General features: G+C 38.3%; 99 protein-coding genes, 20 tRNA genes, 1 rRNA gene, 1 pseudogene, 1 riboswitch and 1 other annotated feature (1 of these 123 cut by a window edge). Of the genes and pseudogenes, 84 read left to right on the top strand and 37 right to left on the bottom strand.

Going from position 1 to position 115,343, the window contains the following annotated elements; all coding sequences use genetic code 11:
• Nucleotides 1-16 precede the first annotated feature (16 nt).
• The 4 genes from ACE1MS_RS17570 to nadB all read right to left on the bottom strand — a co-directional run bounded on the left by ACE1MS_RS17570 (nucleotide 17) and on the right by nadB (nucleotide 4,072).
• The gene (locus ACE1MS_RS17570; RefSeq protein ID WP_031416472.1) at nucleotides 17-433 is read right to left on the bottom strand and encodes a VOC family protein; all 417 of its coding nucleotides are present in this window, start codon (nucleotides 431-433) and stop codon (nucleotides 17-19) included.
• A 145-nt stretch (nucleotides 434-578) separates the two neighbouring features.
• Nucleotides 579-1,682, bottom strand: coding sequence for a quinolinate synthase NadA (nadA, locus tag ACE1MS_RS17565; protein WP_200990616.1), 1,104 nt, complete (start codon nucleotides 1,680-1,682; stop codon nucleotides 579-581).
• The gene (gene nadC, locus ACE1MS_RS17560) at nucleotides 1,669-2,529 is read right to left on the bottom strand and encodes a carboxylating nicotinate-nucleotide diphosphorylase (RefSeq protein ID WP_012295777.1); all 861 of its coding nucleotides are present in this window, start codon (nucleotides 2,527-2,529) and stop codon (nucleotides 1,669-1,671) included. Before nadC ends, nadA begins: the two co-directional genes overlap by 14 nt.
• Complete coding sequence (nadB, locus tag ACE1MS_RS17555; RefSeq protein WP_031416468.1) at nucleotides 2,486-4,072, bottom strand: L-aspartate oxidase; 1,587 nt, start codon at nucleotides 4,070-4,072, stop codon at nucleotides 2,486-2,488. Before nadB ends, nadC begins: the two co-directional genes overlap by 44 nt.
• Before the next feature lie 100 nt (nucleotides 4,073-4,172).
• Between nadB and ACE1MS_RS17550 the strand changes: the two genes are divergently transcribed.
• The 24 genes and pseudogenes from ACE1MS_RS17550 to ACE1MS_RS17435 all read left to right on the top strand — a co-directional run bounded on the left by ACE1MS_RS17550 (nucleotide 4,173) and on the right by ACE1MS_RS17435 (nucleotide 9,131).
• Nucleotides 4,173-5,243 (top strand): cysteine desulfurase family protein, encoded by a 1,071-nt coding sequence (locus ACE1MS_RS17550; protein WP_012295775.1) that lies wholly within the window; start codon nucleotides 4,173-4,175, stop codon nucleotides 5,241-5,243.
• A gap of 248 nt (nucleotides 5,244-5,491) precedes the next feature.
• Nucleotides 5,492-5,607, top strand: a 5S ribosomal RNA gene (rrf, locus tag ACE1MS_RS17545).
• A 10-nt stretch (nucleotides 5,608-5,617) separates the two neighbouring features.
• Nucleotides 5,618-5,693: transfer RNA gene (locus tag ACE1MS_RS17540), tRNA-Val, on the top strand.
• Nucleotides 5,694-5,696: 3 nt separating this feature from the next.
• Nucleotides 5,697-5,772: transfer RNA gene (locus ACE1MS_RS17535), tRNA-Thr, on the top strand.
• A gap of 6 nt (nucleotides 5,773-5,778) precedes the next feature.
• Nucleotides 5,779-5,854, top strand: a tRNA-Lys gene (locus ACE1MS_RS17530).
• A 21-nt stretch (nucleotides 5,855-5,875) separates the two neighbouring features.
• Nucleotides 5,876-5,960, top strand: a tRNA-Leu gene (locus tag ACE1MS_RS17525).
• A 36-nt stretch (nucleotides 5,961-5,996) separates the two neighbouring features.
• Nucleotides 5,997-6,071, top strand: a tRNA-Gly gene (locus ACE1MS_RS17520).
• 5 nt (nucleotides 6,072-6,076) lie between these two features.
• Nucleotides 6,077-6,165: transfer RNA gene (locus ACE1MS_RS17515), tRNA-Leu, on the top strand.
• Nucleotides 6,166-6,173: 8 nt separating this feature from the next.
• Nucleotides 6,174-6,250 (top strand) — tRNA-Arg (locus tag ACE1MS_RS17510).
• Nucleotides 6,251-6,259: 9 nt separating this feature from the next.
• A tRNA-Pro gene (locus tag ACE1MS_RS17505) sits at nucleotides 6,260-6,336 on the top strand.
• 17 nt (nucleotides 6,337-6,353) lie between these two features.
• Nucleotides 6,354-6,429 (top strand) — tRNA-Ala (locus ACE1MS_RS17500).
• 27 nt (nucleotides 6,430-6,456) lie between these two features.
• Nucleotides 6,457-6,530, top strand: a tRNA-Met gene (locus ACE1MS_RS17495).
• 7 nt (nucleotides 6,531-6,537) lie between these two features.
• A tRNA-Ile gene (locus ACE1MS_RS17490) sits at nucleotides 6,538-6,614 on the top strand.
• A 15-nt stretch (nucleotides 6,615-6,629) separates the two neighbouring features.
• Nucleotides 6,630-6,722: transfer RNA gene (locus ACE1MS_RS17485), tRNA-Ser, on the top strand.
• 51 nt (nucleotides 6,723-6,773) lie between these two features.
• Nucleotides 6,774-6,848: transfer RNA gene (locus ACE1MS_RS17480), tRNA-Met, on the top strand.
• Between the two features lie 3 nt (nucleotides 6,849-6,851).
• A tRNA-Asp gene (locus tag ACE1MS_RS17475) sits at nucleotides 6,852-6,927 on the top strand.
• A gap of 56 nt (nucleotides 6,928-6,983) precedes the next feature.
• A tRNA-Phe gene (locus ACE1MS_RS17470) sits at nucleotides 6,984-7,059 on the top strand.
• A 5-nt stretch (nucleotides 7,060-7,064) separates the two neighbouring features.
• Nucleotides 7,065-7,138: transfer RNA gene (locus ACE1MS_RS17465), tRNA-Gly, on the top strand.
• Between the two features lies 1 nt (nucleotide 7,139).
• Nucleotides 7,140-7,216 (top strand) — tRNA-Ile (locus ACE1MS_RS17460).
• A 4-nt stretch (nucleotides 7,217-7,220) separates the two neighbouring features.
• Nucleotides 7,221-7,297: transfer RNA gene (locus ACE1MS_RS17455), tRNA-Asn, on the top strand.
• A gap of 9 nt (nucleotides 7,298-7,306) precedes the next feature.
• Nucleotides 7,307-7,397, top strand: a tRNA-Ser gene (locus ACE1MS_RS17450).
• A gap of 2 nt (nucleotides 7,398-7,399) precedes the next feature.
• Nucleotides 7,400-7,471: transfer RNA gene (locus ACE1MS_RS17445), tRNA-Glu, on the top strand.
• A gap of 53 nt (nucleotides 7,472-7,524) precedes the next feature.
• Nucleotides 7,525-7,793: pseudogene (locus ACE1MS_RS17440) on the top strand (iron siderophore-binding protein); the annotation flags it as partial.
• A gap of 129 nt (nucleotides 7,794-7,922) precedes the next feature.
• Nucleotides 7,923-9,131, top strand: a complete 1,209-nt coding sequence (locus ACE1MS_RS17435) for a diaminopropionate ammonia-lyase (RefSeq protein WP_012295773.1) — start codon at nucleotides 7,923-7,925, stop codon at nucleotides 9,129-9,131.
• Nucleotides 9,132-9,195: 64 nt separating this feature from the next.
• Here the strand turns inward: ACE1MS_RS17435 and ACE1MS_RS17430 are convergent, their stop codons facing one another.
• A complete protein-coding gene (locus ACE1MS_RS17430; RefSeq protein WP_447402515.1) occupies nucleotides 9,196-10,509 on the bottom strand; it encodes a trypsin-like peptidase domain-containing protein in 1,314 nt (437 codons plus the stop codon).
• A 177-nt stretch (nucleotides 10,510-10,686) separates the two neighbouring features.
• Between ACE1MS_RS17430 and ACE1MS_RS17425 the strand changes: the two genes are divergently transcribed.
• From ACE1MS_RS17425 to ACE1MS_RS17415, 3 genes are all read left to right on the top strand, one after another.
• The gene (locus tag ACE1MS_RS17425) at nucleotides 10,687-11,448 is read left to right on the top strand and encodes a MerR family transcriptional regulator (RefSeq protein ID WP_036164716.1); all 762 of its coding nucleotides are present in this window, start codon (nucleotides 10,687-10,689) and stop codon (nucleotides 11,446-11,448) included.
• Nucleotides 11,449-11,533: 85 nt separating this feature from the next.
• The gene (locus ACE1MS_RS17420; protein ID WP_012295770.1) at nucleotides 11,534-11,986 is read left to right on the top strand and encodes a TraR/DksA C4-type zinc finger protein; all 453 of its coding nucleotides are present in this window, start codon (nucleotides 11,534-11,536) and stop codon (nucleotides 11,984-11,986) included.
• Nucleotides 11,987-12,031: 45 nt separating this feature from the next.
• Nucleotides 12,032-12,961 carry a dipeptidase gene (locus ACE1MS_RS17415; protein WP_031416461.1) on the top strand — a complete coding sequence of 310 codons (930 nt, stop codon included), beginning with the start codon at nucleotides 12,032-12,034 and terminating at the stop codon, nucleotides 12,959-12,961.
• 14 nt (nucleotides 12,962-12,975) lie between these two features.
• On the opposite strand, the gene ACE1MS_RS17410 is transcribed toward ACE1MS_RS17415, so the two are convergent.
• Nucleotides 12,976-13,893, bottom strand: coding sequence for a 1,4-dihydroxy-2-naphthoate polyprenyltransferase (locus ACE1MS_RS17410; protein ID WP_447402514.1), 918 nt, complete (start codon nucleotides 13,891-13,893; stop codon nucleotides 12,976-12,978).
• A gap of 249 nt (nucleotides 13,894-14,142) precedes the next feature.
• Here ACE1MS_RS17410 and ACE1MS_RS17405 point away from each other — a divergent pair, with 249 nt between their 5' ends.
• The 6 genes from ACE1MS_RS17405 to ACE1MS_RS17380 all read left to right on the top strand — a co-directional run bounded on the left by ACE1MS_RS17405 (nucleotide 14,143) and on the right by ACE1MS_RS17380 (nucleotide 21,875).
• Nucleotides 14,143-15,528, top strand: a complete 1,386-nt coding sequence (locus ACE1MS_RS17405) for an isochorismate synthase (RefSeq protein ID WP_031416459.1) — start codon at nucleotides 14,143-14,145, stop codon at nucleotides 15,526-15,528.
• Nucleotides 15,521-17,236 (top strand): 2-succinyl-5-enolpyruvyl-6-hydroxy-3-cyclohexene-1-carboxylic-acid synthase, encoded by a 1,716-nt coding sequence (gene menD, locus ACE1MS_RS17400; protein ID WP_012295764.1) that lies wholly within the window; start codon nucleotides 15,521-15,523, stop codon nucleotides 17,234-17,236. Before ACE1MS_RS17405 ends, menD begins: the two co-directional genes overlap by 8 nt.
• Nucleotides 17,233-18,042 carry a 2-succinyl-6-hydroxy-2,4-cyclohexadiene-1-carboxylate synthase gene (gene menH / locus ACE1MS_RS17395; protein ID WP_036217544.1) on the top strand — a complete coding sequence of 270 codons (810 nt, stop codon included), beginning with the start codon at nucleotides 17,233-17,235 and terminating at the stop codon, nucleotides 18,040-18,042. Before menD ends, menH begins: the two co-directional genes overlap by 4 nt.
• Nucleotides 18,043-18,105: 63 nt before the next feature.
• Entirely contained in the window at nucleotides 18,106-18,924 is an 819-nt protein-coding gene (menB, locus tag ACE1MS_RS17390; RefSeq protein ID WP_008180343.1) for a 1,4-dihydroxy-2-naphthoyl-CoA synthase, read from the top strand.
• Between the two features lie 161 nt (nucleotides 18,925-19,085).
• On the top strand, nucleotides 19,086-20,510 hold the full coding sequence (locus ACE1MS_RS17385; RefSeq protein WP_036162348.1) for an o-succinylbenzoate--CoA ligase: 1,425 nt from the start codon (nucleotides 19,086-19,088) through the stop codon (nucleotides 20,508-20,510).
• 141 nt (nucleotides 20,511-20,651) lie between these two features.
• Complete coding sequence (locus tag ACE1MS_RS17380) at nucleotides 20,652-21,875, top strand: transglutaminase domain-containing protein (protein ID WP_051563301.1); 1,224 nt, start codon at nucleotides 20,652-20,654, stop codon at nucleotides 21,873-21,875.
• Here ACE1MS_RS17380 and ACE1MS_RS17375 read toward each other — a convergent pair.
• The 4 genes from ACE1MS_RS17375 to ytzI form a co-directional block, all read right to left on the bottom strand.
• Nucleotides 21,820-22,815 (bottom strand): metal ABC transporter solute-binding protein, Zn/Mn family, encoded by a 996-nt coding sequence (locus tag ACE1MS_RS17375; RefSeq protein WP_332290941.1) that lies wholly within the window; start codon nucleotides 22,813-22,815, stop codon nucleotides 21,820-21,822. The two genes, ACE1MS_RS17380 and ACE1MS_RS17375, sit on opposite strands and share 56 nt — an antisense overlap.
• A 108-nt stretch (nucleotides 22,816-22,923) precedes the next feature.
• Nucleotides 22,924-23,157: a membrane protein insertion efficiency factor YidD gene (gene yidD / locus ACE1MS_RS17370; RefSeq protein ID WP_008180348.1), complete on the bottom strand. Its 234-nt coding sequence runs from the start codon at nucleotides 23,155-23,157 to the stop codon at nucleotides 22,924-22,926.
• Entirely contained in the window at nucleotides 23,154-23,315 is a 162-nt protein-coding gene (locus ACE1MS_RS17365) for a hypothetical protein (RefSeq protein WP_171821096.1), read from the bottom strand. The genes yidD and ACE1MS_RS17365 overlap by 4 nt, the downstream gene beginning before the upstream one ends.
• A gap of 51 nt (nucleotides 23,316-23,366) precedes the next feature.
• Entirely contained in the window at nucleotides 23,367-23,513 is a 147-nt protein-coding gene (gene ytzI / locus ACE1MS_RS17360; protein ID WP_099805798.1) for a YtzI protein, read from the bottom strand.
• Nucleotides 23,514-23,650: 137 nt separating this feature from the next.
• On the opposite strand from ytzI, the gene ACE1MS_RS17355 reads away from it, so the two are divergent.
• The gene (locus ACE1MS_RS17355) at nucleotides 23,651-23,968 is read left to right on the top strand and encodes a hypothetical protein (RefSeq protein WP_012295756.1); all 318 of its coding nucleotides are present in this window, start codon (nucleotides 23,651-23,653) and stop codon (nucleotides 23,966-23,968) included.
• Between the two features lie 80 nt (nucleotides 23,969-24,048).
• Here the strand turns inward: ACE1MS_RS17355 and ACE1MS_RS17350 are convergent, their stop codons facing one another.
• The 4 genes from ACE1MS_RS17350 to ACE1MS_RS17335 all read right to left on the bottom strand — a co-directional run bounded on the left by ACE1MS_RS17350 (nucleotide 24,049) and on the right by ACE1MS_RS17335 (nucleotide 28,600).
• On the bottom strand, nucleotides 24,049-24,720 hold the full coding sequence (locus ACE1MS_RS17350) for an AroM family protein (protein ID WP_099805799.1): 672 nt from the start codon (nucleotides 24,718-24,720) through the stop codon (nucleotides 24,049-24,051).
• Nucleotides 24,693-25,868: an amidohydrolase gene (locus tag ACE1MS_RS17345; protein ID WP_198695931.1), complete on the bottom strand. Its 1,176-nt coding sequence runs from the start codon at nucleotides 25,866-25,868 to the stop codon at nucleotides 24,693-24,695. The genes ACE1MS_RS17350 and ACE1MS_RS17345 overlap by 28 nt, the downstream gene beginning before the upstream one ends.
• Nucleotides 25,865-26,935 (bottom strand): amidohydrolase family protein, encoded by a 1,071-nt coding sequence (locus ACE1MS_RS17340; protein WP_031416451.1) that lies wholly within the window; start codon nucleotides 26,933-26,935, stop codon nucleotides 25,865-25,867. Before ACE1MS_RS17340 ends, ACE1MS_RS17345 begins: the two co-directional genes overlap by 4 nt.
• A gap of 63 nt (nucleotides 26,936-26,998) precedes the next feature.
• Complete coding sequence (locus ACE1MS_RS17335) at nucleotides 26,999-28,600, bottom strand: ABC transporter substrate-binding protein (protein ID WP_198695933.1); 1,602 nt, start codon at nucleotides 28,598-28,600, stop codon at nucleotides 26,999-27,001.
• 217 nt (nucleotides 28,601-28,817) lie between these two features.
• Here ACE1MS_RS17335 and ACE1MS_RS17330 point away from each other — a divergent pair, with 217 nt between their 5' ends.
• The 10 genes from ACE1MS_RS17330 to ACE1MS_RS17285 all read left to right on the top strand — a co-directional run bounded on the left by ACE1MS_RS17330 (nucleotide 28,818) and on the right by ACE1MS_RS17285 (nucleotide 38,256).
• Nucleotides 28,818-29,780 carry an ABC transporter permease gene (locus ACE1MS_RS17330; RefSeq protein ID WP_012295751.1) on the top strand — a complete coding sequence of 321 codons (963 nt, stop codon included), beginning with the start codon at nucleotides 28,818-28,820 and terminating at the stop codon, nucleotides 29,778-29,780.
• 2 nt (nucleotides 29,781-29,782) lie between these two features.
• Nucleotides 29,783-30,649: an ABC transporter permease gene (locus ACE1MS_RS17325; RefSeq protein ID WP_036164701.1), complete on the top strand. Its 867-nt coding sequence runs from the start codon at nucleotides 29,783-29,785 to the stop codon at nucleotides 30,647-30,649.
• Between the two features lie 17 nt (nucleotides 30,650-30,666).
• Nucleotides 30,667-31,689 carry an ABC transporter ATP-binding protein gene (locus ACE1MS_RS17320; RefSeq protein WP_031416448.1) on the top strand — a complete coding sequence of 341 codons (1,023 nt, stop codon included), beginning with the start codon at nucleotides 30,667-30,669 and terminating at the stop codon, nucleotides 31,687-31,689.
• Nucleotides 31,673-32,680 carry an ABC transporter ATP-binding protein gene (locus ACE1MS_RS17315; RefSeq protein ID WP_031416447.1) on the top strand — a complete coding sequence of 336 codons (1,008 nt, stop codon included), beginning with the start codon at nucleotides 31,673-31,675 and terminating at the stop codon, nucleotides 32,678-32,680. Before ACE1MS_RS17320 ends, ACE1MS_RS17315 begins: the two co-directional genes overlap by 17 nt.
• Nucleotides 32,681-32,741: 61 nt before the next feature.
• Complete coding sequence (locus ACE1MS_RS17310) at nucleotides 32,742-33,695, top strand: DUF1177 domain-containing protein (protein WP_036162340.1); 954 nt, start codon at nucleotides 32,742-32,744, stop codon at nucleotides 33,693-33,695.
• Nucleotides 33,688-34,956, top strand: a complete 1,269-nt coding sequence (locus tag ACE1MS_RS17305; RefSeq protein ID WP_447402513.1) for a M20 family metallopeptidase — start codon at nucleotides 33,688-33,690, stop codon at nucleotides 34,954-34,956. The genes ACE1MS_RS17310 and ACE1MS_RS17305 overlap by 8 nt, the downstream gene beginning before the upstream one ends.
• 134 nt (nucleotides 34,957-35,090) lie before the next feature.
• The gene (locus ACE1MS_RS17300) at nucleotides 35,091-35,852 is read left to right on the top strand and encodes an IclR family transcriptional regulator (RefSeq protein WP_281486927.1); all 762 of its coding nucleotides are present in this window, start codon (nucleotides 35,091-35,093) and stop codon (nucleotides 35,850-35,852) included.
• A gap of 11 nt (nucleotides 35,853-35,863) precedes the next feature.
• A complete protein-coding gene (locus ACE1MS_RS17295; protein ID WP_012295744.1) occupies nucleotides 35,864-36,787 on the top strand; it encodes an aminopeptidase in 924 nt (307 codons plus the stop codon).
• 241 nt (nucleotides 36,788-37,028) lie between these two features.
• On the top strand, nucleotides 37,029-37,490 hold the full coding sequence (locus tag ACE1MS_RS17290) for an NUDIX domain-containing protein (protein ID WP_031416444.1): 462 nt from the start codon (nucleotides 37,029-37,031) through the stop codon (nucleotides 37,488-37,490).
• Entirely contained in the window at nucleotides 37,480-38,256 is a 777-nt protein-coding gene (locus ACE1MS_RS17285) for an alpha/beta hydrolase family protein (protein WP_012295742.1), read from the top strand. The genes ACE1MS_RS17290 and ACE1MS_RS17285 overlap by 11 nt, the downstream gene beginning before the upstream one ends.
• 80 nt (nucleotides 38,257-38,336) lie before the next feature.
• Here ACE1MS_RS17285 and ACE1MS_RS17280 read toward each other — a convergent pair whose 3' ends face one another.
• Together ACE1MS_RS17280 and pckA are read right to left on the bottom strand one after the other, a co-directional pair.
• A complete protein-coding gene (locus ACE1MS_RS17280) occupies nucleotides 38,337-39,293 on the bottom strand; it encodes an alpha/beta hydrolase (protein ID WP_012295741.1) in 957 nt (318 codons plus the stop codon).
• Between the two features lie 84 nt (nucleotides 39,294-39,377).
• Nucleotides 39,378-40,964, bottom strand: a complete 1,587-nt coding sequence (gene pckA / locus ACE1MS_RS17275; RefSeq protein ID WP_012295740.1) for a phosphoenolpyruvate carboxykinase (ATP) — start codon at nucleotides 40,962-40,964, stop codon at nucleotides 39,378-39,380.
• Nucleotides 40,965-41,355: 391 nt separating this feature from the next.
• Nucleotides 41,356-41,474: riboswitch (SAM riboswitch) on the top strand.
• A gap of 284 nt (nucleotides 41,475-41,758) precedes the next feature.
• Here pckA and metK point away from each other — a divergent pair.
• The gene (gene metK / locus ACE1MS_RS17270; RefSeq protein ID WP_012295739.1) at nucleotides 41,759-42,955 is read left to right on the top strand and encodes a methionine adenosyltransferase; all 1,197 of its coding nucleotides are present in this window, start codon (nucleotides 41,759-41,761) and stop codon (nucleotides 42,953-42,955) included.
• Nucleotides 42,956-43,130: 175 nt separating this feature from the next.
• Here the strand turns inward: metK and ACE1MS_RS17265 are convergent, their stop codons facing one another.
• Nucleotides 43,131-43,643: a gamma carbonic anhydrase gene (locus ACE1MS_RS17265; RefSeq protein ID WP_012295738.1), complete on the bottom strand. Its 513-nt coding sequence runs from the start codon at nucleotides 43,641-43,643 to the stop codon at nucleotides 43,131-43,133.
• A gap of 134 nt (nucleotides 43,644-43,777) precedes the next feature.
• Here ACE1MS_RS17265 and ACE1MS_RS17260 point away from each other — a divergent pair, with 134 nt between their 5' ends.
• Nucleotides 43,778-44,584, top strand: coding sequence for an alpha/beta hydrolase (locus ACE1MS_RS17260; protein WP_012295737.1), 807 nt, complete (start codon nucleotides 43,778-43,780; stop codon nucleotides 44,582-44,584).
• A gap of 126 nt (nucleotides 44,585-44,710) precedes the next feature.
• Nucleotides 44,711-46,219, top strand: coding sequence for an alanine/glycine:cation symporter family protein (locus ACE1MS_RS17255; RefSeq protein ID WP_036162337.1), 1,509 nt, complete (start codon nucleotides 44,711-44,713; stop codon nucleotides 46,217-46,219).
• A 59-nt stretch (nucleotides 46,220-46,278) separates the two neighbouring features.
• Here ACE1MS_RS17255 and ACE1MS_RS17250 read toward each other — a convergent pair whose 3' ends face one another.
• The gene (locus ACE1MS_RS17250; protein WP_012295735.1) at nucleotides 46,279-46,857 is read right to left on the bottom strand and encodes a tRNA (mnm(5)s(2)U34)-methyltransferase; all 579 of its coding nucleotides are present in this window, start codon (nucleotides 46,855-46,857) and stop codon (nucleotides 46,279-46,281) included.
• Nucleotides 46,854-47,810 (bottom strand): TIGR01212 family radical SAM protein, encoded by a 957-nt coding sequence (locus ACE1MS_RS17245; RefSeq protein ID WP_031416441.1) that lies wholly within the window; start codon nucleotides 47,808-47,810, stop codon nucleotides 46,854-46,856. Before ACE1MS_RS17245 ends, ACE1MS_RS17250 begins: the two co-directional genes overlap by 4 nt.
• Before the next feature lie 226 nt (nucleotides 47,811-48,036).
• Between ACE1MS_RS17245 and ACE1MS_RS17240 the strand changes: the two genes are divergently transcribed.
• The 4 genes from ACE1MS_RS17240 (at nucleotide 48,037) to leuS (ending at nucleotide 54,288) form a co-directional block, all read left to right on the top strand.
• The gene (locus ACE1MS_RS17240) at nucleotides 48,037-49,215 is read left to right on the top strand and encodes an MDR family MFS transporter (protein WP_036162335.1); all 1,179 of its coding nucleotides are present in this window, start codon (nucleotides 48,037-48,039) and stop codon (nucleotides 49,213-49,215) included.
• Between the two features lie 146 nt (nucleotides 49,216-49,361).
• Nucleotides 49,362-49,709, top strand: coding sequence for an ArsR/SmtB family transcription factor (locus tag ACE1MS_RS17235; protein WP_012295733.1), 348 nt, complete (start codon nucleotides 49,362-49,364; stop codon nucleotides 49,707-49,709).
• Nucleotides 49,710-49,766: 57 nt separating this feature from the next.
• Nucleotides 49,767-51,509 (top strand): SulP family inorganic anion transporter, encoded by a 1,743-nt coding sequence (locus ACE1MS_RS17230; protein WP_031416439.1) that lies wholly within the window; start codon nucleotides 49,767-49,769, stop codon nucleotides 51,507-51,509.
• A gap of 65 nt (nucleotides 51,510-51,574) precedes the next feature.
• Nucleotides 51,575-51,785: a binding site (T-box leader), on the top strand.
• 85 nt (nucleotides 51,786-51,870) lie between these two features.
• Entirely contained in the window at nucleotides 51,871-54,288 is a 2,418-nt protein-coding gene (gene leuS / locus ACE1MS_RS17225; protein ID WP_012295731.1) for a leucine--tRNA ligase, read from the top strand.
• Nucleotides 54,289-54,432: 144 nt separating this feature from the next.
• On the opposite strand, the gene ACE1MS_RS17220 is transcribed toward leuS, so the two are convergent.
• From ACE1MS_RS17220 to ACE1MS_RS17185, 8 genes are all read right to left on the bottom strand, one after another.
• Entirely contained in the window at nucleotides 54,433-55,614 is a 1,182-nt protein-coding gene (locus ACE1MS_RS17220) for a NupC/NupG family nucleoside CNT transporter (protein WP_031416438.1), read from the bottom strand.
• A 654-nt stretch (nucleotides 55,615-56,268) separates the two neighbouring features.
• Nucleotides 56,269-57,525: a hypothetical protein gene (locus ACE1MS_RS17215; RefSeq protein WP_012295729.1), complete on the bottom strand. Its 1,257-nt coding sequence runs from the start codon at nucleotides 57,523-57,525 to the stop codon at nucleotides 56,269-56,271.
• Between the two features lie 4 nt (nucleotides 57,526-57,529).
• The gene (locus tag ACE1MS_RS17210) at nucleotides 57,530-58,228 is read right to left on the bottom strand and encodes a response regulator transcription factor (protein ID WP_012295728.1); all 699 of its coding nucleotides are present in this window, start codon (nucleotides 58,226-58,228) and stop codon (nucleotides 57,530-57,532) included.
• A 38-nt stretch (nucleotides 58,229-58,266) separates the two neighbouring features.
• Nucleotides 58,267-59,019, bottom strand: a complete 753-nt coding sequence (locus ACE1MS_RS17205; RefSeq protein ID WP_198695852.1) for a sensor histidine kinase — start codon at nucleotides 59,017-59,019, stop codon at nucleotides 58,267-58,269.
• Between the two features lie 37 nt (nucleotides 59,020-59,056).
• Entirely contained in the window at nucleotides 59,057-60,049 is a 993-nt protein-coding gene (locus tag ACE1MS_RS17200; protein WP_036164692.1) for an ABC transporter ATP-binding protein, read from the bottom strand.
• Nucleotides 60,046-61,059 (bottom strand): ABC transporter ATP-binding protein, encoded by a 1,014-nt coding sequence (locus ACE1MS_RS17195; protein ID WP_447402512.1) that lies wholly within the window; start codon nucleotides 61,057-61,059, stop codon nucleotides 60,046-60,048. Before ACE1MS_RS17195 ends, ACE1MS_RS17200 begins: the two co-directional genes overlap by 4 nt.
• Before the next feature lie 14 nt (nucleotides 61,060-61,073).
• Complete coding sequence (gene nikB, locus ACE1MS_RS17190) at nucleotides 61,074-61,994, bottom strand: nickel ABC transporter permease (RefSeq protein ID WP_012295724.1); 921 nt, start codon at nucleotides 61,992-61,994, stop codon at nucleotides 61,074-61,076.
• A 14-nt stretch (nucleotides 61,995-62,008) separates the two neighbouring features.
• Entirely contained in the window at nucleotides 62,009-62,911 is a 903-nt protein-coding gene (locus ACE1MS_RS17185; protein WP_012295723.1) for an ABC transporter permease, read from the bottom strand.
• Between the two features lie 181 nt (nucleotides 62,912-63,092).
• On the opposite strand from ACE1MS_RS17185, the gene ACE1MS_RS17180 reads away from it, so the two are divergent.
• The 6 genes from ACE1MS_RS17180 (at nucleotide 63,093) to ACE1MS_RS17155 (ending at nucleotide 71,220) form a co-directional block, all read left to right on the top strand.
• Nucleotides 63,093-64,652, top strand: coding sequence for a glutathione ABC transporter substrate-binding protein (locus ACE1MS_RS17180; protein ID WP_447402511.1), 1,560 nt, complete (start codon nucleotides 63,093-63,095; stop codon nucleotides 64,650-64,652).
• A 42-nt stretch (nucleotides 64,653-64,694) separates the two neighbouring features.
• Nucleotides 64,695-65,945, top strand: a complete 1,251-nt coding sequence (locus tag ACE1MS_RS17175) for an amidohydrolase family protein (protein WP_036164686.1) — start codon at nucleotides 64,695-64,697, stop codon at nucleotides 65,943-65,945.
• Nucleotides 65,942-67,153 carry an amidohydrolase gene (locus ACE1MS_RS17170; protein ID WP_036164683.1) on the top strand — a complete coding sequence of 404 codons (1,212 nt, stop codon included), beginning with the start codon at nucleotides 65,942-65,944 and terminating at the stop codon, nucleotides 67,151-67,153. Before ACE1MS_RS17175 ends, ACE1MS_RS17170 begins: the two co-directional genes overlap by 4 nt.
• A gap of 169 nt (nucleotides 67,154-67,322) precedes the next feature.
• Entirely contained in the window at nucleotides 67,323-68,228 is a 906-nt protein-coding gene (locus ACE1MS_RS17165) for a DMT family transporter (protein ID WP_036164679.1), read from the top strand.
• A 762-nt stretch (nucleotides 68,229-68,990) separates the two neighbouring features.
• Nucleotides 68,991-70,259: an L-lactate MFS transporter gene (locus ACE1MS_RS17160; protein WP_447402510.1), complete on the top strand. Its 1,269-nt coding sequence runs from the start codon at nucleotides 68,991-68,993 to the stop codon at nucleotides 70,257-70,259.
• Between the two features lie 268 nt (nucleotides 70,260-70,527).
• The gene (locus ACE1MS_RS17155) at nucleotides 70,528-71,220 is read left to right on the top strand and encodes an AIM24 family protein (protein ID WP_012295717.1); all 693 of its coding nucleotides are present in this window, start codon (nucleotides 70,528-70,530) and stop codon (nucleotides 71,218-71,220) included.
• Nucleotides 71,221-71,260: 40 nt separating this feature from the next.
• Here ACE1MS_RS17155 and ACE1MS_RS17150 read toward each other — a convergent pair whose 3' ends face one another.
• Nucleotides 71,261-72,514, bottom strand: coding sequence for a BaiN/RdsA family NAD(P)/FAD-dependent oxidoreductase (locus ACE1MS_RS17150; RefSeq protein WP_012295716.1), 1,254 nt, complete (start codon nucleotides 72,512-72,514; stop codon nucleotides 71,261-71,263).
• Between the two features lie 286 nt (nucleotides 72,515-72,800).
• Here ACE1MS_RS17150 and asnB point away from each other — a divergent pair, with 286 nt between their 5' ends.
• From asnB to ACE1MS_RS17130, 4 genes are all read left to right on the top strand, one after another.
• Nucleotides 72,801-74,648: an asparagine synthase (glutamine-hydrolyzing) gene (gene asnB, locus ACE1MS_RS17145; RefSeq protein WP_012295715.1), complete on the top strand. Its 1,848-nt coding sequence runs from the start codon at nucleotides 72,801-72,803 to the stop codon at nucleotides 74,646-74,648.
• 269 nt (nucleotides 74,649-74,917) lie between these two features.
• A complete protein-coding gene (locus ACE1MS_RS17140) occupies nucleotides 74,918-76,531 on the top strand; it encodes a putative polysaccharide biosynthesis protein (RefSeq protein ID WP_031418581.1) in 1,614 nt (537 codons plus the stop codon).
• A 10-nt stretch (nucleotides 76,532-76,541) separates the two neighbouring features.
• Entirely contained in the window at nucleotides 76,542-77,255 is a 714-nt protein-coding gene (locus tag ACE1MS_RS17135) for a pseudouridine synthase (RefSeq protein WP_012295713.1), read from the top strand.
• Nucleotides 77,256-77,419: 164 nt separating this feature from the next.
• The gene (locus tag ACE1MS_RS17130) at nucleotides 77,420-78,937 is read left to right on the top strand and encodes a GGDEF domain-containing protein (protein ID WP_012295712.1); all 1,518 of its coding nucleotides are present in this window, start codon (nucleotides 77,420-77,422) and stop codon (nucleotides 78,935-78,937) included.
• A 58-nt stretch (nucleotides 78,938-78,995) separates the two neighbouring features.
• Here ACE1MS_RS17130 and ACE1MS_RS17125 read toward each other — a convergent pair whose 3' ends face one another.
• Both ACE1MS_RS17125 and ACE1MS_RS17120 read right to left on the bottom strand, forming a co-directional pair.
• Nucleotides 78,996-80,165, bottom strand: a complete 1,170-nt coding sequence (locus tag ACE1MS_RS17125; protein WP_012295711.1) for an MDR family MFS transporter — start codon at nucleotides 80,163-80,165, stop codon at nucleotides 78,996-78,998.
• 312 nt (nucleotides 80,166-80,477) lie between these two features.
• A complete protein-coding gene (locus tag ACE1MS_RS17120; protein WP_004226074.1) occupies nucleotides 80,478-80,699 on the bottom strand; it encodes a DeoR family transcriptional regulator in 222 nt (73 codons plus the stop codon).
• 356 nt (nucleotides 80,700-81,055) lie between these two features.
• Between ACE1MS_RS17120 and pepV the strand changes: the two genes are divergently transcribed.
• The 7 genes from pepV to ACE1MS_RS17085 all read left to right on the top strand — a co-directional run bounded on the left by pepV (nucleotide 81,056) and on the right by ACE1MS_RS17085 (nucleotide 88,483).
• On the top strand, nucleotides 81,056-82,462 hold the full coding sequence (gene pepV / locus ACE1MS_RS17115) for a dipeptidase PepV (protein WP_447402509.1): 1,407 nt from the start codon (nucleotides 81,056-81,058) through the stop codon (nucleotides 82,460-82,462).
• Nucleotides 82,463-82,489: 27 nt separating this feature from the next.
• Complete coding sequence (gene dat, locus ACE1MS_RS17110) at nucleotides 82,490-83,344, top strand: D-amino-acid transaminase (RefSeq protein WP_447402508.1); 855 nt, start codon at nucleotides 82,490-82,492, stop codon at nucleotides 83,342-83,344.
• A 230-nt stretch (nucleotides 83,345-83,574) separates the two neighbouring features.
• Nucleotides 83,575-84,576, top strand: coding sequence for a nuclease-related domain-containing protein (locus ACE1MS_RS17105; protein WP_012295708.1), 1,002 nt, complete (start codon nucleotides 83,575-83,577; stop codon nucleotides 84,574-84,576).
• 2 nt (nucleotides 84,577-84,578) lie between these two features.
• On the top strand, nucleotides 84,579-85,517 hold the full coding sequence (locus ACE1MS_RS17100) for a diacylglycerol/lipid kinase family protein (protein ID WP_447402507.1): 939 nt from the start codon (nucleotides 84,579-84,581) through the stop codon (nucleotides 85,515-85,517).
• A 96-nt stretch (nucleotides 85,518-85,613) separates the two neighbouring features.
• Nucleotides 85,614-86,264, top strand: a complete 651-nt coding sequence (gene trmB, locus ACE1MS_RS17095; protein ID WP_012295706.1) for a tRNA (guanosine(46)-N7)-methyltransferase TrmB — start codon at nucleotides 85,614-85,616, stop codon at nucleotides 86,262-86,264.
• An 11-nt stretch (nucleotides 86,265-86,275) separates the two neighbouring features.
• Nucleotides 86,276-87,139: a YtnP family quorum-quenching lactonase gene (locus ACE1MS_RS17090; protein ID WP_031418585.1), complete on the top strand. Its 864-nt coding sequence runs from the start codon at nucleotides 86,276-86,278 to the stop codon at nucleotides 87,137-87,139.
• 117 nt (nucleotides 87,140-87,256) lie between these two features.
• A complete protein-coding gene (locus tag ACE1MS_RS17085; RefSeq protein ID WP_012295704.1) occupies nucleotides 87,257-88,483 on the top strand; it encodes a carboxylate--amine ligase in 1,227 nt (408 codons plus the stop codon).
• A 57-nt stretch (nucleotides 88,484-88,540) separates the two neighbouring features.
• On the opposite strand, the gene ACE1MS_RS17080 is transcribed toward ACE1MS_RS17085, so the two are convergent.
• Nucleotides 88,541-88,855, bottom strand: coding sequence for a hypothetical protein (locus ACE1MS_RS17080; protein WP_008176726.1), 315 nt, complete (start codon nucleotides 88,853-88,855; stop codon nucleotides 88,541-88,543).
• A gap of 164 nt (nucleotides 88,856-89,019) precedes the next feature.
• Between ACE1MS_RS17080 and ACE1MS_RS17075 the strand changes: the two genes are divergently transcribed.
• The 9 genes from ACE1MS_RS17075 to ACE1MS_RS17035 all read left to right on the top strand — a co-directional run bounded on the left by ACE1MS_RS17075 (nucleotide 89,020) and on the right by ACE1MS_RS17035 (nucleotide 98,974).
• A complete protein-coding gene (locus tag ACE1MS_RS17075) occupies nucleotides 89,020-90,096 on the top strand; it encodes a M42 family metallopeptidase (RefSeq protein ID WP_012295703.1) in 1,077 nt (358 codons plus the stop codon).
• A gap of 59 nt (nucleotides 90,097-90,155) precedes the next feature.
• Nucleotides 90,156-90,677, top strand: coding sequence for a DUF84 family protein (locus ACE1MS_RS17070; protein WP_447402506.1), 522 nt, complete (start codon nucleotides 90,156-90,158; stop codon nucleotides 90,675-90,677).
• A 100-nt stretch (nucleotides 90,678-90,777) separates the two neighbouring features.
• Nucleotides 90,778-91,296: a hypothetical protein gene (locus ACE1MS_RS17065; protein ID WP_036164672.1), complete on the top strand. Its 519-nt coding sequence runs from the start codon at nucleotides 90,778-90,780 to the stop codon at nucleotides 91,294-91,296.
• 72 nt (nucleotides 91,297-91,368) lie between these two features.
• On the top strand, nucleotides 91,369-92,193 hold the full coding sequence (locus ACE1MS_RS17060; RefSeq protein ID WP_012295699.1) for a DUF1444 domain-containing protein: 825 nt from the start codon (nucleotides 91,369-91,371) through the stop codon (nucleotides 92,191-92,193).
• Nucleotides 92,190-92,804 (top strand): YtpR family tRNA-binding protein, encoded by a 615-nt coding sequence (gene ytpR / locus ACE1MS_RS17055; RefSeq protein ID WP_447402505.1) that lies wholly within the window; start codon nucleotides 92,190-92,192, stop codon nucleotides 92,802-92,804. The genes ACE1MS_RS17060 and ytpR overlap by 4 nt, the downstream gene beginning before the upstream one ends.
• Nucleotides 92,805-93,067: 263 nt before the next feature.
• On the top strand, nucleotides 93,068-96,196 hold the full coding sequence (locus ACE1MS_RS17050; protein WP_447402504.1) for a DNA translocase FtsK: 3,129 nt from the start codon (nucleotides 93,068-93,070) through the stop codon (nucleotides 96,194-96,196).
• Between the two features lie 229 nt (nucleotides 96,197-96,425).
• Nucleotides 96,426-97,739 carry a UDP-N-acetylmuramate--L-alanine ligase gene (gene murC / locus ACE1MS_RS17045; protein WP_031418588.1) on the top strand — a complete coding sequence of 438 codons (1,314 nt, stop codon included), beginning with the start codon at nucleotides 96,426-96,428 and terminating at the stop codon, nucleotides 97,737-97,739.
• A 108-nt stretch (nucleotides 97,740-97,847) separates the two neighbouring features.
• Nucleotides 97,848-98,345 (top strand): DUF948 domain-containing protein, encoded by a 498-nt coding sequence (locus tag ACE1MS_RS17040; protein WP_031418589.1) that lies wholly within the window; start codon nucleotides 97,848-97,850, stop codon nucleotides 98,343-98,345.
• A gap of 137 nt (nucleotides 98,346-98,482) precedes the next feature.
• Entirely contained in the window at nucleotides 98,483-98,974 is a 492-nt protein-coding gene (locus ACE1MS_RS17035; protein WP_012295694.1) for a YtxH domain-containing protein, read from the top strand.
• Nucleotides 98,975-99,026: 52 nt separating this feature from the next.
• On the opposite strand, the gene ACE1MS_RS17030 is transcribed toward ACE1MS_RS17035, so the two are convergent.
• The gene (locus ACE1MS_RS17030) at nucleotides 99,027-101,180 is read right to left on the bottom strand and encodes a cell division protein (protein WP_447402503.1); all 2,154 of its coding nucleotides are present in this window, start codon (nucleotides 101,178-101,180) and stop codon (nucleotides 99,027-99,029) included.
• 174 nt (nucleotides 101,181-101,354) lie between these two features.
• Here ACE1MS_RS17030 and ACE1MS_RS17025 point away from each other — a divergent pair, with 174 nt between their 5' ends.
• A complete protein-coding gene (locus ACE1MS_RS17025) occupies nucleotides 101,355-102,440 on the top strand; it encodes a bifunctional 3-deoxy-7-phosphoheptulonate synthase/chorismate mutase (RefSeq protein ID WP_031418590.1) in 1,086 nt (361 codons plus the stop codon).
• 174 nt (nucleotides 102,441-102,614) lie between these two features.
• Nucleotides 102,615-103,619: a catabolite control protein A gene (ccpA, locus tag ACE1MS_RS17020; RefSeq protein ID WP_012295691.1), complete on the top strand. Its 1,005-nt coding sequence runs from the start codon at nucleotides 102,615-102,617 to the stop codon at nucleotides 103,617-103,619.
• A gap of 146 nt (nucleotides 103,620-103,765) precedes the next feature.
• On the opposite strand, the gene ACE1MS_RS17015 is transcribed toward ccpA, so the two are convergent.
• The 3 genes from ACE1MS_RS17015 to ACE1MS_RS17005 are packed head-to-tail and all read right to left on the bottom strand — an operon-like array spanning nucleotide 103,766 to nucleotide 106,230.
• A complete protein-coding gene (locus ACE1MS_RS17015; protein ID WP_447402502.1) occupies nucleotides 103,766-104,926 on the bottom strand; it encodes an acetoin utilization protein AcuC in 1,161 nt (386 codons plus the stop codon).
• Complete coding sequence (locus ACE1MS_RS17010; RefSeq protein ID WP_012295689.1) at nucleotides 104,926-105,573, bottom strand: acetoin utilization AcuB family protein; 648 nt, start codon at nucleotides 105,571-105,573, stop codon at nucleotides 104,926-104,928. Before ACE1MS_RS17010 ends, ACE1MS_RS17015 begins: the two co-directional genes overlap by 1 nt.
• A gap of 24 nt (nucleotides 105,574-105,597) precedes the next feature.
• Nucleotides 105,598-106,230, bottom strand: coding sequence for a GNAT family N-acetyltransferase (locus tag ACE1MS_RS17005; RefSeq protein WP_031418591.1), 633 nt, complete (start codon nucleotides 106,228-106,230; stop codon nucleotides 105,598-105,600).
• A gap of 330 nt (nucleotides 106,231-106,560) precedes the next feature.
• On the opposite strand from ACE1MS_RS17005, the gene acsA reads away from it, so the two are divergent.
• The 5 genes from acsA (at nucleotide 106,561) to ACE1MS_RS16980 (ending at nucleotide 112,786) form a co-directional block, all read left to right on the top strand.
• Nucleotides 106,561-108,288: an acetate--CoA ligase gene (acsA, locus tag ACE1MS_RS17000; protein ID WP_418936743.1), complete on the top strand. Its 1,728-nt coding sequence runs from the start codon at nucleotides 106,561-106,563 to the stop codon at nucleotides 108,286-108,288.
• Nucleotides 108,289-108,522: 234 nt separating this feature from the next.
• A complete protein-coding gene (gene argC / locus ACE1MS_RS16995) occupies nucleotides 108,523-109,557 on the top strand; it encodes an N-acetyl-gamma-glutamyl-phosphate reductase (RefSeq protein WP_447402501.1) in 1,035 nt (344 codons plus the stop codon).
• A 44-nt stretch (nucleotides 109,558-109,601) separates the two neighbouring features.
• Entirely contained in the window at nucleotides 109,602-110,834 is a 1,233-nt protein-coding gene (gene argJ / locus ACE1MS_RS16990) for a bifunctional glutamate N-acetyltransferase/amino-acid acetyltransferase ArgJ (RefSeq protein WP_447402500.1), read from the top strand.
• The gene (gene argB, locus ACE1MS_RS16985) at nucleotides 110,797-111,582 is read left to right on the top strand and encodes an acetylglutamate kinase (RefSeq protein WP_031418595.1); all 786 of its coding nucleotides are present in this window, start codon (nucleotides 110,797-110,799) and stop codon (nucleotides 111,580-111,582) included. The genes argJ and argB overlap by 38 nt, the downstream gene beginning before the upstream one ends.
• 73 nt (nucleotides 111,583-111,655) lie before the next feature.
• Complete coding sequence (locus ACE1MS_RS16980; protein WP_447402499.1) at nucleotides 111,656-112,786, top strand: acetylornithine transaminase; 1,131 nt, start codon at nucleotides 111,656-111,658, stop codon at nucleotides 112,784-112,786.
• 49 nt (nucleotides 112,787-112,835) lie between these two features.
• On the opposite strand, the gene ACE1MS_RS16975 is transcribed toward ACE1MS_RS16980, so the two are convergent.
• Nucleotides 112,836-113,717, bottom strand: coding sequence for an NAD-dependent epimerase/dehydratase family protein (locus ACE1MS_RS16975; RefSeq protein WP_447402498.1), 882 nt, complete (start codon nucleotides 113,715-113,717; stop codon nucleotides 112,836-112,838).
• A gap of 112 nt (nucleotides 113,718-113,829) precedes the next feature.
• Nucleotides 113,830-115,343: the 3' end of a transglycosylase domain-containing protein gene (locus tag ACE1MS_RS16970; RefSeq protein WP_012295681.1), read on the bottom strand. The gene runs 1,543 nt beyond the window's last position; only the last 1,514 of its 3,057 coding nucleotides appear in the window; its start codon lies off the right edge, out of view; the stop codon is at nucleotides 113,830-113,832.

The following is a 115,343-nucleotide window of genomic DNA, read 5'->3' as shown; positions in this document are numbered from 1 at the left end:
ATGTTAGATAATCGATTTACTCTTGATTCATTGCATGTTCATCCATATAAACTACTTCCCAAATATGTCCATCTAAATCTTGAAAACCCCAGCCATACATAAATCCATGATCTTGTGGATCACTATAAGGTTTTCCCCCGGAGGCAAGTGCCTTATTTACTAGCTGATCTACTTGCTCGCGATTATCTGCAGATAGACATAAAATTGCTTCTGCAGAAACAGTAGTATCCGTAATTTTCTTGTTAGTAAATCCTTTGAAACGATCTTCGACCATTAGTAAAGCAAAAATATTCTCACTAATAATCATTGAGGCAGTCGTTTCGTCACTGAATTGTTGATTGAACTCAAAACCTAACTTCTGAAAAAACGACGTGGATTTGTTTAAATTTTTTACTGGTAAATTAATGAAAATATTTTTTGATTGAAAAGACATTTCTTATCACCTCCAAATCGACATTATCATAAAGAATAAATTGCTGTCAATTTCAGGAGGTAACCTGGATACTTAATTCTATACAAGTAAAAAGCAGAAATATTGTTATTTTACAACATCAACATCTCTGCTTTAATATCCTGATTTATCTTCTTGCTAACATTCTTTCCAACGAACTAAGAGCTTCCTTGCTAGTATGATCATCAACTTGTATACGGTTATGCGGTTGACCGTGATCAATACTTTCAAGGCACCACAGCAAATGGGGAAGATCAATGCGATTCATCGTTAAGCAAGGACAAAAGTTTTCATTTAAAGAGATAATTTGCTTATCTGGATGCTGCTTTATAATACGATTGACCAGATTCATTTCTGTCCCTATTGCCCATGCAGACCCACTAGGTGCTTGATTAATTGTATCAATAATGTACTTAGTTGAGCCAGCATCATCAGCCGCGTCTACAACCTCTCGACTACATTCAGGATGAACAATAATTCTCATGGATGGATATTCCTTACGAACAGTCTCCGTATGTTGAACTGTAAACCCTTCATGCACAGAGCAATGCCCCTTCCATAGAATAACTTGGATGTTTTCAATAGGTTGTTTAGTCTCAAGTATATTCTTATGTGGATTCCAAACCGCCATATTTTCGAGCGGAACACCTAAGTCATAAGCAGTATTTCTTCCTAAATGTTGGTCAGGTAAAAAGAAGATACGCTGTTTTTGTGTAAATGCCCACTGAACAAGCTCCTTAGCATTAGATGATGTTACACAAGCACCTCCATGTCTTCCTGTAAAGGCTTTAATAGCTGCTGTTGAATTAACATAGGTAAGTGGGATGATCGTATCGCCAAAGAGCTGCTGCAAAATTGGCCATGCTTGTTCAGTTTGATAGATATCTGCCATATCAGCCATCGAACAACCTGCACGCATATCTGGTAAATATACATGTTGCCGTTTTGATGTTAGCATATCAGCAGTTTCAGCCATAAAATGCACGCCACAAAATACAATGTGCTCTGCCTCTTTGTTTGCGGCAGATAACTGAGCCAGCTGTAGGGAATCTCCTGTTGCATCAGCAAATTGTATAACTTCATCTTTTTGATAGTGATGTCCCGGAATAAAAAGCTTGGATCCTAATTTTTTTTTGATTGATAAAATACGTGATTCCATTTCCGTTATCGATAATGCACGATAATGCTCAGGAAGTAACGTCGTCTGTTGTAATAAGCTAGTGATGGACAATGGAATGGCCTCCTTTCATTTGGACGAGGGCGCTAATGTCAAAGGCTTTGACTGAATGGGTTAGAGTACCAAGTGAAATCCATTGTACACCGGCTTGAGCATAGGCCCTTATATTTTCAAGTGTAATGCCTCCTGATGCTTCAGTCGTTATAGAAGAAGGAACAGCAGGCAGCCATGCACGTATTTCCTCAGGACTTCGATTATCAAACATTATAATATCTGCTCCAGCTAAAATGGCTTCATCTAGCTGTTTTTTCGTTTCAATTTCTACTTCAATTTTAACGGTATGACCAACTTTCTCTCTAGCAGCCTGAATGGCTTTTGTGATGCTACCAGCAAAAGCAATATGATTATCCTTTAGCATGATTGCATCATATAGACCATTGCGATGGTTAAAAGCACCACCAGTTCTAACAGCATATTTATCAAGCATACGCAAACCCGGTATTGTTTTACGCGTATCACATATTTTTGTGTTCGTTCCTGCAATTTCCTGGACGGCTAGGTGAGCAGCCGTAGCTATCGCAGACATACGTTGTATAAGATTTAAAATCACACGTTCTCCCATTAGTAATTTTTGTAAGGGACCATCTATAATGGCAATGACATCACCAACCTCTATGGATTCTCCATCTTTTTTAGGAAGGTTGACTTCTATAGACCGATCTAATAAGAGGAAGCCGTGCTCAATAATAGATGCCCCACAAAAAATGCCACTTTCTTTGGCATAAAATGAAAAGGTTCCTTGCTGTTTAGGAGAAAAAATATATTCACTCGATAAATCCCCATCACCTATATCCTCATTAAAAAATTGCTTGAGCATTTCCTCGAGTTTGATGATATTCATACAATGAATTCCTCACTTTCATTTGTCCTTGCGAAAAAATTATCCATCGATTTGCCCATTGTGCTTCCATTGTTGGGTTATCGCTACGAATGTGTGCTCCACGTGTTTCAGTTCTTGTAATGGCTGCATGGGTTATTAGTGTGGCGACAACATGCATCATATATAGTTCCAGCTCAATCTGTTGCAAACCCTTTAAATTTGCATGGAGAAGTGCGTGTATAGAGGGTAATTGCTGGAGGGAATATTGCAAGTCGTCACCGTTTCTAACGATGCCTAAGTACTGCATCATGTGTTGTTGTAATTGTTGTTTGCTAAATAATAACGGCATTGAATCGACATTTTTATCGTTAGCAAGTAAGAAATCTTTTTGGCTACAGCCTTGTTGAATAATGAAATATGCCATTCTTTGACCAAAAGTAATTCCTTCCAATAGGGAGTTACTGGCTAAACGATTAGCGCCATGGACCCCCGTACAGGCCACTTCGCCGATAGCATACAAGTTGGCTATAGTGGTCCTTCCTTTGTCATCAGCAATAATACCGCCCATTAAAAAATGACTTCCTGGTGAAACGGGAATCAGGCCTTCTTGTAAGTCAACATGGTTATTACGGCAAAGCTGTGTGATTGATGGAAATTTAACATCAAAATTTTGGATAGAGGAAATATCAAGGAATGTTTCCTCACCAGCAGCCCGTTTCTTAAATAATGCGAGTGCTGTAATATGTCTTGGTGCTAAGTCTAGTTGTGCATGTATGCCCTTCATAATTGGACGACGTTGTGCATCGACAAAGATACCGCCAGCACCACGTACTGCTTCAGAAATCAATCCTTTTGCCTCATTTTCACACCAAAGTAGGCTTGGATGAAACTGTATAAATTCCATATCACTAATTGCAGCGCCTGCTCGAAAGGCTAAAGCAATACCATCACCAGTATTTGTTGGATCATTAGATGTACTTGAATAAAGTGCTCCAGCACCACCTGTCGCTAAAATAACATGATGAGCAAAGTAGCGTTTAGTGCCTTCTCTTCCTTTTGTGAGTACACCTATACAGTCACCATTTTTATTCAGTAAAAGCTCATAGGCCATTTCATAGCAATTTATCTTCGTGTTAGGTGAAAGTTTATGAAGCAAGTAATCTATGAAAATTTGACCAGTACGATCACCACCTGCATGTAGAATACGATGATGACTATGTGCACCCTCTAGACCTAGAGCAGGAGCTCCATTGTTATGCCGATCAATAGGAAAACCAGCTTTAAGGTAATTGCGCATTATTTTTGTGCCTTCTTCTATGAGTGTTTGAACATGTCTACTTTCATGATGAAACTCTCCAGCCTTCAATGTATCCGCAACATGGCAATCAATATGGTCCTCCTCACTTATCACAGCAGCAATGCCACCCTGGGCACGATAAGAACTACTTGTATGGACGGATGATTTTGTAACTATTTGTATTTTAAAATGTTCTTCAAGCAATAGAGCAGCCTGAAGTGCTGCAATACCACTGCCAATTATCAGGACGTCTGTCTTTACATCCATAGTTATACCTTCTTTACAGTTGTCTTGACAACTATCTTTACATAAAATAAAAAAGAAAACAAGACCTGTTGAACGAGAGAGGAAGAATACGATGATCTACATGGATTACGCAGCAACATCACCAATGACGAAAAAAGCGCTTGAAGCATATGTAGAGGTGGCACAGCGTTATTATGGAAATAGCTCAAGCCTCCATGATTTAGGAGGGCAAGCTCATTATTTTATCCAGCAGTCAAGAGAGATTATAGCCCATGAGCTCGGTGTCAATAGTGATGGTGTTATCTTTACTGGAAGTGGAACAGAAGGAAATATTATGGCCATTTTGTCATTAGCATTAGCCTCTAAAAAAGGGAGGCATATTATTTCATCACAAGCTGAACATACGTCTGTACATGCGGCCATGAATACATTGGAGAAAATGGGCTTTGAAGTGACAAAATTACCGTTGCAAAAGGATGGCTGTATTGACTCAGAGCAACTTCTACATGCTATTCGAAAAGATACAGCATTAATTTCTATTCAACATGTAAATTCAGAAATTGGCTCTATTCAACCTGTGGAAAAAATAATTGAGGCAGCCAAAGAATCCGCTGTTTACTGTCATATAGATTGTGTGCAATCCTTTGGAAAATTAACTATACCAAGAGGGGGAGACGCCATGACAATCTCTGCACATAAAATAGGAGGACCTAAAGGATGTGGTGCAGTTTATATAAACCCTGCAATCCGTGTTCCAGCACTAACGCCAGGCGTAACTCATGAGAGAGGACTAAGAGGGGGGACTTTAGATACACCTTCAATTGTTTCCTTTGCGGCAGCGGTTGAAAATAATAATTATGAAAGACAGCATTACGAGGAATTAAGAAGATATTTTAAAAGTCGCCTACCTAAAACAGGCCAACTAATAGAGTGTAAGCAGCAATTGCCGAATATTTGTGGTGTTATGATGAGTAAAGTGGAGGGGCAGTATGTATTATTAAAATTAAACGAGGCAGGGATTAGTATATCAACAGGAAGTGCGTGTGATATTCATAGCGAATCCGGAACAAAAGCCATTTTATCGATGAATTATTCAATCGAAGCGGCTCGCCGATTCTTTAGAATATCTTTCGGAGATTCAACAACATTTAAAGAAATTGATAGATTGACTAGGGAACTTGCTACTATTTAGTAGCAAGTTTTAAGTTAGATAATAAGCTGAAAATATATAGATGAAAAATAATTGTTTTCTTTTGAAACAACTATTGCTATAATATTTTGCAGGGCAATATTTTCTCTTACTTAACAAAAATATCTTTTAAAAGTAATAATTTCTTTTTTTTATAAAAAAGTATTGCACAATATGAGAAAACGTTATACAATAATTCTTGTCTTGAAGGACAGGTAAACAACTTCAAAACAAGATACATAATAAAACAGTCTAGTGATGATGGCAAAGAGGTCACACCCGTTCCCATACCGAACACGGAAGTTAAGCTCTTTAGCGCCGATGGTAGTTGGGGGCTTCCCCCTGTGAGAGTAGGACGTCGCTAGGCATAATACCCAGGAGGATTAGCTCAGCTGGGAGAGCATCTGCCTTACAAGCAGAGGGTCGGCGGTTCGAGCCCGTCATCCTCCACCATTCGCCGGTTTAGCTCAGCAGGTAGAGCAACTGACTTGTAATCAGTAGGTCGTGGGTTCGATTCCTATAGCCGGCACCATTTTTTGAGCCATTAGCTCAGTTGGTAGAGCATCTGACTTTTAATCAGAGGGTCGAAGGTTCGAGTCCTTCATGGCTCACCATTTAAGTACCAACCATATTAAGCGGGTGTGGCGGAATTGGCAGACGCACTAGACTTAGGATCTAGCGCCGCAAGGCGTGGGGGTTCGACTCCCTTCACCCGCACCATTTTTCAATATGCCAGATAAAAAAACTTATGCACATGCGGAAGTAGTTCAGTGGTAGAACACCACCTTGCCAAGGTGGGGGTCGCGAGTTCGAACCTCGTCTTCCGCTCCAAATGTGCCGGGGTGGCGGAACTGGCAGACGCACAGGACTTAAAATCCTGCGGTAGGTGACTACCGTACCGGTTCGATTCCGGTCCTCGGCACCATTTTATATGCGCCCGTAGCTCAATTGGATAGAGCGTCTGACTACGGATCAGAAGGTTATGGGTTCGACTCCTGTCGGGCGCGCCATAAGAACAACGGGAAGTAGCTCAGCTTGGTAGAGCACTTGGTTTGGGACCAAGGGGTCGCAGGTTCGAATCCTGTCTTCCCGACCATTTCCAAAAAATATTATGGGGCCTTAGCTCAGCTGGGAGAGCGCCTGCCTTGCACGCAGGAGGTCAGCGGTTCGATCCCGCTAGGCTCCACCATAGTAAAATAACCAGTATAAAGATCCTGGCGGCGTAGCTCAGCTGGCTAGAGCGTACGGTTCATACCCGTAAGGTCGGGGGTTCGATCCCCTCTGCCGCCATCTTAAAGGACCTTTAGCTCAGTTGGTTAGAGCAGACGGCTCATAACCGTCCGGTCGCAGGTTCGAGTCCTGCAAGGTCCACCATTTATATATTGTTACGGAGGTATACCCAAGTCTGGCTGAAGGGATCGGTCTTGAAAACCGACAGGCGGGTAACACCGCGCGGGGGTTCGAATCCCTCTACCTCCTCCAGTTTCTATGAATGAATGGTGCTTTAAAAACTCGAAAAGACAATATGATTATCGCGGGGTGGAGCAGTGGTAGCTCGTCGGGCTCATAACCCGAAGGTCGTTGGTTCAAATCCGGCCCCCGCAACCAAATGGTCCCGTGGTGTAGCGGTTAACATGCCTGCCTGTCACGCAGGAGATCGCCGGTTCGATCCCGGTCGGGACCGCCATTATTTATTGATAGACGTGATAAGCAAAGAGTGAGCAAGCTTAGCATGGACGAAATGGGTCAGTAGCTCAGTTGGTAGAGCATTAGATTGAAGCTCTAAGTGTCGGCGGTTCGATTCCGTCCTGACCCACCATTTATGCGGGTGTAGTTTAATGGTAAAACCTCAGCCTTCCAAGCTGATGTCGTGGGTTCGATTCCCATCACCCGCTCCAAGGGCCTATAGCTCAGCTGGTTAGAGCGCACGCCTGATAAGCGTGAGGTCGATGGTTCGAGTCCATTTAGGCCCACCAATATTCCGAAGTAGCTCAGTTGGTAGTAGCACCTGACTGTTAATCAGGTTGTCGCAGGTTCGAGTCCTGCCTTCGGAGCCATTTTTTTATGGGGAAGTACTCAAGAGGCTGAAGAGGCGCCCCTGCTAAGGGTGTAGGTCGGGTAACCGGCGCGAGGGTTCAAATCCCTCCTTCTCCGCCATCGGCCCGTTGGTCAAGTGGTTAAGACACCGCCCTTTCACGGCGGTAACACGGGTTCGAATCCCGTACGGGTCATACTAAGTGCAGTAGATGAATTTACATCTACTGCACTTTTTTTATGAACTGAAAAGCTAGAAAACTTAGCAGTAGAGGTAGGGAAAGAAGTAATCCCCCAAATGGATGGGAATGTTATTTTCTTCTTCACATACATGCCAATAGGTGATGATTCAGCATTAGCAACTGAACAAGAGTGGACAGAGATCCTCTTTGGAAAAACCTTTCTGCTGTACAAAAAGGCAATGCACATAAAGTAGATGATGTCATTTGGAGTACAGCTGGAGGAATTTTAGCTGCTGCTATTATGCTAGATCAAGTAGAAGAAATCTTTGCGAAATAATTAATGGATAAGCTATACATTCATGGAAATAAGGTGAGTGTATAGTTTTTTTATTTCCTACGTTAGATAGTAAGAGCATTTTGTATTTTTTAGAGAAATAGACTAAGATGTGGAGAGAGGGGGAGAGATATGAGAGAAAAATTAAAATGGATTCCTAATCAACATGATGTAGGCCAAGATAATGACGGACAAATAACAGCCTTACTTTCGAATTTTACACTTGAACAAGTAAAGAAAGTTAGTCAATTCCAACGTACATATGAGAAGTTTGAAAAGACACCACTCCATCATTTAGCATCATTAGCTTCTTATTTAGATGTAGAAAAAATCTGGATAAAAGATGAATCGTTTCGATTTGGTTTGAATGCCTTTAAAGTACTAGGAGGCGTTTATGCTATCGCACAATATGTTGCCAATCTGCTCAATAAAGATATTGAAGATCTTTCATTTGAACAATTAAAGTCATCCAAAATAAAAGATCAGTTGGGAGAGTTAACCTTTATTTCAACAACAGATGGGAACCATGGTCGTGGGGTAGCTTGGGCAGCTCGAGAGCTAGGTTTTCAAGCACGAATCTATATGCCTGCTGGTAGCGCCAAGGAACGATTACAAAACATTATAAATGAGGGAGCCCATGCTGAAATTACGGCAATGAATTATGATGATACGGTTCGTTATACTTCACACCTTGCTAAAGAACATGGTTGGGTTTTAATTCAGGATACAATGTGGGATGGCTATGAGGAAATCCCATTATGGATTATGCAGGGCTATACAACTCTAATACAAGAGGTTGTTGAAGAGATAGAACAAGCTCCAACCCATGTGTTTTTACAAGCCGGAGTAGGGTCTTTTGCAGCAGCAGTCGTTGCCTTTTTAAGACAATACTATGAGCATGAAATTACTATTGTTTTAGTAGAGCCACATGTAGCTAATTGTTATTATGAAAGCTTTAAAGCAGGAACCAATGAATTTATAACTGTTGGTGGCGACATGCAAACGATAATGGCAGGGCTTGCGTGCGGCGAACCGAATCCTCAGGCATGGCAACTGTTAAATGCCTATACGAAAGTAAGCATTAGTTGCGGGGAAGAAGTAGCAGCAACAGGAATGCGTATCCTTGGTAATCCATTGAACACAGATACACGCATTGTAGCAGGAGAATCGGGAGCAGCTCCATTTGGTTGTTTTTATGAAATCATGACAAATAATCGTTATAGACAATTAAAAGATACGTTACAGTTAAATAGCGCTTCGAGAGTATTATTAATTAATACAGAGGGTGACACGGATAAAGAAAATTATCGACAAATAGTGTGGCATGGAAAATATCAATAGTAATTTAGACGAAAGCCATCGAGAAGTTCACTCTCGATGGCTTTCATTGTAAAAAAAGATGATATTAGTGAATTTTAATAGTGGCAATTTTATAAGCACCGTATTCATCTGTGATCACAGTATACGTCTTATACCGATCGTAAAATTGATAATTACCTTGGGCATCATAGAAATCAAAGGTTTTATTCATATCCACATAGTATTGGCCGTTCGAATATTGTACATCAAGTACTTCATTGTTTGTAAAATAGAAGTAGTTGCCTTGATACGCAATCTCATTAATATATTTTTCTAGTTCTTTATAAGCAGAACTACTAGGCGCAAGCATATCGGCAATCCAATAAAAATCCCCCTCATTAAGAGCCATTTCATAGTATAGGCGGAATGCTTGTACGAATTGACCTGCTAACAAATTGTCCGTTTCATTAGTAATATCTGATTTACTAACAGGTTGTTGATTATTTTCGTATAGATTAGCAACAGAAAGAACCTCATTTGCAGAAAGAGGCTGAGCAATCCAACCATCAAATTGATCTACCATACTGTAAAGAGGGATAGAGAAGGCGAAGTGTGTACTTGTTTCGGTTGTGTAAAGTAGTGAGTTAATGCCAATTACATTTCCTGTATTAACATCCACCAATGGCCCCCCACTACTACCTTTATCAATTTGAGCATCGACCTGATATATTTGTTTGTATATAAAATTTTCAAGTTTCATATCACGTTTGTTACCTGTTATATAGCCAATGGAAGCTGAATTTTCAAAGCCTTGTGGACTTCCGAAGGCAATGACCTCTAAGCCAATAGGTGATTCTGTTGTTTCAATTCCTAATGGGGGTTTGTCTTGATAGTTAGGAACATGTATTAAAGCTATATCATAACGATTAGATATACCGACTACAGTACCAGGTGATTCTTGACCCATAGAGTTACGAACCATTACTTCGACTGCACCTTGCACAACATGCGCATTAGTAATAACATACCCTCCTTTTTTATAGAGGAAGCCTGAACCTTGCGCATTGTTCGTTAGGATGGTGAATACCTTTTGCTGAATTTCCTTTATAAGAGTAACGCGATCAACCTGCTGTGCATGAGCCTCTTGCTTTTTCGTCAGTTCCTCAGAGGAAACTTGTTGTATCTGTGTCTCTAAATTCTGATTGCCGTTTATTTCTGAGTAAGTGGCTGAATTTTTATTTGAGAAAAAGTCCCAGTACGCATAGCCTAGCCCACCAATTGCAATGAAACAGACGGACAATACAATAATGGCCCATGCTGGGACACCTTGTTTTGATGATGAATTAGTCAATTTAGTACCACAACCTGAGCAAAATTTACTGTCATTTAGATTTTCATGCTGACAATTCGGACATTTCATCCTATTACCCTCCTGTGAAATATTTACTATTTGTATCGGTTAAAAATTATAGATTTATAGGTAGTTATGGAATTGTATGAATGGAGAGGATGATTTTAGGGGGGGAAATAATTTTAATTTGCCTATTGACCTTAACGTTGCGTCAAAGTTTACAGTAGCATTAATGGAGGTGAAAACATGGAATATACAATTCAAGAGCTTGCCCAATTGTCTGGGGTAAGTACGAGAACTCTGCGCTATTACGATGAAATTGGACTACTGAAGCCAGCAAGAACCAATGAGGCAGGTTATCGATTTTACGGTCAAGCGGAAGTTGATCTGCTACAGCAGATTTTATTTTACCGAGCGTTGGATATGAAGCTAGCAACTATTCAGGATATTATTCAAGCTCCTCATTTTCAACATTTCAAGGCGCTAAAGTCACATAGAGCTGCTCTGCTTAAACGAAAAGAACAGCTTGAGACGATCTTACAGACGGTAGAAAAAACGATACTATCAATTGAGGGGGAAAAACCTATGTCAAATGAAGAAAAATTTAATGGATTTAAAGAAAAGTTAGTTGAGGATAACGAAAATAAGTATGGTCAAGAAATCCGTGCCAAATATGGAGACAAAACAGTAGATGCTTCGAATGCTAAGCTTATGAATATGACAGAGGAACAGTTTCAGGCAATGCAGCAATTGGAGCAGCAAATGTTTGAGCGTTTAACAGAAGCAATAGGGGTGGGAGACGCAACAAATGAAATTGCGATGGAAGTTGCGGAGCTCCATAAACGATGGCTGAGCTTTACATGGAAAGAATATTCTAAAGAGGCACATGTAGGACTCGCTCAAATGTATATTGCGGATGAACGGTTCACCGCTTATTACGACGAGCGTAGTGTAGTGGGAGCTGCGCAGTATTTACATGATGCAATCGTAGCGTATACGAATAAATAAAAATATAAATAAATAAACCTTCCTTATGCTGATGTTTTAGAAATAATAAATTAGGAAAAAATGAAAGCATAAGGAGGAGATTTTTTTGGATCAACAAGTTATGAAAAAATTAAAAAGGCAATTAGAGCAAGAATTACAAGAAATCGAAAAGCGAATAGATGAATCAGAGCGTCCCCAAGCGACAGAGCTATCTAATTATGATAATCATCCTGCTGATAATGCCAGTGATTTAACGGATCAGCTCACAGAAATGGCTATTGACGAGCATCGTGGTGACAATGCAGAGGAAATAAAAGAAGCTCTTCAAGCAATGGTAGACGGAACATATGGCAAATGTGCTGTCTGTGGTAAAGAGATTCCAATTGGACGTTTAGAGGCTATGCCGCAGGCTTTGACATGTGTCGAACATGCGGAAAAGAAAGAGGATAATTTACGACCAGTGGAAGAGGATGTGCTCTCTTCAACACCAAGATCGGATGATTTTATTGAGCTTGAAGAATTTGGCTCTTCTGATACTCCACAGGACAAAAGTCAGTAAGTATTTTGCTTACCAAAGCAGTATAATAGCTGTAGAGGTGAGAAGATGAACATTATTGATTTACATTGTGATGCACTGTTGAAATTAACAACGCTTGAAGCGGCAAGTTTTGCAGAGGATGTACGTATGCATGTCAATCATAAAAGACTGCAATTAGGGCAAATAAAAGCACAGGTATTCGCCATCTTTATTGACCCTGAAATCCCACAAAATCAGCAATTTCTTGAAGTCATACGTCAAATGGAAGCATTTCATACTCATGTTTTACAAACAGAGGGCATGGTGCATATTACAGATTGGGCACAGTTAGAGCTATTAGCTCCCCATGAAATAGGAGCTATCTTAAGCTTAGAAGGCTGTGGTGCTATTGGCGAAGATTTAACAAAGCTAACTGCTGTACTTGATGCAGGCGTCAAATTAGTAGGTTTAACGTGGAATGAAGAAAATGCTGTTGCCCATGGAGCTGAGCAAGAGGCAAGTCTTGGATTGAAGCCATTTGGTAAAGAAGTCATTCAAGTATTAAATGACCGTGATATAATAATTGACGTCTCCCATCTAAACGAACAAAGTTTTTGGGATGTGTTGCCATTAGCGAAGCATATTATTGCTAGTCATAGTAATGCACGAGCATTATGTGATCATCCTCGTAATTTAACAGATGCACAAGCGAAGGCTCTTGTAAAACATGGAGGGCATATCCATGTTGTTTATTTTCCACTCTTTATTAGTGAACAAGATGCAACGCTGGAACAATTGGTTGATCATGTGGAGCATTTAGCCCACTTAGTAGGTGTGGAGCATATAGGGTTAGGATCAGATTTTGATGGCATAGGTGTGACCGTAAAAGGATTAGCTCATGCGGGAGAGGCTCAAAATTTATTAGAGGCATTACGAACTCGCTTTTCAGCAGAAGAAGTACAAGGAATCGCTAGTCAGAATTTCAAACGCTATGTAAAAAAAGCAGCAACCCGTTAAGGCTGCCGCACTTTTTAAAAGAAATAATCAATTAATAAACCAATTCCTAATAGGAAGCCGAAGATTGTATTCGTTTGCGCTGTATATTTCATCGCAGGCATCACTTCTTTGGCTTCTTTTTTATCTCTGAATATTTGAATGGCACGTAATGGTTTAGGAATACTTAAGAAAATAATCAAAGCCCAAAAAGTAATGCCATCAATTGCAACAAGGGCGATTACCCATAGGTAGGATACAATAAAAAATCCTGATAGCACGGAGATTGCATTATCACGTCCTACTAAAATAGCCAGTGTTTTGCGTCCACCTTCTGTATCGCCAACAATATCACGAATATTATTGGATAGCATAATAGCACCAACTAAAATCATACTTGGAACGGAAAGTAAAACGGCATCAAGTGTTACTGTAAGCGTTTGAATATAGAAAGCAATCAAAACGATTCCCATTCCCATTACTGCCCCAGAAACTATTTCGCCAAAAGGTGAATAGGCTATTGGGTATGGACCACCTGTATATAAGAAACCAATTAGCATACAAACTAGTCCAACAGCAGCTAACCACCAAGATGTTGAGGCACATATGTAAATGCCAAGTAGCATGGCAATAGCATAGAAGCTTTGCGCAATCATCATGATCGTTTTTGGTTGTACACCATGACGGACAATCGTACCGCCAATTCCGACAGAATGCTCGTTATCTAATCCTAATTTGTAATCATAATATTCATTGAACATATTCGTTGCTGCTTGAATAAGCATACTTGCAATGAGCATAGCAAAAAATAGTCCAAAATCAATTGTTTCTTTTTCAATTGCTAGTGCAATTGCTGTTCCTAGGAATACTGGAACAAATGAAGCGGTTAAAGTATGTGGACGTGTTAAATGCCACCAAACTTTAATACCCCTATCAGCTTCAATGACTTTGGTCATAAGGTCTTTCTCTCCTTCAAATGTTGTCGACTCTTCTTATTTTAAACGAAGATTGAGAAAATGGGTAGGTTCACAGCTTATTACATACTGTAAAATGAAAAAAAGTGATACAATAGAACATGCATTTATGAACTGAAAATAAAAATAGGGTGAATAGCAACAGTACGAATGACACGGTTGCCAGCCCCAAAAATGATGTAATTTTCGCCATCATTGATTATGTACATTGCAACAACGGAGGTAATTTTCATGCAACAGAAGTGGTACCAAGCCACAGAAGTAGAAGTGGACTCTTTGGGCCAAAGCCTTCATTTTTATATGGAAACAATGGAAGTGAGTCACCTGTCTGCATTAGCGTTTTATACAGCAGGTGAAGAGTGCTATAAAGGTGAACGATTTTATTGGCAAAATAGAGAAAAAACAATGACTTTAGTTGGGCTAGGACATGCCCATACCATTCAAAATAATAAAAAAAATGAACGTTTTGATGCTGTAGAAGCTGAATGGAAAAATTTAACGAAAAATTGTCTGAAAGGACAACGTGAGCTCCAACCTATTTTGTTCGGGGGCTTTACATTTGATCCACAGAATAATGTTGCTGGGGAATGGACGGGTTTTCCAGAGGCTTATTTTGCATTAGCAACATTTCAGCTTGTTATACGGGATGAAAAGGCATATGTGAGTATTCATCTTCTGACACAGGATCAGGATGGTGAGGCTCAGTTTGAGGCATTAAGAAAAGAGCGAGATTATTTAGTTCATGCAGCACAGGTTAAAGAAGTGAAAACGTATTCAAAGCCTGAAATATCAAGCTACTTTGAGCCTTATAAAGAGCCTTATTTAGCTTCTATAGACCAAGTGACAGCTTTAATTAAGCAAAAGAAAGCGGATAAGGTTGTTATTGCACGATCACTTGCACTGCAATTTAAAGAGCAAGTAACTGCTCCACAAGTGTTATCACAAATTATCCATGAACAACCAGAAAGTTATTTGTTCGGCTTAGAGCATGAACATCTTTTGTTCTTCGGAGCATCGCCTGAGCGTCTTGTAAAAGTGGAGGATGGTCGAGCCTTTTCTTCATGTGTTGCCGGTTCAATTAAGCGAGGAAAAACAGCAGAAGAAGATGAAGCTTATGGACAAAGCTTGTTACACGATCCAAAAAACGGAGGAGAACACCAATATGTTGTCGATATGATAGCAGACACATTCCGAAAAAATTGTGTGGATATAAACCTTCCTGAAAGTCCTCGTCTATTAAAAATACGAGATATTCAGCATTTATATACACCTATTGAAGGACAACTAAATAAGGATGCTACAATATTACAACTCACTAAAACTTTACATCCCACCCCAGCATTAGGTGGTGTACCACGTATGGAAGCGTTGGCAGCTATACGTAAGTATGAACCGATGAATCGAGGCTTGTATGCTGCGCCAATCGGCTGGTTGGATGCAGAGGGAAACGGTGAATTTGCAGTCGCGATACGGTCAGCGGCATTGCTTCACGATAAAGCTTATTTATATGCTGGTGGCGGTATTGTAGCGGATTCAGAGCCACAATCTGAATATGATGAAACATTAGTGAAATTCCGTCCAATGCTTCGTGCGCTAGGGGGACAATTACATGAGTGAACGAAAAAATTTAACAGATTATGTATATAAAATGGTTGCGTCATTAGTACAAGTAGGGGTAGAAAATGTTGTTGTTAGCCCAGGCTCGCGTTCAACACCTCTTGCCTACGCCGTCGCTTCTACAAAACAAATAAAAATGTATCGTCAAGTAGATGAGCGCTCAGCTGCTTTCTTTGCTTTAGGGCTTGCGAAAGCTACTGCTAAGCCTGTTGTCCTCTTATGTACGTCTGGTACAGCGGCAGCAAACTACTTTCCAGCAATTGTTGAGGCTAGCTATGCCCGTGTACCACTGATTATCATTACGGCTGATCGACCACATGAATTACGTGAGGTAGGCGCACCACAGACCATTAATCAGCCTCATCTATATGGTTCACATGTGAAATGGAGTGTTGATTTTCCATTAGCAGATGGTGCTGCTCCCACATTGCCTTTTATCGAACGTCATATAGCGCGGGCAGTGGCAATTGCAACAAGTGCACCTTTTGGGCCAGTGCATTTGAATGTTCCATTCCGAGAGCCTTTATTAATTGATTTACAGGATGAATTGCCAACCATGACATTTAAACATAGCAGTATGGGACAATTAATCCCTACAACCTCTGCTATGCAGGAACTTTCCTCTATTTTAAATTCGACTAGAAAAGGCTTTATGATTGTTGGAGAATTAGCTCTTGGTACGGATCTAGCATTTCTCTGGGAATTTGTGCGTCAGTTGAAATGGCCAGTCATAGTGGAAAGCTTGTCAAATATGCGTGCAGCTGTACCAGAGGATTGCTTACCATATCTCGTGACTACCTATGATGCCATTATGAAGAGTGAGGATTTTAAGGCACTTGTTCAGCCAGATACAGTTTTACGAATAGGGGCACAGCCCGTTTCAAAATTCATTATGCAATTTATTACAAAAACACAGCCTAGTGCTTATGTAATTATTGATGAAGATCCTATGTTTAGAGATGCTACGGGCGTATCTACACATTTTATTCATGCAAATATCGATCAATGGTTAACACATCTAACCCTTACTAACACAGCATTTGAGGAATCATACTTAGCCGAATGGCAAAAAGCTAATCAGTTGGCTTCTACCTATATTGAACAGTATTCGGAAATAGAAAAAGATGAGGGAGCGATGGTCAGTCGTTTACTGAAAATGATTCCTGATGGTAGCGATATATTCGTTAGCAGTAGTATGCCAGTGCGTGATATTGATACATTTTTATTAGCAACACCAAAGGATATCCGTTTCTTTGCGAATCGCGGAACGAATGGGATTGATGGCGTAGTATCAACAGCATTAGGCTTCAGTCAAGGAAATGACCGAGAAACTTATTTATTGATTGGTGATTTAGCTTTTCTACATGATGTAAATGGGCTGATTGCTACTAGATACCAAGAATGTAACTTAACTATTCTTGTAATGAATAATGATGGTGGAGGAATTTTTTCTTATTTACCACAATCAACAGTAGAAGCTCATTATGAGGATCTGTTTGGCACACCGACTGCACTTGAATTCCAAGATATTGCCCATATGTATAATATGGATTATGTACGTGTAGATACAATAGCTGAATTATCAGGGAAGTTTTCATCAGTCAAAAAACGTCCTTTACGCTTAGTTGAAATATTTACAGATAGAGCGGAAAACGTTCAGGCTCATCGAGAGCTATGGAATCGTATTAACGCGGAGCTAAAAGCATGACGAGCTTAGTAATCCGAGGACTTGAAACCAATGTGGATATATGGAATGAAAACGGTATCCATACATTAGTTGCTTTGCATGGATTTACAGGGAGTACGGCTACATGGCACAATCTAGCACAAGCACTACCGAATGTCCGGGTTATTGCCATAGATTTAATTGGGCATGGGCAAACAGCTACCCCAGAGCAAATTAAGCGTTTTTCAATGGAGGAACAATTACAGGACTTAGAGGAACTGTTTTGTCAGCTCCATATTGAGAAATTTACATTGCTGGGCTATTCAATGGGGGGAAGAATTGCATTATCTTATGCCATTACGTTTCCAAATCGGATTCAAAAGCTCATTTTAGAAAGTGCTTCTCCTGGTTTACGAACAGTAGAGGAACGACGTGAACGTAGGGAGCGAGATGACATATTGGCACAAAAAATCATCACCAATGGATTAGTCTCTTTTGTGAATGCATGGGAGAATATACCGCTTTTTGCATCACAGCGTCATCTTTCTGACACTGTGCAAAAGGCCATTCGGGCTGAAAGACTTTCACAAAAGGAAGAAGGTTTATCAGGAAGCTTAAAAGGTATCGGAACAGGAACCCAACCTTCCAATTGGCATCTCATGGACCAGCTTGAAATACCTGTGCTACTAATTACAGGTTCATTAGATGAGAAATTTTGTAAAATTGCACTAGAAATGAAAGCGCTATTAAAAACTGTTAGGCATATGACAGTAATTGATGCTGGACATGCAATTCATGTGGAAAATCCCGCTGAGTTTGCTACAATAGTAGAGGAGTATATAACGTAATATTATTTTTACGTTAGCGCCTCGATAATAACGAGACGAATTTACAATATAGGAGGCAATTCAATGACACGTCAATGGACTTCATTACATACTTATGAAGATATTAAGTATGAGTTCTATAACGGAATCGCAAAAATTACGATTAATCGTCCAGAAGTGCGTAATGCATTCCGCCCAAAAACGGTTATGGAAATGATTGATGCATTTTCACGTGCACGCGATGATAAAAATATCGGTGTAATTATTTTAACAGGTGAAGGTGAACATGCCTTCTGCTCAGGCGGAGATCAAAAAGTTCGCGGACATGGTGGCTATGTAGGAGACGATGAAATCCCACGTCTAAACGTTCTTGATTTACAACGTTTAATCCGTGTAATCCCAAAACCTGTCGTGGCAATGGTTGCAGGCTATGCAATTGGTGGAGGACACGTATTACATGTTGTTTGTGATTTAACTATTGCTGCTGACAACGCTCGCTTTGGACAAACAGGTCCAAAAGTAGGTTCATTTGATGCTGGTTACGGCTCAGGCTATCTTGCTCGTATTATTGGACATAAAAAAGCTCGTGAAATTTGGTACCTTTGCCGTCAATACGATGCACAGCAAGCACTTGATATGGGCTTAGTTAATACAGTGGTTCCTTATGACCAATTAGAAGATGAAACTGTTCAATGGTGTGAAGAAATGCTACAAATGTCACCAACTGCATTGCGCTTCTTAAAAGCAGCGATGAACGCAGATACAGATGGCTTAGCAGGTCTTCAACAAATGGCTGGTGACGCTACTCTTCTTTACTACACAACAGATGAAGCAAAAGAAGGTCGCGACGCTTTCAAAGAAAAACGTCAACCAGACTTTGGCCAATTCCCAAGATTCCCTTGATTTAGTTAGGGTGTAAGGCTCGTATCTTTTTGGATACGAGCTTTTTTGTATGCCTGGGAAAGAGGATAGAAGCAAAATACTAACGTTTAAAAGCAAATGTAACATGAATAGACAAGCGATAGGGTAAAGCGTTAAGATGTAGGGTGATTGGAGTGACAAATATGTATCCGAATTGGATTATACAGCGAGCCTATTTAACACCGTTACGTAAGGCATTAACTTATAAAGAACAAAGTTGGACTTTTCAAGAGTTGAATGATTTATCTATCAAGCGTGCCCGCCAATTAGTAGGACTAGGTATACAGCAGGGAGATCGGATTGCCATCATGGGTCCAAGTAAACCTGAGCTTGTAATTACCATGTACGCTTGTATGCATCTGCAATGTGAGATGGTTATGCTAAATCGTAGGTTGTCACAGGATGAACTTAGTTACCAAATGACGGACTCTGAGGCAGTTGCCGTATTGATTGCAGATGAGGATGTAAATAAGTTGCCTGCAAATATGGCTCATTATTTATTTTCAACGATTGAAAAGGTTGAGGAAGGTGCATTCGATATAACAAAGGAATGGCCTTTGGAACAAACAACAACGATTATGTATACATCTGGGACAACAGGCTTTCCAAAGGGCGTCCGTCAAACGGTAGGCAACCATCAGGCTAGTGCAACGGCCTCGGTTTTAAATATTGGTCTACAGACTGATGATGTTTGGCTTTGTGCTGTACCATTATTCCATATTAGTGGATTTTCGATATTAGTGCGTTCGCTGTTATATGGCAATCAAGTCTATTTATATGATCATTTTGATGTAGACGCTATTACGCATCATATTATGAAGGGTGAAGTAACACATATGTCAGTTGTAGCTGTGACGTTGGAAAGAATCTTACATACGTTGGAGCAACACAACGCTAAAGCTTCCTCGCGTTTTAAATTAATGCTTGCTGGTGGAGGACCGGTGCCAGCTGATTACTTAGCGAGAGCACATACGTTAAACTTGGCTGTAGCTCAAACGTATGGTATGACAGAAACCTCCTCACAAACAGCTACATTAGCAAGTGAGGATGCGATACGGAAAATTGGCTCTGCCGGGAAGCCTTTATTTTTTAATCAAATCAAAATTGTAGAGCCAAACGCACAAGGAGAAGGAGAAATTTGCATTAGAGGGCCCCATGTTACACCTGGATATATCGGCCGTTTTGCACAAAAAAGCGCCACGCGAGATGGCTGGTTGCATACCGGAGATATTGGTTATCTAGATGAAGAAGGCTATTTATTTGTCATAGATCGCAGAGCAGATTTGATAATTTCTGGTGGAGAAAATATATATCCCGCAGAAATAGAGAATGTTCTGCTTATGCATCCAGCTGTTAAGGAGGCGGGCGTATGTGGTGCCGATGATAAGCAATGGGGACAAGTACCAGTTGCCTTTGTTGTGTTAAATAAACAAGCATCAGTCGAACAATTACAAGCCTTCTGTCGACAGAAGCTGGCTAAATATAAATTGCCAAAAGAAATTATTATTACAAACAGTCTTCCACGAAACGGAGCTAATAAGCTGCTTAGACGTAAATTACTACAATAAAATAAATGTAAAAAGAAGCCCATTGAACGCTAGGCTTCTTTTTATTTTGTAAATTATTGAACTTTTAGCATGAAATTAATCATTCATTAACATAATAAAAAAAGAGAGGCATAAACTATTTAGTAAAGGAGAATGACTCATATGAGGAAATATATATATAATGCTGTCATTATATTATTTGTTCTACAAATGAGTCATGTGCAAGTTTTTGCAAACTATGAAAAAGATGATGTAGCAACTGCTCATTCAATTCAAACACTACAATCTCTCATTAATAAAGAAGTTATGCAGCTATCAACGGAATTCTCTATTTACTATACTGGTGACATATCTGATATTAAAGATGAACTAACAGACATTACGAAAGGTGCGATTCAAAACTCTTATATTTATACTAATATTTCTAGCTTTAAATGGAAGTATGATGGTTATAACCATAAAATTGCGATTGCTTTTACGTTTACCTATCATCTTTCACCAAGTGAAGAAGCATTTGTCGAGCAAACATTGACGGATATTATTGCACCTATGCAAGGATTAAGTGACCTACAAAAATTACAGGCTGCACATGATTTTATTGTTCTAACTGCGGAATATTCCAAGGAAACGGAAGGAAGTCAATATTCCCCTTACACGCTACTGACGGAAAATAAGGGAGTCTGCCAGGCATATGCATTAGTGCTTTATCGAATGCTAGAATTGCTGGGTTTTGAGGTGCAATATGTCCCTGGAAAAGTGGGCGAACAGCTTCATGCCTGGGTATTAGTGAAAGTTGATCATAATTGGTATCACATCGATGTGACATGGGATGATCCGTTACCTGATCGGAAAGGGGAAGTACGTTATCAATATTTCCTAGTGTCGGATCGGCAATTATCACAGGACCATACCTGGGATTATGCAAGCTTCCCGGCTGCAACAAGCGAAAACTATTCAGACTTGCAGGAAGTAACTAAAAGACAAAGTGTAACAACCCCTTTGCATGAAGGTTTCAACCCAAATAAGGGGATGTCTATAATGGGTGAAAATAGGCTGGCTATCAAACCATTCATGGAGATGCCTACAAAACTTGTCTCACAAAATCAAAATGATTCAAACACTATAGTTCCGTTTGACTTTAATGAATGGGCAACGATTTTAGTAGAAAGTATGGTGGCTTTCCTAGTGCCTCATTCAAAAGATTTCCATGTGCCCAAAACAAATAAGCGGTTCTTGTCTATTGAGCGAACAGAAAAACGAATGCCGCAAGAAAAATACGTCATAATAAAGGAGGTGTCCCATCCATTTTCGGGGCACCTCCTTCTTTCAATTATTGATTGCTTAAAGCCTTATCTAAAGTTTGAATATTTTTCTTCATCAATGTGAAGTAAGTTTCTTTATTTTTTTCATCGTCTGTCGTTAATACACTTAAATTATGCAATACAAGTGATTTCGCACCGACTTCTTTTTGAATAACCTCTGCTAATTTAGAGGAAACATTTTGTTCAAATAAAATATGGTGAATATGCAATTCATTGGCTTTATCAACAATCATTGTTAGTTCTTTTTGTGAAGGTTCATTTTGAGAATTTAAGCCAGCAATAGGTATTTGTGTTAGCCCATATTGACCTGCAATATAGCCGAATGCTGCATGAGATACAAAAAATGTTTTATTTTGTGCTTGATCAGCCATTACTTTAAATTCCTGATCTAAATCCTGTAACTCTTTTACCAATGCTTCGTAATTTTGAGTAAAAGTAGCTTCTTGAGCAGGCATTTTTTCTACTAATGCATTTTTAATAGCAAGTGCTAAATCTTCACTAATTGTTGGAGATAGCCAAACATGAGGATCGATATCGCCATGCTCATGGTCGTCATGTCCATGTTCTTCTTCTGCATGATCGTGATCTTCCTCGGTTGCAGCATGAACATGGCCTGTGCTAATAGCTAATTTTTCATCTGAAACTTTATCAGCAGTTGCCACCATTGTGACATCTTCATTGGCTAAAGTCTTTTTAGCATTTTCAACAAAGCCCTCAAGCCCTAAGCCAATATAGAAAAAGATATTGGCATCTGCTAATTTCATCATATCCTTTTGTGTTGGTTCAAAGGTATGTTCATTAGCACCAGCCGGATAAATAGAAGAGACATCCACAAAGTCACCCCCAATACGCTGTGCAAAATAGCTTAAAGGATAAACAGTTGTATAAATTGTTAATTTATCTGTCTCATTAGAAGACTTTTGGGAAGTTGATGATTGGTCTCCGCAAGCAGCGGTAAACAGGGCAAGAACTGTGACTAGCAATAATACATAAACTTTTTTCATATAATATAATCCCTTTCTTAAATAGTAACCATTACGATTTATTTTTTAGAACAGTTATTATAATAACGCACAACTTCAAAAAGTACAAGAAAAAATGACCTCCGAAAATTAATTCTTTTTCGAAGGCCATTTTTCTGGCACTGGATCAAAGCCACCAGGATGAAATGGATGGCATTTGGATATACGTGTGATGGTTAAAATAAATCCTTTTAGCGCCCCATGCTTTTGAAAAGCTTCGAGGCCATAAGAAGAACATGTGGGATGGAAACGACAAGTAGGTGGCGTCATAGGTGAAATGTATTTTCTGTAAAACTTAATGAGCCAAATAAAGGGATATTTCATCGTTGTTCTTCCTCTTGTTGCGATGTAATTTGCTCTGGCTTTGCATCAATTGTTTGCGTAAAGATATGATTTTTTTTCTTGATAATGAAAATGACAGAAAGACCAAACATTAACATCATCATAGCAATCATAACGATAATTGGTAATGGCACACCCATTGCTTTCACTCCAAATTCAATTAATAAAATTTATAAATCATGAATGACCTACTAGTTTTCCTTTTGATGATAGCTTTGTTTCGGTTTTTCATCAACGGTATGTTTAAAGGCATAGGCACGGTTGACACTGATAACGGTCGCAATAGTGATAATAATAACGATGATGATTGCGACGATTAAGAGCGTAGTTAAACTCATCATACTCACTCCGTTCTTTGTTCATCATACTTATTATAAGTTATATGGACATTTTAATTGTGAAGGAAGTTTGACATTCCAGGGAATAAAACAACACCTTTCTCTCCATACTATGGGAAAAGGAGTGAATCGTAAAGATGGATCGTCAACGTGTATATTTTTCACTTGCCAATAGAACCTATTATACCAATCCTTATGCAGGACCTTGGAATTTTGAACTCAATGTGGATCGACAAGCATTAGATGTTTTTGAGAAAATTTTTCAGCAAATGCAGTTGTTGGAGATCTCCAATGCATGGCGTGCTCAGTTACCGTACATTCAATATCATTTAGATAGAGAAAATGATGAAATCGATTTAAGATTGATGAAAATTTATGCACTAGTTCATGAGTATGGAGATGAGGAAACCAAGGCGTTTGTAGAGCAGTTACCTTATTTTAACAAGCGTGTCTAACGGGGAAATTTCAGCTTAGGTTGATTTTCACTTTGAGTGTCGCCACTCTCAGTGAAAATCAATCACCTCAGTAGGGGGTATTAACATATTGCCTTTAATATAGTAAAAACAGCTTCACGTGGGACGATTACAGGTATATTTAGCTGATGTTTAATCATATTTTTCATAGGTGTGGAATAGCCCATACAATCAAGAATGAGCAGATCAGCGCCATCGGATTCTAATTGCTGTGCCTTTGCTAATAAATCATGTGCATTAAAGCGGTAGGGTGAACTTGCAGAGTAGTTCACATCAAAATGAGCTTTTTGCCATTTTTCTGCAACCGTTATTTGTTGCTCAGGCTCCGGACCTATTAAACCAATTGCTAATTCCGTATGAAGACCCTTCACTAAGTTAGTCATCATTCGATCGGGAAGCAAAAGATTTTTAACGGATAGTTTATTGGCAAAATCGCCTGTACACATCAGCAAAATCCAAGTAAAGTCTTGGAGATCATGAAGGCATTGCTGAATATAGGGCATGAGCTTCGCTTTACTTAACCGTACCTGCTGACTATTTGCCAGGAGAGTCACTAAAACATCAGTTTCTTCCTGTGAGGGAGAAAGGGCAGCGATTTCAGATGGTGAAAGCGAATCAAGGACACCAAATTCATGAACATGTAGACCCCCATGTCTTAATTGCTGAATATCCTCCGCCATATCCTTGCGAGGGGCTTGACCGATAGTTACAATGGCAATTTTTGAGTTTTCCATGGTGCTTCCTCCGCTTCGAAATATTTTTCTCCGTTTACATAAGTTTGTAGGACCTTCGCTTCGGTTTCAAAAATAGGGTGTGACCAAACAACAAAATCAGCATCCTTACCTTTCTCAAGACTACCAATTCGATGATCAAGCTGTACGAGCTTAGCTGCATGTATAGTAATGCTTTTTAAGGCTGTTTGTTCATCTAATCCATAACGTATTGCTTCAGAGGCACAATACTTTAAGTACTGAATCGGTACAAAGGGATGATCCGTCATGATAGCAAAAGGAATATTATGCTCTTTAAATATGGCAGCAATCGCTGGTGTAGAATGACGTGTTTCATATTTAGATGGGGTTAACATATAGGGACCAAGCGTTGCATGGTATCCACTATTTTTTACTGCATCAACTATCAGATAGCCTTCTGTACAATGCTCTAAATGGAGCTTCACATTAAATTCCTTGGCAATTCGTATAGCGGTCATTATATCATCTGCTCTATGGCAGTGAAGACGAAGCGGCATTTCACCACGGAGTACCTCAATAAATGGACGTAATTCAGAATTTTGTTGTACTTTTTCAGCTTGTTCCTGTTCATTCAGCAGGCTAGCTCGTTGGAAGCCATCACGTAGTAGCTGAGCAATCGCCATACGGGTCATTGGCTTTCGTTTATATTGAATACCAAAGACGTTCTTTGGGTTTTCCCCTAATGCCCCTTTTAATCCACTTCGTTCTACTAAGACGCGAGAAGCAAGGGTAGGACCCGCTGTTTTCAGGATACTCCAAATGCCACCAATAACATTGGCACTTCCCGGACCAGTTTGTACAGTTGTCACACCACCTGCAAGTGCATGCTGGAAGGAGAAATGGCGAATATCAACACTGTCTAAAGCATGCATAAGCGGTGTAAAAGGCTCGCTATATTCATTAGCATCATTAATATCTTCGGTTACTTCAGCCCATGTTCCAACATGTGCATGGATATCTATTAATCCTGGTGTGACATATGCTCCCTGTAGATCGATTAAGTGCGCATGAGGGGGGATATCTTTGGCTGGCCCTACATAAACAATGCGTCCATCTTCAACCCATAGCTGTTCAAAAACATCATTTTGTTCATTAACTGTGAGAAACGTTGCATGATGATAAATGTTCATTTTGACATACCTTCTTCCGTTGCATAAACTTTTTTCCCTTTAATAAAAGTTGCGATAACCTGTGCATCTAAATTTAATGGATGCTTATCCCATATCACAAAATCAGCATAAAGGCCATCACGAATAGCCCCTATTTTATCGTCAATGCCAAGGAAATTAGCAGCTCCTGTTGTTAATGTATAGAGAACATCCGAGCGGGACATACCTTCTCGAACAGCTAAACACCCTTCTAATGTTAGATGGGATGTGCTACTAACAGGGTGATCTGTACAAAAAACAAATGGTATTGTTTGAGTGAATAGCTGAGGATAAAGCTTTGGTGACAGCTCCAGCATCTCATTATGCTCAATATAACGGAATGTCGGGCCAGCAATAACGGTATGGAAACCTGTCTCCTTAAGAAGAGGAATTTCCGTGCCATGAATAATATGAAAGTCAAAATCGTTAGTAAATTCTTGTTGTAGTCGATGAATTAGTTCAATATCGACAGCTTTATGCGCCCGCACAACAATCTTATGGATGGAGGGCTCCTGCTGTTGAATTTGTTGGAGTGTGTCCCTTAAGATTTTAGCGATACCCATGCGAGTCAGTGGCTTTCTCTTTTCAGCAAAAAATGTACTTTTTGCCTGGTGTCCAATAGAAAAGGAATAAGCGACATCTTTTACAATAACCATATCATCTACAGTTGTATGTGTATGATGAATGATTGCCGTTTTGGCCCCAATTAAGCTTTTAGCGGAGGGAACAATATGAGATGCTGTAACCCCATGTGAGACAGACTTTTGAAAGGCTACATCAAACGGGTAAATGCCATCAATAACAGAATATTGTAAGTGTGAATCAAATTCATAGCTATCATCACCTTCCCAACGAATCCCAATTTCAGCTAAACCAATTTGTGAACAACTATCGATTAGGCCAGGCGTAATATAATAGCCATCTAAATTTATTTCATTTTCTGCAGTATGTGTTGCTGGTTTGAAATATTCCCCTTGCACTTGGAACGACTGTTTATCAAAGCTACGAGTGTCAGAGTTAAATACAAGCCCATTGATGTATCGAGTCATCGGATCAAATCTCTCCTTATGAAGAGAAAAGCGGAGACAAGAATCTCCACTTTTCTAGTTAAGTTATTTTGAAATGGATACGTTTGTGCCGTTTGGATGCACAATTTGAACAGAGTTATCAGCAGAAACCTCAAAGCCATGTACATTTTTATTTACGCCTGCAACAGTTTGAGTTGCTTCTAATTCGATACGAGGAACATCCGTTAGTATAAGTTTTAATGCCTCTTGGTATAATTTTGCTCGCTCTTCTTGTACGACTGTTTCGGATACAGCGCGCTCTAATAATTTATCAACCTCTGGATTGCTGTAGCCTTTACCATTACCCAACGCTCCGATTTGATTTGTGTGGAATAATTGATAGAGGAAGAAATATGGATCTGGATACCAAGTCCAACCACCAATATTCATTGGAGCATTTCCTTTTGCAACTGTATCACTGTAAGTACCCCATTCCAGTACTTTAATTTCAACATCTATATTTAAATTTTTCTTCAACTGACTTTGGAAAATCGTTGCATAAGGGACACGCGCCTCTGATACGTAAATCTCAGTTTTAAAGCCATCAGCATAGCCCGCATCTGCTAATAATTTTTTAGCTTCTTCAGGGTTATATTTCGGTACCATATCGACTAAGGATTTATCATAGCCCCAAGAGCCTGGAGGTAATGGTAAATAAGAGACATCACCGCCACCCCATTGGTTAACACCAGAAATGATTTCCTCAACATTTGTTGCCATATAAATGGCTTCACGTACACGTTTATCGGCAGTTGGACCTACCTTATTGTTAAGATCCAGATAAACAATGGATAATCCAGGATTTGTTAAGAGCTCAAGATTACTATCTTGATTGATAATTTCTCGGTTTTGGCCTTTTACGTCCATCGCAATATCAATATCACCTGAACGTAATGCATTGGTCATCATATTTTGATCAGAGATAAATTTCATTGTTAAATGGTCGAGATGTGGCTTGTCTCCCCAGTAATTTTCATGGCGTACCAGTTTTACTTCTTGGTCTTTTTTCCATTCTGTTAACTGGAATGGACCAGTACCGACGAAATGCTCAGAAAATTTATCGCCCCAGCCCTCAATCTCTTCTTTTGGAATAATCATATTACCAGCATCTGTTAGCATAGCAAGTAGGGCAGCATTAGGAGTAGCTAAGTGAATCTCTACTTCATAATTAGACAGTACCTTAACCTCTGTCACACCACTAAGGCGATTCATAGCTGATTCTTTAGCGGAACGTTCTAATGAATATTTCACGTCTTCAGCTGTCATCTCACGACCATCTTGGTATTGCCCCTTTTGGAATTTTACACCTTCACGTAATTTGAAGGTATAGACTAACATATCATCTGATACTTTCCATTCCGTTGCTAAAGATGGAATGATATCTGACAGATCTTTGTTATAAACAACTAAAGTATCACCCATTTGACGCATAACCTGTGATTCATAAACCCCAGTATATTTGATTGGGTCAAACGTTTTGGCATTCGCTGAAAGACCAACATTTAATGAGCCTCCAGAAGTAACTTCTCCATCTTTTCCATCTGATGAATTATTTTTTTCTGTATTCCCACCACAAGCAGCTAAAACAGCCATCATTAAAGTTAAAAAGAAAAGTAGGAAAGATTTTTTTACGTTTATTTTCTTCATCCGTGCTAGCCTCCTTTATTTTGTTTCACAATATGAACCGTTGATTCAAAAAATAGTAGGTTCGAAATAAAAGTAGCACATTTGTAAACAGGAAGTAAATATAAAATTAAAAAAATTCAGAAAAAATATATTTACAAACAATTGTCGCTAGGTGTAGTATTTAGTTATTCACAATATGAACCACTGATTCTAATAATGAAAAGGAGGTCTTTGTAGGATGGGTTCATTTATTTTAAGAAGGTTAGTAAACCTTATTCCCACACTGTTAGTAGTTGGTATCATCGTATTTATTATTACGCGAATGATTCCAGGTGACCCAGCTTCTGTCATGCTTGGTCCCCAGGCTAGTGTGGAAGATGTAGAGAATTTAAGGGAAGAGCTGGGGTTGAATAAGTCAATGCCTTCACAATTTATATCATATGTAGGTGATTTAGCTCGGCTGAATTTGGGCTATTCCTATTCTTATAGCGAGTCTGTTTTGGGGCTTATTATCGAAAGATTCCCAAATACAGTTGTACTGGCACTAGCAGCCTTATTAATAGCTGTTGTAATAGGAATCCCAGCAGGTATATTGGCAGCTAGAAAACAAAATACAATAATTGATTATGTTGTCATGCTTGTGTCACTAGTAGGAGTATCCATGCCAATTTTTTGGTTGGGGATCATGCTTGTTTTATTCTTTAGTGTCAATCTTGGCTGGTTCCCTGCGACTGGGATGGGGAATATGAGTGAAGGTTTCTGGCCTTATTTGAAGCATTTAATTTTGCCTGCCTTTGCTTTAGCAACAATTCCGATGGCCACATTCGCGCGTATTACACGTTCGAGTATGTTAGAGGTCATTTCACAAGATTATATTAAAACAGCACGTTCTAAAGGTATTAAAGAATATTTGGTTATTGGTAAGCATGCCTTTAAAAATGCTTTAACGCCAATCTTAACAGTACTAGGTATGCAAATTTCTAATTTACTAGGTGGTGCCGTTTTAACAGAAACAATTTTTAGCTGGCCTGGGATGGGTCGACTGATTGTAGATGCAATAGATAAACGTGACTTTGTCGTTGTACAAGGTACAGTTATTTTCATTGCCTTTATTTTTGTACTAATTAATTTGATTGTTGATGTGCTGTATAAGGTTGTGAATCCAAAGGTCAATCTTGAATCGAATGGAGGGAAGAAATAACAATGACTCAAGCAGTTGTCAATGAAACTAGAAAAAGAAATACATTGTTGCGAAAGTTGCTTAAAAATAAATTAGCAACAATTGGGTTAGTGATTGTATCCTTGATGGCCATTGTTGCTATCTTCGCTCCGTTAATTGCAACCCACCCACCAAATGAAATGACTGTTGGTAAATCATTTCTACCCATGAATACCGAAGGACATTGGCTTGGAACTGATAACTATGGTCGAGATTTGTTTAGTCGTTTAGTTTATGGAACTCGAATATCTATGATTGTTGGGATTGCAGCAGTGTTATTTGGTGCTGTGTTTGGTACATTACTTGGTCTTGTGGCGGGATATTTTGGGGGTCGTAGTGACTCTATTATTATGCGTACGATGGATGGCCTTTTCGCCTTTCCATTCATTTTATTAGCTATTACACTTATGACGGTATTAGGACAAGGGCTTGTCAATGTTATTGTCGCCATTGGTATAGCCAATATCCCAGGGTTTGCTAGGCTTGTTCGTGGTCAGGTTTTAAGTGTTAAGGAAGAAGAGTTTATTGAGGTGACGCATTCCTTAGGGGCTACACATTCACGAATTATTTTTAGTCATATACTACCCAACTGTTTAGCTCCATTGATTGTCTATGGAACGATGAGTACAGCAGGAGCTATTATTTCGGAGGCTGCGCTTAGCTTTTTAGGGTTAGGGGTACAACCTCCAACAGCTTCATGGGGGAGCATTTTAAAGGATGGTAAAGACTTTTTAGTATTAAATCCTCAAATGGCGACATTCTCAGGTATCTGTATTTTATTAACAGTCCTTGGAATAAACCTTTTAGGGGATGGATTACGTGATGCATTAGATCCGAAAATGAAAGTTTAATGAAAGGGGGTGGCGTCATGACTGAACGTTTACTAGATGTAGAAAACTTGACAGTAGAATTTAAAAGTGGCGGCTCTACAATGAAAGCTGTTAATGGAGTTAATTTACAATTGAATAAGAAGGAAACACTAGGAATAGTTGGCGAGTCTGGATCAGGGAAAAGTGTTACTGCCACTGCTCTCATGCGTTTGATTCCCTCTCCGCCAGGAAAAATAACGAACGGAGCCATCCATTTTAATGGACGCGATTTAATGGGGGTTTCAGAAAAGGAAATGCGAAATGTCCGAGGCAATGAAATGTCGATGATTTTTCAAGACCCTATTACCAGTTTGAATCCCGTTTTAACAGTGGGCAATCAAATTTTAGAAGTGATCCAAGCTCATGAACGCTTATCCAAGAAGGATGCAGCAATAAAAGCTGTTGATATGCTGAAAATGGTTGGTATTCCAGAGCCAGAAAAGCGTTTGAAAATGTACCCTCATGAATTTTCAGGTGGGATGCGTCAACGTGTCATGATTGCTATTGCGCTTGCTTGTAATCCACAGTTACTTATTGCTGATGAACCAACTACAGCATTGGATGTAACTGTGCAGGCTCAAATTCTTGATTTGATGAAAAAATTACAGCTAGAACATGATACGGCCATTATTATGATTACGCATGATTTAGGTGTAGTTTGGGAGCTTTGTGACAAAGTGAATGTCATGTATGCAGGTCGTACTGTGGAGTCAACTACGACAAGACAGCTCTATGAAAAGCCTTTACACCCCTATACTTGGGGATTATTAGAGTCGCAGATTACGATGGGGACACATGGACAGCAAAGGTTGCCGGCCATCCCAGGAAGTCCACCCGATTTAACAATGCCGCATAGTGGTTGTCATTTTGCAGCTCGCTGCCCATTAGCAACGGATATATGCCGTAGTACAATACCCGATTTAGTGGAAGTCCAGGACAATCATTTTGTAGCCTGCCATTTGCAATCAAAAGGTCAAATTGTCGCAAGGAAGGTGGGGGTTTTTCATGCAACAGCCCAATGAATTGATCTTAAAGGTAAATAATTTAAAAAAGCATTTTCCTATTAAAAGCTCAATTCCTTTTAAAAAGTCCACCCAATTTGTGAAAGCAGTAGATGGGGTAAGCTTTGAATTATTTAAAGGAGAAACACTTGGGATTGTGGGTGAATCAGGCTGTGGGAAATCGACGGTTGCTCGTTTAATCAACCAGTTAATATCACCAACCGAGGGCATTGTTGAGTTTAAGGGAACCGATTTAGCAAGCTTAAATACGAAGGATATCCGCTCTGCACGAAAATCTATACAAATGGTTTTCCAAAATCCCTATGCATCATTAGATCCTCGTAAAACGATTGAATATTTAATTGCTGAACCATTAGTGATACATGGTATAGGCGATGAATCATCACGTAAAAAGCGTGTCATGGAACTACTTGAAACAGTAGGATTGAGTGCTTATCATGCAAAGCGCTATCCCCATGAGTTTTCAGGTGGACAAAGACAGCGCATCAATATTGCACGGGCGCTTGCTCTCCAACCAGATATTGTTGTGTGTGATGAACCTGTATCCGCCTTAGATGTATCTGTACAGGCACAGGTAATCAATCTATTAAAAGATTTACAGAAGGATTTTGGTTTAACCTATATTTTTATTTCACATGATCTCAATGTTGTAAATTATATGTGTGATCGCATTGCTGTGATGTATTTAGGCAAAATTGTTGAAATGGGCACATATAAGGAAATTTATGATAATCCTCAACACCCATATACACAGGCTTTGTTATCGGCCATTCCTAAGGAAAATCCTTTTGATACAAAGGAAAGAATTATTTTAACAGGGGATGTTCCTAGTCCTGTGAATCCTCCGAGTGGCTGTGCTTTCCATAAACGTTGTCGTTTTGCCACAGACAAATGTGCAAAAGAGCAACCCATACTCGATACGGTGTCAGTAACCCATCAAGTATCATGCCATTTATGGAAAGCTATTCAGCAAGAAGAATCTACAATATAGATGAGTAGCTTACGAATCGTAATGAATAAAATTTTTAGATAGAAAAAGGAGCGGACTAATTATGTCATTGAAGTATGTTATGGAGTTATACGAGGTAATGGATAGTATGTATGTAAATGGTGAGGTGATTAAAGAATATTTACACACTATTAATCCAACAGCAGATGTAGTAGTAAAAACCATTAAAGGTGAAAGTGGATCAACCGATTTTGTCCGCGTTCTAGTGCAAGGAAAAAGTGGAAAATCCTCAGGTGGCCATGCACCTACATTAGGTATCATCGGTCGCTTAGGAGGTATTGGGGCACGCCCTGAAATGACGGGCTTTGTATCGGATGGAGATGGTGCACTAGCCTGTATGGCCGGCGCAGCAAAAGCAATTGATATGGCATTAAAGGGTGACCAGTTAGAGGGAGATGTAATTTTCTCCACTCATATTTGTCCAACTGCACCCACTTTACCACATGAGCCAGTGCCATTTATGAATTCTCCCGTCGATATTAGCGTCATGAACGAGAATGAAGTGGAAGAATCAATGGATGCTATTCTTTCGATTGATACAACAAAAGGTAATCAAGTATGTAACCATAAAGGATTTGCCATTACACCGACGGTTAAAGAAGGTTACATATTAAAAATTAGTGATGATTTGCTGCAAATCTACACGCAATCAGCCGGTATTGCACCTGTTGTACTGCCATTGACAATGCAAGACATTACCCCATATGGGAATGGCCTATTCCATATCAATAGTATTTTACAACCCGCTGTGGCAACATCAAGTCCCGTTGTAGGTGTAGCGATTACAACTGAATCTATTGTGGCAGGCTGTGCAACAGGTGCAACACATGTTACAGACGTAGAGAGTGTTGTTCGATTTGTCTTAGAAGTAGCGAAAACGTATGGTGCTCATAAATGTTCGTTCTTTGATGAAAAGCAGTTTACACATATGAAGAATTTATACGGTAGCATGAAGCATTTACAAACTAAAGGAAATGAGGTGCAAGCACATGAATGACTTACATGCTCTAAAAATGAAATTAGTAGATGAAGTAGAAAATCATCAAGCAGAGTTAATTGATTTTTGTTCGAAACTCATTCAAATTCCAAGTGTTAATCCCCCAGGAGATACGACTGAGATAACAGCCTTTATCGAGCGCTATCTAAATGATGTAGGCATTGTTTACCAAAAATATGAAGCTACTGATAAAATGTTTAACTTAGTAGCTTCTATTGGAAAGGATGAAGGCAAAGAACTAATTTATTGTGGGCATACAGATGTCGTGCCTGTTGGAGATTTATCTAAATGGGATTTTAATCCTTTCTCTGGAGAAGCGAAGGATGGTTGGATGCTTGGTCGTGGTGCAAGCGATATGAAGGCGGGTTTAGCAGGTATTATTTTTGCAACAAAATTACTCAAGAAATTGAATATTGAATTGCCAGGAAAATTAACATTAGCAATTGTACCTGATGAAGAAACTGGTGGAGAATATGGTGTTCCTTGGTTGTTGGAGCGTGGTTTAATAAAAGGCGATGGATGTTTAATTGCAGAGCCTTCATCTCCATTAAATCCGACAATAGGGCAAAAAGGGTCCTTCTGGTTTGAATTAGAGGTGCATGGGGAACCAGGACATGGAAGCTTATCCCCTTTAGCAGGTCGTAATGCAATTAATGATGCAATCCGTGCTATTCAAGAAATTCGCACACTATGGGACATGAATATTGTCATTCCTGAGGAAGTACAGTCACTAATAGAAGTATCGAAAAAATACATGCGTGAAGTGGAGAAAGACCGCCTGAAATATCAAGAAGTACTAGAGAAAATTACTGTAAATATTGGTACAATTGAGGGGGGGACGAAATCCAACGTTATCCCAGATTATTGTAAGGTACAGGTCGATTGTCGCTTACCATTCGGTATTACACAAGAAGAAGTAACAGAAATCTTGAAGAATAAATTAGATGCCTTAGACATTGAGTATTCGATCAGACGTTTTGGTTTCAAAAGTGTAGCCAATTATACCCCAGCTGAAAATCCTGTTTGCCAATCGATTGTGGAAAATATTTCATTTGTAACAGGGTTAGAAGCTTATGGTGTCATGCAATGGGCAAGCAGTGATGCTCGACATTTCAGACAGTATGATATTCCGGTTTTACAATATGGGCCAGCCTATTTACCAAGTATTCACGGGTATAATGAAAAAGTGCGTGTTGAGGATATCGTACGCTGTGCAAAAGTATATATTACTGCTGCTATTGATTTCCTCTATCAAAAGTAAGAGATTAGCTACTCTCTTACTTTTGCTAAAGTGATGTCAGGTGCTTATGGCTGTTAAATCTTTCAATTAATTCCCCCTTAAGAGAGAGATTTACAGCCGTTTGTACAGATAAATAGATCAAAAGGATGAGAGATATGCTAAAGACGTTAAATTTATCAATTGAGGTTTTAAAAATGTTTACAAAGGAAAAGCCGGTGTGGGGTGGTCGAGAGTTAGCGATGGCGATGAATATGAATCATACAAATTTATATCGCATTCTTGAAACATTTGAGAATAATGGGTTTATTACAAAAGATCCTGTAACCAAAAAGTACTCCTTGGGTATTGCATTATGGGAAATTGGTATGAATATGTATGATTCATTAAACATAGATCAGCTATGTATGCCTATTCTTGATAGCTTAAAGGATGTTACTGGTGAAACCGCTATATTTACAGTTTTGAATGGGTTGGAAGCTTTAACTTTATTAAAAGCAGAGCCTGTGAATAAGGTGAAATTTACTGTTTCAAGAGGAAGTAGATCTCCGCTTTATGTAGGTGCTTCCTACCGTTCGATGCTTGCTTTCCTAAGTGAAGAGCAAATTTCTAAGGTTATTGATGAACCACTAACTGCCTATACAACGAATACGATGACGAATGCAAATGACATACGATTAGAGCTTGAAAAAATTCGTAGTTGTGGCTATGCGATAAGTAACAGTGAATATTCCGTCGATGTATTGGCACTTGCTATGCCTATTTTTAATAGTGACAAAAAGGTCGTAGCTTCTATTACTGTTTCTGGTCCCATCTACCGATTTACAGAACAACGGGTACCAGAATTTTTAGGGCCTTTAACAGAGGCTAGAAATGAAATAGAAGGAATCATTCGTAGATATCATTTAAATTTTAATTAAGGAGTACTATTATGCAGCATTTACATGATATTGCACTGAAGGTATTAAAAGATCATTTAAATGTTCAATCGTCAGAAACGCTTTTAATTTTGACAGATGTTCAAAAGCAAGACTTAGCAACCATCTTTTATAAGGCTGGGCTAACAATAACAGCTAATACAATGTTTATGGTTATGCCGTTATTAGAAAAATCAGGGCAGGAGCCTATTCAAGCAGTTTCATCGCTTATGGCAAATGCTGATGTCTCACTTTGTTTGACCGCTCACTCCTTAACACATACAGTAGCATGCAAAAATGCCTGTGAAAAAGGTGGACGTGTAGCGACAATGCCCGGTATTTCATGGGAAATGCTTGAACAAGGTGCGCTTCATGCGGATGCGCAAGAGATTGAGGAAATGGTAGAAAAGTATGTCCAGCTGCTCGATATGGCGGCAGAAACTCGAATTGTCAAAGATGGTCATGAGCTAATATTTAGTATTGCAAACCGTTTAGGCATTCGTTCAACTGGCGTTATTCGCCAAGCAGGAGAGCATGGTAATATACCCTCGGGTGAATCCTATATTGCGCCGATAGAAACATCTGCAAATGGGGAAATTTTAGTGGATGGTTCGATTGCTAATATTGGTGTCTTAAAGGAACCATTATTATTGAAAATTTCAAACGGACGATTAATAGAAGCTATTGGTCCGGATGGTCCTCGATTGCTGGAGTTACTTGGGGAAGGGAATGGTCGAATCATTGCAGAGTTCGGCATTGGAGCTAATAAAAGTGCCATTTTATGTGGAAATGTACTGGAAGATGAAAAAGTCTATGGGACAATCCATATCGCATTTGGTAGCAATACGCCATTTGGTGGAGCAAATGCAGCGGATGTCCATATTGATTGTGTAGTAAAAAATCCGATTGTTTATTTCGATGGTGAACGAGTAATGTAATGAAAAGCGTGACTTCATAAGAAGCACGCTTTTTTGCTTGCTTGACCTATATTTAGAGTTGCTTGTTTCTGTATGATTACACTATAGTTAAATTAGATAAGCTAGAGGAAATTGAATGATTTGCACCTAGTGGAAATGCATGGCTAGCAAAGCAGAAATGATAAATTCAATACGCCTATAAGTGTAGGCAATGAAAAAATAACTTCTGTTATTCAGCATGAAAGAACGTGAGGTTGAAGATATGTTAACATTTACAGATTTACATGGCCTGCGCGTAGATTTGAGTTTTACGAGAGGTGAGTTTGACGTAGAACCCAAACACGTCCTTGTTTTTTTAAAGCACCAAAATAAGTGGCTATGTACTATTCATAAAAGACGTGGTGTCGAGGTGCCAGGGGGCAAACTGGAGAAAGGTGAAACGCTAGAGGATGCAGCCATAAGGGAAGTGTATGAAGAAACGGGTGTCCGTGTGAAAAATCTTCAATGGTTTGCAGAATATGCGGTTCATGACGACAGCTTATTTTGTAAAACGGTTTTTACAGCACAATTTGCTGGGCAGGAGGACATTGAATTTGATTTAGAAACATCCGGTATGCTGTGGTTAACTGATGAGGAATTTGCCCATCATCCAAACTTAAGCTTTCATATGAAGGATGAGGGAATGGAGAAAATGCTGGAGGAGCTGAAAAGACGTGACAAATAATGGTGATATCGTTGAAAAGCGTGCATATCCTTCACCCAATCCAGCAATACGGTTAACAGAAATCACTTATATATCACAGGGCTTGCGAATAAAAGGACTTTTAGCAGAGCCGAAGACTGAAGGTACATATGATGGCTTTTTATATTTAAGAGGGGGTATGCAAAGCATTGGCATGGTAAGGCCCTCGCGTATTGCCCAATTTGCCGCTCAAGGTTTTATCGTCTTTGCACCTTATTATCGTGGGAATAGAGGTGGCGAAGGCAAGGATGAGTTTGCAGGGGCAGACCGTTATGATGCTGTTTATGCTGTCGATGTACTGAAGCAATTTTGCAACGACAATATACATGTTTTTGGCTTTTCGCGTGGAGGTATCATGGCTCTATGGACAGCTATTTTACGAAGGGATATTACTTCCGTTGTGACATGGGCTGGAGTCTCTGATGCAACGGCCACTTACTGGGAACGTACAGATATGCGACGGATGATGAAGCGCGTTATCGGAGGAACACCCAACCGTGTACCGGAAGCCTATGATGCTCGTACACCTTTATTCGAAGTTGAGCATATAACAGCCCCAGTGTTAATTATTCATGGCTATCAGGATGAGAATGTGGATATAGAGCATGCTAGACAGCTGGCATTTTTTTTAGAGGATGCTCATAAAACATACGAAACATGGTATGACCTTCATTATGCACATCAATACCCACCAGCTAAAAATCGTGAAACCGTTCGTGCTCTTTGTGAATGGATGAAGCAACATTAGAAAATGAAAAAATTAATGCCCCTTCCTTTACATAGCTATCATCTGGAGATGAATAGTATTCTAAAGGAAGGGGCGTTTAATTATTTTGTATAAGTTTCCAAGAATTGTTGAATCGTTTCCCAATAGAGCTCGCCTGCTAAGCTTTCCGCACCACCGTGACCAGCCCCTTCGACCATTAACTTTTGTTTCGGTACATTTGCTGCTTCATATACGTCATCCAACATGGTCGAAGGAACAAAAGTATCGTTGTCTCCATGAATAAACAGCATAGGGGTTTTCGATTTTGCCACTTGATCAACAGCACTAGCTTCTGCTAGTGTATAGCCTGCTTTTAGTTTAGTTACGACCGAAGAGAATTGCATAATTGGGAAAGAAGGTAAGTGAAAGATGGCTTGTAACTGATAGGAAAATTCATCCCATACGGAAGAATACCCGCAATCCTCAATAATTGCCTTTACATTTGAGGGCAAATCCTCGCCTGAAGCCATCATGACAGTGGCTCCTCCCATCGAAACCCCAAATAGAACGATTTCAGCATCTTCATTCATATTTACAATGTCGTCAATCCATGAAATTACATCAAAACGATCATGCCACCCCATGCCGATATAATCACCTTCACTTTGACCATGTCCTCTTGCATCGGGAATGAGTACATGATAGCCCATATCATAAAATTGTTTAGCATACTTAGTCATTTGTGTACCATCACTTGAATAGCCATGAAAGATAATTGCCCATTTGTCTGTGGGATGGCTGTTTTGGATAGAGTATGCATGTAGCTTAAGGGAATCAAAGGATGGAATTGACTTCTCCTCAGAATGCTTGTTAAACCACTGCTCACGTGCCTCTTTCTCTCGAGCTTCATCTGAATTGCTATCGATTAGATTGTGGGGGGCATCTAGAACTGCTGTTTTATCAGTATCAGGATTTAATGCCAGATTATAAAAGTAGTTGCCTGCAAAAAAACCAGCACCAATAATTAATGCCAATAATATAGTAATTAATGCTACTAGTAATTTGTATTTTCTTTTCATATGTATCTCCTATATTAGCTTCTGTTTATGTATGGGAAAGAAAAAGAGAACGAATCATATCGTTCCCTTTTCTTGTTCTAGTTGTTATTTTAATGGACCACCAAGTGTAGTAATGGCTTCCGAAACGTTTGCAAATTTCTTGAAGTTTTCGTTGAATAAGCCTGCAAGTTCAGCAGCTTTAGCATCGTATGCAGCTTTATCTGCCCATGCTTCACGAGGATTTAACACTTGCGAAGGTACACCTTCAACTGCTGTTGGGATGTGTAAGCCAAAGACAGCATCTTGTGTCGTTTCAACATTTGTTAATTTACCATCGATAGCTGCACGTACCATTGTACGTGTATAAGAAAGCTTCATACGGCTACCAGTACCATATTCGCCACCAGTCCAACCAGTGTTCACTAGGTATACTTGTGCGCCATGTTCATCAATTTTTTGACCTAACATTTCTGCATACACTGTTGCAGGAAGTGGAAGGAATGGAGAACCGAAGCAAGTAGAGAATACTGGTTCTGGCTCTGTTACACCACGTTCAGTTCCAGCAAGTTTTGAAGTGAAACCACTTAAGAAGTGATACATAGCTTGCTCTTTTGTTAATTTGCTGATAGGAGGTAATACGCCAAACGCATCAGCTGTTAGGAAGATGATTGTTTTTGGATGACCTGCTACAGATGGATCAACAATATTTTCGATGTATTGGATTGGATAAGCTACACGTGTATTTTCTGTTAATGAGCCATCATCATAGTCACAAATACGAGTTTCTGGATCAACAGCTACGTTTTCTAAAACAGAACCGAAGCGGATTGCATTGTAGATTTCTGGTTCTTTCTCAGCAGAAAGGTTGATCGTTTTTGCATAGCAACCCCCCTCAATGTTGAATACTCCATTATCAGACCAACCATGTTCATCGTCACCGATTAGCTTACGGTCTGGATCAGCGGATAATGTCGTTTTACCAGTACCAGATAAACCGAAGAATAATGCTACATCGCCAGCTTCACCAACGTTTGCTGAACAGTGCATAGAAAGGATTCCTTGTTGTGGTAATAAGTAGTTCATAATTCCGAAAATAGATTTTTTCATTTCACCAGCATATTCAGTACCACCAATTAAGATAATTTTCTTTTCAAGTGATACAATGATGAATGTTTCAGAAGCAGTACCGTCAACCGCAGGATCTGCTTTAAAGTTAGGAGCTGAGATGACAGTGAAGTCTGCAACATGCGAAGCTAATTCTTCTTTAGTCGGACGGATAAATAATTGATGAGCGAAAAGGTTGTGCCAAGCGTATTCATTAATCACTTGGATGCTTAATTGTGAATCTTTGTCAGCACCAGCAAAACCTTTGAATACGAATAATTCATCACGTTCTTTTAAATATTTTATTACTTTTACATACAGATTATCGAACACTTCAGAGGAAATTGGTTGATTGACTTTACCCCAGTCAATTTGATCTTTTGTGCTTTCTTCTTCTACTGTATATTTATCTTTAGGTGAACGACCAGTGTATTTGCCAGTTTCTGCACGAACTGCGCCATCTACTGTTAACATTGCCTCACCACGAGAAGTAGCTTTTTCTGCTAATTGTGGTACTGAAAGTTGAACATTAATGTTACCGCCGTTTAATAATTCCTTCAGTTCGTTTGCAATTTCTACTGAATTCATCGATTAAATACCATCCTTTTTTATAGTATTCCCTTGGTTTAGAGGGATTTTTTCTTAATTTCAAAAATAGTATAACACAATGGGTTAAATAATCTATACTAATTAAGAAATTATTTTAGAGTTTTTATTACTTTTCAATAAACTGACAAAAAATAATGTTTTTCGAGTAGAAAACATTCAATGCTACAGTAAATTGTCTAAAATTTGAGCCACACATATGTTACCACAAGAAGCTAGGTATGTTGTAGGGATTAAATTTCTTCTATTTACATCATCACCCAAGTATGAAAATTTTATGGTGATAATTTTGTTCTTCCTTTCTATACAGTAATACATAAGAAAATATTTGACAACGATTGACCTTTTCAGTAACATGAAAATTGAACGGATACTCTTATCCCGAGCTGGTGGAGGGTCAGGCCCTGTGAAACCCGGCAACCTGCATGTATTATTTCACAACATGCGTTGGTGCCAACCTGATGCAAGGGAAAATCCCTTGAACGATAAGAGTGAAAGGTAACGAAGTCATTATTCCTTTCCTCATGTATAGTAACGTGAGAAAAGGATTTTTTTATTGTTAAAAATTAATGTAAAGGTAAGTATATGTAGTTCTTTCCTTATTATAATGACGGGTCTTTCGAAATCCTCGTGTTTTTAAGTAGCAGTTATTTTTTCTCGTAAAGTGAAATGACAACAACAGCGGCTTGAGAGAGTTCAATCCTTAGGAGCGGACTTGACATGGGTAATGAGTACCGTACAAATACTTTTTGTAAGAGTAATAGGAGGAAAACTAAATGACAAACCGTCGACTGTTTACATCAGAAAGTGTAACAGAAGGGCATCCAGATAAAATCTGTGACCAGATTTCGGATGCCATTTTAGATGCTATTTTAGCAGAAGATCCAAATGCACGTGTAGCGTGCGAGACAACTGTAACAACAGGATTAGTATTAGTAGCAGGAGAAATCACTACTTCTACTTATGTAGATATTAAAGGCATTGTACGTGATACTGTGGCGGAAATTGGATACACACGTGGTAAATATGGCTTTGATGCTGAAAACTTAGCAGTACTTGTAGCAATTGGTGAGCAATCTCCAGATATTGCCCAAGGCGTTGACCAAGCTTTAGAGGCCCGTGAGGGTTCTATGACAGATGCAGATATTGAAGCGATTGGTGCAGGAGACCAAGGCTTAATGTTTGGCTATGCATGTAATGAAACACCCGAGTTAATGCCATTACCAATTAGCTTAGCTCATAAATTAGCACGTCGTTTAACAGAAGTTCGTAAATCTGGGGAGTTAGCTTATTTACGCCCAGATGGTAAAACACAAGTAACAATTGAGTATGATGACAATAACGTACCTGTTCGTGTCGATACAATTGTTATTTCAACTCAGCATGATGAAGAAGCAACACTTGAACAAATTCAGGCCGATCTAAAACAATTCGTGATTGCTCCTGTAGTGCCAAGCGAATTATTAGATACAAACACAAAATACTTTATCAATCCAACTGGCCGTTTCGTAATTGGCGGACCAAAAGGAGATGCTGGTTTAACGGGCCGTAAAATCATTGTTGATACATACGGTGGTTATGCACGACATGGTGGTGGTGCATTCTCAGGTAAGGATGCAACAAAAGTAGACCGTTCAGCTGCCTATGCGGCACGTTATGTAGCTAAAAATATTGTAGCAGCTGGTTTAGCAGAACGCGCTGAAGTACAGTTGGCTTATGCAATTGGCGTTGCACAGCCTGTTTCCATTGCTGTAGATACATTTGGTACAGGAAAAGTGACGGAAAGCAAAATTGTAGAATGGGTTCGTGAACTATTTGATTTACGCCCAGCAGGTATCATTAAAATGCTTGATCTTCGTCGTCCAATTTATAAACAAACTGCAGCTTATGGACACTTTGGTCGTACAGATGTAAACGTCCCATGGGAACAAACTGATAAAGCTGACGCATTACGCATAAAAGCACAGCTGTAAACTATTGTGCTAAAGTGCTGAAGTCTTTAGAAAATTATTCTAATGTATTATGAACAAAAGGGGCTTTTCTGCCCCTTTTGTTTTTTTGCAAAAATACCTCGCCCTTATTCCTTGAACAAATAGTGTCATGGAAAGCGAGGAATTTTTTATGAAGGTACAATTTCTTTGTAGGTTTTTATTTTTGTAGAGATTTATAATACTGACCCTTTTCAGCGTATTCACGTACGATACGTTCCATATCCTCTTTATCCTCAGCATTTAATTCTCGTACAACTTTGGCTGGACGTCCTAATGCTAAGCTATTTGGAGGAATGACTTTACCAGGAGGCACTAAACTTCCGGCTCCAATAAATGCACCCTCTCCAATCTCCGCACCGTCTAAAATAATGGAGCCCATTCCGATTAAGGCTTTTTTTCGAATGGTACAGCTATGTAAAGTTACTTGGTGTCCTACTGTGACCTCATCTTCAATAATGAGTGGAAACTTAGGACTTTGATGTAAGCAGCAAAGATCTTGTATACTTACTCGTTTACCTATTATTGTTGGGGAAACATCGCCGCGGATCACGGTATTGAACCAAATAGTTGTTTCAGCTCCAATAGTTACGTCTCCAGTAATGGTTGCGTAATCGGCAATAAAAACAGATGGATCGATCGTTGGTGTTTTATCTTTGAATGGATAAATCATGAGAATCGCCTCTTTTCTTTTTGTAGATATAGTATTATCGTATCAAATACGCAACTTTAAGGAAATATAAAATTAAAATGAGCTGTTATTTCGATATAATCAAAGTGTAATTATTTTTTAGGAGGACTATGTAAATGTGGAAATGGGAAGCTGATGGACAAGCAAAGGCTGTGATTGCTATTCTTCATGGTGCTTATGAAAACCACCGTTGGTATGCATGGCTGATAGAAAAATTAAGATTGGAAGGCTTCCACATAGTCATGGGAGATTTACCGAATCATGGTGTCAATGCAAGATTTGCCCGTGTCCATGATGAGGACTTCAAATTGTACAATAAATATACAAGAAATTTGATTGAGAATGCATTTTCATATAATTTACCAACCTTTGTAATAGGACATGGACTAGGCGCTACTTTAGTTCTTCATACAATGCAAAAGAAAAAGTATGAGTGTGCAGGTATTATTTTGACATCACCATGGCTGCAATTGAAGCTATTACCAGGTAAATTATCAAATGCTTTAACAAGCCTGAGTGCATTAACAGCAAATGTAAAATTGACACATGACCTGACATTTGAAAAATTGACGCGTAGCGTAGAGGGTAGAGAAGAAATGAAGGATGATATACCATTTATGTCTGTAGTTTCGGTGAAATGGTATCGTGAGCTTCAGCAGATGATGAGAAATTTAGTTATGCTACCTAAGGACGAATTTCCTAATATGCCTATGTTAATTATGACAGCTGAAAAAGATAAAATTACGGAAACTCGACAAATGCGTAATTGGCTTCATCAACAAGAGTTAACGGAATTTCAATTTAAAGAATGGGCAAATTGTTATCACAATTTATTTCATGAAGTAGAGCGTGAAGAGATTTTTATGTACATTCGAGATTTTATCAATAATGCTCTTAGACGAATTGGATATATAATAAAATAGTTTCGATCCCTTCTAAATAGTAGGATACTTACTTAATTATTGTTACTTGAATATAATATTGTAATTTTCTGAAAAGTGTAATAATATAGTGACTTAAAGTAAGGTAATTCAAATTGGAGGGGTAAGATGGATGTAGTTGTTGGTAAAATGAATGACATATTATGGGGACCTTGGTTTATTTATGGTATTTTATTGATTGGGCTTTTTTTCTCAGTCATTACAAGGTTCCTGCAAGTAAGGCATATTAAAGATATGTTCGTGCTAATGTTTAAAGGGGAGAAATCAGAAAAGGGGATTTCCTCCTTCCAAGCAATGTCTATCGCTCTATCGGGTCGTGTAGGTACAGGGAATATCGCCGGTACTGCAACAGCTATTGGGATGGGGGGACCTGGTGCTGTCTTTTGGATGTGGGCAATTGCTTTCATTGGTGCGGCAACCGCATATGTAGAGTCTACTTTAGCGCAAATCTATAAAGAAGAGAAGGATACTGAATACCGTGGTGGACCGGCCTATTACATAGAAAAAGGAATGGGTCAAAAATGGTTTGCAGTGATTTTCGCTGTAGCTGCTTTAATTGCTATGCTTATACTTATGCCAGGTGTGCAATCTAATGCCATTGCAGGAGCTGTTGAAAATGCCTTCGGTATTGAAACTTGGATTACAGGACTAATTATTGTTGTTTTACTCGGTGCCATCATTATTGGAGGCGTTAAATCGATTGCCAACGCCGCACAAATTATTGTACCGTTCATGGCATTAGCTTACATTATTATGGCTATTATTATTATCGCTATGAATATTTCAGAGGTACCATCTGTCTTTGCTTTAATTTTCTCAAGTGCATTTGGAGCACAAGAAATATTTGGAGGTATTATTGGCTCCGCGATTGCTTGGGGTGTGAAACGAGGAATCTATTCAAACGAGGCTGGTCAAGGGACTGGTGCGCACCCTGCTGCTGCAGCAGAAGTATCTCACCCTGCTAAACAAGGGATTGTCCAAGCAGCGTCTGTATACATTGATACATTATTAATTTGTTCAGCTACAGCCTTTATGATTTTATTTACAGGTATGTATAATGTACAAGATGAAAAGGCAGTTGAAGGAACAGATTCATTTATTCACGTTGGGGAATTCAATAAAGGTGGCTTAACGGGTGACGAGCAAATGACATTTGCTAAAAGTATTAAGGAAGGTGCTGCCTATACGCAATATGCAGTAGAATCATCCTTACCTGGATTTGGCGCACCATTCGTAGCTATCGCACTATTCTTCTTTGCCTTTACTACGATTATGGCTTACTACTATATCGCCGAAACAAATGTCGCTTATTTATTTAGAGGTAGTACCGAAAAGGTTTTCATTTGGATTGCGAAAATCGCTATTTTAGTCGCAGCATTCTATGGCACGGTTCGTACGTCTGAACTGGCTTGGGCTATGGGGGATGTTGGCCTTGGTTTAATGGTATGGATTAACGTTCTAGCTATTTTAATTATTATGAAACCAGCCATTGTTGCATTAAAAGATTACGAGAAGCAGAAAAAAGAAGGAAAAGACCCTGTCTTTGATCCTCGTAAACTAGGCATTAAAGGTGCAGATTTCTGGGTTGACTATAATGAAGAACGTAAAAATAAATAGGTAAAGAGAAAGGCTAACTAATAGTTACAACTATACTATTAGTTAGCCTTTTAAATTGTCTATAAAGTAGGATAATCCTTCATCTTTTCTAACGCAATGATGAATGGAGGATCATTTTGCTGATTGAGAAATTCGTATTTTAAAACATGTACATATTTTTGTGGAAGCTGGCTGACATAGTCAGTCACGGTATCTCGCTCTTCTTTGCCCCCAGGGTGGCCGTGATAAATAACAAGAATGATTAGACCGCCAACTTTTAAAAGCTTAAGTAAGTCTTCAATAGCTTGTATGGTTGTAGTAGGCTTGGTAATAATATCATGATTGCTACCAGGCAAATAGCCGAGATTAAAGATGGCTGCAGCTACTGGCTTGTGTATAAAATTGGCTACTTCTTCATGCCCTTTATTTAACACAAGAGCCCGATGCTCCAAACTTTGATCTAGTAGACGATGTAGCGTTGCATCCACTGCTTTTTTTTGAACATCAAAGGCATAAACTTGCCCTTCATCCCCGACTAGCTGTGCTAAAAATAGCGTATCGTGGCCATTTCCAGCAGTGGCATCAACAACCGTATCTCCTTCCTCCACACTATCTTTTAGTAGCTGCTGAGCATATTGTAAAACTCGTTGTAGTTTCATTTTCCAACCTCAGCTTTATAAAATTTCCCTTGCCAACTACCACGACGCTCCAATTCGGCATCGATGCCATTTAATACTTCCCATTTATTAACGCTCCACATTGGGCCAATCATTAAATCTATAGGTCCATCACCTGTAATGCGATGAATGACCATATCAGGTGGTAAAATTTCTAGCTGATCAGCGACTAGTTTTGTATAAACATCCTGATCTAAAAACTCAAGCATCCCTTTTTCATATTGCTTCACCATTGGGGTCCCTTTTAATAAATGAAGTAAGTGGATTTTAATACCTTGAACATCTAGCTTGGCCACTGCACGAGCTGTTTCCATCATCATGTCATAATCTTCAAGCGGTAGACCATTTATAATATGTGAGCAAACACGAATACCATGCTTCCGAAGCTTTTCAACGCCCTCCACATAGGTTGCATAATCATGCGCACGATTAATAAGATTTGCTGTTTTTTCATGAACAGTTTGAAGACCAAGCTCAATCCATAAATACGTACGTTCGTTTAATTCTGCTAAATATTCTACAACATCATCTGGTAAACAATCAGGGCGAGTAGCGATAGAAAGGCCTATAACACCTTCCTGCGCCAAAGCAGCTTCGAATTTTTCCTTTAAAACAGGGAGCGGGGCATGTGTATTTGTATAGGCTTGAAAATAGGCCATATACTTGCCATCTTTCCATTTTTGATGCATTTTGTCTCGAATTTCAGCAAATTGAACATCGATCGGATCAACTTTATTACCTGCGAAGTCACCAGAGCCTGCTGCACTGCAAAATGTACAGCCACCAAAGGCAACCGTACCATCACGGTTTGGACAATCAAAGCCAGCATCTAATGCTACTTTAAATACTTTGTGACCAAATTGATCGCGTAAATAGCGGTTCCATGTATAGTATCTTTTCCCTTCTGAAGGAAAAGGAAAATTTATTTCTGTCATTTATTTCACTCCTCTAACGCCTTATTTTATCATGAGCACCTCGTTCCGTCATGGGGTAAGGGTTTATCCTGCAAGATGCTACTCTAACTTTTAATTGTATCTAGTAAATTATAGCTATTTATAGTATTTAATAAAATGTAAAAAGGGTAAATTTATTTTCCTTGTACTTTCAAGTATTTCAGCATAAACTAGCTATTTAGAGAAGCGAAATAATGGAGGTCATCAAATGCCAAAACGTGTTTGGTTTTTAATTATCGGAATGCTTGTGAACACAACAGGTAACTCATTTTTATGGCCTTTAAATGCCATATACATGCATGATTATTTAGGGAAATCCTTAGCGATGGCTGGCTTTGTGCTGATGCTGAATTCTGCTGCAGGTGTTTTAGGTAATCTATTAGGTGGTTACCTATTTGATAGAATTGGTGGCTATAAAGCCATCATGCTTGGAATCCTTTTAACAATTGCTTCATTAATTGGTTTAACGCTTTGGCACGGTTGGCCACATTATGTATGGTTTTTAACAATACTAGGCTTTAGTGGGGGGATTGTTTTTCCTAGCATGTTCGCATTGGCCGGAGCTGCCTGGCCAGAGGGTGGACGAAAGGCCTTTAATGCCATTTATTTGGCTCAAAATGTCGGTGTTGCTGTAGGTCCTGCACTTGCAGGTGTGGTGGCCGATTATCAATTTGACTATGTGTTTAAGGTCAATTTAGGGATGTATATAGTATTCTTTTTCATTGCTTTACTTACATTTAAACGTTTAGAGGTAGGGAGTATTGCACCAAAGAATGTGGTCGGTGAAAGTAAGCGAATTATTAACAAGGCACCATTCTATGCCTTATTAATCATTAGTTCGTCCTCCGTTTTATGTTGGTTAGCCTATTCGCAATGGAGTGCAACGATTTCATCTTATACGCAAGATTTAGGTTTAGGATTAAAGCAATATAGTTTACTATGGACGATAAATGGTCTGCTAATTGTTATAGGGCAGCCGCTCATTGCGCCGCTTGTAAAACGTTGGGAACATCAGTTAAAACGACAGTTGGTTTTTGGTGTCATCTTAATCGCTATATCCTTTGGTATTATCGCCTTTGCGAGTGATTTTAAAATGTTTGGTGCAGCCATGCTTGTCTTAACTTTTGGAGAAATGTTTTATACACCAGCATTACCAACTATTGCTAATCAACTTGCGCCAAAAGGCCGACAAGGATTCTATCAGGGAATTATCAACAGTGCTGCGACCGGTGGACGTATGATTGGTCCTTTATTCGGTGGAATTATGGTGGATCAATTTGGCATGATTCCTCTCGTTTTAACATTAGTAGTAATTGTACTGTTCGCGATTATACCATGTCTTATTTATGATTATCCTCTAAAGAAGAACAACATAGTAGTAGATTAATAGTGAAAAATGTAAAGAGCAAATCAAGTATTCCACACTTGGTTTGCTCTTTTTTAAATAGTAGATATTGAAAAATTATCGATTGAGGCGTACAATCATACATATTCAAATATTTGAATATGTAGTTGTATGGAGGGATTTATTTAATGGAAGAAGGATTGCAGCAGTTTAAGGCAGATTTTTTTAAAGCGTTAGCACATCCATTACGTATAAGAATATTGGAACTTCTTGTAGATGGTCAGAGGAGTGTTAATGAGATTCAAGATTGCTTAGAGAAAGAGGGCTCCGCCGTTTCTCAGCAGCTAAGTGTATTACGAGCTAAAAATATTGTTTATGGAGTGAAAGAAGGCAAAAAGGTTTACTATTCTTTAAGCGATCCAATGATTGGTGAATTACTTGGCGTGGCCAAGGATATTTTTAATAACCATTTAGTTCATACCATTTCAAGATTAGAGGAAATGACGAGTAATGATAGTGACGAAGAAAATAAGTAACCTCCATAATGTGGAAAAGTTATGCTTTGCTTATTATTGGGAAGGGAAGATTTATCTATGAAGTCGCTGTTTACAGGACGTTTTGAAGGGTATTCAGTCCATCATGCTAAAAAGGATTTATTGTCTGGAATCATTGTTGGAATTGTTGCTATTCCACTTGCTATGTCCTTTGCTATTGCATCAGGAGTAAAGCCCGAATATGGCATTTATACGGCTTGTATTGCAGGTATTCTGATTTCAATTTTTGGTGGATCAAAATATCAAATTGGAGGGCCCACAGGAGCTTTTGTGCCAATTCTTTTAGGAATTGTCCTAACGTATGGTTATGAGGATTTATTACTGGCTGGTTTAATGGCAGGGGTATTGCTTTGCTTAATGGGTATTTTTAAGCTAGGGACTTTAATCAAATTTATCCCTCGCCCTGTAACCATCGGTTTTACAGCGGGTATAGCGGTGATTATTTTTACAGGTCAAATTGCCAATTTTTTAGGTTTAAGCAATATGACAAGACATGAGTATTTTATAGCGAATATTCAAGAGATAGGAAAGCAAATTGGTACTACTAATATTTACAGTATTTTAACGGCAGTCATTTGTTTAATCACCATAATAATGACACCTAAATTTTTTCCAAAGGTTCCCGGGGCATTGGTAGGGATTGTTGTCTCCACTCTTGTGGCGACTTTCTTTTTTTCAGGACAAGTGGCTACGATTGCCACAGCCTATGGTCAAATACCTAATACATTACCCAATTTTGCACTACCTACTATGACATTTGAGCGTCTACAGCAGCTCATTGGACCAGCATTTGTCATCGCAATGCTTGGAGGTATAGAGTCTTTGTTATCTGCAGTCGTGGCAGATGGAATGACTAATAGCAAGCATAATAGTAATCGAGAGCTAATCGGACAAGGAATTGCCAATATCGTAACGCCTATGTTTGGAGGAATACCCGCGACAGGTGCGATTGCTCGTACAGCAACTAATATTAAAACTGGGGCAGTATCCCCAATGTCTGGTATCATCCATGGTGTGTTTGTATTACTTACATTATTGTTATTAGCGCCATATGCTTCACATATACCTTTAGCAAGTATGGCACCAGTATTAATGGTAGTTGCTTGGAATATGAGTGAACGGAAGCATTTTTCTCATATTATAAAGTTGAAATCTGGAGATTCGCTTGTTTTATTAATTACCTTTTTATTAACCGTATTTACTAGCCTTACATTAGCTGTTGAAGTGGGGCTTGTGTTAGCCGTGCTATTATTTGCGAAACGAATGAGTGAAAAGCTTGTTGTGACAAAGGTACTGCCAGATCATTCGAATAAAAGTGAGAAGGTACAGCCTCATGTCGTTCATCAACAGCATGATTGTCCACAAATAAGCATGTATACCATCGAAGGTCCGCTGTTCTTTGGTGCAGCACAAAGATTTGAACAAATGATTGAAGGCACCTTACAACAGCGACCAAGAGTTTTGATATTACGCATGGGGAAAGTGCCCTTTATGGACTCTACAGGGGAAGCATATTTTAGCAATATTATAGACAACTTTACAGCACAGGGAGGTAATATTTTGGTAACAGGGGTGCAGGATGACCTAAAGGTTGCCCTTCAGCAAAATGGTCTTTACGCTAAAATAGGAGCGCATCATTTTTATCAGCATACAGGAGAAGCGATTTCAAGAGCCCTCAACTATTTGGACAGAACTCAATGTATCGGATGTCAGCATTTTGCTTTTCATGAATGCAAAGATTTATCAAAATCTGAGGAAAAAAAGGATTTAATTGTTCAGTAATGGGTAACCTGTAAACAAAGGCTTGTGCTTTTCAATACTTTCCATTAGAATAAATGCAATATCATGTAAAGACTGTGATGAGGAATAGTAGATTTGTGGTTCTTTTTAGAGAGCTAGCGGCTGGTGAGAGCTAGTAGGAAAGCAAATCGAACTCGCCTACTGAGTCTGCCCGCGTGAAATAGCGCGTGTCGTTTCTTCCGCGTTAAGGAAGCTTAAGCCGAGTGTAATCACTAATTTGGGTGGTACCGCGGGAGTGCTAATTCTCTCGTCCCTTCTATAAGGAAGGGGCGAGTTTTTTTATTTTTTAAATATTTTGTCAATTCTAACGGAGAACAGCAGATTCATTGAAGGAGGAAAAAAAATGAGTTTTAATCATCAACAAATTGAAAAAAAGTGGCAGCAATATTGGGCTGATAACAAAACATTTAAAACTGAAAATGAAACAGAAAAGCCTAAATTCTTTGCACTAGATATGTTCCCATATCCATCTGGCGCAGGCTTGCACGTAGGACATCCAGAAGGATATACGGCGACAGATATTCTATCTCGCTTTAAACGTATGCAAGGCTACAATGTATTACATCCAATGGGCTGGGATGCATTTGGTTTACCAGCGGAGCAATATGCACTTGATACAGGAAATGATCCCGCAGAATTTACAGCGAAAAATATTGCGACCTTTAAACGCCAAATTCAAGAGCTAGGCTTTAGTTATGATTGGGATCGTGAAATTAACACGACTGATCCAGCGTATTATAAATGGACACAATGGATTTTTATTCAGCTATATAAAAAAGGTTTAGCTTATGTGGATGAAGTAGCTGTTAACTGGTGTCCAGCACTTGGTACGGTATTGGCGAATGAAGAAGTAATTGATGGCAAATCAGAGCGTGGTGGGCATCCAGTAGAACGTCGACCAATGAAGCAATGGATGCTTAAAATTACTGCATATGCAGATCGTTTAATTGATGACTTAGAGGAAGTTGATTGGCCAGAGTCTATTAAAGATATGCAGCGTAACTGGATTGGTCGTTCGGAAGGTGCAGAAGTAACATTTGGTATTGATGGCACAGATGAAAACTTCACGGTATTTACAACACGTCCTGATACATTATTTGGTGCTACATATTGCGTGCTTGCACCTGAACATAAATTAGTAGAACAAATTACTACAGTTGAACAACGCCAAGCAGTCGAGGATTATTTAGAAAAGGTTAAAATGAAATCTGATCTTGAGCGTACAGATTTAGCGAAAGAAAAAACAGGCGTATTTACAGGTGCCTATGCAGTAAATCCGATTAACGGTAAAAAAGTACCGATTTGGATTGCAGACTATGTGTTAGTGTCTTATGGAACAGGTGCTATTATGGCAGTTCCTGCACATGATGAACGAGACTATGAATTTGCATCAGCATTTAGCTTAGACATTGTTCCTGTACTTGAAGGTGGGGACATCAGTAAAGAAGCGTTTACAGGTGATGGGCAACATATTAACTCTGATTTCCTAAATGGCTTAAATAAAGTAGAGGGTATTGCTAAAGCAATTGAATGGTTAGAGGAAAAAGGCGTAGGAGAGAAGAAAATTTCCTATCGTCTACGTGACTGGTTATTCTCTCGTCAACGTTACTGGGGTGAACCGATTCCAATGATTCATTGGGAAGATGGTACCATCACTCCTGTTCCAGAAGAGGAGCTACCATTAATGCTTCCGAAAACAGATAATATTCGTCCATCGGGTACTGGTGAGTCACCATTAGCAAATATTGCTGAATGGGTAAACGTTGTAGATCCAGCGACAGGTAAAAAAGGCCGTCGTGAAACAAATACAATGCCGCAATGGGCAGGTTCTAGCTGGTACTTCCTACGCTATATCGATCCTACTAATACAGAAGCAATTGCAGATCCAGAATTGCTAAAACGATGGCTACCAGTTGATATTTATATTGGTGGGGCTGAGCACGCTGTACTACATTTACTATACGCTCGCTTCTGGCATAAAGTTCTATATGATTTAGGTGTTGTTCACACGAAAGAGCCTTTCCAAAAATTATTTAACCAAGGTATGATTCTTGGTGAAGGTAATGAAAAAATGTCTAAATCTAAGGGCAATGTCGTGAATCCAGATGAAATCATTGAGTCACATGGTTCAGATACATTGCGTCTATATGAAATGTTTATGGGACCACTTGAGGCTTCTGTAGCTTGGTCTACAAATGGTTTAGATGGGGCACGTCGCTTCTTAGACCGTATTTGGCGTCTACTTGTCAATGAAGAGGATGGAACGATCTCAGCGAAAATTCAAGTGTCTGACGATAAAACACTAGAAAAATCATATCATCAAACAGTGAAAAAAGTGACAGAGGATTATGAAGGTATCCGCTTTAACACGGCTATTTCACAAATGATGGTATTTATCAATGATTGTTATAAAGCTGAAGTCATCCCAACAGCTTATGCGGAAGGCTTTGTTAAAATGCTAGCACCAATTGCGCCGCATATCGCAGAAGAGCTATGGAACTTATTAGGTCATGAAGGAACACTTTCTTATGAGCAATGGCCAACATATGATGAGTCGAAACTTGTAGATGATGAAGTAGAAGTAGCAGTGCAGGTTGCTGGTAAAGTTCGTGCAAAAATTGTCGTAGCTAAAGATGCTTCAAAAGAAGACATTGAAAAAGTAGCACTTGCTGATGAAAAAGTACAAGAATATATGGCAGGAAAGGACTTAGTAAAAGTCATCGTTATTCCAGGCAAACTTGTCAATATTGTCGTTAAATAAATTGATATAACTAATAAAGATGTACATGACTAAATTAAATTTTAGTGATGTACATTTTTTATGTTAGAGAAAGTCCTAATGTTATAAAAAACTGCACCAACAGATAGATGTAGGTGCAGTTTAAATAACAAAATGACTTTCAACTTAAATAATCAAGCCAACAATTATTGCCGTTAAAATACTTACAAGTGTCGCTCCGTAAAGCAATTTTAAGCCAAATCGTGCAACAACATTTCCTTGTCTTTCATTTAACCCTTTAACTGCTCCTGAAATAATACCAATGGATGAAAAGTTGGCAAAGGATACAAGGAATACCGAAATAATGCCTAGTGTACGTTCACTCATGGACTCTGAGACATCGCCAAGGTTGATCATAGCAACAAATTCATTCGTTACTAATTTAGTGGCCATTATTCCTCCAGCTGAAACAGCGTCTGCCCATGGGATACCCATTAAGAAAGCTATTGGTGCAAAAATATAGCCTAATATTTCTTGGAAAGAAACACCGATAATCATATCAAACAATGAATTGATTAAATCCATTAATGCTACGAAACCGATAAGCATCGCTCCAACAATGATGGCTACCTTAAAGCCATCCATAATATATTCACCAAGCATTTGGAAGAAAGCTTGCTTTTGTTCGTCTTCAATGGTTAAGATATCTTCCTCTTCTTTGACAGTATAAGGATTAATGATGGAAACAATTATAAAACCACCAAATAAGTTTAAAACAATCGCCGTTACGACATACTTAGGCTCAATCATTGTCATATACGCGCCAACAACTGACATAGAGACGGTCGACATCGCTGATGCACATAATGTATACATACGCTGAGGAGTAACCTTGTCTAGTTGTTTTTTTACTGTAATGAAAACCTCAGATTGACCTACCATTGCCGAAGCAACAGCATTATAGGACTCTAATTTTCCCATGCCACTTACTTTACTTAAAAAATAGCCGATCCATCTCATAAGGAAAGGAAGGATTTTGAAATGCTGTAAAATCCCAATTAACACAGATATAAAAACAATTGGTAATAAGACACCTAAGAAGAATGGGGATTCTCCTTCATTCGCTATACCACCAAAAACAAATGATATACCTGTATTTGCGTAGGATAATAAATGATCAAATACATTTGTTATTCCTTTAATTAGTACATAACCAAACGTTGTATTTAATAGTAAAGCTGCTAATATAAATTGGATGATTAACATAATCAATATATATTTATATTTTATTTCTTTTTTGTTTTTACTCATTAACAGAGCTAAGCCAAAAACAAGTAACAATCCACAAAGGGATATTAAGTATTTCATAAATTCCTCCATAAGTATAATTTAGGGCGTTTGATTCCAAGACAACAAATGCTCTTTCGCTCATTATGTTTTTCTAAAAAATTTCAGAGCAGCCAAAGATTTTAATTTGTCAGACGTCAGACAAACAATCTCACTATAACAGTTTTTTAACTAGCTATTCAAGAGCTAAAAGAAAAAAAGTATGCGACTCGGCATACAAGAAGGAAAAATCCAGTATCAAAACAACTAAATCATATTTTTTTTAGACTTTCTTAAATGATGATTTCCCTGAATGGATGAATACAAAACTTTGTCTTGCTTAAAGTTGTTAACATAAATTTAATAGTGGGAATCTCCTACAAACGTCGATTCCCATTTTATTGTGTGATGTTTTTGAAATATTATGTCCATCGTTTGAATTAAAAGTATACTTTGAAATGATATTTCTTTTAAGGGAACCACCAATAAGGAGGTGTTAGGGTGGAAGCATTTAGAGGAAGAGGAGCATAAAGAAAATTATTTACGAGTATGTAAAGGACTGAACGATTAGCTACAGAAATTGTTCAAAATATAGATTTCACCTACTATGTCAACTGGGATTACATCGAGCAAAGATTCTCTTTAAAAGACGTATATAAATGTAAAACAAATGCCTGAACCCGCTATTTTGGGAGTTCAGGCGTTTTTATCTTCCGTTTCAGTCTGAAGCATTAATAGATAAATACTAGAAATCATCATGCTAGTTGCTAATCCGTAAAGAGCATTGAAGATTAAACCAACACCGATTCCTATAATGATGGATAACAGTATGACAAGCCAGGTATATTTATGGATATGACGATTTGTAAATAAAAGAATGAACATAAATGGTAGCATGGTAATATGTAGAAATGCGAAAGAATAAATAACTCCTAAAATCGTTAAATCTACAGATAAGAAAAAGGTAAATAAGATGCCTAGTAGACCTATTAAATAAAAGTAGTAGGGTCTTTTCTTCACAAAAAATCGTTTGGTTGCTCGCAAATCTACAAGGAGGGTTGTAACAACGGCCAACAGTGCAATAACAAGGAAAGCAAATGTCAAAAACCCTGGCTGTACTTCATATAAAAACGTAAAAATTAGAACTTGGAACTGACCAAATGAGCCACTATATAAAGCAATCATTAAAATAGCTGTAAAGGATAGCGTTAATAAAGCTAAAATCACACCTGATGAAAATAGGCTACGACGTACCTTTTTAGGTTTAATAAAAGCGATTAAATACCATGTTGATTTATCAAAAAGAACTTGTCCTAAGACGGCTAGTTGAATGATGACATAGAACAGCAGGATTTCGCTATTTTTAAAGTAAAATAAATAAGGGTGATATAAGCGAATACCTTCATAAACGGTGCTAGCCCCATTTTGGACAAAGTAATAAATGGGTATAAAAATAAGTAAAGAAAATAGAGAGATAATAAATAAAATCTCTAGCCACAATATACTTTTCACAGACATAATGCGGTCCAGCAGTAACATCCCCATCAAAAATAAAAATAGTGTAATGGGGACCGGTATCGTTAACATAATTTCTGAAAGCACACTAATACTTATTAATTGAATTAACCAGAGTTCGATGCCTGTCAGAAGGTAAAAAAATCGTATGACTTTTAAATTCATTCCACTCAATTTTTTTTGTATCGTAAAGAGTAAAAAGCTTTGTGTATGCTGATTTTGTGTGTAATCACTCTTTTTTAATAATGAACCCAGTACCATAAAAGATATAGCTGTTGCGAATGTATAACAAATGCCCGCCATAAAGCCATAAGAAATAAGGGCAGAAGGAGAGGACAATAATAAATTACCATTAATCCATCTAGCTAAAAGTATGATGACACCTGCTGCTGTGCTTAAACTAGCAAATGGTACAAGCAATGAAAATTTTTTTAACATACCTTCAATTACCTTTACTCGTTTTAGATGTTTTGTATTGACGAGGTGATTGATTATATTTTTTCTTAAAAGCTACACTAAAATAGTGCTGGCTATTAAAACCACAGCTCTCAGCAATTGCTGACATACTAGCATCCAGATTTTCACCTATTTTCTTCACGGCCATCTCTAGGCGATAATTATTAATATATTCATTAATGCCGATGGATTGCTCCTCCAAAAACTTACGGCTTAAATAACTAGGATTCAAATGGATTTTTTCGGCAATAATATTTAAACTCAGTTTTTCATGATAGTTTTCATGAATATAGGAAAGAGCACTTTGTATCGCATCGTGATTAGAGCTCCATACTTTATATTTCTCCACAATGGCATTTAATTCACTTGCAATAACAGGTTTTGTTAGATAGTCCTTCACCCCGATACGTAATGCTTGCTGGGCATATTCGAAGGTCTGATAAGCAGTTACCATAATAATGTCTACATCATAAAGTCCTTTTAATTCTTTACTTAAGGTGATTCCATCTTTCCCAGGCATTTGAATATCCAAAAAGGCGATAGTCATACGGTGCTTTTTAGCTAATTGCAGTGCTTGTGAGGCATCCTGAGCAGTATGGAATGTCCAATTAGGGAAATGTGGCTTTAATAAATAAATCATTTGCTCAAGCTCTAAAGGTTCATCATCTGCGATTAAAATATTCATGTTGAGATTCTCCTTTCGCATTCAAATTAGTAGAAAGCCTAAGCGGGAACATGGATTGTTACAGTGTAAAAATGTTGATCGTTTTGAATTGAAAATAAAATACTTTCGAGTCCATAAATAAGCTCGAGTCGTTTTCTTATATTTTCTAGACCATAACCTTGCTGCAATTCATCTTCTACTTGCTCAATAGCCGTTTCTATCTTTTCTGATGGCTGTGTATTTTTAATTTCAATTAATAAAAACTTGTCCATTTTCTTTATATAAATGGAAAGTTCTGCCGGTCCTATATGCTTTTCAAAGCCATGTTTATATGCATTTTCAATAATGGTCTGGAGAATAAATGGTGGTATTTGTACAGATAAGGCTGCATCATCAACATACTTATGGATCGTCAAACGATGTCCAAAGCGTAGCTGTTGAATATTTAAATAGCTATCGACAAATAGCACCTCGTTTTTTAAAGCAATTAACACCTCATGATTATTATATTTAAATTTAAAAAACGTTGCTAAGGCTTCAATGCCCGCCACCAAATCTTCCTTTCGATTGATGCGGGCTAGGCTCAGTAATGAATTTAATGCGTTAAAAAAGAAATGAGGCTGTATTTGCTGATTTAGCTGAAGAATATTAGCTCTTTGTAAATCTTGCTTCAGCTCTAAATTTCTTTTTTCTTCCTCTAGGCTATCAATTTGTTTTTCGAAAATAAATATAAAAGTAAGCAGAAAAGCTCCAATAATTGGAGCGATTACACATAGGAGAATATATATGTTGAAGGTTTCTAGTTGTAACATAATGACCTCTCCATTGAATTTATAAGTGTAAGTTACATTAAACTAAATTTTCTGCAAAATGGCAAGCTACCTTATGTGTTGTGGTAATTTCCCGTAATGCGGGCACCTCTGCTTTACATTTATCTGTAGCGAACGGACAACGTGTATGGAAGCTACAGCCTGTCGGGGGATTTAACGGTGACGGTAGATCTCCCTTTAATATAATCCGTTCCTTACGATGCTCCTTATCGATGACTGGAATCGATGAAAATAGTGCTTTTGTATAAGGGTGATGTGGCTGTGTGAAAAGAGATGGTTTATCCGCAATTTCCACGACTTTTCCAAGATACATAACCATTATCCGGTCTGATATATGGCGCACTACACTTAAATCATGTGAGATAAATAAAAAGGTTAAATCTAAATCTTTTTGTAGCTGTTTCAATAAATTTAAAATTTGTGCTTGGATAGATACGTCCAGGGCAGAAACCGATTCATCACAAATAATAATTTTGGGATTGACGGCAAGTGCTCTTGCGATCCCAATACGTTGACGTTGCCCACCAGAGAATTCATGTGGATAACGCTCCAAATATTCTGGTCGCAGTCCGACAAGTGACATTAATTCGATCATGCGTGCCTCTTGCTGCTCTGGAGGAACTATTTTTTGAATAGACATGGCCTCTGTTAACATTTTGCGAATAGTGCGTCTTGGGTTCAAAGATGCATACGGATCTTGGAAAATTATTTGAATGTCCTTGCGCGCTACTCGCAGCTCTTTTTTATTCATCGTTACTAAATTTTTGCCGAATAATAACACTTCTCCAGATGTAGGTTCGTCTAATCTTAAAATAGAGCGACCTGTCGTTGATTTACCACAGCCAGATTCTCCAACAATACTAAGTGTTTCACCGGGCATAATCTCAAAAGAAACACCGTCCACCGCTTTAACCACCTGCTGTGGACCGAAGAGTTTTTCTTTTTTTAAGGAAAAATGTTGTTTTAAATTATTTACTTGTAATAGTGGCTGTGCTTGCTGCTCTTTTATCATACGGTCATCTCCTCCATAAGTGTTGCTCCCTGCCATTCCTTACTGTACATCCAGCATCTTACCTTTTTCTCTGGCTCAATCGTAAGAAGTTCAGGCTGTTTTTCACGACATAATTCTGTAGCAAATGGACAGCGTTCTGCATAGCGGCAGCCACTTGGATAATGATAAGGACTTGGGACGGTTCCTTGAATAGTAGATAATTCCTCTTGGTCCTCATATAGCTTTGGTAAGGATTGAATTAAACCATTAGTATAAGGATGTAATGGTTTTTCAAAAAGACTATCAGTTGTGCCTTCCTCTACAACCTGCCCTGCATACATAACGGCAATTTTATCGCAAATCTCAGCTACAACACCAAGATCATGGGTAATGAAGAGAATGCTCATTCCTAACTGCTTTTGCAAATTTTGAATAATATCAATAATTTGAGCTTGAATGGTTACATCGAGGGCAGTCGTCGGTTCGTCAGCAATTAAAACATCTGGGGTACAAGCAAGTGCCATCGCGATCATAATACGTTGACGCATTCCACCACTTAGCTGATACGGCTCTTGTTTCGCTCTTTTTTCAGGTGCTGGAATTCCAACTAGGCGAATCATATCTACCGCTTTTTGCCATGCCTCTTTACGTGATAAACCTTGGTGTAAACGAATGGATTCAGCGATTTGCTCGCCAACGGATAGCACAGGATTTAAGCTTGTCATTGGCTCTTGGAAAATCATTGATATTTTATTGCCTCGAATTTTACGTAATTCTTCATCCGACAATTTCAAGATGTCTGTATTGTTTAAAAGAATTTCACCATTAATAATTTTGCCAGGGGGTGAAGGGACTAATCGAAGTAATGATAGGGAAGTCATGGATTTCCCACAACCAGATTCTCCGACAATGCCAAGTGTTTCTCCTTTTTGAAGTGTAAAAGAAACACCGTCCACAGCTTTAGCGACTCCCTCACTCGAATAAAAATAAGTTTGTAAATTTTTTACTTCTAACACTGTATCTTGTTTCATCTGTTTTATCCCTCCTAGTTTAAATCCATCCGTTTATTAAAGATTCGATACAAAATATCGACGAAAAGATTGATGAAAACGAATATTAATGAGGCGACCAGCACGCCGCCTTGAACGATTGGTATATCTCGTGTGCGAATCGCATCGACAATCATTCGACCTAATCCGTTCACGGCGAAAACAGATTCTACTAATACTGTGCCGCCAAGTAAACTACCAAACTGTAAGCCTACTACTGTAATAACTGGAATTAAGGCATTTCGTAATGCATGCTTTAAAATGATAATGTAACCTTTTAAGCCTTTAGCTTTAGCTGTTCGAATATAATCTTGATGGACAACTTCTAACATACTTGAACGCGTCATACGTGCAACGATGGCAGCACCACCTGCGCCGAGTGTAACCGCAGGGAGAATGATATGTTTAGCACTTTCCCAGCCTGCAACAGGTAGCCAATGTAACTGTACGGAGAAAACATACATTAATAAAATACCTAACCAGAAACTAGGGAGGGAGATTCCTAATAATGCCACAATCATTAAACCAACATCCATGAAGGAATAAGGGCGGATTGCTGAGATGATGCCGGCAATAAGCCCAAGAACAATGGTGATTAAAATACTATAAAAGGCCAGCTCAATTGTAATTGGTAAACGAGCCGTAATTTCTTCAAATACAGGTTGATTATTTTTTAAAGAATGACCCATGTCTCCTTGTAAAAGATTTTTGATGTAATCTGTATACTGAATGGCTAAAGGCTTATTCAGTCCTAAATTTTCACGTAATTCATTAACGGTTTCTTGTGAAGCGCCTTCACCTGCTAAAATAATGGCTGGATCGCCTGGAATCATTTGCATAATTAGAAAAACAACAAGCGTTACACCGAGTGTCACGGGAATAATTTGAGCAAGTCGTTTTAAGATAAATAATGTCATATAACTTCTCTCCTTTAATTTTTCATTCTTGGATCTAAAGCATCCCGTAAACCATCTCCGAATAGGTTAAATCCTAGAACAAGGATGGAAATCATAATACCAGGGAAAAGGGCCATATATGGGGCGGTAAAAAGAAAATCCCGACCATTGGATAGCATAGCACCCCATTCTGGCGATGGCGGTTGTGCACCTAATCCTAAGAATGACAGACCTGCTGCAGATAAAATGGCTGTTGCTAAACGCATAGATGCTTGGACAATAATAGGTGATAAAATATTCGGGAAGATATGCTTGAGTAATATGGTCATATCATTTGCACCAAGAGTTTTCACAGCATCGATATATTCTAATTTTTTTACTTCCATTGTCGATCCACGGACAATACGGGCAAACATAGGGATCGAGAAGAATCCAACAGCAATAGTTACATTAATAAGACTTGGTCCCAATGCGCTGACAATTGCTAAAGCTAGTAATATACCAGGAAAGGCAAGCATGATATCTAAAATACGACTTATAATCGAATCAATCCATTTTCCATAGTAGCCTGAGATAAGGCCGAGGATTGTCCCAATTGTCCCGCCAAACAACACGGCTGAAATACCAACACCAATCGATAAACGGGAGCCATATAATATTCGACTTAAAATATCTCGTCCTTTGTCATCTGTACCCATTAAATGATCTAAACTTGGTCCTTGTAATTTTTGATCTAACTGAACATCGAATGGATCATAAGGAGCTATAATTGGCCCGATAAGAAACATCAATATATATAGAAGAATGATGATACCCCCTGCGGCGGCAGCCTTATTTTTTTTGATTTTGTTTAGGAATGAGACAAGATTTTTTTTTCTAGAAGCCTTACGTGCATTCACTAAAACAGCATGGTCGATAGTAGTAGTTACTTTATCCATAATGAAACTCCTTTTCTATTTGATTTGTTTTCAATTTAGTGAAAAGCGTAAAGAATGTAAATATTATAGGGAGTATTAGTCAGAAAATTTAAAAAACAAGTAAAAATTTTAAAAAACAAGTGAATTTTATTTCTTTATAATTCGAAATGTAAGGACCACAACATAAAAGGAGGAAATGTCTATGAAGAAAATGAAGCTTGTTTTATTCATGACACTCATTACTGTTCTAGTTTTGCAGGCGTGCTCAACTGCTAGTAATAAGAGTGTAGAGGGTTCCAATGAGGAGGCTAAAAGTGTAGGAGGGGAATTAGTTGTTTTAAGAGCATCAGATGCAACAAGCCTTGATCCTCACTTTATTACAGATATTCCGTCAGCGAATATTATTCATGGCAAAGTATATGAAACACTTGTTGCTTTTGATAGAGATCGTAAAATTGCTCCATTACTTGCAAAAGAGTGGGAACAGAAAGATGATGTCACTTGGACGTTTATTTTAAATGAAGGTATTAAATTCCATGATGGAGCAGATTTTAATGCTGAGGCTGTAAAAGCTACATTCGATCGCATTTTAGATCCTGAGACTGGGTCACCTCAGCGTGATAAATTATCAATGATTAGTGAAGTAGTAGTAGACGATACGTTTGTGGTTACGTTGAAATTAAAAGAGCCTTATGCACCACTTTTATCAATTTTAGCAAGTCAGGAAGGTAGTATGATTAGCCCGAAAGCTATTGCAGAAGAGGGAGATCAATTAGCAACACATCCAGTAGGGACAGGTCCATTTGTATTTGATTCTTGGAAAACGGGTCAAGAAATTACATTAAGTTCAAATAAGGACTACTGGGGTACGGTACCAAAAGTAGATAAAGTAACATTTAAAGTAGTACCTGAGGACTCTACACGTTTAGCAATGATTGAAAGTGGAGAAGCACATATCGCTGAGCAAGTACCAGTAACTGAAATTGATCGTATTGAAAATTCGTCAACTATGAATCTATTCCGAGCAGAAGGACTGGCAGTAGAATTTATCGGTTTCAATGTAAAAGATGCACTGTTATCTGATGTCAAAGTACGTCAAGCAGTTAGTTATGCAGTAGACCGTGAAGCAATTATTAGTGGTATTTATGATAATGTTGGCACACTTGCAAATTCCGCAATGAGTCCAAAAATTATCGGTTACTCTAGTGAGACAAAGCCATATGATTACGATGTAGTCAAAGCAAAAGAACTATTAAAGGAAGCGGGTGTTAAAGAAGGAACAAAAGTAAAATTACTAACGAGCGACCGTAAAGAGCGTATTAATATGGCAGAGGTTATTCAATCTCAATTGAAGGGCATTGGTCTTGACGTTGAAATTCAAGTTATGGAATACGGCGCATTTATTTCTGAAATTACGAAAGAACAACACCAAATATTTATTAGTGGCTGGGGTAATGCAACTGGCGATGCTGATTATAACCAATTTAATCTATTCCATACTGCTTCTATGGGGCCTCCTGGAAACCATTTCTACTATTCAAATCCAGAAATAGACAAGCTAATTGAGCAAGGACGTTCTGAATCAAATCAAGAGGCACGTAATGAAATCTACAAAAAAGCAATGCAAATGGAGTTAGATGATGCTGTTTATATTCCAGTTCGAAACTACGAGCACTTAGCTGTTTATAGTAATGCTGTCAAAGGGTTCTGGTTAGATGCGTCAAACTATACGATGATTAGTGGCGTTGAAATTGTAGAATAATCAAACTTGGTGAAACCTAAAAATACCAATGAGGAGGAAACTATGAATAAATTACTGCTGAAAAATGTGAGATTAGAAGAGGCATTTGAGCATGAAAATGAATGCATTGTTGCAACTCGTACTGCTATTTATGATGTTCTAATTGTAGATGGATATGTTCAACAAGTAGATAAAAATATAGTAGTTGATGGCAATGTTGAAATAGTAGATGCTCAGAAGCAATTATTAGTCCCTTCTTTCCGAGAAATGCATATTCATATTGATAAAACTTATTTTGGTGGGGAGTGGCAAGCGCCAAGACCTATTACAAAAGGGATATTAACGCGCATTGAGGAAGAAAAAACACTGCTTCCTAAACAATTACCAACCGCGGCTTATCGGGCTGAGGAAATGGTCAAGTGGTTAATTTCACAAGGGCATACACATATACGGTCGCATTGTAATGTGGACCCACAAATTGGAACCAAGCATATTGAAATTACAAAGCAAGTACTAGAAAAATATCAAAATCAAATTACTTATGATATTGTGGCTTTCCCACAGCATGGTTTACTGCGCTCTAATGTGGAGGGACTTATCCGTGAGGCGATGGCAATGGGTGCAACGCTTGTTGGAGGAGTTGACCCATCCATTGTAGATAGAAATATTGAGAAGTCATTGCAAACAACGATGGCCATTGCCCAAGACTACCATGCAGGGATAGATATTCATATTCATACAGCTAATACTTTAGGTGAATTTGAATTTTATAAACTAATAGAATTAACAAAACAGGCGAAAAAAGAAGGACAAGTTACGATTAGTCATGCAATGGCGCTTGCGGATTTAGAGCAAGCGCGATTAGAGAACTTAGTTCAGGCAATGGCTGCTGTTCAAATGGATGTTACAACAACGGTACCAACGGATATTAATCGCTCGACGATACCGATTCCATACCTTTATAACAATGGTGTAAACGTTTCTGTTGGACATGACAGTTTAACAGATCATTGGTCTCCTTATGGTACAGGAAACACTATTATGAAATTAAATGTAATGGCGGAGAGATTCCGTTTTATCGATGAATATTCATTAAGTCGCGCTTGGAAATATGCTTCGGGTGGCATTACACCATTGAATGATGCAGGAGAACGAGTTTGGCCACAGGTTGGTGATAAAGCCAATATGCTTTTAGTAGATGGAATTAGTACTGCACATGTTGTAGCAAGAAGATGCCCTATTTCTACAGTTATTTCACAAGGATATATTATTCACCAACAGGAAATTGGAGAGTTGAAAGGAGAATACAGATGAAGCACTGGCTTACAAATGTTCTACTTGAAACAGGAGAATATCTAAAAGAAAATGGTACTGTCGGTACAAAGGTGGAGCTTTTTCACCTTGAAATTACAGATGGCTTTATTTCTCAAATGGTACCAGCAACAGAAACCATTGATTCTCTAGATGAAGTAACAGATATGAAAGGGAAGCTGCTATTACCAGCCTTTAAAGAAATGCATAATCACTTAGATAAGACATACTTGTCCTTACCGTGGAAAGCATGCGTGCCTGTGAAGAACTTAAAGGAACGCTTGGCTCGTGAAGCACAAGAATTATCGATTCTTGCAACGACTGGTAAACAACGAGCAACAGCCATGATTGAGAAAATTCTCAATAATGGTGCCAATCATATCCGTACACATGTCAATATCGATCCGTACATTGGCTTAAAAAACTTAGAGGGTGTACTAGAGGCATTAGAAGATTATAAAGATGTTGTGACATCAGAAGTTATTGCCTTTCCACAGCATGGCTTACTAAGAGACGATGTGCCTAAATTATTACGTGAAGCCTTGCGCAATGGGGCAACGATGATTGGTGGGCTAGATCCTGCTGGCATAGATAATTCGATTGAGCCTTCTCTTTATGAAGTAATGAATATTGCACAAGAATTTAACGTAGATGTTGATATTCACCTCCATGATGGAGGCCATGTGGGTTATTATACAATCGATAAATGGATAGATATTGTAGAGGATGCAAACTATCAGGGGAGAACGGCTATTAGTCACGCCTTTTCACTTGGAGATGTATCGGCTTTGGAACAGCACAAAATTGCAGATCGTCTAGCACAACAGCAAGTAAAAATTATGTCAACGGTGCCATTTGATTTGAGACGATTAATCCCACCGATTGACTTACTAACAGAGCATGGAGTAGATGTTCGCTTTGGTTGTGATGGTTTTTATGATTCATGGAGTCCAAATGGCTCGGGAGATATTTTAGAAAAAGCAACAACTTTTGCAGATAATACACGTAAGCTAGATGAGCGTTCTATTCGACAAACCTTAAAATATATTACAAATGGTGTCACACCATTGGATGGCAATGGTCAAAAGGTTTGGCCAAACGTGCAAGATGAAGCGAGCTTTGTTTTCTTTGACGCCATTTCTAGCGCTGAAGTCATTGCACGTAAACCATCCAAACGGGTGGTGATGTCAAAAGGCAAGTTTATCAATTAAGTATCAATCTAAATCCCCCTTATTTAGATTACATAGCAAACTAGAAAATTTTCTAGTTTGCTATACTTATGTTTTAATAGATAGGAAGAAATACAAGAAAGGGAAGTAGATGTTTAAAAGAATTCATCATTAACGATGTAGAAGTCTCTTATATACAGGTGTGATAAATATGAAGCAACTAACAATCTATATGATTTTATTTAGCTGTGTATTTTTTTGGGCCAGTAACTTTATTATTGGCTCTATTTTAATTGAACATTGGTCTCCGATCATGGTTGCCATTTTTAGATTAATTGTCATTGTCCTATTTTTAGGCTGCATTAGTTGGAAGGCTATTATTCGTACAAGATTAACACGCAATGACCTCCTATTACTAATCATTGCAGGGATACTAGGTGTTTCCATCAATCACTTTAGCTTTTACGCAAGTCTTCAGCATACCTCTCCTATTACCGCGGCTTTAATTTTAGCCTGCGCACCGATTGTCACGTCTTTGCTTAATAAAATGATGTATCAGGAATCACGAAACGGTATATTTTGGCTAGGTGCAATCATTTCGTTCGTAGGAGTTGGCCTCATCCTTACTAAGGGAGCCCTCATCACCATTTCTATAGGGAAGGGGGAGGTGCTAAGTTTAATAACGATGCTAAGCTTTGCCTTATTCCTTATTATTGTGAATCATCTCAGTCTGAAATTGTCAGCTCAGTCCATCACCTTCTATACAAACTTAATCGGTTTGCTAGTGCTTGTACCATTTTCGTTTACAATGTGGACACAAACAAATTGGCAAGTAGCATACCCTTATTGGATTCTACTCATTTTATCAGCGGTTATTATTCATGGGATTAGTAATTTATTATGGAATCAAAAAATGAAGGAGATTGGCTCAACGAATGCTTCGCTATTATTGAATTTTGAGCCAGCTATCGCAATGCTATTAAGTGCAATTTTTTTAAAGCAATTTCCTACAAGTGTCCAAATATACGGCTCCTTATTGATTTTACTAGGAATTCTACTATGTATTTACTATAAGGAAATAAGAACTTTACTTTTTATGAAAAGAAAAATAACTTAAACAATCTTTTTTTCCGTACAGTATGTTGGAAATGTTTCTAGCATGCTGTTTTTTTCTGTATATATTGTTTTTTTGAAAAAATAATATGTCTTAAAAAAGGGTCTTGTTCTAGCATGTTTGTCACCTGATAGAAGCGAATTATTCTGTTACAGAGTGTTGAGTGTTCAACTTTAAGTTGAAAAAATATATATTTGAATAATAAAAATGTAGAGATATTGAAAGTGATTTAAAAATTATACATTCCATGTATTGTTATAAAAATATCATTTTACAAATATAAGTAAAAAAACAGTCGTTATTATATTTTTAAGGTTATTTTTAATGATGAAAATTTTGTTCGTTTCTATTGTAAATTTCTCTCTTATTCTAAAAATTTCTACATTATATCTTTAGCGTCTGCTTCGTTTTAAGTGATAGAGAGGTACTGTTAGAAATGGTGAAAAGAGACGTATACATCTAGTGAATGTGAAAATATGCACAAAAATAATTATCTCAATATAATTAATAGTTATTTATAAAATAGAGTAGAAAAGTAATAATAGCTAAATGGTGTAATGTTTTTTGTAGGATAAACGCTGTTCTGCTTAGAGACTGTAAGGGTTATGTGATGAAATACACTAATGGGAAAACAAAATACTTTTTGGAGAAATAATATTTTTTAGAAAAACATCTTGCATTTGAATAATTCTAAGTGGTAAATTGTTTTACATGGACGTTCATAGAATTTTCACAGGTAGCAAAAGAGGGGAGAAATGAGAATTTATGAATAAAAATAGATGGTTAATTGCATTATCTGCAATCGCTATTCACCTTTCAATCGGTGGAGCCTATGCATACAGTGTATACAAGCTACCGATTGTCACAGAAATGGGATGGAGTGAAACAAAGGTAACGGTTGCCTTTACCATTATGATGGGGCTTGCTGGGTTTTCAGCTGCATTATTTGGTAGTTTAGTAGAGAAAATGGGACCACGTAAATCGGCGATGGTAGCAGCTGTCTTATTTGGAGCAGGACAAGCTGGTGCAGGTGTAGCGATTTCAATGGATTCTGTCGTGTTGTACTGGTTAACATATGGTGTACTAAGTGGATTAGGTATGGGGATTGGTTATATTGCGCCAGTATCAACGCTTGTAAAATGGTTCCCAGATCGACGAGGTCTAGCAACAGGGATGGCCGTACTTGGGTTTGGATCTGGTGCCCTGATTACTGCACCAGTGGCAGCAAACTTAATGGAGGCAGTTGGCATCTCTACAACATACTTTATTTTAGGTGCAAGTTATTTCACGTTAATGATTTTAGGGGCTTCATATATAGCGCCGCCTAAGCCTGGTTATATGCCAGCTAATATGAAGGCAGCAGCCGATAACGGCAAAGGAGTAGTAAAGAAAGATTTAGCAGTTATGTCAGCACGTGAGGCTGTCAAAACAAAGCATTTCTGGATGCTATGGTCTATGCATTTAGTTAATGTTACAGCAGGAATTATGATGATATCTGTTGCCTCACCAATGGCGCAGGAAATTGTTGGCCTATCAGTCGCAGGAGCAGCAGCGATGGTAGGAATCATGGGGTTATTTAATGGTGGTGGTCGTTTAATCTGGGCGGCTGTGTCTGATTATATTGGGCGTTCAAATGTTTTTGTTATTTTCTTTACAGCACAGCTAATCACATTTATCGTTTTACCACATACTACAAACGTAATTATTTTCCAAGTACTTATTTTCTTAGTAGTTAGTTGCTATGGTGGAGGGTTCTCAAATTTACCTGCTTTTGCAAGTGATTTATTTGGAACAAAGCAACTGGGTGTTATTCATGGGTATTTATTAACAACTTGGTCATTGGGTGGTATTTTCGGACCGTTGTTAGTAAGCACAATTAAAAATGCTTATGGAAGCTATATTCCTGTATTCTATGTATTTGCAGGTTTAATCGCTGCTTCATTAATCATTTCATTAACATTACGTGCAGATGTACGTAAACAAACAGCTTTAAAAGCGGCACAAAATGTTGGAGACGTTTCCGCTACTCAATAATATATTTTTGGGATAACTGTATAGGTGTCATTTCGCACGTGGCACTTATATAGTTATTTTTTTGCTTTTGTTGTTATATAACAATATTCAATTACTTATTTAATGTATAACAGCGCATTTCTGATGTCAATACCATTACTGGAAATAAAAAGATTTCTTTATTAAAAGAGAAAATTTGTAACGAAAGAGGAGATAAGGGATAAACAGCTAAAATTTGAATCTTTTCTCAAGGGTAATCGTATATAAAGTATTTAGGGAGGGATTTACTATGGGGAAATTTTCTTTAGATGAATTTGTTCAAAAAACACAGCAGGATGATCTTGAAAATGATTATTTTGAATTGGAAACTGAGCGTGTATTAGAGGTAAATTTAAACGGTGAAGTATGGTCCAAAATGGGCGCAATGATTTCCTATACAGGAGACATTAAATTCGAACGTGAGCGCGTATTGGAGCACGGACTTGGTAAGATGTTTAAGAAGGCTTTAACAGGTGAAGGTACACAATTGATGAAAGCGAGCGGGAAGGGTAGACTTTATTTAGCAGATCAAGGCAAGAAAGTAACCGTCTTCGATTTGAAAAATGACAGTCTCTGCGTTAATGGTAATGATCTGCTCGCATTTGAGCCTAGCATCAACTGGGATATACGTTTAATGCGAAAAATGGCTGGCATCATGTCAGGTGGCTTATTTAATGTAACGTTACAAGGTACAGGAAAAGTAGCGATTACAACACATTTCGAACCATTAACCTTATTAGTAAAACCTGGCGAAACAGTATATACTGATCCACATGCTACGGTTGCGTGGTCAGGTAATTTAACACCTGAGTTTAAAACAGATATCAGCTTCCGTACATTTATCGGTCGTGGGAGTGGCGAATCAATCCAGATGGCGTTTTCGGGTGAGGGCTTTGTCATTATCCAACCATTTGAGGAAGTATATATGTCTAGTGAAAGCTAAAAAAAGCGTGTCCGTTTTGTCCGGACACGCTTTTCTTCTATTATTTTAATGCAGCGTGCATACCTGCAATGCGTCCTGTTACTAAGGCTGAGGTAATATTATATCCCCCTGTATAGCCGTGAATATCTAGAATTTCACCACAGAAGAATAATCCTTCTTTTCTCTTTGAAGCCATTGTTTTTGGTTCAATTTCTTTTACGGAGACACCACCGCCCGTAACAAATGCTTTATCAAGTGATTGTGTGCCACTTACCGTCAATGTGAAGTTAACGAGTAAACGCGCTAGGTGACGAATTTTATCTTGGGATAATTCAGCCCCCGTTAATTGTACATCGATATTGGCCCGTTCACATAAAAATAATAGCCAACGTTCAGGAGCAATACCTTTCCAAGCATTTTTCACAGCCTTTTTCGGATCTTCTTTAATCAACTTATTTAAATATTGGAGACATGTTTCTTCATTATAATTAGTTAAAGTTTGTATACGCATTGTCACGGGCTCGTAGCCTGTTTTCATTAATTCTTTCACAACGAATTGGCTACAGCGTAAAACGGCAGGACCGCTTAAGCCAAAGTGCGTAAAGAGCATATCCATTTGATGGGTAACGAGTACCTTACCTTTTTTATTTAGCACAGAGACAGCAACATCACGCAATGCAAGACCCTGTAGTTCACGTGATAAAATAAAGTCCTCTTTCGATATGACAGGGACTTCTGTTGGGAATAATGTTGTGATTGTATGGCCAGCCCGTTCTGCCCATGGATAGCCATCACCTGTCGAGCCTGTTTGTGGGACAGCCTTGCCACCAACGGCCACAATGACGGCTTGGCTACGAATTTCTGAGCCATCTGCAAGGCGCACACCCAAAATTTTTTCTTCATCCATAACAAGCTTGTTAACGGCTGTGTGTAAACGAACTTCAACATGTAAACGTTGAAGCTGACGAATTAGCGCATCGACAACATCTTGTGCTCGGTTAGATACCGGAAACATTCTACCATGATCCTCTTCTTTTAAAGACACACCAAGCCCTTCAAAAAATGCGATAATATCTTCATTATTATAAACGGTAAAAGGACTATAAAGGAAACGGCCATTACCAGGTATATGTTTTACTATTTCTTCAACAGGCAAACGATTGGTCACATTACAGCGCCCGCCGCCAGAAATGGCTAATTTTTTGCCAAGTTTTGCACCTTTTTCTAACAATAAAACTTTCTTTTTCCGCTCTCCAGCAGCAATCGCCGCCATTAAACCAGATGGGCCACCACCGATCACGATTACATCATACATAGTTAGAAACTCACTTTCTTTTCAATTTAGGAATCTTTCCTATTATACATGAAGTCTATATAGAGGAGGGGCTTCTTTGACATTGAAAATATTAGCAAAGTGTTTTATAATTCTTTATCCCTTCCCTCGTGTAGAAGGGGATTTTATAGTAGAATGAAACACAATAAATTTTATTATACAATTATATCGATGAAAGTTTCCTTTATTAGCATTGTCAGCATGAAATGAATGTCTTTTCATGCTATTATGGTAAAGGTTATGCACTAAATTATGAGGTGAAAATAGAATGTGCGGATTTATAGGTTATATTAATGGAACAAATGTGATTGATCATCATCAAACAATTGAAAATATGATGAATACAATTATTCACCGCGGGCCAGATAGTGGTGGTATTCATAGTGACGATACAGTAACGTTAGGATTCAGACGATTAAGTATTATTGATTTATCGGATGTAGCGAATCAACCACTATATAGTGAAGACGGCAATATTGTGCTTGTATTTAATGGAGAAATTTTTAATTTCCAAGAGCTACGTGCAGATCTGATTGAAAAAGGACATACCTTTAAAACGCAATCAGATAGTGAAGTTATTATTTATGGTTATGTAGAATACGGTGTAGATTTTGTGAAAAAGCTACGTGGTATGTTTGCTTTCTGTATTTGGGATAAAAAGAATGATTTACAATTCATTGCTCGTGATGGCTTTGGCATTAAACCATTGTATTACTCTGAACATACAACAGACGGTACGTTTATTTTTGGTTCTGAAATTAAATCATTTTTACCACATCCTTCATTTATTAAAGAATTAAATAAAAAGGCATTACGTCCTTATTTAACATTCCAATATTCTTCGATGGATGAGACCTTCTTTAAAGGGGTCTTTAAATTACCACCAGCACACTATATGCTTATTCAAAATGGCAAAAAGCAAATTGTGCAATATTGGGATAAAAAATTCCATGCAAAAGAAGCTTCCATTGAAAAATACATTGAAGAAATTCGTACAACTGTTAAAGAATCAGTAGAGGCACATAAAATCAGTGATGTAAAAGTTGGTTCTTTCTTATCGGGGGGTATTGACTCAAGTTATATTACTTCATTATTGCGTCCCGATAAATCATTCTCAGTTGGGTTTGCTGATTATGAAGATATGTTTAATGAAACGAACCTCGCAAAAGATTTATCGGATACACTAAATATTCAAAATGAACGTAAATATATTACAGCAGACGAGTGCTTTGAAGCTCTTCCGAAAATCCAATGGCATATGGATGAGCCGCAATCGAATCCTTCTTCTGTACCACTGTACTTCCTTTCAGAGCTAGCCTCTAAAGATGTAACAGTTGTCCTATCAGGTGAAGGAGCGGATGAAATTTTTGGTGGCTACTCTTGGTATCAAAACTCAGGAAGAATGCAAAAATATGAAAAACTTCCATGGGGTGTTCGTAAAACGTTACGGGGAATAGCAGAAGCTCTACCTAAAAGCCAATATACTAACTTCCTCATTAAAGGTGGTCAAACGGTAGAAGAACGCTTTATAGGAGAAGCAGTAGTTTGGGATGAAGTAGATGCGATTAATGTTTTAAAGCCTGACTATAAAAATGCACCATCTGTAAAATCGATTACAAAACGTATTTATGACGAAGTACCAGGCGAAGATGATGTGACGAAAATGCAATACTTAGATTTAAATCTTTGGATGCCAGGAGATATTTTATTAAAAGCTGACAAGATGAGTATGGCGCATTCGATTGAATTACGTGTACCATTCTTAGATAAAGAAGTTATGGAATTAGCTAAAAATATTCCATCTCAATATCGTGTCAACGACATTGATACAAAATATGTTCTACGCCAAGCTGCACATCAAGAATTACCAGAAGAATGGGCAAAACGTCCAAAGTTAGGCTTCCCAGTGCCAATTCGCCACTGGTTGCGTGAAGAGAAATACTACAATATGGTAAAAGAAATGTTTACAACTGACTTTGCCAATGAATTCTTTGATACAAAACAATTGGTTGGCTATCTAGATGAACACTATGAAGGAAAAGCAAACCGTGGCCGTTATATTTGGACAGCCTATGTATTCCTAGTATGGTATAAAAAGTTCTTTGTGGACATGTAATAATGAAATGAGCTTTAATCGGTGGGGTTTTTGTAATCCTCACCGATTATTTTCAGGTCTTTTTTCATCAAGTATACTTTTAAATGAACTTTTTGTTGTTTTTATGCGTCTCATTTCCTATAAATATGTTAAGATTACAGTTGGTTTACTTATGAAACATACATGCTATAGCGCTTGTATGTTGTTACTTCAAAAAATAATAAAAAGATTTATAGGTCAGCTTTTGAGTATTTCTATAATATTGATTTTACAATGAATGGATGGGTATGATGTCCAATTTAATGAAAGGTACTGCGATATTAACATTGGGGATGTTTTTATCGAAGGTGCTCGGATTAATTTATATTTTCCCGTTTTATGCAATTGTTGGAGAGAAAAATATCGCGCTCTATCAGTATGCATACATCCCTTATTCTATTATGCTGGCAATTGCCATTTCAGGTGCGCCCATTGCCGTCTCTAAATTTGTTTCTAAATACAATGCAATGGGGGACTATCAATCAGGTCGTAAACTGATGAAATCGGGCATAATCATTATGATGATGACCGGTTTTGCAGCATTTATTGCACTCTTCTTCCTTGCTACGCCTATTGCGGGATTGGTTATTAAGAGTGAAGAACAAGTTTTTACAGTAGATCAGATTGCATCGGTTATAAGATGGGTTAGTTTTGCCTTAATCGTTGTACCATTTATGAGTCTTTGGCGAGGTTTCTTCCAAGGCTATGACAAAATGGAGCCTACCGCTGTATCACAATTAGTGGAGCAAATTGTGCGAATTGTCGTGTTACTAGGTGGTTCCTTTATCGTGGTTGTTGTGTTCAAAGGTAAACCTGAGACAGCCATTTCCTTTGCCGTATTTGCAGCCTTTATCGGAGCAATTGGTGGCTTAGGTGTTCTATATTATTATTGGAAAAAATATCAGCCTGAATTTAACTTACTACGCAGTCAAAGTGTAACCTCTACACAGCTGCCAATGTCCAATATTTATAAAGAAGTTATTACCTACTCCATACCAATGGTGTTTGTAGGTGTAGCCAATCCACTATTCCAATTAGTCGATATGCTTACTTTTAACGGGGCCATGACATCTATTGGCTTGGCTGAGGTGACAGATACCTATTTATCGATGATTAACTTTATGACACATAAGGTAGTTATCATTCCTGTCATGCTAGCAACAGGTTTTTCGATGGCACTTGTCCCAACCATTACAAAATATTACACACAGGGTGAATATTTATCCTTGCGTCATGCGATGGATAAAACCTATCAAATTTTAATCTTCATTACATTGCCAGCAGTGGTTGGTATTTCTCTGTTAGCAAATGAGATTTACTTTATGCTTTATTCCGAAAGTGAAATGGGTGCGATGATTTTAGCCCATTATGCACCTGTGGCCATTTTATTTGCGTTATTCCAAGTCACAGCAGCCCTATTACAGGGAATTGATTTTCAAAAATGGATTGTTTTCAGCTTATTATCAGGTATTTTCGTTAAGCTAGCGTTAAATATCCCATTAATTCGTTTGTTGGAGGCAGATGGTGCAATTGTAGCAACTGCTATCGGGTATAGTGTATCAATTCTTATTAATATACTTGTGCTACGTAAAACATTAAATTATCGATCAGAAATGGTCGTTCGGCGAGTCCTGTTAATTGCATTATTGACGATGGCAATGGCAATCAGTGTGTTGATTGTGCATAAGCTACTAGAATTACTAATGGGTCCTGTCGATAGTAAATTCTCTGCATTACTGTTCTCAGTTATTTGTGCAGTTGTTGGAGTGGCTGTCTACGGCTTCTTGTCACTTCGTATAGGTTTAGCACAGAAGCTATTAGGTGAACGGTTGACTCGTATTATGAGCAAGCTGGGAATGAAATAGGAGTGGTAAGATGCGTTTAGATAAATTACTTGCAAATATGGGGTATGGCTCGCGCAAGGAAGTTAAGCAGCTATTAAAGCAAAAAGCTGTCACAGTAGACGGTGCTTCTGTCAAGGATGCTGCCATGCATGTAGATCCAGAACAGCAAAATGTATCCGTCTATGGAGAGCGTGTCATTTATACGGAGTTTGTCTATTTTATGATGAATAAACCACCAGGTGTTATTTCTGCAACAGAAGATTTAAGAGATGAAACAGTTATTGACTTACTGGAGCCAGTAGACCAGCATTTTCAACCTTTTCCGGTTGGCCGACTCGATAAAGATACAGAAGGCTTACTGGTATTAACGAATGATGGCATATTAGCTCATAATTTATTGTCTCCTAAAAAACATGTGCCAAAGGTTTATTACGCACATATTGAAGGTGTTGTAACGGAAGAGGACGTAGAGAAGTTTGCGAATGGTGTGGAGCTAGATGACGGGTATATGACAAAGCCTGGAAAGCTTGTCATTCTCAAATCTGCACCACAATCTGAGATTGAGTTAACCATTCAGGAGGGCAAGTTTCATCAGGTGAAGCGAATGTTCGAGGCTGTAGGGAAACGCGTAACCTATTTAAAACGTATATCTATGGGGAATCTAAAGTTAGACGATCAACTGGAGCTAGGTGAATATCGTGAGCTAACTGTAGAAGAATTAGACTGCTTACAAAATAACCCTTAACATGTTCCTCGGTGCTGACTTAGCATCGGGGATTTTTATATACAGCCTTATAACCGTAACTGTATAATATGTAATGTGTTATCTTAATATAGTGAAGAAACGTATCATTCTCTAAGATATTTCCAAAAAATGATGGTGAAAATAAGTAGAGGGCGGGCCAATAAATGAAGAACCTGCGAATTAAATTATTACTATCTTTAATAGCTTTTGCAGTCATACTTGTTGCTGTGATTTCGTATGTGAATAGGCAAATATTAGCTGACGATATAGAAGAACAAGTAGCCAGAAATAGAGTGTTAATAGAAAATCATATTCTTACAGATATGCGAGCTGTAGATAATGCGCACTTATATTTTGATGCAAATATGTCAGACGAAATGGAGCAGGCACTTAGAGCTTTAAAAAACTATTATCGTGAGAACCCTAATGTTGCTACATGGGATTTACAACAATTGAAAAATAAACATGATATGGATATATACATATTAGATCAGACTAATACAGTGTTATACACAACATTTGATAAAGATATAGGTTTCAATTTTTCTAAGTGCTGTCAACGTTTTTCTGCCTTATTGGATGAACGGCGTGCGAGTGGAGAATTTTTTACAGACGGAATAGACATTTCCACAACGACAGGAGAATACCGAAAATTTGCCTACCTTGCGACACATGATAAGAAATATCTACTTGAACTAAGTATAGACTTATTGAAAAACCCAGTCTTTCAAACCTTTAACTTTGAAAAAACTTCAGAATATTTGGTAGCGAAATATGTTGATTTAGTAGAAGTGCAAACGATTAGTGCTGGTGGGGTTTTCTTTAATGATTCAAAATCGAAGCGGATAACCGTTCAAGAACAATCCGAACAGTTTCAGAAATATTTTGAGCTAGCAAGGAAGAAGATGCAGCCTGTCGAGTATCAAGAAGCATTTAATCAGGGTTATATGGAAACGCATCTTTTTTTACCATATGAAGCAGAGACGGTCAGAGGGGAGTCTTCCCACAGAATTGTTTATGTGAAGTATGCTAATTTCACAAAAATGGAAGCGCTTCAAAAAAACACAAAACAGTTTTGGGTTTTATTAACCATTGCTTTAATAACTGCCTTTGTCATGCTGTTAGTTATCAATAAAATACTCTCTAAAACAATCCATCTCGCCACTTTTGATCCGTTAACAGGTGTCTATAATCGAGCGACCTATATTCGAAAAATGGATAGCTTACTAAAGAAACGAAAATTAAATAGACCTGGACTATTGTTAATCGATTTGGATAATTTTAAACAAGTAAATGATCAATTTGGCCATGCGGAAGGCGATCAGATCCTAATTGGAACAGCCAAAATCCTAAAAAAAGTAGTGAAAAAAGACGGATTTGTCGTAAGATTTGGTGGCGATGAATTTGCCATGGTTTTGTACGATACAACAGAGCATCATATGCAGCAGGTAGCAGATGCTATCTTGACGCAAATAAGGACTCTTAAATTGGAAGATCATGCCATTCAAAAATGGTCCGTTCTATCAGTGAGTATGGGGGGGGCTATCTATCATCATCCCGAAGATTCAGAAATGAGCTTATTTGAACGAGCAGATCGAGCACTCTATCAATCGAAAAATGCTGGTAAAGACCAATATTCTAGCTTTGTCGAAGTGGCAGAGGTCGAAGATACCAAGATTTAAAAAAACGCCCCATACTATAGATAGCAAGGTGAGCTATTTTATAGATATGGAGCGTTTTTTAATGTGTTGATGTTTTAGATCGATAAAAGATACAGCTACATAATACAAGAATGGCAATAATTGCAAACATGGCACCCATATAGTGCGTTAATAGCCAACCTCCAATAATGGGTCCTATAAAGCCCCCTAAATTTTTAAATTGTGCAGCGCCAAGGTAGGTCGCTTTTTGGGTGTCAGGCGCAATTTCATCAATCATGACATTCATTGTAGGGAAGGCAAAGATTTCGCCAATTGTAAAAATAATCATCGCGATGATATAGAGTGTATAGTTGCTAGAGAACCCAAACATAAATAGTCCGATAGCAAAAAACAGAATACCGACTAATAGAGTGGCGGAGGATGAAAATCGTTCAGACACAATACTAATAGGCAATTGTAATAATAAGACGACCGCTGCATTGAGTGAAATCAATAGGGAATACAATTTTGTCCCATTTTCAACGGTTAATTCAATAACTTGTGGTAATGTCGAATCAAATTGAGAGTAGCCAATATTGATAAGGATTGCTCCAAAAATAAAGCTAAGTAACACACGATTTGTTAAAAGGATTGTGAAGGTATGCAATATTTTTGTTTGAGTTACAGCTTTTTGTTGTTGCATTTGATAACGATTTAACACGAAAAATAAAAATACAGCGTAAATTATATACATAATACCTGTTAGCATAAAAGGTATACTAGGACTTGCTAACTGAGAGATATAGACGCCTATTATTGGACCAATGACTGCGGCAATATTAATGGCCGTGTAACGTAATGAAAAAAGTCTTTTCCGTTTATCAGCAGGTGTAAAATCAATCATTAATGCCTGAGTGGAAGGTTCAAAAAATGAGCGACAAAGACCATTCAAGGCGTTGAATAGAATAAATAACCAAACCGTATGGACAGTGGCAAAGCCAAAGAATACGAGGCTCCACACTATAATCGTTATTAGAATGACACTTTTCCTTCCAAAACGATCCGTTAAATATCCACCGAAAAACCCGCCAACAGTGGAAATAAGGGGTGCAATACCAATTGTCAATCCAATTTGTAAAGGAGTGGCTTCAATTTCATTATGTAAATAAATAGCTAAAAAAGGCATTGCCATAAAGCTTGCAATCCGTGTGAAAACTGTTCCACCTAAAATAATCCAAACTAATGGATGAAACAAATTTGACAGTTTCATATAAAGCCCTCCTCTCAACAATTTAGAATGTTTCGAGTTTAACGGATTGTTAAGCAACTGTAAATAGTCAAAATATTCTCTAGAGATACACGTCAGTGAAATAAACTAAATGACTGAACGAGCTACACTTCATTTAAAAGAGAAAAATGAGACAGAGCTACTACGTAGAAGACCGTTCAATTTGTTAGCTTATTTCCCTGCCGATTCAACACGATAAAAATTATCTAATAATCTTCTAACAACAAAAAAAGAATGACCCCGACGAAAGGTCATTCTTTTCCATACACAATGCTTTACGCATTCTACGTAAAACTAAGACGTCAATTTTACTTTTTTCTTCGTCGTTGTCCATCTGCCTCGACTTGGACTCGTCACCAAATCGTTAAAGGCTAACACGTTCAAATCTCTTTGAACGGTGCGAGGAGTGATACTAAACTCTTCGACTAAATCCTGTGTAGACACGGTTCCTTTGTCTAAAATAAACATGTACACGTCTTTAATACGATTAAGCATTCGATCAGTAGTTGGTTTCATTAAATGAACCACTCCTTCATCTTAATTCTCTTGGCAAAGACTAGCGGACGACAATATGTGCGGAGTGCACTTAGGCTATTAAGTAGCTGCCTTAGACATCCCCTTTTCTAATTTTTATGTCAGAACAATTATTCTGATAACTTCATTATATAGAAAAACTACATGATTTTCTAGTGAATGCAAGAGAAATTTACAATAGAAACATAAAATTTTCACTGTATTTTGTGGGAATACGTGAAAAACATGCTATATGTGGTAGTGTCAGTAGAAGTTACTGAAAATAGTTGTCAGAAAGAGGATTGTCATATATGTTGTAAGGTGTAGAATAATGTTACTACTTGAAGGAGGTACATGGTATGGATTGGTTACAGGCTGCAAAAGAAAGGCAAGATGAATTAGTACAAGAGTTACAGGAGCTTGTGCAAATTAATAGTGTTCTTGATGAGGATACGAAAACTACTGAGGTACCTTTTGGTAATGGTCCACTTCAAGCGCTTGAATGGTTACTTGCGAAGGGCCAAAAAGAAGGGTTACTAACGAAAAATGTTGATAACTATGCTGGACATATAGAAATGGGTACAGGTGAAGAATTATTAGGTATTTTATGTCATGTTGATGTTGTTCCAGTTGGAGATGAAGCTGATTGGACATACCCGCCATTTAGCGGTACTGTAGCTGATGGTAGGCTGTATGCACGTGGTGCAATTGATGATAAAGGCCCTACAGTTGCGGCATGGATGGCCATGAAGCTTGTCAAGGATGCAGGTATTCAATTAGATAAAAGAGTGCGAATGATTATTGGTACGGATGAAGAAACAGGGTTCCGCTGTGTCGACCACTATTTCAAACAGGAGGAAATGCCGTCAATCGGTTTTGCCCCCGATGCAGATTTCCCGCTCATTAATGCTGAGAAAGGCATTGCAGAGCTTGTGTTCTCTCAAAATAAAGTAGGTGATGTAACGAAAGAACAACTACTATTATTTAATGCAGGAAAGCGTCCAAATATGGTACCAGATTTGGCAGAAGCCTCAATTCAGCATGCCTCAGCGGAATTCGAACAGAATTTTCAAACATTCTTAAGCAAAAATCAGCTAGATGGCTCTTTATTAATGGAGGACTCTCGCTATATAATAACTATCAAAGGTAAAGCAGCCCATGCAATGGAACCAGAAAAAGGAATCAATGCAGCTGTTTATCTTGCTGCGTTTTTACAACAAGAGTTGACGACTGAGTCAAGTAAGCAATTTGTCGACTTTATCGCAGATGTTTTTTATCAGGATCATTATGGCCATCAGCTTGAGTTGCAATTCGAGGATGCCATGTCTGGTCAGACAACATTAAATCCAGGCATTGTTAGCTATGATGTCAGTAAAGGTGGCAGTTTAGTGATTAGTATGCGCTATTCTGTGTCCTATCCATTCGATGAAAAAATTACGGACGCTCAACGTTTAGTTGTAAAAAGAGGATTTTCATTAGATATTCAAGACGACTCCAAGCCCCATTATGTCAGTGAAGATGATCCATTTATCCAAACATTAGCGGCTATTTATAGACGTCAATCAGGAGATACAGAAACACCGTTATTATCTACAGGTGGTGGAACGTATGCACGTGTGCTGAAAAAAGGCGTGGCCTTTGGCATGCTATTCCCTGGGGAGCAGGATGTGGCGCATCGGGCGGATGAGTTTGTAGTGATTGAAAATCTTGTAAAAGCAGCGGCTATTTATGCGGAAGCAATTGTTGAGCTTGCGGGAAAAAAATAACATAAAGACGAAAAGGATGAACGGAAAATGGCATATTCATTATGGAATGATCAAATTGTTGAAGAAGGATCTATTGCAATCTCACCAGAAGACAGAGGTTATCAGTTTGGTGACGGTATTTATGAAGTAATTAAAGTTTATAACGGAAATATGTTTACAGCACAAGAGCACATTGATCGTTTCTATGCGAGCGCCGAAAAAATTCGCCTTGTTATCCCTTATACAAAAGATGTTTTACACAAGTTACTACATGAGCTAATTGAAAAGAATAATCTAGAAACAGGACATGTTTATTTTCAAATCACTCGTGGGGCTAATTCACGTAATCACGTTTTCCCGGATGCAAGTATTCCTGCTGTATTAACTGGAAATGTAAAAGCGGGTGAACGTGCATATGAAAACTTTGAAAAAGGTGTTAAAGCCACTTTTGTTGAGGATATTCGTTGGTTGCGTTGTGACATTAAATCTTTAAACTTGCTTGGTGCAGTATTAGCAAAACAAGAAGCTGCGGAGAAAGGTTGTTATGAAGCGATCTTACATCGCGGAGATATCGTGACAGAATGCTCTTCAGCTAATGTTTACGGAATTAAAGATGGAAAACTTTATACACATCCAGCTAATAATTTCATCTTAAATGGTATTACACGTCAAGTCATTTTAAAATGTGCGGAAGAAATTAATTTACCAGTAAACGAAGAGCCAATGACGAAAGCTGATTTACTAACAATGGATGAAATCATTGTGTCGTCTGTATCTTCTGAGGTTACGCCAGTCATTGATGTGGACGGCAACCAAATTGGGGCTGGAGTTCCCGGTGAATGGACTCGTCAATTACAGCAATCATTTGAAGCGAAATTACCACTTTCAATGAATACCAAATAAAAGAACCTTGTAGAGAACTATCTGTATGGATAGTTCTCTTTATTTATGGGTGTAATGTTGGGTCTCGTCATGTAAAATAAAAAGGATAGTAGAATAATCTTACAGATTGAAATTTGTAGAGCAAATGTCGATGTAATGAATACATAAGAATGCATAGACTCTTTTTTACAAAAGGGATCGAGAAAAAAGAGAACTAAAGAGATGGTAAGTAAGAATGGAGTGACCTTTACATGGCACAATTAGTAAAAATACAAGATTATATTTCTCGCTATCAAATTGACTTAGCAAGATATCCTACACAATTTGTACGCTTGAAGAAAAGCCAATGGGACCGTATTAAGCGTCAATGGGAATTGGGCGAAGATATAAGCGAATGGCAACATATTGATAATGAGACAGAAGCGGATACTTTAGAGGAAAAAGAGCGATTTTCCTTCATAAAAAAAATATTTACTGGACGACAAAAAGAAACAGAAGATGTTGAAGATATAGAAATATCAAACGAACTCATAAGTAGTGAGGATACTATTCCAGAAGAAGAAACAACACTAACATTTGAACCTAAGATTGTGTATGCTCCACAATCCATCCATGAACTGAAGCGTATGTTTATTGATCAATTCTTCCATTTCCAAATGAAATGGGCTAGCTCAACATTACGTGAAAAATCATATGTAGATCCTCGCTTCATGCGTGATTCGTTACTACGTACTTTGTTACAAACATTACCAGATAATTTTTTGTTGTTTTATTATCCTATCCTACAAATCAGAAAAGCACCGATTGAGCTTGATGTCGTATTAATGTCTCCGACGGAGTGTATTTGTATTACCGTTTTAGAAGCAGAAAATCAAGCTGTATATGTTGGTGGCAGTGATCGCTTTTGGATGAAAAAAGTAGGAACAAAGGACTTAAAAGTTTTGAATCCAACGATAAACTTAGCACGTATGGAGTCGGTACTATCTCAATTATTTAAAGAAGAAAACATAGATATGCCCATTCGTAAAGTTGTACTAACGCGGAATGGTTATTTTGATTATCCGGGTTCACCGTATGGGGTTCGTTTTGTTGATCGCCGTAATTACGGAGAATGGATGGAGCATTTGCGAAAGGTTTCTTCTCCAATGAAGCATATGCAAATACGTGCGGCTCAAACAATTTTAAATACTGTACAAACCACTTCGTTTAATCGAGATATTTGGCAGCAAGCATCACAAACAACAGAGGACTAAGTATGCAGATTCTATTTATTGTCAATGAAGCTGCCGGGAACGGAAAAGGGAAGAAAGTTTGGACTCAACTTCAAAAGCACCTAACGATAGACTATCAAGTGACTTTTACGGAATATGAAGGACATGGACGAGAGATTGCCAAACAATGGGTATTACAACAGCTGAATCCAAAGTTACTTATAGTTGTTGGTGGAGATGGTACCATCCATGAGGTGTTTAGTGCTGTTGTACATAATGAATTGTTAGTACTGGGTGTGGTTCGTGCTGGCTCTGGTAATGATTTTGCTCGCTCGTTTCCTACATTTTACAATGCTCAGCAAATCGAGGACTATGTAATGGCTTCTACCATGGCATATACACAAATAGATGCAGGGAACATTCAGCTCAGCGATAGCTGGGATGAATTCTTTGTCAATAATGCTGGCATTGGTTTTGATGCATATGTCACAAAATCGATTAATACATCACGCCTTAAATTTTACCTCAATAAATTAGGATTGGGTAAGCTATCGTATGCTGTTGCTGTCATTAGAGGCTTATTTAGCTTTAAATGTTTTAACGTCACCATACGTTCTGATCATCAAGAGTGGCAATTCCAACGAGCATGGTTTGTCGCCATGTGCAATCAGCCTTATTTCGGCGGAGGTATGAAAATATCACCAGCCGCAAAAGCAGATGATGGCCGAATGGACATTACAATTGTCCATGATATTTCTCGTCTAAAATTATTACTTATTTTTGTTACTGTTTTTTTTGAAAGGCATACGAAGTTTAAAGAAATCACATTTTTACAAGGACAACATTTCGATATTATCGTGAATGATGATCACAAGGTTGATTGTCATATGGATGGTAATTATAGCGGACGTGTCCATCAGGGTACTAACATCCACTGTACAGTGCAACAGAAGGCATGGAACATTACGACAAAGAGTTCTTAAATAATATCATTGCGCAATAATTTTATGCGAATGTAAGAGGAATACGTTATACTATAAAAAATCAATAATTTTATAAGAAAGAAATGAGGAACAACAGTGAGATTAAGAAATAAGCCTTGGGCAGAGGAAATGATTACAAATCATCCAGAGGTAATCGTTCCGAATCCTGAAGACTTTAAAGGAAATTGGCAGGTTGTTTTCGGAAATAACAACCCCATTCATATTGAAGTTGGTACTGGGAAGGGACAGTTTGTTACGGGAATGGCTTTGCAAAATCCAGATATTAATTATATTGGGATCGAACTTTATGATAGTGTAATCGTTTGTGCATTAGAGAAAGTTCTAGAAGCAAAATCTCCAGCGAATTTACGTTTACTTAAAGTAAATGGCGCGGATTTAAATAAATTCTTTAATAAAAATGATGTAGCACGTGTGTATTTGAATTTCTCAGATCCTTGGCCAAAAACACGTCATGCCAAAAGACGTTTGACGCATGGGGATTTTTTGAAATTATATGAGTCGATTTTGGTGGATAATGGGGAAATCCATTTTAAAACGGATAACCGTGGTTTGTTTGAATTTTCGTTAATCAGTATATCTGAATATGGTATGTTATTAAAGTATGTATCACTCGACCTACATGCAAACATGCCAGAGGATAATGTGATGACTGAATATGAGCAGAAATTCTCTGCGAAAGGACAGCCGATTTACCGCTTAGAGTCGCAATTTATCACTAAATTGTAGGGGGAATATGGATGGATCAGTTACAGTTTCACAATATGTCATTATCATGGCTTAACGGGGGTGTTACGTGTCTAGATGGTGGTGCGATGTTTGGAGTTGTCCCAAAACCACTTTGGTCGCGCAAATATCCAGTCAACGAAAAAAATCAAATTGAATTACCAACGGAACCAATTCTTGTTCAATATGAGGGCAGAAACTATCTTATTGATACGGGTGTTGGCTTTAACAAATTAAATGAAAAACAGCTAAGAAACTTTGGTGTAACAGAAGAATCTTCGTTAGCGGATAGTTTACAAGAGCTTGGTTTAACGACAGCAGATATCCATGCGGTGCTAATGACACATTTACATTTTGATCATGCTGGTGGTTTAACTCAGTGGCAAGATGATGTGCTTGTGCCTACTTTCCCAAACGCTAAAATTTTCGTAACAAAAATTGAATGGGACGAGATGCGTAACCCAAATATTCGCTCCAAAAATACGTACTGGAAAGAAAATTGGGAGCCTGTACAGCACTTAGTTGAAACCTATGAAGGTACGTTGGAAGTAGCTCCAGGAATTGAAATGATTCATACAGGTGGTCATAGTGAAGGTCATGCTGTAATCAAACTTACTCAACAAGGTGAAGTACTTTTGCATATGGCAGACATTATGCCTACACATGCTCATCAAAATCCATTATGGGTTTTAGCTTATGATGACTATCCAATGACTAGTGTTTTTGCGAAAGAACGTCTTATGAAAGAAGCTCTTGCCAATAACTATGGCTTTATTTTCTACCATGATGCCTATTATCGTATGATTAAATGGGATGAAACGGGGAAAGAAATCAAGGCTAAGCTCGAACGTAGTAGACAAGCTGTTATTACATTCTAACAATGACGAGGTAGTTGACATGAAAATGTCGATACCTCGCTTTTTTGTTCGTGAAGATGATGGAAAATATGATACACTAAACACGAAACTAAAATATAAAAGAGAGTTGAAATAAACATGGCAGCTGAACAACCATTTTTACCAGTTTTACTAGGGTCAGATATGAATGCATATGGGATGGCCCGTGCATTTTATGAAGCATATGGAATTAAACCACTTGTCTTAGGACGTTCTCATTTAACAGCAACACAAGATAGCCATATCCTGGAGTTTCAAGAAATCGACCGTTTAAATGAGCAGGATGTATTTGCACCTGCGCTTGCACAAGTTGCAAAACAATATGCTGATCAAAAGCTATTGCTATTAGCGTGTGGTGACGATTATGCTAAGCTTATTATTAAAAATAAGCCAGCGCTGCAGGAGCATTTCACAGTGCCTTACATCGATGAATCTTTAATGGATGAAATTTTACTTAAAGAGAATTTCTACAAGATGTGTGATAAATACGATTTTAAATATCCAGGGACAACGACTGTAACAGCAGATAATTATGAAAATTTTACACCTCCATTCGAGTATCCAATTATTTTAAAGGCGTCAAATTCGGTGGAATATTGGGCATGTAAATTCCCAGGGAAGAAAAAAGTTTTTGTTGCGCATGACGAGGCAGAAAAAACAGCTATTTTAAAAGCGATTTATAGCTCAAGCTATCAAGATACAATGATTATTCAAGAATTTATCCCTGGTGATGATTCTTATATGCGTGTGCTTAATGCTTATGTGGGCAAAGACGGGAAAGTGAAGCTAATGTGTCTAGGAAATCCTATTCTAGAAGAGCATTCACCTGAAGGAATCGGCAGTTATGCAGCTATCGTAACAACATACGATAAAGAATTAATGGACCAAGTACGTTTCTTCTTAGAGGACATCGGCTATACAGGCTTTGCCAATTTCGATATGAAATACGATATTCGTGATAAACAGTACAAGCTGTTTGAAATTAATTTACGTAATGGACGTTCCAGCTATTATGTAACGGCAAGTGGACATAACTTAATGAAGTATGTTGCTGATGATCATATGTTAAACATTAAGCAAGAAGTTACTTATGTGGAGGATAAACATCTATGGATGATTATTCCAAAAGGTGTATTGTTCAAATATGCATCGAACGAAAAGCTTAAATTAGAGGCAAAAAAATTAATTAGCGAGGGTAAATACACAAACTCCCTTTACTATAATGAAGATATGAATACAAAGCGTTGGGTGAAGCTAACACTCAATAACTTAAATTACTATCGTAAATATAAAAAATACTTTAATAATAAAGGTTTATCAGAATAATAAAGAGAAGCCATCTCAATTGAAAAGGAGATGGCTTCTTTTGCTTCTTTTTTAGCGCTAAACCTCTGTTAATTCAACTACAACGCCTGAGCGTGCATCAGCAGCAAATTCAAATGTTTGCATGTCACCTTCATGCATACGTGAGATTCCTCCACGATAGACAGGAATAGTAATGATACCATTTGTATAATCTTCTGTTTTCATAAAAATCCAGGAACCATCAATCGGTGCATCCTTTTTAAATTCTTTTTTTATGTTTTCAAGTACTTGTCCTGCAGGTACGAACGGAGAAACTTTTTCACTAGCTTCTTTAATAATGACTGCGGCAGCTAAGCCAGTTGCAACACCAATTAAAAAATCACGTAATTTCATACATCTTCCTCCTTTTTCTGTACCTATATTTTAGCATAGCCTATAGAGTGAATGCACGTTCACACGATAACAGTTTTAGGAAATGTATCAATATTTCGAATTCGGAAATAAATATGTTACAATAGGCGAGGAAGAATATTCTACTTCGTGGGGAGAGAGTCAACATGAATGAGGAAACATTGCAATTATTTAAAACATTAACAGAGTTACCAGGTGCTCCTGGTAATGAGCACGCTGTTCGCGCGTTCATGCGATCTGAGTTGGAAAAGTATTCAGATGAAATCGTTCAAGACAATTTAGGGGGGATTTTTGGGGTAAAGCATAGTGAAGTTGCGGATGCTCCAAAAATTTTAGTTGCAGGTCATATGGATGAAGTAGCATTTATGGTTACTTCTATTACTGATAACGGCATGATCCGCTTCCAGACGTTAGGTGGCTGGTGGAGCCAGGTTATGCTTGCACAACGTGTAGAAGTCTATACGAAAAATGGAGCTATCCCTGGTGTGATTGCATCTATTCCACCGCATTTATTAACGGATGCAGAGCGCTCTAAGCCCATGGATATAAAAAATATGTTAATCGATATTGGCGCTGACAACAAGGAAGATGCGGTAGCAATGGGGGTTCGTCCAGGACAATCCATTATTCCTGTTTGTCCATTTACACCTATGGCCAATCCGAAAAAAATTATGGCCAAAGCTTGGGATAACCGTTATGGCTGTGGTTTAGCAATTGAATTAATGAAAGAAGTCAAAAATGATAAGCTCGGATCTCATTTATATTCAGGCGCAAATGTAATGGAAGAGGTTGGTTTACGTGGTGCTCAAGTGTCAGCAAACATGATTAAACCAGATTTATTCTTTGCATTAGATGCATCACCTGCAAATGATACTTCAGGTAAAAAAGATCAATTTGGACAGCTTGGTAAAGGAACATTACTTCGTATTCTAGACCGTACAATGGTGACACATCGTGGAATGAGAGAGTTTATTTTAGATACGGCCGAGTCCAACCATATTCCATACCAATACTTTGTATCACAGGGTGGAACTGACGCTGGGCGAGTACATACAGCGAACGATGGTGTACCAAGTGCAGTAATTGGTGTTTGCTCACGTTATATTCACACATCTGCGTCTATCATTCACATTGATGATTATGCTGCTGCTAAAGCATTAATTGTTGAATTAGTGAAAAAAGCAGATCGTTCGACTTTAGAGTCTATTCGCGCTAATGTATAAGTAGTTGGAAAGATGCCTGTAAAAGGCATCTTTTTCTATGGAAAGAAAGTAGGGGTTTGATGAAAATAGCAATTGGAACAACTAATAAAGCGAAAACTGAAGCAGTTGAAGCTATTGCTCAAAATTATTTTGTGGATACAATCTTTACATATGTGAAAGCTGCTTCAGAAGTGTCAGATCAACCTAGGTCGAATGAGGAAACGAGATTAGGTGCCATCAACCGCGCCAAAAATGCCATGCTAAAAACAGATGCATCATTATCCTTTGGCTTGGAAGGCGGTGTCACTGAAATCGAAGGCGAGATGTATGTATGTAATTGGGGTGCATTAACAGTCTCTGATGGGACAACTTTTACAGCGGCAGGTGCACAAATTATTTTACCAAAAGAAATTGCCCAGGAAATTAGAGCTGGTGGAGAGCTTGGCCCACTCATGGAGCAATATACACAGCGCAGAGATATTCGACAGGGGGCTGGAGCAGTAGGGATTTTCACTCAAGGTTTAGTCAGTCGACAAATGATGTTTGAGCATATTGTATCACTATTGGTTGGTCAATATTTGTTCACATTTCCCGAAAAATAGTTAAATGGAATTAGTGGTGCGTATGCGGAGAGGTTGCATCTTCCTAATAATTTTTTTAAAATAGAAAAAAGTTAGTAGTGAAAGAGAAAGGAAGAGAGACATGTCATATAAATGGCTAAAAGCTATTGGCCTGACGCTGTTACTTCTGATGCTTTCTGGCTGCAATCAATCGATCGATGAGCAAATTGCCAACGGGCTTCAATTCACAGAAACGGTTTTTGCAGAAGAGCCTGAAGAACATACCGAGGAAATTGGAGATATTAATTTTTACCTACCTTCAAATTTTAAAGTTGAAGATAGTTCAGATGCTTACAATATTGTTATTTCAAAAGGAAAAGAAAGCTATATCCTTTTCATTAACGATAGAGAGGCACCAAATAGTAAACTTTATTATCAACTTTTAAAAGAAAATGAAGCTGATAAAATCATTCAGGAAACCACTTATGATAAGGATGGTCGTTTTGGCTTTACAGCGGTACTAAAAACAGATGATGAGAATGAAATGGAGCTCATTGTGAGTAGTGGTGGCGTGAAAATGACCACGATTTCTCAGGCAAAGCATATAGAAGATAATTTACGAGAGATGACGAAAATAGTTCATTCGGTTAAGATAAAGTAAATAAACAAGATTGAACAAAACGGTTCACAAACATGTGAACCGTTTCATTTTGAAGACAGGATGTGAGAACGAATGAAGCAATTGAAATCAGAGCAACTTGTAGAGCTTTTAAAAAAACGATTAAACGCAGAGAAATACGATTTTCATTTCGATAAAAAGCACGAAAAATTAAGATTGAATCATAAAACGATTGAAAAAGGTATGGAGCTTTCACTACCTGGGATTTTAGCAAAATACAATGATAAACAAGAGGCAGCTATTGATGAAGTTGTGTATACGATTACACAAACTTTTAATGCGATGGAACAAGAAAAAGAACAGGGTTTTCAAATGACTACACAAATTTATCCTGTTATACGTGCCACATCATATCCTCAAGCATCGAAAGAGGGCCATGCATTTATTACAACAGATCATACAGCGGAAACACGCATCTTTTATGCGCTTGATTTAGGCAAAACCTATCGTTTTATCGATGAATCTATGCTAGAAGCTTTACAATTAAGTGTAGAGCAAATTCGTGAAATGGCACGTTTTTCAGTAAAACAATTACCAACTTCCTATAAAAAGGATGAGGTCGCCGATAATATCTTTTATTTTGTTAATATGAATGATGGCTATGATGCCAGTCGAATTTTAAATGAGAGCTTTCTAAAAGATATGCGGACTCAGATAGAGGGGGATATGACATTGTCTGTGCCTCATCAAGATGTGCTGATTATAGGTGATATTCGGAATGAAACAGGGTATGATGTATTAGCGCAGATGACTATGCATTTCTTTGCAGTCGGTACAGTACCGATTACGTCGTTATCTTTTATTTATGAAGATGGGGAATTAGAACCGATCTTTATCTTAGCAAAAAACAGAGTGAAAAAGGAGCAAGAAAAACAATGAATGTATTTTACAACAAAGAGCATGTAGGAGATGTATTACTAGTTCAACTAGCAACGGAGTCTATCGTGAACACAGCAGTAGAACGTGCTGGGGATATTGCTATATTAAAAGAAGCTCAAACTGGTGAAATTAAAGCATTTAATTTATTTAACGCGAGCCAATATATACAAACAGATGCAAAAGGATTAGTTGAGGTAACACCAGTGTTAGTTGAACAATTAGCTGCAGCAATCGAAAAGAACGGTGCTAGCATTAGCCTAGATGTTGACTTTTCTCCGAAGTTTGTCATAGGTTTTTTAGAAACGAAAGAAAAGCATCCAAATGCTGATAAATTAAGTATCTGTTCTGTAAACGTTGGAGATGAAACTTTACAAATTGTTTGTGGCGCACCAAATGTAGAGGCGGGACAAAAGGTGGTTGTTGCAAAAATTGGTGCGGTCATGCCTTCAGGAATGCTTATAAAAGAAGGGAATTTAAGAGGCGTGGATTCATTTGGCATGCTTTGTTCAGCACGTGAGCTAGCAATTCCGAATGCTCCTTCTGAAAAAGGAATCTTAGTTTTGCCTGAGGATGCTATCGTTGGTAGTGCATTTGAATCATCAGGTAAATAATAAATACATCTTTTGATAATAAAGTTATTAAAAGTTTAGTTTTTTATCATGATATTATCCAATGGGTCAAGGTGAAAATCCCTAAATCGTTATGTTACTAATATGCTAGTAACATAACGATTTTTTTGTGTAGAATGAGCCTCTAAATGCAAGTTTCGCGATCGTTTTTATGGTATGCTTTTGATATAGACATTGAGCTATTTTGATTTGAAGAAAATTAGACAATGCTATAAATGAAGTGTAAGAGAAATGAGTGAAATGAAGTGAATTGGTTTAAAAAACAAATAAATAAAATTTTAAATAAAGATGAATATGAGTACGAGTATGAAGAATTTTATGAGGACTACGAAGAGGAACAAACAGAACAGCTACATATGCAGCAAGAACAACCCATGACTAAGCAAAAAACTTTCCGTTTCCCATTGATTGACGATGATGAGGAAGGCGTCGTGTCACAAACGCGCCAAAAAGAAATGTTTGATCAGGTAGAAAATGATGATTATTATGGGCAAATTGAGGATTTATCTTTACCCAAGCATTTAAATCAACATATCGTTGATTCAAGTGTTTACGATGTAGATGTTACAGGGATTCGAGATTTGTTAGCGAATCGTTCAAAACGCACTGGTAGAAAATCAACAATGAAAAGTCAACCAGTCCAACACGAACATCGTTCAAGAGCGAGTTTAGTTTTTCGAGATGCACAAGATCGAGAAGAGTCAATCATACCTCAGACGACATCTGTACCAAAAGATAAACTCGAGTGGAAAGAACAAAAAGTTCAAAAAGTAGATAGCGATTTTCTTGAAAATCGTAAACGCTTTATCCCAACGGACGTACCTTCACCCGTCTATGGGTTTGCGAAACCAAGTCCTATTAATGAATTATTGGATAAAAGAAAAGAAGAACATGAGTCACAAGAAACAACTAGGATGACCTCTGATTTATTGACAATTCATCAGCCATTAAAAGAAGCGACAACAAATGAGGCTAATGAAAATATACTAGAAGAAAAAGAGCCGCCTAGTACAGCTCATCGTGTTGAATTCGAACATGAAATCCATGAACCGATTGTTGAACCTATTACATTTGATGATGATGTATTGGATGAAGAAAAGGATGTACCAGACAGTGCGCCCACGGATATCGTGGTACCACAAACCACACCTTTTGCCATGGCATTTGAAGATCAAGTGAAGGAAGCTGCTAAGCAAGATCAAACCATACAACAGCTTTCAGCAGATCAGTCTGAGATTCATGTTAAAGAATTGATTGTGGAACAAGTCCAAATTGAAAATTCTACCATTCATATTGGAGAGGTAACGGTTGTACAGCCTCCGAGTAATGAAGAGGACCATCCGGTGAAGCTTGATGAACAATCATCATCAGATGCTATCCCAAAAGAAGAAAAAAGTCGCATTCCTTTCAATGTGCTAATGCTAAAAACAGATAAAGAAAAATGGCGAATTCAACAGCAAATGAAAGTGGTCCAACCTATTCGTGTGGAAAGTAATCCGGAAGCGGTAGAAGATGTGCTGATTGATGGGGCGGAAGCTAAAGAAGAGGAACACTCGCCTTCTGAGAGCATAGATTCAAATGCTATACAGCTAGTTGAACCACAGCTGGAGGAAGAAAGTGATTCACAATCTGCTTTTTGTAGTCAAGAAGATGTTGAATGCCATCGACACGAAGAAGACAGAGATTTTAACACAGAAACTAAATCAGAAAGTCCGGTAGCGGTTATTACGATGGCTCCTGTAACAACTTTGACTAGTGTATCCGAGAATGATGCAATAGAAATTGAAAGAATTAATGCTGATGAAGTTGCTGCAACAACAGAGCTAGAAGCAGAGGTCATTTCAGTTACTGAAGTTCTTCCTGAAATTGTAGAGGATTCTCCAGTTAAACCTGTGGAAAACCAACAACAGGTTTTAGAAGCAGAACAGGAGCTACCAGTTGAGGAAAAAACAAAACCTGTTCATGTTTATCAAAAGCCTACTGACGAATATTTAGAGCCACCAGAGGAAAAAACACAGGATACAGATTGGATGGAGCAGCAGGGTGATACATTGGTGGAAGCACTTTCTTATTTCCAGGTTTCTGCTCAAATTGAATCGATTATGCAGGGACCTGCAGTTACTCAATTTGAAATTACTGTGAGTCACGGTACGAAAGTAAGCAAGATTAGAAATTTAGCAGATGATTTAAAGCTTGCTTTAGCAGCAAAGGATATTCGTATTCAAGCACCGATCCCTGGGAAAAGTTCGATTGGTATTGAGATTCCAAACCGAGTATCAAGAGCTGTACGATTATCTGAAGTGACGAATAGCGCATCCTTCCTTGAATCAAATTCGCCGTTAGAGGCAGCTTTAGGTCTTGATCTAACAGGTAAGCCTGTTACACTAGATTTACGAAAAATGCCCCACGGTTTAATTGCTGGTGCGACAGGCTCGGGTAAATCCGTTTGTATTAATTCTATTTTGGTTAGTTTATTATATAAAGCTGCACCACATGAACTAAAACTAATGTTGATCGATCCTAAAATGGTAGAACTGGCACCATTTAACCATATCCCACACTTAGTAAGCCCTGTAATCACAGATGTGAAGGCTGCAACAGCAGCACTTAAATGGGCTGTAGAGGAGATGGAACGTCGATATCAACTGTTTGCGCATGCAGGTGCAAGGGATATTACGCGTTATAATACAATTGCAGATAAAAATAATGAACATAGCCTGAAATTGCCATATATTTTAATTGTTATTGACGAGTTGGCCGATTTAATGATGATGTCTCCAGCAGATGTAGAGGAGGCAATTTGCCGTATTGCTCAAAAGGCACGTGCATGTGGAATTCATTTAATTGTTGCAACACAAAGACCATCTGTAGACGTTATTACAGGATTAATTAAATCCAATATTCCTACACGTATTGCCTTTGCAGTATCTTCACAAATTGATTCTCGTACAATTTTGGATGGGCAGGGAGCAGAAAGGTTACTTGGACGAGGCGATATGCTATATTTAGGTAACGGTATGTCTGCACCAGTACGTCTCCAGGGAACATTTGTTACAGATGATGAAATTGAAGCAATTATCGAGCATGTTCGTGAACAAGGAGAGCCTGATTATATTTTTGATCAAGAGGAACTATTGAAGAAAACAGAGGTATCCGCAGAACAGGATGATTTATTTGAAGATGTTTGTCGTTTTGTTTTTGAACAGGGTGGAGCTTCTACGTCATTGATTCAAAGAAAATATCATATTGGCTATAATCGTGCTGCTCGTTTAATTGATATGTTGGAATCACATGGCTTTATCTCAGAGGCAAGAGGTAGTAAGCCGCGTGAAAGTTTCATTACAGAAGAAGATTTAATTACTATGTTTGAATAAGAATTGCCTTGATTTCGTCTACATTAACTAATTTACGTCGAAATTAGTTTTTTTAGAAAAGTTACACATCTATCCTTATGCATAAAAAGTGCTATAATAGACAAGATGTGTTGAATAGTACGTATTTTTTAATACTTGTGAAGGTATTAATACCTAATCATTCGTGAAATAATACGATACACCTAATAGATGATAGATGGGATATTGAAATTCCCGGGGGGTTTAATTAATGACAGTTTTTCATTTCACAGGCATTAAAGGTTCTGGCATGAGTTCACTTGCACAAATCTTATTTGATGCTGGTGAACAAGTACAGGGCTCAGATGTCGATAAATATTTCTTCACGGAGCAGCCGTTACGTGAACGTAATATTCCAATTTTTACATTTAATGCAGATAATATTAAAGAAGGCATGACTGTAATTGCAGGTAATGCTTTTCCTGATGATCATCCAGAATTAATTCGTGCCCGAGAAATCGGAGTAGAGATTATTCGTTACCATAAATTTTTAGGAGAATATATCGGTAACTATATTTCCATTGCCATAACAGGTGCCCACGGTAAAACTTCAACTACAGGTTTAATGGCACATGTGGTAGGTGGTTACAAACCAACTTCTTATTTAATCGGTGATGGTACTGGTGCTGGTCATGCAAATGCTGACTTCTTCGTGATGGAGGCATGTGAATACCGACGCCATTTCTTAGCATATAATCCTGACTATGCGGTAATGACAAATATTGATTTTGATCACCCAGACTACTTTGCAAATATAGAGGATGTCTATTCTGCTTTTCAATCATTAGCTTTACAAGTAAAAAAAGCTATTATTGCATGTGGTGATGATGAACAACTTCAGCGTATCCAAGCAAAAGTACCAGTTGTTTATTATGGATTTGGTTCAGAGAATGATTTCGAAGCTCGTAATGTTGAAAAAACGACAGAAGGTACAAAATTTGATGTTTTTGTTCGCAATGAATTTTATAGCACTTTCTTTATTCCATTATTTGGGGATCATGCGATTTTAAATACATTAGCGGTCATTACTCTATGTGAATATGAAGGAATTTCACCTGACATTATTCAAGATCGTTTGCACACATATAAAGGTGTAAAAAGACGTTTTACCGAAACAGATATAGGGGATAATGTATTAATAGATGACTATGCCCATCATCCAACGGAAATTCGTGCTACCATTCAATCAGCGCGACAAAAGTTCCCAGATCGTGAGCTAGTTGCTATATTCCAACCACATACATTTACACGTACACAAGCTTTTTTACAAGATTTCGCAGATAGTCTAAGCCTTGCAGATACAGCCTATTTATGTGATATTTTTGGCTCTGCAAGAGAAACGCAAGGCGCACTTTCTATTCAAGATTTGGCGTCATTAATCGAGGGCAGTGCAGTGATTACCACTGAAGGAATTGATATACTAACAAAACATCAAGGCGCAGTATTCTTATTTATGGGTGCTGGAGATGTTCATAAATTCCAAGATGCTTTTGAAGCCGTGCTTAAAAACGATGAAACAGCTTAGTCCGTAGGGGTTAAGCTGTTTTTTTAAAATTTGAGCAGGAATTCCGTTTTTTTTGTCGAAGATAGGGAAAGTAATAGTAAAGAGAATTTACTAGCAGGAGGTCAACTTATGGAAGTGATTTTGTATATTGCAGCTATTATCGCTGCAATCGGGTTTTTAATTTTATGTGTGAGTGTAGGAATGACATTATTCTCGCTCAAGTCCATCTTAAGCAGTTTATCTGGGACATTATCAGGTATTGAAGGACAAATGGAAGGGGTCACACGTGAAACGACTTCTTTATTAACCAAAACAAATAGCTTAGCAGAGGATATTCAACATAAATCTGAACAGTTAAATTCAGTGGTTCAAGCTGTTAAAGGTATTGGTGATTCTGTCAATGGTTTAAATAATTCTGTACAGCAAATTACTTCTTCTGTTTCAAAAAGCGTAGAACAAAATGAAGAAAAAATTGCGCAAGTAGTACAGTGGAGCAATGTTGCAATGGGTATTGCTGATAAATGGAAAAAGCGCAAAATCATAGAGCAAGAATCTGTATCTGAGGATGTGTATGGCTTTGAAACGGTACAAGTAGAAAAGCCAAAAAGAAAATGGGGTCGTAAATAGTGAAAATTATTCAGTAAGTATTTGATACTGTCTGAATAAAAATAAAGTCTTGGACATAAATTGAACATGCCTCTGTAAAAAGTAGATGGACAACCTGTCCAGACAAAATTGATAATATGATGGGGAGGAATTGTTGCATGACAACACAAAAGCCAAATTTTAATGAAGTAAAGGAAAAACAGCTTGAAAGTTCATTGCCTCAGCTTTATCATCCGCAAGACTCGATTTATGAAGAGGAGCGTGTAAACATGAAAGATTTTGTGATTGGCGCATTAGTAGGTGGAATTGTAGGTGCTGCAGCAGGTCTACTATTAGCTCCAAAATCAGGAAAAGATTTACGTAGTGATGTGGCTGTACAAGCTGTTCATTTAAAAGATAAGAGTGCAGACTTCTCGACAACTGCAAAAGATAAAACAGTACAACTTTCTAAACAAATTCAAGAACAATCTACACAATTAGTGGAGAAAGTAAAAACTTTAAAAACGGCAAAGGCCCCTGCTGTTTTTGACGATGGTACGGTTTCCTTTGAGGGCGAGGAACCACTAGAGGATTTTATTCCTAACGAGGAAGTCAAAGCAGAAGAGAAAAAAGACGAAACAAAAGAGTCAAATGAAGAAGTACGTGCATAATGCATAACGAAAAGGGATACGTTACATGATCGTCGTGTAACGTATCCCTTTTTTAAACGATAGGGGTTTCGGCTAATAGTATTTCAAGTCGATCGCCACCGAAAATTTCCGTATCAAAACTTGCAGGCTGACCGTTTCTTAAAATGGTGAAGTTTCCTTTGAATGTGCTTGGGAGCTGCCAATTAGAAAAGCGAAATACATCTTGATAGATCCAAGGACTACGATCTTTTTCTGTAAAAATTAAAGTGGCTCCATTCGGTACAGTTGAAAGAGGAGATACAATCATTTGATTGACCAGTGCTTCATGTACTGTTTTGGAAAGCTCCACTACTTCATTTTGGAAATGAATGATCATTTTATCTTCCAGCAAAAGATTCATTTGGTCCGCAATTCGCTGAACAGTTGGCAATGATTGCTGCTGAAAGTTAATCACATCGCCATCCTGCACTGCATAGCTCAATTTTGCCGTTTTTCCATTTATCATTAATGGAGAAGAAAACTCAGGTAAAAATAATGGCTGTCCATCGACATGAATGGTATAAGACTCAAATTGCTTTAATAAATCCCAATTATTTGTAACTTTGAAAATTTCCTCAATGGTTTCCGCTATATCAAAAACGACGCTATCACGATCATTTAAAACAGTATCAATGGATGCAGGAGAGTGATTGACTGTAATTTTCGGTTCAATTACATATTTTGTATTTTGGATAGTAATGGTCTTGATTGCAGCATTATCAATAAGATCTCTCACCGTTACTGTGGCTGGCTGTCCATCTTGTCCCTCCACTAGCTGAATGGCATCGCCTGTTTTAATCAATGTTTTCGTTGATGCCTGTTGTCCGTTTACTACTATTTCAGCCGGCTGCCCATGACCACCAGGAATGAATATATCTTGTCCATTGACACTAATAGATAAACCGTGGCCAGGTTTTCCATACAATTGTTTAGCACGGATATTGGCCGCTAAAAAAGCATCGGCAACTGTCATTTCTTTCAGCTCAAAAAGACGGACCACCTGATTATTGACAGTTAAACTCATATATTGGATGGGCATTTTTTTCGCTGCAATGGCAATACCGATTGGCGTAACTAACTCTGGTGATGCTTTAATATGCTCTTCCTTCGTCAGGTTTTGAATAGCATCAATGCCTCTAACAGCTATACGGTTTGCTGGTAAATCTAGGACTAGACCAAGTTCTGTTGTTAGGTTAGGTGTTAAGCTACCTCCTCCAACAAGCATAACAGCCTTTGGAGCCACTCGGTTATTGAGTCGTAAAATTTCTTCGCCAATGGACTTGGCAAGCTGCTTGACGGCAGGTTCAATGGCTAATAAAACTTCAGTCTTTGGGTAATACTGATCAAAACCAAGAATATCTTGAATCAATATTTCTTCTGCTGTTTGGAGCTGACGTTTTGCTATTTCGGCAACAGGGAAGTCTAGTAAATAATGGTCACTTAAAGCTTCTGTTATTTCATCGCCTGCTGTTGGAACCATACCATAGGCCACAACAGTACTTTTATCAGTAATGGCAATATCAGAAGTACCTGCGCCTATATCGACTAGAGCCACATTTAAGCGACGCATAGTTGAAGGAATAAGGACATTTATAGCTGCGATAGGTTCTAATGTCAAAGCTTCCATCTCTAAATCAGCTCGTTTTAAAGCGGCAATTAGTGATTCGACTACCACACGAGGTAGGAAAGTGGCAATGACTTCAATTTGTGCCTCATCCCCTTGTTGATCTAAGAGGCTGCCAATTTCTTCACCATCCAAGCGATAGTAGAGAACTGAGTAGCCTACGCAGTAATAGTGGCTTATTTTAGCATCTTCTTTATGTTGTAAAAGTTGTTGTTGGGCTTGTTGAACTGCTTGGAGCTCTAAGCGGCTTATATCTTCTTCTGTAAAAATAGGACGATTACGTATATTAATCGTTACGCTAGCTTGTTCAGTTTTCAAGGATCGGCCCGCTGCCGCAACACTTACTTTCGTAAGAGGACCATGTTTCTCTTCAAGTTCGTATTTAATTGTATTAATTAATTCTGCCACATACATGACATTATGTATTTGACCATCTACCATGGCACGTTCTTTATGCTCTTTCACTACTATATCTTCCACGTGAAAATGGTCATTTTCTTCTTGAAGAATAATCCCGACCACTGAGCGTGTACCAATATCAAGTGCAAATAATTTAGAACTCAATGTAATCGCTTCCTTTCGCGTTATATCTCAATTTCAATTTAGCGAGTTGAAGCGCTAAATTAAAAATGCGTGACATTCTGAACAACATTGATTATAATATTGCTATTATCTAAAAATGTAACATACATTTCAGAGTTCTGAAAGTGTCTGTCATGAGGAGAGGAGCAAGAAAGCATGAGCCAAAAAGATTTAGAAAGCTTACGTAGCCAAATCGACGAATTAAACTTAGAAATTCTTCGTCTTATTAACGAACGTGCAGCTGTAGTTGATGAAATCGGTAAAATTAAAGAAAAACAAGGTGTAAATCGCTATGATCCACTGCGTGAAAGACACATGCTTGATCTTATTAAAGAACACAACCAAGGTCCATTAAACCAAATGACGGTAGACTATATATTTAAACAAATCTTTAAAACAGCTTTAAAGCAGCTTGAAGCTGATAAAAAGAAAGAATTACTTGTATCTCGTAAGAAAAAATCCGAAGATACAGTTATTAATATCAATGGTGAGTTAATTGGTCAAGGGAAGCCATCTTTCGTATTTGGTCCTTGTGCTGTTGAATCTTATGAACAAGTAGCTGCAGTAGCGGCTTCTATTAAAGCAAAAGGTGAAAAGCTAATCCGTGGTGGTGCCTATAAGCCACGTACTTCTCCATACGACTTCCAAGGTCTTGGATTAGAGGGCTTAAAAATCTTAAAACGTGTGTCTGAGGAATATGGTTTAGGTGTGATTACAGAAATTGTGACACCAGGTCATTTAGAGGAAGCCTTAGATTATATTGATGTGATTCAAATCGGGGCACGAAATATGCAAAACTTTGAATTATTAAAAGCAGCAGGTGCAACTAATAAACCAGTCCTACTAAAACGAGGTTTAGCTGCAACAATTGATGAGTTCATCCATGCAGCAGAATACATTATGTCTAAAGGAAATGAAAATATTATCCTTTGTGAACGTGGTATTCGTACTTATGAAAAAGCAACTCGTAATACGTTAGATATTTCTGCTGTACCAGTGTTAAAACAAGAAACGCATTTGCCAGTATTCGTAGATGTAACACACTCAACAGGTCGTCGTGATTTATTGTTACCATGTGCCAAAGCAGCCATTGCAATCGGTGCTGATGGTGTCATGGCAGAAGTACATCCAGATCCATCTGTAGCACTTTCTGATTCACAACAACAAATGGACATCCCAACATTCGATGCATTCTATGAAACACTACAAAAATTCATGAAAAATCATGAAATTCATGCTTAATTGTTAACAGCACACACCGCTTGCTTACTTTAGCAGGCGGTGTTTGTTATATCGTGACAAAATAATGTCTAGAATAGGACTATTAGTACTTGGTTTTTACGTAGTTCTTCTTGAAAGTAATATGAAAATTATCGTATGATAAGGCTATAATAGGAAAAAAGGGAGGCACGTACGATGACTGTTACAATTTATGATGTTGCAAGAGAAGCAAATGTTTCTATGGCAACCGTCTCTCGTGTAGTCAATGGCAATCAAAACGTAAAACCAGCAACACGAAAAAAAGTACTAGAAGTAATTGAACGATTGGAATACCGTCCAAACGCAGTAGCGCGTGGATTAGCAAGTAAGAAAACAACAACAGTTGGCGTGATTATCCCAGATATTGCAAACAATGTTTATGCAGAGCTGGCTCGTGGTGTAGAGGATATTGCCACAATGTACCGTTATAATATTATTTTAGCCAACTCAGATCAACATGAAGATAAAGAGTTACAGTTACTTGATACTATGCTTGGGAAACAAGTAGATGGTATTGTGATGATGAGTGATGAAGTAACAGAAAAGATGCAACAAACAATGGATCATTCACCAGTCCCGATTGTACTAGCAGGCTCTGTAGATGAATCGCAAACAATAGCTACGGTCAATATAGACTATTTCCAAGCGGCTTATGAAGCGATATCTTTACTCATTCAAAATGGACATACGCGCATTGGCTTCGTAACAGGTCCACTTTCGTATACAATTAACGGAAAATTCAAGCTAGCAGCCTATAAGAAAGCATTACAGGATGCTGGCTTGCCAATAGATGAAGCATTAATTGCTGCTGAAGAATCAAGCTATGACATGGGCTTAGAAGCTTGGGAGATTTTATCAGTGCTTGAACAGCCACCTACAGCCTATTTTGCGGGTAGTGATGAATTGGCAATTGGTTTAATTCATGGTGCACAAGATGCTGGTAAAAATGTTCCAGAGGATATCGAAGTAATTAGCTTTGAGAATTCTAAGCTAGCACGAATGGTTCGTCCACAACTAACAAGTGTTGCATTACCCCTGTACGACATTGGTGCTGTTGCTATGCGCTTACTTACTAAATTGATGAGTAAGGAGCCTGTCGAGGATGAGGCAGTGATTTTACCACATCGTATTGAACATCGACAATCTGTTAAAAGTAAATAATAAGTAGGAACACGTAAATCTTATCAAGGATTTGCGTGTTTTTTAATTTAAAATGGAGCGGGAAAGAGGCATGATAAAATGACCAATGCAGGGAGATCTGGCTGCAAACCAATAAAAAAACCCCACGAAAATCGTGAGGAAAAGTGCTAATCTCGTTTTTCATTTCGAATAAGGTGTAGTGCTTTTGCTAACATTTGAGCATTTTTTTCCTCTATTTCTGCCTTCCTTGGAATGGGCTCATACAGAGGAATTGGGTCCTCCCAAGTTGGAATAAAAGGTACGGGAGCTTCGGGTTGCCATTTGTCAAGCCATGCCTGTGGGAGAGGTCCAGTTGGTAACGCTTGGTCAGTCATTTCTAACCAAAGTAGGGACCAAGCACGTGGAACTACTCGCCATATATCATAGCCTCCTCCACCCACTGCAATCCACTTACCATCGCAATATTCATGGGCTAATTGATGTGCGAGCTTTGGGATTTCACGATATATATTCATTGTGCCATGAAGGTGTGTCAAAGGATCAAAAAAATGGGCATCTGCTCCATTTTGTGTGAGTACTACATCTGGCTTGAAATATTCGAAAACCTCTCTCATGGATTGTTCATAGATTTCTAGGAAACTTTCATCCTCTGTAAAAGCATCCATAGGGAAATTAAAGGAGGTACCATATCCTTGTCCGTTGCCTCTTTCGGTGATATTTCCAGTTCCAGGAAATAGATAGCGTCCTGTTTCGTGAATAGACAATGTACAAACATTTGGGTCCTCGTAAAAGCTCCATTGTACTCCGTCCCCATGATGTGCGTCTGTATCAACATATAGTACACGGGCATTATATTTTTCCTGTAAATATCGAATCGCAACCGTACTATCATTGTAAATACAAAATCCTGATGCGCGACCACGAAAACCGTGATGTAGCCCTCCTCCAAGATTGAGAGCATGCTCAGCTTTACCTTCCATTACATAATCAACGGCAGTTAACGTCCCACCGACTAGTTGGGCACTTGCTTCATGCATATTTTCAAAAATCGGTGTGTCTTCAGTGCCGATACCATAGCTTTCACATTGGGCTACCGATAATTCACCATGACCTGCCCTCTTCACAATATCAATATACTTAGGGTCATGGGCAAGCAGTAGCTCCTCTTCTGTTGCAACACGAGCGGGAATAATGTCTACATCATCAAGTCCATCTATATTTTTTAGTAAATCCATCGTTAGCGTCAAGCGTTTATGATTAAAAGGATGTGAATCTGAAAATTTATATCCGAGTTGTTCTGGCGAGTAAATGAATACAGCCTTTTTCATTATAACGAAACACCTGGCAAATTAGGCCATAGTACATCAAAGCCTTCTTTGCGAAGGTCTTGAATCATAGCTAAAGGATTCAGTGTTTTTACTCGGACGCTTAAAATTTTATTTTGCGTATTTTCAGAATCAGGATAAACTAAGACGCTTTGGACATTGGCATGATGATGATGAAATATCTTTGTTATTTCAAATAAAACACCTGGCGTGTCAGCTACTCGAATTTCAATTTTTGAGCCAGGTTCCGTTCCGCCGGTCAGCTCTATATATGTATAGAGTAAATCCGTTGTAGTAACAATTCCTACTAATTTCCCTCCAGAGACAATAGGTAAACACCCTACTTTAGATTCATAGAAGGTAAGAGCGACTTCTTCAACAAAATCAAGTGGATGACCAACAAGCGGATCTTTGACCATTATTTCTTCTACTTTTGCATGAAAAACAGGAGAATTAGGTTCATCTTGTAAAGAGGAGGGCAAAACTTCTTTAATGTCTCGTTCTGTAATCACTCCTATAACGTGACGTTCCTCATCTATAACAGGTAAATGGCGAACTTTTTTGTCACGCATTAGCTTTAGTGCCTCCAACACGGTATTGGTAGGAGCTAATGTGTAAGGTTCTTCATTCATAATTTCTTCTACGATCATATACGTATCCCCTTTGCATTGGTTTTAATACATGAAACGATTTCTAAAACGAAGTCTATCAAATCTTTCGATGGTCTCAGGAGGCACGCGCTTACCTTCGCGCGCCATTAAACAATTAGCTGGGTGTGATGTGATTTCTGGATCATCCGTAGCAAAATATTCAAATCCGACAGAGCTCATCATCTTCTCCATCATTTTGCGGTAGTCCCAAACATTTAAGCCGGTCCCCTTTAAATCCCAATGCCAATAATATTCGGTAGTTATCACCAGATAATCCTCCATTTCATCACCCATAAATGAAACGGCTAGTAATGCCTTTCCTGAACCTGTTCCGCGATAGTCAGGAATCACTTCAATGGCACCTAATTCAATCATGTCATCAATTCGATCCTCTGCCCATCGTTCAAGTGGATCAGGATAAAGATAGGTAACATAGCCTACAATAATATCTTCGTTTCGAATAATAACTATACGTCCTTCAGGAAGCCCCGCAATTTCAATAATAGCTTGTTGTTGCTGTTTTGGAGGTCTAAAGGCAACCAAGCCTTCATGGAAAGAATATGTAGCTAATTTTTCTGGAGGCACAGGTCCTTCCACATACACAGTACCATGCTTAGTTTCCCTTTTGACAGAAAAAAAAGTTTTTTTATGTTCCATAATGACACCACCTGAGTTTAATAATTCCATTATAGCTGATTTCGTGCGTAAAAACGCTTATTTTTGCAAAATATACCTGTATTTTTGGAAAAGTGAAAATATTAAGACAATCCCCTTGGATTCGTGTAAAATATAATATATCGCTTCTGTTATTTAACAGATAAAAGTAGCGTAATTAAGAGTTAGGACATTTCTGATGCAGTAAGCTGTTATATAACAAAAGCTGGGTAAATATGTTGCTTAGAACGTAAATTTATTATTTCAGCAGAGGGGATTGTTGAAAATAGCAAATGAACAGTTTGAAGCAAACGTAAAGAAAGGGGTAGTTTCATGGGGATGAAAATGAAGGAGAAGTTAACGGCTTTAGCTGGTCAGCACCAGTTAATGAATTATGAAGAAGTGGCAAAGTCTCATAATTGGGCTGATACAGAAAAAGCATTTAGTTGGTACGAGACAGGTTTAGTGAATATGGCGTATGAGGCAATCGATCGCCATACTGAAACACATCGTAAAAATAAAGTTGCTCTTTATTTTAATGATGGTAAACGGAAAGAGGCGTATTCATTTAATGAAATGAAAAGGTTAACAAACAAGGCTGCTAACGTTCTTAAAACAGCTACTAATCTACAAAAAGGTGATCGTTTATTTATTTTTATGCCACGGTCGCCTGAGCTCTATTTTTCATTATTAGGTGCGTTGAAAATGGGTGTTATTGTTGGACCATTATTTGAAGCTTTTATGGAAGGTGCTGTGTATGATCGGCTAGCAGATAGTGAGGCAAAAGTATTGGTTACGACACCGGCGTTACTTGAACGTGTACCTATAGCTAAATTACCTCACCTAGAGCATGTCCTTTTAATAGGTGAAGATATTGAAGAAACATCACAAATTCTAGACTTTAATCAACGATTAAAAAGGGCTTCAGCTCAATTTGATATAGAGTGGGTAGATCAGGAAGATGGGATGATTCTTCACTATACTTCTGGATCAACTGGTGCGCCAAAAGGAGTGCTACATGTTCATTATGCAATGCTTCAACAATACCAATCTACGCAATGGGTTCTTGATTTACGTGAAGATGATATTTATTGGTGTACTGCTGATCCAGGATGGGTGACAGGAACAGCCTATGGTATTTTTGGTCCATGGTTAAATGGGGTAACAATGGTGATTGTTGGGGGAAGATTCTCACCGCAGGCATGGTATCAAGCCATTGAAGATTATGGTGTTACGGTATGGTATAGTGCACCAACTGCATTCCGTATGCTGATGGGGGCAGGGAGTGGCTTGCTTGAGAGCTATGATCTATCATCTTTGCGTCATGTGCTATCTGTCGGTGAACCATTGAACCCCGAAGTGATTCGCTGGGGAGTAGAAGAATTGGGTCATCGAATCCATGATACATGGTGGATGACAGAAACAGGAGCGCATATGATTTGTAATTATCCTTCGATGGATATTAAGCCAGGCTCAATGGGAAAACCACTTCCAGGTATTCATGCGACGATTGTAGATGATGCTGGCAACGAAGTACCACCGTTTACAATGGGGAATTTAGCTATTCAACGGGGGTGGCCAGCTATGATGCGTCAAATTTGGGGCAATCCAGAGCGCTATGAATCTTATTTCTTAAAAGGGAAATGGTATGTATCTGGAGATTCTGCCTATATGGATGATGACGGATACTTCTGGTTCCAAGGTCGAGTGGATGATGTCATTATGACGGCCGGAGAGCGTGTGGGACCATTCGAAGTGGAAAGCAAGTTATTGGAGCATCCAGATATTGTTGAAGCAGGAGTCATTGGAAAACCAGACCCAGTACGAGGGGAAATCATCAAAGCCTTTGTATCCTTACGAGAAGGAGTAGAACCTTCCGAACGATTAATTGAGGATATAAGAGATTTTGTTAAAAAAGGGTTATCGGCTCATGCAGCACCACGTGAAATTGATTTTAAGGAAAAACTACCAAAAACACGCAGTGGTAAGATTATGCGTCGTGTATTGAAGGCATGGGAGTTAAATTTACCTACGGGTGACCTATCGACGATGGAAGACTGATAAAGTAAAGAACATCAATTGATATTTATACAACATATGCATAAAAAGAAGGCAAGCATTCTTTCATCAATCGAGTGAATGCTTACCTTCTTTTTTCTGCATTTACAATGCTTAAGAGCTGTATTAACGAGAAGTATTTAAATGCGTAAAAAATATAGAATTAAATAAAAATTCAGTTGACTTAATATTTATGCAGACGTATACTATTTTTAACTTATTTCAGAGGTGAGTGCATTGAAAGTAGGAATTGTAGGAGCAACAGGTTATGGTGGACTAGAGCTTATTCGGTTTTTACATAATCATCCAGCTGTAGAGCAGCTAGCGTTATTTACTTCTTCAGAGGAGGGAGTTCTTTTTTCTTCAAAATTTGGTCATCTTATGACGATTATTGATAGGCCATTACAGAAAATAGAGGAAGATACTTTAGCGGAATTTGATGTAGTTTTTACAAGTACACCATCTGGCGTAACAAGTAAGTTATTACCATCATTGGTTAACACGGGTCCGAAATTTATAGATTTGTCTGGTGATTACCGGTTAAAAAATCTTGCAAGCTATGAAGCGTGGTATGGCAAACAAGCAGCACCATTTGATACGGTTCAGCAAAGTGTTTATGGTTTAACTGAATGGAATTCAGAGCATATTCGACAGGCTACTCTTATTGCTAACCCAGGTTGTTACCCAACAGCGGTGTTATTATCATTACTACCGCTAGTGAAGGAACGATTAATTGATCCGAGCTTTTTAGTAATTGATGCGAAAAGTGGCATCTCAGGAGCTGGTAATAAGCCGTCACAAACTACTCATTTTAGCGAGGCGAATGAGAACTTCTCTATCTATAAAGTAAATACACATCAACATATACCAGAAATAGAACAGGCATTATCCGTATTTGCTCATACTGAAACAAACATTACTTTCAATACTCATTTAGTACCTATGACAAGAGGGATTTTAGCGACATCCTATGCGCCAGTAATGGCAGGCGTTACAGAGGCTCAGTTGGTTGGTTGCTTGCAGGAAACGTATGAAAAGCATCCATTTGTTCGAATGGTTACAAATGCTACTAGCTTAGGAACTAATCGTGTTAAGGGGTCCAATTATTGCGATATTTTGGTGAAAGTAGATTCTCGTACAAATCGTGCCACGATTGTAAGTGTGATTGACAATCTAGTCAAAGGGGCTGCAGGGCAAGCTATCCAAAATATGAATGTACAATTTGACCTACCACAAACGACAGGTCTTGATGTCGTACCGTTCTTTATTTAACAGTTTTTATGTTTAGTTTGATGAAAAATAAGGAGGAATTATGGATGATAGTTACTACATCAATAAATGTAATGAAAAAGTTATCAAGTAAAAATATCGTTTCACCAAAAGGCTTTAAGGCAGCTGGGTTACATTGTGGTTTAAAACATAAGAAGAAAGATTTAGCCATTTTAGTAAGTGAGGTACCAGCTAGTGTTGCTGGTGTTTTTACAACAAATGCTGTGCAGGCAGCCCCGTTAAAAGTAACAAAGGAAGTTGTTTACACAACAAAAAAAATGCAGGCGATAATCGTGAATTCGGGCAATGCCAATGCTTGTACAGGGAAGCAAGGCGTTAAGGATGCCCAAACAATGCAGGCGCAAGTGGCTGAAAAATTAGGGATTGCGCCTGAATTGGTGGGAGTTTGTTCAACGGGCGTCATTGGCGAAATGATGAAGCTGGAGCCAGTAGTAAATGGTATTCAACAGCTAGAACCGAAGGACAATTTAGAAAGTGCTATTGACTTTGCGCAGGCAATTTTAACAACAGATACAGTTATGAAGAACACAAGCTATAGTACAACGGTAGATGGCAAGGAAATCATTATCGCTGGTGTTGCGAAGGGTTCAGGCATGATTGAACCAAATATGGCAACCATGTTGGGCTTTATTACGACAGATGCCCAAATAGAATCTGATGTATTACAAAGTGCATTATCCGATATTACCAATCTCACGTTTAATGCCATTACCGTAGATGGGGATACATCTACAAACGACACAGTTGTTGTATTGGCGAACGGCTTCGCAGGAAATAAGACGTTAACACCTGATCATCCAGATTGGTTAAATTTCTATTACACATTGAAAACGGTAGCCGAAGATTTAGCAAAAATGATTGCCAAGGATGGAGAAGGGGCAACTAAGCTCATTGAAGTGGAAGTTGTTGGCGCAGTTGCAGATGAAGAGGCACGAAAAATCGCCAAGACCGTCGTAGGCTCGCCACTTGTAAAGACTGCTGTTTTTGGCTGTGATGCGAACTGGGGACGAATTATTGCAGCAGTAGGGTATAGTGGTGCCACTGTAGACCCAGATAAAATTACGATTCAAATTGGAGGCGCTACAATGGTAGAAAACGGCGAACCAATTCCTTTCTCAGAGGATGAATTAATACAAATTTTAAAAATGCATGAAGTGAAAATATATGTGTCTCTTGGTATGGGTGAAGGTAAGGGGCATGCTTGGGGATGTGACTTAACGTATGACTACGTCCAAATCAACGCATCATACCGCTCGTAAACGAATGGTGATTAAGCTCGGTGGTAGTACACTGGAGGGCTTAAATAAAGATTTTTTTTATCATTTTAAAAAGCTTCAAGATAGCGGTGTGGAGCTTATTATTACTCATGGCGGGGGCCCAGCTATTAATCGTGAATTAGCTGCTCGAGGCATAGAATCGCATACATTAAATGGTATACGTGTGACAAATGAGGCAGCTATGAATGTTGTCCAATCCACTCTAATTGGGCAGGTTAACCCTGCTTTAGTTCATGACTTAACAAGTGCTGGCGTCGAGGCCATTGGGCTAAACGGTTATGATGGTCAATTAATGGTGGCAGATTATTTAGATAAAGATGTTTATGGTTATGTAGGAGCAGTAAAAGCCATCCATACAGCCTTACTTGAAGCTTTATTGTCAGTGGGAATTGTACCCGTTATTGCTTGTGTTGGAGTAAGTGAAGCAGGTCAGGCTTTAAACATTAACGGCGATACAGTCGCAAGTGAAATAGCATTAGCCTTAGGGGCAGATAGCTTATTACTCGTTACAGATGTAAGTGGTATTCGAGTCTATGATGAATATCAAACAATGGCAACACCCACTCTCATTAATCAATGGATAGAACAAGGGCATCTATATGGAGGGATGATTCCGAAAGTACAAGGAGCGATCGATTGTTTACGTGCAGGTATACCTTCCGTGCAAATTGTGGGAGAGACATTGATTGGCACTACGATTGTCACTTCCGATAAACTTCATGCTACCTAGTGTTCTAATAAGAGCTTATGAAAAGTATAGATGTTGAAAGAAGACCATTTCAAATAATAGCGGAGATGATAACATGAGTGCGTTATTCGGGAACTACGGTAAACGTCGTGCGCAAATTGTCAAAGGGCAGGGCACCGTTGTAGAGGATTCTACAGGAAAACAATATTTAGATTTTACTAGTGGTATTGCAGTAGCAAGTCTGGGGCATGCGCATCCAGCCATTGTGCAGGCACTACAAGAGCAAAGTGAAAAGCTGTGGCATATATCGAACCTTTTTGATATCCCTGGTCAGGAAACCGTGGCTAAAAAATTAATCGCTCATACGCATTTTGCACATGCTTTTTTCTGTAATAGTGGAGCGGAGGCAAATGAAGCGGCCATTAAGTTAGCACGAAAGCATACAGGGAAAAACCATATGATTACTTTCGAAAAATCATTTCATGGTCGCACATTCGGAGCAATGTCTGCAACAGGTCAAGGCAAAATACATAACGGCTTTGGACCACTCGTTGAAAAATTTACGATTTTACCATTCAATGACGCTGCCGCACTAGAAGCTACTATTGATGACTCTGTAGCAGCCATTATGCTGGAAATGATTCAAGGAGAAGGTGGCGTTAATTGTGTATCGTTAGAATTCGCTACCACGATTGCAAAAGCATGTGAGGACAAGGGAATATTACTCATTATTGACGAAGTACAGACTGGAATTGGAAGAACAGGAACACGCTATGCGTTTGAGCAAACGGTGTTAAAGCCACATATAGTGACATTAGCAAAAGGCTTAGGTGGTGGCTTTCCGGTAGGGGCAATGCTAGGAACTGCCGAGCTTTATGCAACCTTTAGTCCGGGTACACATGGTACTACATTTGGGGGAAACCCACTTGCAATGAATGTAGCTCAGGCCGTCTTAAGTCATGTATTTGAGCCAGCATTCTTACAGCAAGTACAAGAACAGTCAGCCTATTTTGTCGCACAACTAAAAGCGCATTTACCTTCTAATTATACCATTCAGGGTAAGGGATTAATGCTTGGAATTGGCTGTGGTGAAACAGAAGTAGCCGCGTATATTGCTGCTGCAGAAGAGAAGGGTCTCTTATTAGTAGGGGCAGGGCCAAATGTTATTCGACTATTGCCGCCACTAACTGTAACGAAGAAAGAGATAGACGAAGCAGTAGCCATTTTAAAGACCATATTATATTAATTTACTGACAAAGAATCTGCTTATTTAGCAGACTCTTTGTCTTTCTTTTTTATTGAAGCTGTTTTACTAATGTATTTACTAGTTTTGGCAACCAATCATGAAGTTGACTAAATGTAAATCCTGCTTTCTCTGCTTTCGCATTTGTCATATACCAGTCAGCAGGTACACCATATGGTGATTGTGATTCTTCATCGCCACCAACAAGTGAAATTTTTGCGCGCTTCCCACTCTTTTCTTCAATTAACGCAAGGAGTTCCTTCAATGACATGGCACCAGATGCTGTAGCATTGTATGGTCCTTCTATAGGTGTCATGCCTGCAAAATATAAGAAATTAGCTGCTTCCTCATCTGTAATATAGCTCATCTGCGCATCGATATTCGGTAAGGAGATTGGCTGATCGTGTAAAATACGTTCAACATGAAAATGCAAACGACGTGTGTAATCATGTTCACCCATGACAATTGGGAAACGTACAGCAACAACTGGGAATGAAGCCTCTTTAAACAATACAGCCTCTGCCTGTCTTTTTCCTTCTCCGTAGGAAAATTCATTTCGATCCCCCATGAGAATTTGATAATGATAAGGATCGAAATCTTCTTCCTTTTTCATCTTGCCATCAACTTCATAGGTTGAAAGAGTTGAAGTAAAGACAAGTTTTTTCGTTTTCCCTTTTAAAAGCTCACAAATGGTATGTGCCTCGTTAGGAGAGTAGCATATATTATCATAAACAATATCCCACGTTGTATGGGCGAGAGCATTTTCTAATGCGTCACGATCATCCCGATTAACAATTAATTGTTTGACAGCTGTTCCAAAAGGATTGCCGCTTTGACCGCGTGTTAAAATCGTTACAACATGTCCATTCGCAATGCAAAGTTCCACTAATTTTTTTCCGAAAAAACGTGTGCCCCCTAAAACTAAAATGTTCATATTTTTCCTCTCCTTCAAAATAGTAGTCTTCTTAATAATGACAAAAAAATAGACTTACTACAAATCAAAAGTGAATTGTAGTAAGCCTGTTTGACACAGAAAATGAAACTGATTATCGCCTTGATGTTTCAGGGGGAGTTGTATTGCCGTTGTCTCCTCCATTTGAGCCATCTTCAGGTTGACCTGATCCGTTACCACCAGATCCATCCCCATTGTTGGAGCCGTTGCCATTGCCACCAGATTCATTCCCGTTGTTGGAGCCGTTGCCGTTGCCACCAGATCCATTCCCGTTGTTAGAGCCGTTGCCATTGCCACCAGATCCATTCCCATTGTTAGAACCGTTACCATTATTACCAGACCCATTGCCATTTGTAGGCGGTGTTGTAGGTGGAATTGTTTCTTGACCATTATCCTCTGGATCAGGTTCATTTTCACTACCACCAGTAGAGGCTACATTAGAATGTGGTGACACTAAGCCTGTAATATCTACAGCCACTACAACATAGGCCTGTCCACTAGCGACCGTTATACTTTGTGTAGATTCAAGAACAGAAGTTACTAATGTGTTGGCACCGTTTGTAACATTGTAAATCCGATAGCCAACTACATCGTTTGATGACTCTGTCCAAGATAAAGTTGAGCCATTTACGGATGCTGTTACTGCTGCAGGTGCACTTCCATCCGCAGGGAAATCAACGGCCGAAACAGATGAATTGGTTAAAGTTGAATTTTTCGGTAATAAACTTGCTGGGTTACCGCCAAGACGGCCTAACATACGTTTAATAAACGCCTGATTAATACCTGCGCCACCTGATTTGACAAATTCAGCTGGTGTACTAGGTAATGCATTATAAGTTTTTCCTTTAATCGTTACAACACTTGAAGCAGCTAAGCTATCATCTGGTTGTGAAGGTAAAAATACTTTCGCATTAAATAAGTCTGAACGAACTAAACCTGCATCTGCACAGGCAGCAGAAGGTGCCATTCCAGAAATTCCGCAGAATGAAGCGGTCACCACATTTTTAGGTGCCTTAAAGCTTGTTGGTGGGTCAATAAACTCAGGAGCCACATCGTAAACGGAATTCATTAAAGTACCCCATAATTTATTGACACGAACACTTGGCTGTAGGTACGTATTATTAAATGCGTACAACGTACGAGGTTGGTCGTAACCCATCCAAACACCTAGAGATACATTAGGGTTATAGCCAACTAACCAAACATCTTTATACTCTTGAGAAGTCCCTGTTTTAGCAGCGAAATCAGAAGAGAATTTTAATGTATTACGAGCAAGAGTTCCTGTTCCTTTTGTTAATACGTCACGTAGCATATCTGTCACAATATAAGATGTTTCTGGACTAAATACTTGGACGGGTTCTACTTCGTGTTTGTAAATAATATTTCCTTCTTGATCTTCAATTCGATCAATCATATAAGCATCAATGAATTGACCACCATTTGCAAAAGTAGCAAAGGCATTCGTATTCTCTTCTACAGTAGTCCCCTCACTTAAAGCACCGATACCGGTTGCAAGGTTAGTGAAATCATCGGGGTGTAATTTTGTGAATCCCATTTTTACTAATAGATCAGCTGGTCGTTTGTTAATAATATCATTATATAAACGTA

Source organism: Lysinibacillus sp. fkY74-1, assembly GCF_053165895.1.
The sequence above is the reverse complement of the archived record's forward strand: the minus strand, read 5'-3'. Positions and strand labels throughout refer to the sequence as shown.

Bases quoted from the DNA above. Each gene is read 5' to 3' on its own strand.
- ytpR (WP_447402505.1), top strand. From the start codon at position 92,190: ATGAATGTATTTTACAACAAAGAGCATGTAGGAGATGTATTACTAGTT.
- nadB (WP_031416468.1), bottom strand. From the start codon at position 4,072: ATGGATGTAAAGACAGACGTCCTGATAATTGGCAGTGGTATTGCAGCA.
- ACE1MS_RS17230 (WP_031416439.1), top strand. From the start codon at position 49,767: ATGAAGTCGCTGTTTACAGGACGTTTTGAAGGGTATTCAGTCCATCAT.
- ACE1MS_RS17330 (WP_012295751.1), top strand. From the start codon at position 28,818: ATGGGTTCATTTATTTTAAGAAGGTTAGTAAACCTTATTCCCACACTG.
- ACE1MS_RS17335 (WP_198695933.1), bottom strand. From the start codon at position 28,600: ATGAAGAAAATAAACGTAAAAAAATCTTTCCTACTTTTCTTTTTAACT.
- ACE1MS_RS17295 (WP_012295744.1), top strand. From the start codon at position 35,864: ATGCAGCATTTACATGATATTGCACTGAAGGTATTAAAAGATCATTTA.
- dat (WP_447402508.1), top strand. From the start codon at position 82,490: ATGGCATATTCATTATGGAATGATCAAATTGTTGAAGAAGGATCTATT.
- ACE1MS_RS17375 (WP_332290941.1), bottom strand. From the start codon at position 22,815: ATGAAAAAAGTTTATGTATTATTGCTAGTCACAGTTCTTGCCCTGTTT.
- ACE1MS_RS17355 (WP_012295756.1), top strand. From the start codon at position 23,651: ATGGATCGTCAACGTGTATATTTTTCACTTGCCAATAGAACCTATTAT.
- ACE1MS_RS17125 (WP_012295711.1), bottom strand. From the start codon at position 80,165: ATGAAACTGTCAAATTTGTTTCATCCATTAGTTTGGATTATTTTAGGT.
- argJ (WP_447402500.1), top strand. From the start codon at position 109,602: ATGATAGTTACTACATCAATAAATGTAATGAAAAAGTTATCAAGTAAA.
- ACE1MS_RS17550 (WP_012295775.1), top strand. From the start codon at position 4,173: ATGGATTACGCAGCAACATCACCAATGACGAAAAAAGCGCTTGAAGCA.
- ACE1MS_RS17200 (WP_036164692.1), bottom strand. From the start codon at position 60,049: ATGATAAAAGAGCAGCAAGCACAGCCACTATTACAAGTAAATAATTTA.
- ACE1MS_RS17245 (WP_031416441.1), bottom strand. From the start codon at position 47,810: ATGACAGAAATAAATTTTCCTTTTCCTTCAGAAGGGAAAAGATACTAT.
- ytzI (WP_099805798.1), bottom strand. From the start codon at position 23,513: ATGAGTTTAACTACGCTCTTAATCGTCGCAATCATCATCGTTATTATT.
- ACE1MS_RS17260 (WP_012295737.1), top strand. From the start codon at position 43,778: ATGTGGAAATGGGAAGCTGATGGACAAGCAAAGGCTGTGATTGCTATT.
- ACE1MS_RS17380 (WP_051563301.1), top strand. From the start codon at position 20,652: ATGAGGAAATATATATATAATGCTGTCATTATATTATTTGTTCTACAA.
- ACE1MS_RS17430 (WP_447402515.1), bottom strand. From the start codon at position 10,509: ATGAAATGTCCGAATTGTCAGCATGAAAATCTAAATGACAGTAAATTT.
- menH (WP_036217544.1), top strand. From the start codon at position 17,233: ATGACGAGCTTAGTAATCCGAGGACTTGAAACCAATGTGGATATATGG.
- ACE1MS_RS17155 (WP_012295717.1), top strand. From the start codon at position 70,528: ATGGGGAAATTTTCTTTAGATGAATTTGTTCAAAAAACACAGCAGGAT.
- ACE1MS_RS17005 (WP_031418591.1), bottom strand. From the start codon at position 106,230: ATGGAACATAAAAAAACTTTTTTTTCTGTCAAAAGGGAAACTAAGCAT.
- yidD (WP_008180348.1), bottom strand. From the start codon at position 23,157: ATGAAATATCCCTTTATTTGGCTCATTAAGTTTTACAGAAAATACATT.
- leuS (WP_012295731.1), top strand. From the start codon at position 51,871: ATGAGTTTTAATCATCAACAAATTGAAAAAAAGTGGCAGCAATATTGG.
- menD (WP_012295764.1), top strand. From the start codon at position 15,521: ATGAGTGAACGAAAAAATTTAACAGATTATGTATATAAAATGGTTGCG.
- ACE1MS_RS17415 (WP_031416461.1), top strand. From the start codon at position 12,032: ATGAACATTATTGATTTACATTGTGATGCACTGTTGAAATTAACAACG.
- pepV (WP_447402509.1), top strand. From the start codon at position 81,056: ATGGATTGGTTACAGGCTGCAAAAGAAAGGCAAGATGAATTAGTACAA.
- acsA (WP_418936743.1), top strand. From the start codon at position 106,561: ATGGGGATGAAAATGAAGGAGAAGTTAACGGCTTTAGCTGGTCAGCAC.
- ACE1MS_RS17240 (WP_036162335.1), top strand. From the start codon at position 48,037: ATGCCAAAACGTGTTTGGTTTTTAATTATCGGAATGCTTGTGAACACA.
- ACE1MS_RS17080 (WP_008176726.1), bottom strand. From the start codon at position 88,855: ATGAAATTACGTGATTTTTTAATTGGTGTTGCAACTGGCTTAGCTGCC.
- ACE1MS_RS17150 (WP_012295716.1), bottom strand. From the start codon at position 72,514: ATGTATGATGTAATCGTGATCGGTGGTGGCCCATCTGGTTTAATGGCG.
- murC (WP_031418588.1), top strand. From the start codon at position 96,426: ATGACAGTTTTTCATTTCACAGGCATTAAAGGTTCTGGCATGAGTTCA.
- ACE1MS_RS17410 (WP_447402514.1), bottom strand. From the start codon at position 13,893: ATGACCAAAGTCATTGAAGCTGATAGGGGTATTAAAGTTTGGTGGCAT.
- ACE1MS_RS17345 (WP_198695931.1), bottom strand. From the start codon at position 25,868: ATGAACATTTATCATCATGCAACGTTTCTCACAGTTAATGAACAAAAT.
- ACE1MS_RS17305 (WP_447402513.1), top strand. From the start codon at position 33,688: ATGAATGACTTACATGCTCTAAAAATGAAATTAGTAGATGAAGTAGAA.
- ACE1MS_RS17340 (WP_031416451.1), bottom strand. From the start codon at position 26,935: ATGACTCGATACATCAATGGGCTTGTATTTAACTCTGACACTCGTAGC.
- ACE1MS_RS17170 (WP_036164683.1), top strand. From the start codon at position 65,942: ATGAAGCACTGGCTTACAAATGTTCTACTTGAAACAGGAGAATATCTA.
- ACE1MS_RS17325 (WP_036164701.1), top strand. From the start codon at position 29,783: ATGACTCAAGCAGTTGTCAATGAAACTAGAAAAAGAAATACATTGTTG.
- ACE1MS_RS17105 (WP_012295708.1), top strand. From the start codon at position 83,575: ATGGCACAATTAGTAAAAATACAAGATTATATTTCTCGCTATCAAATT.
- ACE1MS_RS17090 (WP_031418585.1), top strand. From the start codon at position 86,276: ATGGATCAGTTACAGTTTCACAATATGTCATTATCATGGCTTAACGGG.
- ACE1MS_RS17210 (WP_012295728.1), bottom strand. From the start codon at position 58,228: ATGAATATTTTAATCGCAGATGATGAACCTTTAGAGCTTGAGCAAATG.
- ACE1MS_RS17130 (WP_012295712.1), top strand. From the start codon at position 77,420: ATGAAGAACCTGCGAATTAAATTATTACTATCTTTAATAGCTTTTGCA.
- ACE1MS_RS17195 (WP_447402512.1), bottom strand. From the start codon at position 61,059: ATGAAACAAGATACAGTGTTAGAAGTAAAAAATTTACAAACTTATTTT.
- ACE1MS_RS17310 (WP_036162340.1), top strand. From the start codon at position 32,742: ATGTCATTGAAGTATGTTATGGAGTTATACGAGGTAATGGATAGTATG.
- ACE1MS_RS17320 (WP_031416448.1), top strand. From the start codon at position 30,667: ATGACTGAACGTTTACTAGATGTAGAAAACTTGACAGTAGAATTTAAA.
- ACE1MS_RS17065 (WP_036164672.1), top strand. From the start codon at position 90,778: ATGTCATATAAATGGCTAAAAGCTATTGGCCTGACGCTGTTACTTCTG.
- ACE1MS_RS17165 (WP_036164679.1), top strand. From the start codon at position 67,323: ATGAAGCAACTAACAATCTATATGATTTTATTTAGCTGTGTATTTTTT.
- ACE1MS_RS17120 (WP_004226074.1), bottom strand. From the start codon at position 80,699: ATGAAACCAACTACTGATCGAATGCTTAATCGTATTAAAGACGTGTAC.
- ACE1MS_RS16980 (WP_447402499.1), top strand. From the start codon at position 111,656: ATGAGTGCGTTATTCGGGAACTACGGTAAACGTCGTGCGCAAATTGTC.
- ACE1MS_RS17060 (WP_012295699.1), top strand. From the start codon at position 91,369: ATGAAGCAATTGAAATCAGAGCAACTTGTAGAGCTTTTAAAAAAACGA.
- ACE1MS_RS17215 (WP_012295729.1), bottom strand. From the start codon at position 57,525: ATGTTAAAAAAATTTTCATTGCTTGTACCATTTGCTAGTTTAAGCACA.
- ACE1MS_RS17205 (WP_198695852.1), bottom strand. From the start codon at position 59,019: ATGTTACAACTAGAAACCTTCAACATATATATTCTCCTATGTGTAATC.
- ACE1MS_RS17175 (WP_036164686.1), top strand. From the start codon at position 64,695: ATGAATAAATTACTGCTGAAAAATGTGAGATTAGAAGAGGCATTTGAG.
- asnB (WP_012295715.1), top strand. From the start codon at position 72,801: ATGTGCGGATTTATAGGTTATATTAATGGAACAAATGTGATTGATCAT.
- ACE1MS_RS17035 (WP_012295694.1), top strand. From the start codon at position 98,483: ATGACAACACAAAAGCCAAATTTTAATGAAGTAAAGGAAAAACAGCTT.
- ACE1MS_RS17425 (WP_036164716.1), top strand. From the start codon at position 10,687: ATGGAATATACAATTCAAGAGCTTGCCCAATTGTCTGGGGTAAGTACG.
- ACE1MS_RS17435 (WP_012295773.1), top strand. From the start codon at position 7,923: ATGAGAGAAAAATTAAAATGGATTCCTAATCAACATGATGTAGGCCAA.
- ACE1MS_RS17290 (WP_031416444.1), top strand. From the start codon at position 37,029: ATGTTAACATTTACAGATTTACATGGCCTGCGCGTAGATTTGAGTTTT.
- ACE1MS_RS17135 (WP_012295713.1), top strand. From the start codon at position 76,542: ATGCGTTTAGATAAATTACTTGCAAATATGGGGTATGGCTCGCGCAAG.
- ACE1MS_RS17070 (WP_447402506.1), top strand. From the start codon at position 90,156: ATGAAAATAGCAATTGGAACAACTAATAAAGCGAAAACTGAAGCAGTT.
- ACE1MS_RS17220 (WP_031416438.1), bottom strand. From the start codon at position 55,614: ATGAAATACTTAATATCCCTTTGTGGATTGTTACTTGTTTTTGGCTTA.
- ACE1MS_RS17140 (WP_031418581.1), top strand. From the start codon at position 74,918: ATGTCCAATTTAATGAAAGGTACTGCGATATTAACATTGGGGATGTTT.
- ccpA (WP_012295691.1), top strand. From the start codon at position 102,615: ATGACTGTTACAATTTATGATGTTGCAAGAGAAGCAAATGTTTCTATG.
- ACE1MS_RS17025 (WP_031418590.1), top strand. From the start codon at position 101,355: ATGAGCCAAAAAGATTTAGAAAGCTTACGTAGCCAAATCGACGAATTA.
- ACE1MS_RS17405 (WP_031416459.1), top strand. From the start codon at position 14,143: ATGCAACAGAAGTGGTACCAAGCCACAGAAGTAGAAGTGGACTCTTTG.
- nikB (WP_012295724.1), bottom strand. From the start codon at position 61,994: ATGACATTATTTATCTTAAAACGACTTGCTCAAATTATTCCCGTGACA.
- argB (WP_031418595.1), top strand. From the start codon at position 110,797: ATGACTACGTCCAAATCAACGCATCATACCGCTCGTAAACGAATGGTG.
- ACE1MS_RS17315 (WP_031416447.1), top strand. From the start codon at position 31,673: ATGCAACAGCCCAATGAATTGATCTTAAAGGTAAATAATTTAAAAAAG.
- menB (WP_008180343.1), top strand. From the start codon at position 18,106: ATGACACGTCAATGGACTTCATTACATACTTATGAAGATATTAAGTAT.
- ACE1MS_RS17075 (WP_012295703.1), top strand. From the start codon at position 89,020: ATGAATGAGGAAACATTGCAATTATTTAAAACATTAACAGAGTTACCA.
- ACE1MS_RS17365 (WP_171821096.1), bottom strand. From the start codon at position 23,315: ATGGGTGTGCCATTACCAATTATCGTTATGATTGCTATGATGATGTTA.
- ACE1MS_RS17185 (WP_012295723.1), bottom strand. From the start codon at position 62,911: ATGGATAAAGTAACTACTACTATCGACCATGCTGTTTTAGTGAATGCA.
- ACE1MS_RS17160 (WP_447402510.1), top strand. From the start codon at position 68,991: ATGAATAAAAATAGATGGTTAATTGCATTATCTGCAATCGCTATTCAC.
- ACE1MS_RS17570 (WP_031416472.1), bottom strand. From the start codon at position 433: ATGTCTTTTCAATCAAAAAATATTTTCATTAATTTACCAGTAAAAAAT.
- ACE1MS_RS17180 (WP_447402511.1), top strand. From the start codon at position 63,093: ATGAAGAAAATGAAGCTTGTTTTATTCATGACACTCATTACTGTTCTA.
- ACE1MS_RS17280 (WP_012295741.1), bottom strand. From the start codon at position 39,293: ATGAAAAGAAAATACAAATTACTAGTAGCATTAATTACTATATTATTG.
- pckA (WP_012295740.1), bottom strand. From the start codon at position 40,964: ATGAATTCAGTAGAAATTGCAAACGAACTGAAGGAATTATTAAACGGC.
- ACE1MS_RS17235 (WP_012295733.1), top strand. From the start codon at position 49,362: ATGGAAGAAGGATTGCAGCAGTTTAAGGCAGATTTTTTTAAAGCGTTA.
- metK (WP_012295739.1), top strand. From the start codon at position 41,759: ATGACAAACCGTCGACTGTTTACATCAGAAAGTGTAACAGAAGGGCAT.
- ACE1MS_RS17015 (WP_447402502.1), bottom strand. From the start codon at position 104,926: ATGAAAAAGGCTGTATTCATTTACTCGCCAGAACAACTCGGATATAAA.
- ACE1MS_RS17385 (WP_036162348.1), top strand. From the start codon at position 19,086: ATGTATCCGAATTGGATTATACAGCGAGCCTATTTAACACCGTTACGT.
- ACE1MS_RS17085 (WP_012295704.1), top strand. From the start codon at position 87,257: ATGGCAGCTGAACAACCATTTTTACCAGTTTTACTAGGGTCAGATATG.
- ACE1MS_RS17250 (WP_012295735.1), bottom strand. From the start codon at position 46,857: ATGAAACTACAACGAGTTTTACAATATGCTCAGCAGCTACTAAAAGAT.
- nadC (WP_012295777.1), bottom strand. From the start codon at position 2,529: ATGAATATCATCAAACTCGAGGAAATGCTCAAGCAATTTTTTAATGAG.
- ACE1MS_RS16975 (WP_447402498.1), bottom strand. From the start codon at position 113,717: ATGAACATTTTAGTTTTAGGGGGCACACGTTTTTTCGGAAAAAAATTA.
- ACE1MS_RS17350 (WP_099805799.1), bottom strand. From the start codon at position 24,720: ATGGAAAACTCAAAAATTGCCATTGTAACTATCGGTCAAGCCCCTCGC.
- ACE1MS_RS17040 (WP_031418589.1), top strand. From the start codon at position 97,848: ATGGAAGTGATTTTGTATATTGCAGCTATTATCGCTGCAATCGGGTTT.
- ACE1MS_RS17300 (WP_281486927.1), top strand. From the start codon at position 35,091: ATGCTAAAGACGTTAAATTTATCAATTGAGGTTTTAAAAATGTTTACA.
- ACE1MS_RS17100 (WP_447402507.1), top strand. From the start codon at position 84,579: ATGCAGATTCTATTTATTGTCAATGAAGCTGCCGGGAACGGAAAAGGG.
- ACE1MS_RS17255 (WP_036162337.1), top strand. From the start codon at position 44,711: ATGGATGTAGTTGTTGGTAAAATGAATGACATATTATGGGGACCTTGG.
- ACE1MS_RS17010 (WP_012295689.1), bottom strand. From the start codon at position 105,573: ATGATCGTAGAAGAAATTATGAATGAAGAACCTTACACATTAGCTCCT.
- ACE1MS_RS17265 (WP_012295738.1), bottom strand. From the start codon at position 43,643: ATGATTTATCCATTCAAAGATAAAACACCAACGATCGATCCATCTGTT.